Here is a 114871-nt window from a genome sequence, read left to right on the forward strand (position 1 = left end):
AACAGATCGCCGACCAGGTCGACGGCCGGGTGCAGCAAGGTCAACAGGCCGGTGAATCCGTCCTTGTTGCAGCCCTGTTCGTACATGTAATTCCGAATTGCGTCGATCCCACCCTGGAGTCCTTCCAGGCTCCCGGCATAATTGTGTAGCTCGTCGACGGCTACTTCGACCTCGTCACTCATTCTTCCCCACCATTCACCTCTTGAAGGCTCCTCAACGCCCCCGAATGCGCGTGTGTCCCTCCTGCTCGGACGCAACCGGGATAGGACCGGTTCCACCCATATCGATTTCGGTCCATGAGGGTGCGCAAACCGTGTTCCGACCAGGTGACCCAAGCCTGCGGCCTGCAGCGATCATGGATCGCCGCAGGCCTGACGCATGGTCTGGACAGAGCTTGATCAGCTCTTACTGATTGGACCGGCCCCTGGCCCGGCCGATCAAGGCGCCGACGGCGAATACGAGGATCGCCGCGCCGAACGACTGCAAGACAACCATGGGCGTCCACCACCGGTCATGCACGGCGGCGGCCCGATCCATGTCGGCACCGGTGTAGATGAATACGTTCTCGCGATTATCATTGACACAACTCACCTGGGCTGGCGCGGACACACTCGGCGTTCCCCGGTAGACGAGCGTGCCGCGGTGCTCCGGCTGATATTCCAGGCTGATCCATTCCGAATCGGATTCGTCCTCGGGCCGGACCATGCAGTTGAGGCTGCGCTTCCCGGCGCCGTCCTCGTCCGCCGACAGGTAGAATTCGCCGCCTGCCCAGTGATAGATCGGGACGATGACGCCCTCAGTCGTGATCCGCACCGAGGTATAGCGCTCATGGGTTGCCTGATCCGAGGTGCGCAGCGTCGTGCTGCTGAATACCGTGGGCATAAACGTGGCGAATATGTGGAAACCCGCCACTAATGCGGCCGCCGCGAGCGCGGCGATCACCGTGATTGCCATGCCACGATTGCCCGTGGAATTGCCGCTCATCGTTCCCCCGAATTCTGCACGCCGTCCCGGGACACCGGATGTCCGCCGGGCTCTCTCCATTCGCCGGACCGGTGGAACCCGGCCAGCGTCTCGGTGTAGGGCCCGAGATCCATGCCCTGCTCCGCAACCCAGTCGTCGGCGAAATAGGTGTGGGCGTAGCGCTCCCCGCCGTCACACAGCAGGGTCACCACGCTGCCGGTGCGCCCCCGCGCACGCAGTTGCCCGATGAGTTGGAAGGCACCCCAGAGATTCGTTCCCGTCGAGCCGCCGACCCTTCTGCCCAGGATGTCGGCGACGTACCGGATCGTCGCGATCGACGCCGCATCGGGGACCTTGATCATCCGGTCGATGACCTGGCCGACGAAGGACGGTTCGACCCTGGGCCGCCCGATGCCCTCGATCATCGAACCGCGATTGCCGACCAGCGCCGGATTCCCGGTCCGCCAGGCGTCGAAGAAGACGGAGTGCTCCGGGTCGACCACGGCCAGCCGGGTGTCGTGCCTGCGGTAGCGGATATAGCGTCCGATGGTCGCGCTGGTACCGCCGGTGCCCGCCCCGACCACGATCCAGGCGGGTTCGGGATGGGACTCCAGGGCCATCTGCTCGAACACCGATTCGGCGATGTTGTTGTTGCCCCGCCAGTCCGTGGCGCGCTCTGCGTGCGTGAACTGGTCCAGGTAGTGCCCATCGAGTTCGGTGGCGAGCCGTCTGGCCTCGCGGTAGATCGCATCCGGCGAGTCGACGAAATGACAGCGGCCGCCCTCGCGTTCGATCAGCGCGATCTTCTGTCTGCTCGTCGATCTCGGCATCACCGCGATGAAACGCAGGCCGAGCAGACGAGCGAAATACGCCTCCGATACGGCGGTGGAACCCGAGGACGCCTCGATGATGACGGTGTCCGCGTTGATCCACCCGTTGCAGAGCGCATAGAGGAACAGCGAACGGGCCAGCCGGTGTTTGAGTGAGCCGGTCGGATGGGTCGACTCGTCCTTGAGATAGAGGTCGATTCCCCAGTCCATCGGCAGCGGGTACCGCAGTAGATGGGTGTCCGCGCTGCGATTGGCATCCGCCTCGATGATGCGCACCGCCTCGCTGGCCCAGCTTCGGTTCACCGGGCTACAGCGATCGACAACGGTCACGGCGGCACTGTACTACCCGGTCCGGTGCCGCCGGGGCCGATCGGCCGACATCCCTACCCCATCTCGGCGCGGGTCCGGCGACCAGACCCGGAGCGCTCGGGGGCCGACTTCAGGGCGCGCTTGAGCCGCGTGGCCGATCCTCGCCGCGCAGCTGAGCCTCCAGCTCCTGCCGGGCGGCACGTCGACGCGCGGTGTACTCGTCGATGCCCACCGCGACCTTGGCCCGCAACGGTCGAAGCAGAACCAGCGACAACCCGAGGCCGAGCACCAGCGCGACCGCGAAGGCCACCAGCACGGGGGTGTCGATCATGATCAACAGGCCCGCCGGAACGGCCACCGCCAACAATCTGGCCGCCGTGTAGATCGTCAGATCGACGGCGAGTCTGCTCTTGCGGGCGGGCGCGGCGTCCTGCGGCGTTTCGGCCTCATCGGTGACCCTGCCGGCCACAGCATCATTCGAGCTCACGTCGTCGAGACTACGGATCGAGTCGAGCGGGTGTGGCGGCCCATTGCTCGTCGGGATCGTTCGGTCGGCCCTCGAAGCGAGTCGAGAGCACCACGGTGGTCCTGGTGCGGGCCACCCCCTCGATCCGCCGGAGTCGTCCCAGGGCGCGCTCCAGGTCGTCCATGGTCGCCACCCTGATCTTGACGACGAAGGCCTCGTCTCCCGCGACCGCGTAACAGGATTCGACCTCGGCGAGCCGCCCCAGCGCGTCGGCGATCTGCTCGTCGTCGCCCACATCACTGGGCTGGATGCCCACCAGCGCGGTCACCCCGAGTCCGACGGTCCTGGGGTCGACCACGGCGTGGTAGCCCGTGATCACGCCCGCGGATTCCAGTTTTCCCACCCGCTCATGGACTGCGGACGCGGACAATCCCACCTGTCTGCCCAGGTCCGCGTAGGTTGCGCGCCCGTTAACCCGTAGCGCCGCGATGATCCGCCGGTCCACACTGTCCATGCTTTGGGATTCTCCCGTACCGGTGACCGCTATCGACTCGCCCCTATGGGTGGCCGCGCAACGAGACGAACGCACGAGATCCGACGTCCGAACCGAGCAGTTCGTCCCTTACCTTCCCTTTACCTACGCACAAGCGTTCGAGTACCTGGGGGGCGAGCTGTCAGGATTGTTCCGGTAACGCCGGATTCATCAAGCGCCCACCGCCGGGTACCCGAACCGACCCGATGCCTCGGTTGGCGCTGCATTCTGGGGAGGTCACCTGTGACTGGGTCCGTCCAACACGTCGAGCAGTATTCCGCCGACCGGCTGCTGACCCCTGGCGAAGTCGCCTCGATGTTCCGCGTTGACCCGAAGACGGTGACCCGCTGGGCCACCGCCGGTCGGATCGGATCGATTCGGACGCCCGGCGGTCATCGCCGGTTTCGCGAATCCGAGGTGAAGGCCCTGTTGTCGAATCTCACGCGCGAAGCCAGCTCGCCGGTCACGCTGCACTGAGACGGATCGATAGACCGCCGCCGAACGCCGCCGAATAGCACGGTCGAGCAGGCAGCGGCGCGAACCCACACCTTCTCCTCCACCCCCACTGCCGGTGGGGGCCGACCGCGACTGTGCGGAGACGGGTTAACCTCGCAGGAGGAGAAGGAGGTGGCGCCCGTGCTGTACCTGCTCGCGGCGATCGGCGTGCTCAGTGTCGCCGTACTGCTGTGGCGTGCGTTCGCATCGGAACGGGTGGGAGCGACCAGGCCTCGTCAGCCTGGACCCCTCGCGCCCGATGATGATCCCGAGTTCCTCCGCAAGCTGGCGCAACAGCAGTGGGAGGACCGCATGCGCAAGCAACGCGGAACCGATCAGGACGAGGGAAACCCGCCCGCCTGACCAGGGCCGATCAGCCCGTGGTCGGCGGGCCCACCGTGGCCGGTCAGCTGGTACGTGCCCGGCTGACCGCCTGCGGGAAGTCGTCTGCCACCGTGGCGGCGAGTTCCAGCAGTCCCAGCCGGGTGTCCGGCGCGAGACGGTCCAATTCGATCTCCGCGCCCTCTTCGAGATGCGCGTCGAACGGAACCCGGCAGACCGCGCGGCAGCGGGCCGCGAAGTGCTGGGTGAGCTTGTCCAAGTCGACCTTGCCGGACCCCGGCCGCACCGAGTTGATCACCGCGACCGAGCGGGAGACCAGGTTGCGGTAGCCGTGCGCGTCCAGCCAGTCCAGCGTCGCCGAAGCGCTACGCGCCCCGTCGATGGAACCGGACGACACGATGATCAGCGAATCGGCGACGTCCAGCACGCCACGCATCGCCGAGTGCATCAGGCCGGTTCCGCAGTCGGTGAGGACCACGTTGTAGAAGTGTTCGAGCAGGGTCACCGAACGTCGGTAGTCGTCCTCGCTGAACGCCTCGGAGACCGCCGGATCCTGTTCGCTGGCCAGCACCTCGAGCCTGCTGGGGCCCTGCGAGGTGTAGGCACGCACATCGCTGTACTTGCGAATGCGCTGCGCGTCCCGCAACAGATGGCGGACCGTGGCGGTGGTCTCCAGCGGGATCTTCTGGCTCAGCGTTCCCCGGTCGGGGTTGGCGTCCACCGCGATCACCCGGTCACCCCGCAGCGAGGCGAAGGTCGATCCGAGCGTGGCCGTGGTGGTCGTCTTGCCGACGCCACCCTTGAGGCTCAACATCGCGATCTTGTAACAACCCTGCAGGGGCTGGTTGATCCGGGCGATCAGCTCGCGGCGCTTGCGCTCGGCGGGGCTCTCCCCGAGGTTCACGGTGTGGCCGCTGGCCTTGTAGAGCATCCGGCGCCAGCCGCCCTGCGGCGGTCGCTTGGCCTGCCGGAGCAATCGTGCCGAGGACAGGTCCTGGGTCGGGCCCTTGCCCTGCGCACCGGGTGCCTGCTGTTGTTGCTGCTGTGGGTAGCCGCCGTAGGCCTGACCCTGGTGTGGCCCGGGAGCTGCGGCGCCGTAACCGGCTGCCTGCTGGTGCGGTCCCGAGACCGACGGGTCGCCGTAATAGCCGCCCGAGTTCACCGGGTAGGGACCGGATGCCGGGTCGACGGGGTACGGCCCGGAAGGCGGCTCGACCGGGTAGGGACCGGATGCCGCGTCGACCGGGTAAGGACCGGATGGTGCCTCCACCGGATAGGGACCCGACCCCTGTTCGACGTAGTAGGGCCCGGATTGCGCGCCCTCCACCGGGTAGGGACCGGACCCCGATGGATCCGCCTGCGCCCCGGCAGGATTCTGCTCCCCGTAGTAGCCGTGCCCCTCGGCCTGCTGCTGCCCCCCGATTGGCGGCTGCCACATCGACTCCGTGGGCGACTCGGGCTCGTCTTGCCGTCCGGTCACCGTTCGGTCCCTCCATACCCAGCTAATCGGGCGTTTCTGATCCGTACCGACGGTAGCCCCACGGGTGTCGCGCCGTCGACACTGGGTTGTCAAGTATGGATATCAACCAACTGAGGCGTAGGAATGCAAGCCTGCGATCACCAGGTTGATGAAGAACAGATTGAAGATGTTCACCGAGAACGCGAGCACGTTGATCCAGGCTGCGGGAACGCCGCGCCATCCGGTGGTCGCCCTGGCATGCAGGTAGCCCGCGTAGATGACCCAGCAGATGAAGGCGACCGTCTCCTTCGGGTCCCAGCCCCAGAAGCGGCCCCACGCGGCCTCGGCCCAGATCGCGCCGCAGATGATGCCGAAGGTGAGCACCGGGAACGCGAAGACGGCGCTGCGGTAGGCGACCCGGTCCAGGGTGCTCGCGGCGGGCAGTCTGGCGCCGACGAACGCGAAGCGTCTGGGCTTCGAATCGTGCGCCGTCTTGATCAGATAGGCGACGCTCATGGCGCCGGAGACCAGGAAGATCCCGCTGCCGATGATGGCGGCCGACACGTGGATGACGATCCAGATCGACTGCAACGACGGCACCAGCGGCGCGGCGTCGGCATAGAGCACGGTGCCCGCGAGGAAGTACAGGATGAACACCGGCAGCAGGACGAAGACGCCGAGCACCCGGACCGGGTGCTTGCGCAGCACGATCAGCCAGGCCACCACGGCGGCCAACGACAAAGCCGAGGTGTACTCGTACATGTTGCCCCACGGCACCCGGCCGGTGGACAGGCCGCGCAGCACCAGCGAGGAGAGCTGCACGAGGGCGCCGAGAACGGTCAGGGAGACGCCCATCCGGCCCAGGCGCTCCGGCAACGGCCTGCGCTGCGGGGTCGCCGGGCTTGCGGTGTCCGCGCCTGCATCGGCCGTCGAGGAGCCGCCGCCCGCGCCGACGAGCGCGGCACGCTTGTTGTCCGCCGCGGTCTTGCGGGTGAAGCCGTATTCGGCGGCCTGCAACAACAGCGCGAACACATAGATGATCAGCGCGCTGGCCAGACACAGGTCGCTGTAGGTGGACAGGGTCTCGTCGACCGGCATCAGGTGTCCTTCCCCCGAGCCGAATCCGGCTCGTCCTCGGGCGGCACCGCAACCGCCCCCATCCCGTCGGACACGGCCGTGTCCGACGTCTTCGCGTCATCGGGCGGCTGCGCCGCCTCGGTCGGTGACGACGGCGGATCCGACTCCTCGGAGCCTGCCGAGGTCGTGTTCGACACCGCGTTCCCGGACTGCGAGGTACTCGGCGACGGCACGCCCGCGTCACCGAGCCTGTCCAGCAGTTCGGTGGTCAGCTGGTGGAATTCCTCGCCGTATCCGGCCTGGTCGGTCCGGGCGAGTCCACCGAATTCGACAACGGTACGACCGGCGTCGGGGCCATCGGTCTGCGGGGTGAGCCGCACCCACAGGCGGCGCCGCTTCACACCCAGCGACAAGCCGAGACCGCCGAGGATGACCACGCTGGCGACCAACACCCAGAACTGCGCGGGGTCGTAGGAGACCTGCAAGGAGACCCAACGCTGCACGCCGTCGAACCGCACCGAGGTGCCGTCCGGCAGGTCGATCTGCTCGCCGACGGCCAGGTTCTCCCTGGCCACCCGCTCCAGCTCGCCGTCCTCGACCATCTGCGCATCGATCTCGAAGATCGACTGCCCGCGCCCGGAGTTGTTCCCGAGATCGCCGCGCATGACGTCGACGGCGACCATGGGCTCGTTCAGGTCGGGGAAGCCGGAGGTCAGCAGGCCTTCCTCGGTGAGCACGGGTGTCGGAGCCAGCAGACCGGTCACCGCGATCTGGTTCTCCCGACGCTCCTGCTCATCGAAGGTGTCCGGCGGGTCGAACTTGGTCGCGCCCTCCGAGAGCATCGTGGTCAGGTCCACCGGTCGCCACTGCACGTTGCCGACCCGTTCCTGCCCATCCGGGAAGGTCACGGTGAACTCGGGGGCGTATCCGTTGCCCAGCAGGTAGACGCGGTCGGTGCCCAGGCGCAGCGGGTGGTTGACCTCCAGCAGGTAGTCCCGCCAGGTGCCGTCGGCCAGGTCCTCGCCCTCCTGGTAGGAGATCTCCGACTCGAAGGCCACGGCCTGCCCGGTGTGCAGGTACTCGGCGTCGAAGCTGTGCACCTGCAGGCAGAACGGGTTCAGCTGGGTGCCGTCCACCGTGATGCCCGGTGTGAACGAGTCGTAGGCGTAGATGCCGGAATTGCAGAACTCGCTGTCGGTCTTGACGATGACCTGGCCCTCGTAGCCGAGCAGTCTGCCTGCGGCCACCGAGACCAACAGGCCCAGCAGCGCGAAGTGGAAGGCGAGGTTGCCGACCTCGCGGAGGTAGCCGCGCTCGGCGCTGATGGTGGTGGCACCGTCGGATTCGGTGCGGGTGATCCGTCGCCAACCGCGAAGCCGCTCGTCGACGCCCGCCTGCACGGCCTCGACATCCGAGGTCACGACCGCAACGCGGTGATGTGGCATTCGGGTCAGACGCCTCGGCACCAGGACCGGCGCAGCGCGCAGCGTCTTGGCATGTTCGAGGGTGCGCGGCAGCAGGCAGCCGATCAGCGAGATGAACAGCAGCACGTAGATCGCGGCGAACCAGACGCTGGCGAACACGTCGAACATCCCGAGCGCGTTCAACAGCGGCGCGATCGACGGATAGTCGGCGTAGAAGTCGTCGACGAGCGCCGGATTGACCGATTCCTGTGGCAGCAGGGCCCCTGGGACCGAGGCAAGCGCCAACAGGAACAGCAGGGTCAGCGCGGTGCGCATGGTCGTGAGACCACGCCAGGTGTTGCGCAGGAATGCCAAGACCGACCTGAGCCGCGACGGCCGTCCCGTCGTCATAGCGGTACCTCGAAGCTCGCGATCGGCCCCTGGATCAGGCTGATCAGCACATTCCACAACCCGGTGACGAGCATGACCCCCACCACGATCAGCAACACGCCACCCACAATCTGGATCTTCCTGCTGTTTCGGCGTAGCCAGTCACCGCCGCGCAACGCCCAGCCTGCGCCGAGCGCGAGCAGCACGAACGGCAGTCCGAGGCCGAGGCAGTAGGCGATGACCAGGCTGATGCCCCGGGCCATCATGCCGCCGTCGGTGTCGGTGGACGCGGTCACGGCGATCACGCCTGCCAGTGTCGGGCCGATGCAGGGCGTCCAGCCCAAGCCGAAGACCCCGCCGAGCAGCGGTGCTCCCCACACGCCTGCGCCGAGTCTGCGGTGCACCCGCACGTCGCGTTGCAGCGCCGGGACGAAACCGAGGAAGACCAGGCCCATCGCGATGGTGATCACGCCGCCGACCCGTTGCAACACCGGCTGGTTGGCGAAGATCAGGTCGGTCAGACCGAGCAGTACGACGGTGCTGAACAGGAAGACGACGGTGAACCCAAGGACGAACAATCCGGCGGCGCCCGCGACCCGGAGTCTGCCCGAGCGGGAAGGCCGTCCGTCGCTGTCGGGTGCGGCCGGTGTGGCCGTCGCCGAGCCCGCCTCGACGACGCCGCCCGCTGGCACGGGTCTGGTCTCCGGGGCCTCGGCACCGACCAGGCCTGCGAGATAGGCGAGGTAGCCGGGAACGAGGGGGACCACACACGGCGAGGCGAAGCTCACCAGACCCGCAAGCGCGGCGACTCCCATGGCCAGTACCAACGGCCCTGAGATGACGAACTCGAAGGGGTCCACGGCTAGCAAGCGTAGGCACCCTACTCAGCTGCCCTTGCGTCGGCTCCTCTCCGAGGAGACGCGTGTTACGTCCAACGGGTACGCCCACCGGCGCAGGCCTAGATCAGTCTGTTTGCACCGGATTCGCCTGTTTGCGACCACGTCGGGCGATCGTGAAACGCGGCGAAGCACCGGCGTCGGGAAGTCACACTGGTAGCCTGGCTTGCAAGTCGAGTCGTCTGTCAAATCGTCTAGTCGGGGTGGGTAATAGGTCGATGGAACCACTTTCTGCGACCGATCCGCGACAGATCGGGCGTTATCGTACGCTCGGGCTACTCGGCTCCGGAGGAATGGGGCGGGTGTATCTGGGTCGATCTCCGGGTGGCCGCCCGGTGGCGATCAAGGTAATTCGCGAGGAACACGCCGAAGACGAACAATTCCGAATGCGCTTTGCGCGCGAGATCGACGCCGCAGCCGCCGTGAGCGGCGCTTTCACCGCTGCCGTCATCGAAGCGGCGCCCAATGCGCGACCGCCCTGGTTGGTCACCTCCTATATCGAGGGACCATCGCTACTCAAGGCGGTCAGTGATTTCGGACCGTTCCCCGAGTCCTCACTCCGAGTATTGACCGCAGGCTTGGCGGAGGCACTCCGCGAGATTCACCAGAGCGGCCTCATTCATCGCGATGTGAAACCGACGAACGTGCTACTGGCCAAGGACGGTCCTCGGGTCATCGACTTCGGCATCGCCTGGGCCGCCGAGGCGGTCTCGCTGACCCAGGTCGGAACTCATTTCGGCACCCCCGGCTTCATGGCCCCCGAGCAGGCCGCAGGCGAACAGGTCACCGCCTCCAGCGACATGTTCTCGCTCGGCTGTGTGCTGGTCTTCGCCGCAACCGGCGTCAGCCCGTTCGGCGAGGGCAACTCGACCGCGCTGTTGTATCGCGTCGTCCACCATCAGCCGATGCTCGACGGGCTTCCGCCGTCGCTGCGCGGCGTCATCGGCGCCTGCCTGGAGAAGAACCCGGTCAACCGGCCGCGACCGGACGACATCCTGTCGCAGGTCGACCCGGATTTCGATCACGCCTGGCTGCCCGCGCAGGTCACCACGGTGCTGGCGCAGAAGAGCGCGGAGACACAGGCGCTGCTCGCGGGCACCAAGATCGCGCCGATGGGCATGCCGCCGGGCGGACCGCCACCCGGCGGCACCTCCGTGCAGCCGCCCACCGGTCAGGGTGGACCACCCGGCCCGGGACATCCGAGGACCAGGCTGCTCGCGGGCATCCCGATCCCCACCTCGTACCCGGCCACCGGCGTGGACCAACCGCCCCCGTACGAACCCGAGGGCCCGCCGCAGTACCAGCCGGAGCCGGTCGGTTTCGCCGAGCCGTACTCGGGCCGGGGCGGGCATCGGCAGCCTGCGGATCCGTATTCGGCCGCTGGCGGTCGGGCGCAGGCCGAGCCCTACGCGGAGCCGTACTCGCAGCCGGTCGAGCCGCAGCCGGTGCGGCGGCCGGAGGTGTCCCGCCGAAGCGAGGCACCCCGGGTGTCCAGCCGACCGCAGCGACCGACCATCGCCCCGGAGACGCCGCGCCGGGAGGAGCCACCCGCTCGGCGTTACGACGACAACGACGAGGGACGAAGCCTGCTCGGTCGCATCCTGCTGGCGCCGTTCACCGCCGTGGGTGCACTGTTGAAGGGCATCCTCTCGGCGTTGCTGTGGCCCTTCAAGGCGTTGTGGGGCTGTTTACTCATCACGGTGTTGGCGATCGGCGTCATCGTCTTCTTCAGTTTCGATGCGCTCAGCGCGATCCCCGGCTTCTTCACCGACATGTTCTGGAGCGTCGGTGATTGGTTCCAGGGCATCGGCGACTGGTTCATGGACCTGCTGCCCTTCTGAGGTCTCAAGCTGGGTCGGGCGAAGGCATCAGCAGCCACAACGCCCGGCAGAGGGGCCACCGACCCCCGTTCAGGTGAGGTCGGTCGGACAGCGCTACGCGATCGTGTTCGACCGACCGTGGTTCTACGACCACTCAATCGTGTTGTGATCGTCCGCAGCCATTTTCTCGGACCGTCAGGGGCCACCAAGATTGCGCACAGCGGGGAATGCGCACCCGCTACCTGCTCGTCGCAATTCATCTCCCCACCGAGGACGAACAACCATGACAGCTCTCGACTCGTCGATACGCACCACGGACGACTCCCCCGGGTCGGTGCTATTCGGGCCACAACGAGAAAGCTGGGAGGAGGTCCACCGAGGACTGAGAGAATCCGCCCCGACCGGTGTGGTCGCCAAACTCGGACATCATTGCACCGCGACTCGGATCCGGACTCCGATCCAACCGCCCGACACTCCCGGCCCCATCCGGACCGTCACGCGAGACGGCCCCGACCACAACAGGTGTTGCCATCGTCCCATGCGACTGCGCAGACCACAGCAGTCCGGCAGCCCGAACACCGCTCATCCCAACAGACACAGATCACCAAGCCGGAATGCCGCCGACCTTCCCCCCTCGGCAGCCACATCCCGGTCGATCAACACGGTTCGATCCACCATCGGGCCACGGTCCGGCAACCGGGCCCACCCCGGGCCGGTCCCGAGCCATCGCATCATCATGCTCGCCGACCCGGACAGGCAGTCGGTTCCGAAAACCGGGAACGGCAGGCCCGACCCGAGGTTCCGGGTGGGCGCTCACCGCACCGCACGAATCGGTGTCGGCGAGCCCACTCCGTCGATCGAGCAACAGCTCAGTCTGGAAAGAAGACCCTAGCGGGAGCCGATAACGGGTTCCCGCTGATCAGGCGAGCCGCCGACCACCGCGAAGGCACTCGGTAAAGCGAATCACCCTCGATTTCCCGCAATACGCAATCGATCTCTTCCATGGCGTCACTGTTCGGCGGCGATCTCCTCGACCACCGGCAGCAGGTCCTCGGTCAGTACCTCGGCCAAGAACACCGCGGCCACGCGGTGCTGCCGGTCGAGAATGATGGTCGACGGCACCGCACTACGCGGATATCCACGCATTCCGAGTAGTGATCGCCCGGCGGGATCGTAAATCGACGGGTAGGTGATGCCGAGATTGGACGTGAAGTCCATCGGCGCCGAGCGTACATGATCTCTGACATTGATTCCGAGGAACGCCACGCCGTCTTCGGCGGTCTCTTCATACACGTATTGCAGGTGTTCGGCTTCGAGTCTGCAAGGACCGCACCATGATCCCCAGATATTGAGCACCACCACGTCGCCCTCGAAATCCGAGACGCCGATCGGTTCGCCCTCGTTCATCAGATCGTCGCCACTGATCTCCGGGGCGACCTGCCGCTCCGCTTCGTCGTAGCGGATTCGGGTCTCGCCGCCGGGAGCGACGAACTGATAGCGCCCGGACCCGGGGACGTCGTCGGTCTGCTCGAGGCCGGTGCACGCGCTCAACGTCAACAGCGCCACCCCGAGCAGACCGACGAGCCGCGATCGCCTGATCATGCGCCGGGAACCTGGCTTCCGGACGGCCCGGCGGGCTCCTGGTAGGAGATGCGGACCAGCCGCTCGGCCTCGAACTCCAGGCTGGTCAACGAGGCGAGGCCGCACTGGCGTTGCCTCGGGTCGTGCCAGAGCCGGTCGCCCTGCAGGAATCGACGCAGCGTCCATACCGGCAGCTGATGCGAGACGCAGACCGCCTCGTGGCCCTCGGCTGCGGCCCTGGCCCGGTGCACGGCGCCGAGCATCCGGTGCGCGATCTTCAGATACGGCTCGCCCCAGGAGGGCCGGAAGGGATTGCGCAACTTCGGCCAGTTGGCGGGCGAACGCAGGGCACCGTCGCCGACGGAGACCCGCTGTCCCTCGAAGTGGTTGTCCGACTCGATCAGCCGGTCGTCGATCGCCGGGGTCAGATCGTGCGTCGCGAGCAGCGGAAGGGCGGTCTGTCTGGCCCGTTCCAACGGCGAGGTCACCACGTGGGTGATGTCGTTGTCCGCCAGGAACTCGGCGACCAGCTCGGCCTGCCGCTCGCCACGCTCGGAGAGTCGGAATCCCGGCAGCCGCCCGTAGAGGATCTTGTCGGGGTTGTGCACTTCGCCGTGGCGAAGCAGATGAACGACGGTGCGGGTGCTCACCGGTCTCCCTCCGGTCGGGCCTGCGCCGCCGCGGTCGCGGCGGCGGGCAAGGCGGCCTCGATGATCTCGAAGGCCGCATCGTCGAGGGCGGCAGAGACGAAGAACGCCTCGAAGGCGCTCGGCGGGGCGTACACACCCGCCGCCAACAGCTCGCGGAAGAACGCCGGGAAGCGCCAGGTCTCGGCGGCCTGCGCGCCCGCGAAGTCGTGCACCGGGGAGTCCGCGAAGAACACGCTCACGAGGTTGCCCGCGAAGGCGACCTGGTGCGGCACACCGGCCGTGGTCAGTGCCGCGCCGAACAGCTCGCCGAGTCGGCGGGCGTTGGCGTCGAGCTTGCGATAGACCTCGGTGTCGGCGGCCTGCAGGGTCGCCAGGCCTGCGGCCACCGCGACGGGGTTCCCGGACAGGGTTCCCGCCTGGTAGACGGGCCCGACCGGAGCCAGGGCCGACATGATGTCGGCGCGACCGCCGAACGCGGCGGCGGGCAGCCCGCCGGACATGACCTTGCCGAAGGTGTAGAGGTCGCCTGCCACGCCGTCGATCCCGTACCAACCCGCCGAGGAGACCCGGAATCCGGTCATCACCTCGTCCATGATCAGCAGCGCGCCGGAGGCGTGGCTGAGCGCGCGCAGTTCCGCGTTGAAACCGGGCAGCGGCGCGACCGCGCCCATGTTCCCGGCGGCGGCCTCGGTGATCACGCAGGCGATGTCGGGGCCGTGTTCGGCGAACACCGCATGCAGAGCCGGGATGTCGTTGTAGGGCAACACGATGGTGTCGGCGATCTGTTCCGCCGAGACACCGGGGGTGGCGGAGATACCGAGGGTGGCCAGTCCGGATCCCGCTGCGGCCAGCAGTGCATCGACGTGGCCGTGGTAGCAACCCGCGAACTTGACGATCTTGTTGCGGCCGGTGACGCCCCTGGCGAGGCGGATGGCGCTCATCGTCGCCTCGGTACCCGAATTGACCAGTCGTACCTGCTGTACCGGTTCGACGCGCTGAATGATCTCCTCGGCGAGCAGGATCTCGCCCTCGGTGGGAGTTCCGAAGGACAGCCCCGCCGACGCCGCCGAGCGCACCGCTTCGACCACCCTCGGGTGCGCGTGGCCGAGGATCATCGGCCCCCAGGAGCTGACCAGGTCGACATAGCGGTTGTCATCGGCGTCCCACAGGTAGGCGCCCTCGCCTCGCACCATGAAACGCGGCGAACCGCCGACCGAGTGGAAAGCCCTGACCGGGGAGTTCACCCCGCCGGGAGTCACCCCGTTCGCGCGGTCGAACAGGGCCTGCGAGCGGGCCACCGGCTGCGTGGGCGTCGAAGAATCGGGCACCTGGGTCACCCGACCAGTCTCGCAAGTGCCCTATCCGGGTGCTGTCGGCGGGTCGGCGGCATGCCTATGGGATGTCGTGAGCCGCCACCGAGGTCGGTGTGGTCAGTTCGGTCGACCGGGTGCGACGGGCCCGTACTCCGGCTCGATCCCGCTGTCGACCCGGGTTCCCAATATCCACTGCCGAATCGCGTCCAAGAGCAGGACGCCCGCGAGACAGCCCGATCCCGCCGACAACGCCAGCCGGTTCCCCAGGTAGCGCGACACCTCCCGAGGCTCCTGGCCCGCAGGCGCGGGCAGGGTGTCGGTCACGACCCCGGTTCGCCAGAGCCACACCGCCAGCACGGCCAGCGCGATCGCGAGGAGCAGTTCGGCGGCGGCGAGCAGCGCGCGACGCGGTTGATGAAGTCGGTAGGCCCTTACCGAGGGTTCACCAACCGTGTTCGGTGCGTGCGCAGCTGCCATGACCGAAGAGTGTGCCATGTGTGTCGCGCCACCCGCCTCAAGCAGCGACGGGATCGTGGCCTGCCAGCCAGCGGGAGGCCGACGGCAGCCACAGACCGATCAACCCGCCGAGAACCAACAGCAGGACCACGATGCCGACCGGACTGAATCCCGCGCTGAGCTGCAAGAACAACTGGACCGCTCCGACCACGGTCAGGGCGATCCTCGGCCAACGACGCCGCCGACCGACGAGGTAGGCGAACACGCAGTACATGACACCGAAGAACAGTGTCACCAACAGGTTCTCCAGCACGAGGTCGGCCGCGTAATCCGCGGCCTCCCGGGCGGTGACATCCGCACGCGACTCGAGTTGCTCGGCGATTCCCTCCGGGCGCAGCCATAGGAACAGGGCATGCAACGTGAGAAAGGTCGCGAGTGCGTACCACATCGCGACGGTGGTGCGGATCACCTTGGGTGGCACCACCACGGCAGGTTCGGCTGGCATCGTTCAGTTGTACTTGAAGTAGTTGTTCGACGGCGGCAGGTACATCGTGATGGTGGCGCCGATGGGCAGGAGCAAACCGAGGATCGCGATGATCCCGATGACGGCGGCGATGCCGCCCGCCTCGAATTGCAGGCCGATCGAGTCCAGGTTGCCGATGCTGGTCACCAATCCCAACACCGCCAGCACGGTGAGCAGGATTCGAGCCCAGTTCCGGCCGTTGCGCATCATGAAGACGAAGATCAGGAAGATCGCCTGGAAGACCAAGGCGATCGACGCCGCAGTGATCAAGGTGCCCCGGATGAAGTCTGCGGGCGCCGATCCACCCTCGGTCAGCACCTCGGTATAACCGGGCTGCGTGGCCAACAGCGAGTCGACCGAGACGAAGGTCAGGATCGCGCTGAGCAGACCGAGCACCGAGTTGGCCAAGAACAGCCAGAACGCGGCCTCGACGCTGGGCGGCCGGTTCGCACCGCCACGGGGCATGCCCTGCGCCTGCGGCATGCCACCGGGGTATCCGGCCGGGCCCTGCGGACCCGATCCCGGGTACGCGCCGTACGGGCCCGGTGCCGGAGCGCCGTACCCCTGCTGCGCTGGCGGCGGGGCCTGCGGATAACCGCCCTGCGACGGATAACCGCCCGACGGGTAACCGCCCTGCGACGGGTAACCGCCCTGTTCACCCGAAGGGGGACCCTGACCATATGGTGTGCTCACGCGGCTCAGGGTATGAAGTCCGCCCGGGCACGTCTACCGAAATGGACAGAACGAAACGTCGCCGTGGCCATCGTGGCTTCCGGCGCTAGGGCCGCCGTTTGGCCTGAGCGAAGTACTCCCGGGAGTTCGGCATCCACAACAGGGCCACCGCCACACCGGAGACGAGGACGGACACCACGCTGAGCACGTGGGTCGAGTTCGGGCCGAGGAAGGCCATGAGATTGAGGGCCGCCACCACGGTCAGCGCGATCCGCGCCCAGTTCCGACCCGCCTTCGCCTTGAACGCGAAGAGCAGGAACAGCAGCGCCACGATGCCGTACATGACGAAGATCATGGTGAAGGCCATCGAGACGACCTGCTCGGCTTCCTCCCTGCTGAGTTCGCCGCCCATCTGCTCGAGCGTCTGAGACGTGACGCGCTCGCGGTCGTCGAGCAGCGAGAACACCGAGGCGAGCATCAACACGGCCGTGCCGACCCAGATCCAGAACGAGATCCGGACCTCCTTGGGCACGATCGCCGCTTGCTCTGCGGGGTCGGATGCCGACGAGGTGGGATAGGACGGCACGGCGGGGATCGACTCGTGCGAACCAGGACGATCCGGATCATTGGGTGTGGACACAACCGAACGTTAGAAGCCCGTGTCTTGCCGTGTCCACCGACCCGGCGTTACCGGCCGATAACGGCGTGCCGCCGTCGCCGCGCAGTCGTCGATGCGATCCGCGTCGGGGCGGATCAGCTACGCACCACACGGAAGTAGCGTCGAGCGCCCGGCAGGAACAGCATGATCACCGCCGAGGTGTGCATGATCGCGGCCATCCCGAACACTCGCTCGTCGCTGTCAGCGAGGAAGCCCAACACGACGACGACGGCGAAGACCAGCAGCACGATCCTGGCCCAGTGCTCGCCTCGATAGGCCGAGTAACCGAAGAACAGGTAGGCCGCGAGGAAACCGAACCACTGGAAGAGGGTCAATGCGACCACGCCCCAACGATCGGCGGGCACCCCCGCAAGCAGGGTCTGTATCGGAACGAGCAGCTGAAGGACGACCACGACCCCCATCAGCCCGGCGGCGACCGTCACCTCGATGGGCACCTCGCCGGGCTTCAACGCAGGCTCGGACTCGAAGTCCTCATCATCGAAATCCTCGTCCTCGTCCACGGCCCGCCGCTCGGTCGTGGCCGGCGTCGATCGGTCGGTCTCGACGGAGGTAGCGGCCGATTCGGCGGGCTCGGACTCGGTGTTCGTCAGCTGCGAGTCGGCTGCCTCGGTGGCGGCGAGCGATCCCCCTGCCCGCTGATCCTCGGCGGGCACGGAGTCCACGGTGGACTCCGCCTCGGGCGTGAGCTCGGCGCCAGACCCAGCCTCGGCCTCGACTGATTCGTCCCGGCCCCGGGCCTTCGGAGCAGCATCGACGTCGACCTCGGTCGCCGTCTGCGCCGCCGGAGCCGGGTCCGCAGCAGGCTCGGCGGTGGGCACTGCGGCAGCGGCCCGCCGTGCTGCCGACGGAGCGGACTCCGGGTCCTCCGGGGCGATCATGGGCCCAACATATCGCTCGATCGAGTGGCCGGCGAGCATGTCGAGCCGATGGATCGCCACCCCGGACGGCCCGGACGCCCCAGACGGTCCGGCCACGGAGTCGGGCAGTGAGCGGGCCGGTTCCCGCTCAGCCCTCGCGCAACCAGCGGGCAGCCTCGGCGGCCCAATAGGTGAGCACGATGTCCGCCCCGGCCCGGCGAATCGAGGTCAGGGTCTCCAGCACGGCCGCGCGGCGCTCCAACCAGCCGTTCGCGGCGGCCGCCTCGATCATCGAGTACTCCCCCGAGATCTGGTAGGCCGCCACCGGGACCTCCGAGACGTCGGCCACCTGGCGGACGATGTCCAGATAGGCCATCGCGGGCTTGATCATCACCGCGTCGGCGCCCTCGGCGAGATCCAGCATCACCTCGCGCAGTGCCTCCCGACCGTTGGCCGGATCCTGCTGATAGGTCCGCCGATCCCCGGAGAGCTGCGATTCCACGGCGTCGCGGAACGGTCCGTAGAAGGCCGAGGTGTACTTGGCCGAATAGGCCAGGATCGCGGTGTCGGCGAGATCCGCCTCGTCCAACGCCATCCGGATCGCCGCGACCTGCCCGTCCATCATGCCGCTCGGGCCGACGACATGGGCGCCCGCGCGAGCCTGCGCGACCGCCAGGTCCTGATAGGCGGTCAGGGTGGCGTCGTTGTCCACGCTGCCGTCCTCGGCCAGCAATCCGCAGTGGCCGTGGTCGGTGAACTCGTCGAGACAGCAATCCGACATCACCACGGTCGAATCCCCGACCTCCTCGACCACCGCGGCCAGGGCCCGGTTGAGGATCCCCGCCGGATCGGTGCCCGCCGAACCGGTGGCGTCCCTGGTGGTCGGCACGCCGAAGAGCATCAGCCCGCCGACCCCCGCCTCCACGGCGGCCACCGAGGCCCGACGCAGGGAGTCCAGGTCGTGTTGGACGACCCCGGGCATCGACGCGATGGGCACCGGGGCGCTCACGCCCTCCTTGACGAACATCGGCAGCACGAGCTGTCGGGGCTCCACGCTCGTCTCCGCGACCAGTCTGCGCACGGCCGGGGTACGCCGAAGCCGCCGGGGACGATGCAGCGGGAACATGTCGACTCCTTCACGAGCTCTGGGTCGGGGTCCGCCTTCGCCACGACGACGGGCGGCCGAGTCCGGCCGCGCCGAGACCCCGCACAACGAACGAACGGACTGTTCGACCCCATCATCTCTCTGGAGCCGAACAGTCCGTTCGTCATAGCCGGTTCACGGTGACCGTCGAGGTCAGCGGCGTGCCCGCTTCGCCTTACGCGGGGGCGGCAACGCACCCTCGGAACGCAGTCGCGCCGCGTGCGAGGCCAGCGCGTCCACCAGCGAGGAGACCTGTGCGACCTCCGGCTGCACGTCGACGCGCAGACCGAACTCGGTGGCCGTCTCGGCCGTGGCCGGTCCGATGCACGCCACCAGGGTCCGCGAGTGCGGCTTGCCCGCGATACCGACCAGGTTGCGCACGGTCGACGACGAGGTGAAGCACACCGCGTCGAAGCCACCCGTCTTGATCATCTCGCGGGTGTCGGCGGGCGGCGGGGCCGCCCGAACGGTCCGGTACGCGGTGACGTCGTCGATCTCCCAGCCCCGGTCGCGCAGACCCGCCGCCAGCGTCTCGGTGGCGATGTCGGCCCTGGGCAACAACACCCGATCGACCGGGTCGAGGATGTCGTCGTAGGGCGGGAAGTCCGCCAGCAGACCCTCGCTGGACTGCTCGCCCGAAGGCACCAGTTCAGGGATTATTCCGAACGACCGGACCTTGTCGGCGGTGGATTCGCCGACGCAGGCGATCTTCACGCCGGAGAACGCCCTGGCGTCCAACCCGAACTCGCGGAACTTCTCCCACACCGCGCGAACCGCGTTGGTGGAGGTGAACACCACCCACTGGTAACGGCCGTCGACGAGTCCCTTGACCGCCCGTTCCATCTGGGCGGGGCTCCGGGGCGGCTCGACGGAGATCGTCGGTACCTCGACGGGGATCGCGCCGTGGGCCCGCAGCCGGTCGCTCATCGCGCCCGCCTGGTCCTTGGTGCGCGGCACCAGGACACGCCAGCCGTACAGCGCTCGCGACTCCCACCACGAGAGCTTCTGTCTACCGCTGACCGCAGCGCCGACGGTGATCACCAGCGGGCCGAGCAGATCGCCCGCCACCGAGGCGAGCGAGGCCAGCGTCGTGTCGATGGTGCGCTGGGTGAACGTGGTGCCGTCCGCCGTCACCGCCACCGGGGTCTGCGGCGCGAGGCCGTGTTCCACCAGCGACGACGCCGCCTCGGCCAGGTGACTGCCCGATGCATGCAGCACCAGCGTTCCCGGCGCGGCGGCGAGCGCGGCCCAGTCCATCGTCCCTCGGACGTCGGCCTCGGTGTGCACCGCGCCGAGCGCCACCCCCGCGTAGGCGGGCACCGCCGTGGCGCCCGCGACACCGGGGACCACGTCGAAGGCGATCGTGGTGCGCGAGACCGCCTGGGCCTCCCGAACCACCGCGTCCGCGGTGAACGGGTCGCCCGAGACGAGCCGGACGACCGAACGCCCGTTCTTGGCCTCGGCGACCATGTCCTTGGCCACGTCGCCGGGGTCGCCGACGGCGGGCCGCACCTCGGTGTCCTCCGACACCAACGCGGCCGCCTCTGCGGGCACGTCGGGATCGGTGACCACCAGAGAGGCCGACTTCAATACTTCCTTAGCCCGGACGGTGAGGAGTCCCGCGTCTCCGGGGCCAGTGCCCACGAAGGCGATACGTCCGGGGATCTTGCGTGCACGGGTCATCAGGGCACTCCCCACTCCCTTACTGCTCGGGGCCGCTGAGGACGGCGGCCCCGAGATCCAACAGCTCTGCGGCCACATCACGGCCGAGCTGCTCTGCGGCTGTCGTCTCGGCGATGGCGGAGGCTCGCAGCACATCGTTGTGCGGTGTAGCCGCGATTCCCCGCAACGACAGACGCAGCACTACGCGCCCCTCGTCGTCGAGGTCCTCCACCACCTCGGCCAGTGCACCGACGGGCGCGCTGCAACCAGCCTCCAGCGCGGCCAGCAGGGCGCGCTCGGCGGTCACCGCGGCACGACTGGCCGGGTCGTCCAAAGTGGACTGGATCAGGTGCTCGGCGTCCACGTCGTCGACGCGGCACTCCACGGCAAGCGCACCCTGCGCGGGCGCGGACAGCATTTGCAGTGGATCGAGCGATTCGGTGATGACGTCGAGTAGGCCCAGGCGGGCCAACCCGGCGCGGGCAACCACGATTGCGTCAAGCTCGCCGTCGGCGACCTTGCGCAGTCGGGTGTCCACGTTGCCGCGCAGCGGACGCACCTCTAGCCCGAGACCCAGGGCCTCGAGTTGGGTGGCCCGCCGCGGGGAGCCGGTGCCCACCGTCGATCCCGGCGGCAGCTGGGCGAGGCGCAGGCCGTCGCGGGCGACCAGCGCGTCGCGCGGGTCCTCCCGCCGGGGCACCGCAGCCAGCGACAGGCCGGGGTCGGGTGTGGTGGGCAGGTCTTTGAGGGAGTGCACTGCCACGTCGATCTTGTCTTCGTGCAGTGCCGAACGCAGCGCGGAGGTGAAGACGCCGACACCGATCTCGGCGATCGGCGCCATGGAGCGGTCGCCGGGGGTGCTGATCGTGACCAGTTCGACGTCGGCACCCGCCGCACGCAACTGATCGGCGACCCAGCCGGTCTGGGCCAGGGCCAGCCTGCTGCCCCTGGTTCCGATACGGATCCTGCGGTTCACCGTTGCTCACCATCCAGGCCGGGGCGCTGCCGCCGATGCTGGGCGGCGGTGCCCTCGCCGTGTCCTCGTTGTTCGGTGGACTCGGCGGAACCGGGCATCCCGGTCACCAGCCCAGTCACCATGGGGGTCTCACCCTGCGCAGCGGTCGGCACGTCGGTCACGACCGCCGAGGCGGTCGGTGTTCCCGATGGCGCCGCCGGGCGGGTCTCGTCGAGCGGCGTGGCCGTGCCCGACACCGGCTCGGCGGCGTCGGCGGTCGTGCCCGCCTTGAGGCCGCTCACCGCACCTGGCAGCTGCTGGTCCAGGTTGAAGAGTTCGCGCAGCGCGTCCGCGTAGCCCGCGCCCGGCGTGCTGCCCGCGAGCTGCTTCACCCGGACGGTGGGCGTGTGCAGGAGCTTGTCGACCACGCGCCGCACGGTGCGGCTCAGCTCGCTGCGCACCCCGGCGTCCAGGTCGGGCAGGCGGGAGTCCAGCCGCAGGAGTTCCGCGTCGACGACCTCGGCCGCTCGCTTGCGCAGGGCCGTGACCGTCGGCGTCACCGAGGCGGATCGCTGAGCGGCGAAGTAGTGCTCGACCTCGGCCGTGATCAGTGCGTTGACCGCGCCGAAGGCACCGCCGTCCACGCTGCCGCGCACCGCGCCGCGCAGCGTCTCCAGGTCGACGATCGCGACGCCCGCGAGCTCGCCGACCTCGGCGTCGACGTCGCGCGGCAGGCCGAGGTCGCAGAACACCAGCGGTCCGTCGGAGGTCCGCCTGGCCAGGGCGGCGCGCACGGTCGCCACGTCGACGACGGTCGCCAGCGAACCGGTGCACACGATGGCGACGTCGGCCTCGGCCAGTTCGTCGGCGAGACCGGCCAGTCCGACCGAACGTGCCGGGGTGCCCGCCTCCGAGGTGATCTCGGCGAGCCGGGCCCCGTTGTCCGCAGTCCGATTGGCGACGACGATCTCGGCGATCCCGGCCCGACGCAGGTGCGCGGCGGCGAGGCCGCCCATCGAACCGGCGCCGACCACCAGGGCGCGTCGCCCGGTCAGCGTGCCGAGCAACTCGGTGGCGTCCGACAGCGCCTCGGAGACCACCGAGGCCCCCTCCGCACCGATCTCGGTCTCCGAGTGCGCCCGCTTTCCGACTCGCAATGCCTGTTGCAGCAGTTCGTGCAGGGTCTTGCCGACGGTCTTGGCCGTCTCCGCCGAGGTGTAGGCGTTGCGCAGTTGGCCGAGGATCTGCTCCTCGCCGACGACCATCGAGTCGAGGCCGGATGCAACGGTGAACAGGTGTTCCACAGCGGCCGCCGCGTAGTGCACGTACATGCCGTCGGTCAGCTCGGTGCCGTCCACCCCGGCGTGGCGGGACAGCACGCCGGTGATCTCCTCGACGGCGCTGTGGAAGGACTCCACGACCGCGTAGACCTCGACGCGGTTGCAGGTCGAGAGCAGGCCGACCTCGTCGACGCTGGGGCAGCGCAGCAGCTCATCGAGCAGTTTGGGAGTGTCCGGTGCGGCGACGACAGCACGTTCGAGGAGCGTCAACGGGGCGCTGCGATGCGACATCCCGATGGCGAGCACACTCATCGCGGGATCACCGCCGCCACCCCACCGGTACGGCCTGCCTCGGCGCCGGGCGTCGGTACGGAATCGGAGCCCTGCGCCGCTTTCGACAGCACGGCGTCCTGTTCCTGATCCGCCCGCCTGGCCACATGGAAGGACAAGATCTGCAACTCCACAGCTAGGTCGACTTTGCGCACCTCGACATAGTCCGGAACCTGGAGAACGACGGGTGCGAAGTTCAGAATGCACCGCACGCCGCCCTGAACCAAACTGTCGCAGACGTTCTGGGCCCCTTGAGCGGGCGTCGCGATCACTCCGATGGTTACTTCGAGCTCGGCACAAATCCGCCTGATGTCGCTCACGTGGTGCACCGGCATGCCGCCGACCGGAACGCCCATCAAGTCCGGATCGACGTCGAACAGCGCCGCCACCGGGAATCCACGACCGGGGAATCCGCCGTAATTCGCCAGTGCATGCCCCAGATTTCCAATGCCGACCACGGCCACACTGTGTTGTCGGGTGAGCCCGAGAGTGCGCTCGATCTGGCCGACCAACACGTCGACGTCGTAGCCGACGCCCCTGGTCCCGTAGGAGCCGATGTAGGAGAGGTCCTTCCGAAGCTTCGCCGAGTTGACCCCGGTCGCCACGGAAAGCTCTTCACTAGAGATCTTCGTCACTCCATCGCGGGACAGATCCGAGAGAACCCGCAGATACACCGCCAGTCGCGCCACCGCCGCCTCGGGAATCGCCCTGGCCCGTTCCCGGACCACCGAGGTCTCGACAGAGGTCACGCCCGGCGCGGCGGTGTCCGTGGTGAAGCCATCACCCGCATCCCGCTGCGCTGCCACGCTGACTCTCCTCGCCTTTGCGGTCTGACGTCGCGCGACCGCCGTCTCATCGTGGACAAGTTGGCCGCTGCGCCGTCGTGACAACTACACGGTAACCGCTTGTGAAGAGATGCACAAAGTTGCAGAAGTGAACAACGAGCGTCTCGGGACCACGACAGAACGCCGCGTCACCGAAGATCGTCTCATCGGTGACGCGGCGTATCGAAATAGGGCGATCAACGGCCCATGGTCATCATCTAAAGCGCGGAAACAACAATTCGACTGCGTCCGCTCGGCCGCCTACTCAGCTCTCCGGCGTGAGCACGGTGTCGATGACGAATACCGTGGCGTTCGCGGTGGGGATGTTGCCGCAGGCGACCGCCGCACCATTGACGGTCAGGTCCTCACCCTCGCCCTCGATGGTCAGTTCACCGCCCTGCAGGGTCGGCAGCGTGCCCGCCTCGGCGATGCCGTCGGCGTCCATCCGCTCCCCGACCACGTGGTAGCTCAGGATCTCGCCGAGCGCCTCCGGGTCGGCCGCCAACTCGTTGAAGGCCTCCTCGCCCAACTCCTCGAAGGCGGCGTCGGCGGGCGCGAAGACCGTGAGCGCCTCGGCGCCGTTCAACGTGTCACCAAGCCCCGGAACTGCGCCGACGGCGGTGACGAGCTGGGTCAGCACCGGGTTGGTGCCCGCCGCGTCGGCGACCGGCTGCGGCCCCATCGAGTCCAACGAGCCGGGCTCGTCGCCCTGGGGCAGGTCGGCGCAGGCCGGGCCGAAGGTGTCCTCCGGGGTGGTCACGCCGGCTCCCGCCTCGGACCCCATGTCCGAATCCATGTCCTCCGAGCCCATGTCCTCGGAGCCCATGTCCTCCGTGGTCTCGGTCTGCTCGGAGGCACCGCCTCCGTCGGTCGCCTCCTCGCCGCTGCTACATGCCGTGATGGTCAGTGCCAATGCCGCCAATACGCCGACGAGAACACGATTCCTGGTACTTCCCATGGTGGATCACTCCCTGTGATGTCCGCCGTTAGCTGCTTTCGTCCGGTGTTCGACACGGCGTTCCATCCGGTTCACTCATTTCGCAATAAATTTCCAAAACCGGGCGATTCGAGATCAACAAGCTGGGCCACCTATCGGGCGCATCCGCGAGGCGCGCCCGGCAGGCCGCCGAATTCGATTTCCGGCGTCGGCGATATCGGTCGATAGGACATGACTGCCCCAACGAGACACGTCCTCGAATAGATCGGGGCCGTCGACCCCGGTAATCCGCGTTACGCCCAGCGAATGGGTTCGGGGCCCCATTCGGCCGCAAGCAACGCGGCACGGATCGACGGCCTCGAAGCGCGGTGGAGATCAGCGGGTCGTCAGCAGCCCGCTCACGAAGCCGTCGTCGAGGAGAACCACCGAGCCAGCGTGGCTCACCGAACTAGGCACGATGCCGGGGACTGCACCCATGCCGACGGTCGACTCCGACTCGGAGTCCATCTCCTCGGCACCCATGTCCTCGCCTCCCATGTCTTCGGCCCCCATGTCCTCCGCTTCCATGTCCGAGCCGTTCATGTCCGATTCCATGCCGGAGCCGTCCATATCGGAGCCACCCATGTCCTCGGACCCCATCTCGGACTCACCCATGTCCGAGCCGCCCATGTCCGAATCGTCCATCTCGGTGGAATCCATCTCCGAGGACATCTCGCCGGGCCCCATCTCCTCGGACTCACCCGCTCCCCCGTCGTCCCCGCATGCGGACAAGGCGAAGGCCATGGCCGCCATCACGCCGACGAACATGCTTTTCCGGGTCGTGCGCACTACTGATCACTCCTTGCGAGCCAACACCGATGAATCACTTGCGCTAGTGGTTCGACGCAATCGATCTATCGGTTCGGCCCGCGATGAAATTTTTTGAAGGAAAATCTGTGTGCGCTGGTTTTCGATGGACCCCGTCAGCCGTTAGCCGTGAACAACACCGAATGCCAGCCGGTGGCGCCATCCGGAACCGGGCTGACGCGTTCCTCCGTCTGGGTGTAACCACTCCGGTCCGTAGCCCGGCACTCGAGTTGCCGACTTCCCGACGGCACCTCCAATTCGATACGCCACATCCGCCAGGACTGGTCGTTGACCTCGGTGGACAGCTGCGCCTCCTGCCACTGCCCGCCGTCCAGCCGCACCTCTACGCGGTCGATACCGGTGTGTTGGGCCCAGGCGATCCCCGCCGCGGTCAACCGACCGGCGGACACCCGTTCGAACGCGGTCGGTCGATCGATCCGCGACATCGTCTTGATCGGGCCGAACCTGGACCAGCCTCGGTCCTCCCAGTACGCGGTGCGATCGAAGGTGGTCACCTCCGCATCGACCAGCCACTTGGTCGCCGAGACGTATCCATACAGGCCGGGCACCACCATGCGCACCGGGAACCCGTGCTCGGCGGGCAGCGGCTCGCCGTTCATCCCGATGGCGAGCAACGCACCCCGCTCCACCTCCTGCAGGGCCTCGATCGGGGTGCCCGCCGTCCAACCATCCGCGCTGGTGCTGAACAGCTGCTCGGCGCCTGCTCGCACTCCCGCCTCGGCCAGAATCTCCGACAGCGGCACCCCGATGAAATTCGAGGTGGACACCAGATCCCCGCCGACCTCGTTGGACACGCAGGTCAGGGTGACCGGCTTCTCCACCAGCGGTCGGTTGCGGAGATCATCGAAAGTCAGATTCAATTCCCGATCCACCATGCCGTGGATACGCAGCCGCCAGTCCTCGACGCGGATCCTCGGCACCCGCAACGCGGTGTCGATGCGGTAGAAGTCCTCGTTCGGGGTGATGAACGTCGGGGTGCCGACCTTGGCGAAGTCCGCACCCGCAGGAAGGTCCGGCGTGGCCTGGGCGGGAACGAGTTCGCCGATCTCGGCCCGCTGTGCCGCCGGGTCCACGCTGCCCGCCAACGCCTGACCGCCCAACCCGGCCGCCCCCGCGCCGAGTGCCACCGCGCCGGTGGAGATCAACACCGTGCGCCGGTCCGGGCCACTCGCCTGCTCGCCCGGCGCTGTCCGCACCTCCGACTCCGCCGCTGCGGCAGCCATCCGGTGCAGCAGGCGGAACGCCACGACCCCCGCGACCAGGCTGGCGACGGGAGCCAGCATGGAGAGCGGCCCGAAGTCCGGCCGCGCCAGCACCGCCGCGATTCCCAGCACGCCGAACAAAGCGATCGCCGACATTCCGACGACAGCGCTGCGTCGCGACAGCAGGCCGACGATCGCGGCGAAGGCCGTGATCACCAAGGCCATGCCGATGAGCAGCGCGAGCTTGTCCGCCGTCCCGAAGGTGGCGATGGCGAAGTCCTTGACCGGCGCGGGCGTCAGGTCGATCGCCGTGTTGCCCACCGCGAGGAACGGCGACGAACTCGGATCGACGAGACCGGCGATCAGGTGTCCGACAGCCAACGCGGCGGCAGCTGCCACCAAGGCGATCAGCACCGCGAGTCCGCCCCGAATCGGTTCGCCCGGCGACAGGGTGTCGGTCCGCCGGGCTGCACCGCCGAGATCGCGGGAAGCGTCTCCGTCGGCCGGGGCACCGCCCGCACTCTCATGACTGTCGTGGTCCACAACACCATGTTCGGCGCGGCAGCCCGATCGGTTCACCCGATCTCAGGAAAAAGCCGAAGAGGATCTAGCCTGCCAGGGCGGCCCGGAGTCGATCCTCCTCCACTCGCCAGAAACCGTGCTCGACGTCGTCGACCAGAATCACCGGCACCCGGTCGCCGTATTCGCCGCGCAGTTCGACGTCGGTGTCGACGTCGACGGTCGACCACGGCACCCCGAGGTCGTCGCAGACCCGCCGGATGTCGGCCTCGGCCGCATCGCAGGCGTGACAGGCCTCGCGGATCAGCAGGGTCACTCGGTGTGTGGACATCTCACCCTTGTACCAGGTCGCGCCCGATCACCAATCGCTGGATCTGATTGGTGCCCTCCACGATCTGGAGCATCTTGGCCTCGCGCATATAACGCTCGACCGGGTGATCCTCGACGTATCCGGCGCCGCCGAGCACCTGAACCATGTCGGTAGTCACCCGCATACAGGTCTCGGTGGCCACCAGCTTCGCCATCGCCGCCTCGGTCGCGAAGGACAGCCCGCTGTCCTTCCGGCGCGCGGCGTAGAGGTAGAGCTGACGGGCGGCCTCGATACCGGCTGCGGCATCGGCCAGCAGGAACGACACGCCTTGGAATTCGGCGATGGACCGGCCGAACGCGGTGCGCTCCTTGGCATAGCCGACGGCGACGTCCAGTGCGGCCTGCGCGACACCGACCGCGCCTGCGGCGATGCCCAGCCGACCGCAGGCCAACGCGGACATCGCCACGGCGAACCCGCCGCCGAGCTCGCCGACCAGTCGATCCGGGGACACCCGCACCCCGTCGAAGGAGACCTGGGCGGTCACGGAGGCCCGGGCACCCATCTTGCGTTCCGGGGTCGCCGCCGAGATGCCCGCGTCCTCCGCGCGAACCAGGAAGGCGCTGATGCCCTTCGGCCCGTCCTGCCCGGTACGCGCCAAGACCAGGTAGAAGTCGGCGACTCCGCCGTGGGTGATCCACGCCTTGGTGCCGGTGATCAGGTAGTCGCCGTCGGACTGCAGCTCGGCGCGGGTGCGCAGCGCAGCGGCGTCGGAGCCTGCATGCGCCTCGGAGAGGCAGTAGGCGCCGAGCTGGTCGCCGCCGAGCATCTCCGGCAGCCACTTCGCCTGCTGCTCGGGCGAGCCGAACTCGGCGAGGCCGTGGCAGGACAGCGTGTGGACGCTCACGCCGAGCCCGACGGCCAGCCAATGACGCGAGAGTTCCTCGACGACCTGCAGGTAGAGCTCCTGGCTCACGCCGCCACCGCCGTGGGCCTCGGGATAGGGCAGGCCCAGCAGGCCCGAACCACCCAGCGTGCGGAAGGCCTCCCGAGGGAATCGCCCCTCGGCCTCGGCGGCGGCCGCGTGCGGGGCCAGCTCGCGTCTGCCGATCTCTCGGACCAGCGCGAGCAGCTCGGCTGCCTCGGATTCGGAAGATCGAAGATCAACGACGGGCGCATTCACAGCGTCCGACCTCCACCACTCAAGCTGCTTGTCGACGCAGACGCCCACCGAGTTCGTGACGCGGGCCCCCCGTCGCCGGGTCCTCTTGATTGTGGGGCGTCCAACACTGGGAAGTCCAACCAATCCTGTGCGCCATTGGCGGTCACGTTGAGTAGCAGGTCGAGCCACGGCAGGACTACCCGGTGATTTGCCGGGCAGAAGTGGACGCGGCGACCGGAAAACCGCCAGAATCCAGACGTCGATCACAAAGTGCATTCGCATGGCTACTCAACGCAACATTCGCTTCGGGAGGTATGGGTGGCGCCGGAGCCCGAACCCGATGCGTGGAAGTTGGTTCTCGCAGCCCAGACCGGCGACCCGGTGGCATTCGCCGCGCTCTACCGGCGATACGCCGGCCTGGTGCACCGCTACACCTTGCACCGCACGGGTGATCACGGACTCGCCGAAGATCTGACCAGCGAAACCTTTCTGCGGGCGCTGCGCCGCATCGGAACCCTGCGCTACCAGGGCCGCGATCCTGGAGCCTGGCTCGTCACCATCGCCAGGAACCTCGTCTTCGACCACCTCAAATCCAGCCGTCACCGGCTCGAAGTGCCCACCGAGGACCCCAACACCCGCCTGCTCTCCCAGCACTGGGCACTGGACCCGGAGCAACAGGTCATCGCCCGGTTGACCCTCATCGAGGTGACCGGGCAGCTCGGTAGGCTGGTCGCCGACCAGCAGGAGTGCCTCCGACTTCGGTTCCTCCAGGGGCTCTCCGTCGCCGAGACGGCCCATCGACTCGGTCGCAACGAGGCGGCGGTGCGCGCACTCCAGCAACGCGCGGTACGCCGGCTGGCGGGACTTCTTCGCACACGCCTGCGATGATCACAGTCCTCCCGCGACGAAAGACCGATGTCGATCGAACGCAGGAGGACGCATCGCGGCCCGAGTCGATCGCTAGGCTAGGAGCCGCATTACCTCGATGTCCGATTCGAGGCGAAGGGACCATTGGATCTGGAGGCGCTGCGGTGCCACTGTGGCGGAAGCGCGAGAACAGCCGACAGCTGGAGGAGCGAGCCGCGCGGGCGGGCCAAGCATCGGCCAAGGCAGCCGCGACCTCGCCGCCGCCCGAGGCAGGCGAGCAGTTCCGACAACACCCCGACCTGACCGCCGCCGCCTTCTTCGACGTGGACAACACGATGATGATGGGCGCGTCGATGTTCCACTTTGCCAGGGGATTGGCCGCCCGGAAGTTCTTCACCACCTCCGACCTGCTCGGCTTCGCCTGGCAACAGGTCAAGTTCCGGGTCGGCGGCCGGGAGAATCCCGAGGACGTGCAGGCCAGCCGCGAACAGGCGCTCTCCTTCGTCGCGGGCCGCAAGGTCGAGGACATCCTCCAGCTCAGCGAGGAGATCTACGACGAGCTGATGGCCGACCGCATCTGGAACGGCACTCGGGCCCTCGCACAGATGCACCTGGACGCGGGCCAACGCGTCTGGCTGGTCACCGCCACCCCGGTGGAACTGGCGCAGACGATCGCTCGACGGCTGGGACTCACCGGCGCGCTGGGCACCGTGGCGGAGAGCCGGGACGGCGTCTACACCGGCAGGCTGGTCGGCGATCTGCTGCACGGCAAGGCCAAGGCGCAGGCCGTACGGGCGCTGGCCGCGGCGCAGGGACTGCACCTGCGTCGATGCAGTGCCTACTCCGACTCGTCCAACGACATTCCGATGCTGACCACCGTCGGCACGGCGGTGGCCGTCAACCCGGACCAGACCCTGCGCGAACACGCCCGCAGGCAGGGCTGGGAGATCCGCGACTTCCGTACCGGCCGACGAGCGGCCCGGATCGGCGTGAACTCGGTCCTCGGCGCGGGCGCACTGGCCGGTGCGGTGGCGGCGGGCCTGCGCTACCGCCGACGTCCGCGCATCTGACGCGGCCGACCACAGGCCTTTCGCGCACGCATACAACCGGCTCTCAGCCGCCGAACACCCCGCCGCGCCGAGCCAGCAGGCTGTAGAGAGTCTGCTGGATGGTCTCGCGCACCTGATCGGTCAGGTTGAAGACCAACATCGGGTCCTCGCAGGCGTCGGGCGCATAGTCGGCGGTCTCGATCGGCTCGCCGAACTCGATGTACCACTTCGACGGCAGCGGAACCGCACCCAGCGGACCGAGCCACGGGAACAACGGCGTGACCGGGAAATAGGGCAGTCCCAGCAGCCGGGCGAGCGGCTTGAGGTCGCCGAGCAGCGGATAGGTCTCCTCCGCGCCGACGATCGAGCACGGCACGATCGGCACCCCGGTGCGCAAGGCGGCCGAGACGAACCCGCCGCGTCCGAAGCGCTGCAGCTTGTACCGGTCCCGGAACGGCTTCCCGATGCCCTTGAAGCCCTCCGGCCACACGCCGACGATCTCCCCGGACCGCAACAACCGCTCCGCATCCGGATTGCACGCCAGGGTGTGCCCGGCCTTTCTGGCCAGTGCACCGACGACCGGTAGCCGGAACACCAGATCGGCGCCCAGCATCCGCAGGTGCCGTCTGCCGGGATGGTGGTCGTGGATCGCCACCGTCGTCATCAACGCGTCCAGCGGCACCGTGCCGGAGTGATTGGCCACGACCAGTGCGCCGCCATCGGTGGGGATGTTCTCCATCCCGATGGTCTCGACCCGGAACCACTTCTCATACAGCGGGCGCAGGGTGGGCAGCAGCACGGAGTCGGTCAGATCGGCGTCGAAACCGAAGTCGTCCACCCGGTAGTCGCCGCTGAGTCTGCGCTGGAAGAAGGCCAGGGCATCCGCCAACCGATCCGCCGGGTCGGTCGGCTCGGCGCTCGCATCGGCGCCGTGGTGCGTCGTCGCCGAGTCATCCTGTTCGGCATCGACCGATTCGGCCGCCGCTGCGGCAGCGGAGTCGCCTGCAGCGAGATCGGGCACCGCTTGGACCGGCCGTCCGGCACCCGCCTCGGACGTCGTCCGCGTCCGGCGATCCACGGCATGCAAGGGGATCACCCGAGCATCGGCCACCATCTGCCTCCTCACCTCATCGTCATTCCGGCCGGGTGGGCATCCGCACCGCCGCGAACCGAGCCGACTCCCACCACTGCCATACCGACGGTCGGCCGACCGTCGATCAGGGCGCCGGGCGCGGCGACGCTGCCGCTGTGTCTCCCGCGCCTACCCGCGCCCGGAGTCGTCTCAACCGACCCGATCGGACGAGGCGCTCCGGTTGCGTACCTCGCGCTCCACGGTCACCAGCCAGTCCCGACCCACCATGGGCCCCAGACCCCGGCTCGTCACGAAATCGTCGAAGGCCTGCCGGGTCGTCCAGCGCGGGGTGAAACCGAATCGCTGCTTCAGCGAGGTCGTGTCCAAGACACGGCCGAAGTTGAGGAACCGCACCTGATCGGCCGAGAGATCGAGCAGCCTGGTGCCGCGCAGCAGGTTGCCGATCGGCCGAACCGCGGTGTTCGGCACCGGCAGGGCCACCCGACCCGCGCGCCGCAACGCCTGGGACAGCATGATGACGCCGTCGCCTCCGACGTTGAACACCCCGGGCAGCCGATGCAGGGTCGCCCGTTCCAGGACGGCCAGCGCGTCCTCGGGATGCAGCAGTTGCACTCGCGCGTCGTGGCCCAGCACCGTGGGCACGACCGGCATGGCGAAATAACGCGTCAACGCGGTGTTGATCTCCGGGCCGATCACGTTGGTGAACCGCAGCGCGGTGATGTCCACCTCGGGTCGGCGCCTGCCGAAGCCGCGCAGGTAGCCCTCGATCTCGGCCGCATCCTTGGCGTACCCGCCGGAGGGCAGCTCCTTGGGTCCCATCTGCTCGGTGAACATCCCGGGGTCACGCGAGCTGGCGCCGTAGACCGCGCTGGACGACTTGAGTACGAAACGCTCGACCATCGGCGCGGTCTGGCAGGCAGCCAACAACTGCATGGTGCCGAGGACGTTCATCTCCTTCATCACCGAGCGGCCGCCCCGGGAGTCCGCCGAAGAGGTCACTGCGGCGTGCACCACCGTGTCGACGCCGCCCGCCGAGACGACCTTGGCGATCAGCGGGTTCCGGATGTCGGCGCGGATGAACTCGGCACGGCCCATGGCCTGCCGGAGGTCGGGTGCGGGCGGGACGATGTCCACGCCGAGCACCCGGTCGATCTCCGGATCACGTGCGAGTCTCGCCGCCAGGTTGCCGCCGAGGAAGCCGGCCACGCCGGTGACCAACACGACGCGAGGCTTCATCACACTCCCTTTCGAGCAGCGGCAGGCGAATCCACCGCGATGCTACCGATGAGGTCGTGTCGACGCCGACGGATCTCGAGATGCACATGAGCGCGCCCGCACCGAATAGCGGTGCGGGCGCTTGGCGCGGCTCGGGTCTACTTGCCCAACTTGCGCCGCTGCACACGGGTCTTGCGAAGCAACTTGCGGTGCTTCTTCTTCGACATGCGCTTGCGGCGCTTCTTGATAACCGAGCCCATCCGGGATTCCTCGCTGTCCTTGTGAGTGGTCGAACCTGGCTCGTGCTGGTGCGCTCAGAGCAGGTTGCAGGCACACGACACGAACGGCCTTCCAGGGTACCTGTGAGCTTCGGATCTTCGAGAACCGCCCGGTGCCCCTGGCTCAGCCAGCGTCGAAGTACGCCCGATCAAGATAGCTGTGCACTGCCTTCTCCTGTACGCGGAACGATCGGCCGACCCGTACCGCGGGCAGTTCACCCGAGTGCACGAGCCGGTAGACGGTCATCTTGGAAACACGCATCAACGCTGCCACCTCCGCAACCGTCAAGAACCGAACCTGTTCGAGTCCGTCTGGTGTGTGCTCCTCCTGCATGGACATGGGTCATCGCACCCCTTCATGCACCTGCCGTGCCGCCGGGCTTCCCCTCCCGACGGACTAGACACGCATGTGCTCTCTCGAGAGTAACGGGGTACCTGGGATCGCTGCGACAGCCGAGACGGCTCGCGGGGGCGCCTACCTGGCAGTACGGTCTCTGACCGCCCCCAGCGAGGGCCGGCGTCCGTCCGGCCCGATTACGCACGGCAGGCTGACGGGTGAACCGGGATGGTCACCCGCCGTGGGCACCGCTAATCGGTCCGATCGCCCTCGATCGAGGGGTCGTTGGCGCGGCCCAATTCCACCGATCGGTCCCGGGCGGCCTCGATGGCGTCCAGCAGCGCGGCCCGGACGCCGTGCTTCTCCAACTCCCGGATGGCCGCGATGGTGGTCCCCGCAGGGGAGGTGACGGCCTCCCGCAGCATCACCGGATGGCCCTCGGCGCCACGCAGCATGGTGGCCGCCCCCACGGCGGACTGAACGATCAGCTCGGCGGCCATCGCCCGGGGGATGCCCACCAGGATGCCCGCGTCGATCATCGCCTCGACGAGATAGAAGAAGTACGCCGGGCCGGAACCGGACAGCGCGGTCACCGCGTCCTGCTGGGTCTCCGGTGCGCGGCGTACCCGGCCGACACTGCCGAGGAGCTCCTCGACGAGGTCGAGCTGTTCCTCGGTGGCGTATCGCCCGCCGGAGACGACGCTCATGGCCTCGCCGACGAGCATCGGGGTATTGGGCATCACCCGCACCACGGCCGTCTTCTCGGGCAACCTGGCCTCGAAGAGGGCGGTGGGCAGCCCCGCACACAGCGAGACGACCAGCACCTCGGAACCGCCCTGCGCCATCCGGTCGCCCAGTACCGGGGCCAGCTCGGCCAACAGCGGATCGATGTCCTGCGGCTTGACCGCCACAACCAGCACGTCCGACCTGGCTGCGGCGGTCGCCACGTCGGCGGCCTGCACCCCGTAGGTCTCGGTCAGCTCCACGGCCCGTTGTGGGTAGCGCTCGGTGAAGAGCAGATCAGCGGCGCTACGGCCCGCGCTCAACAGGCCGGACAGCAGGGCTTCGCCGATCTTTCCCGCACCCAGGACGGCAATCTTGGTCATGGCGCCACAGCGTGCCGGCCATCGGCGATGCGGCGCCACTCACGCCGACCGTCGGGACCTCAGCTGCGCGAGGTCAGAGCGCGGAGGAAGAGCGCCGCATTGGCGGGTCGCTCGGCCATCCGGCGCATCAGGTACCCGTACCACTCGGATCCGTAGGGCAGGTAGACGCGGACGGTCTCGCCCAAGGCGGCCAGCCGGTGCTGCTCGTCGGGACGGATGCCGTGCAGCATCTGGAACTCGTAGCTGCCCTGCGCACGCTTGTGCGTCTTGACCTGCTCGGAGATGATCTCGATCAGCCGAGGGTCGTGGGTCGCGAACATGGGGTAGCCCTCGCCCGCCAGCAGCTCGTCCGCGCACTGCACGTAGGACAGGTCGACGCCGTGGGTGGTGCCGAAGGCGACCGACTCCGGTTCGGCGTAGGCGCCCTTGCACAGCCGGATCCGCGATCCCGCTCCGGACAGCGCTCGCGCGTCCTCCCTGGTGCGTCGCAGGTACGACTGGAGCACCCCGCCGGTGGTCGGCCAGCTGCGTCGCAGCTCGTCGAGCACCCGGAGAGTGGAGTCGGTGGTGGTGTGGTCCTCCATGTCCAGGGTGACCGTGGTGCCCGCCTGCTCGGCGGCGGCACAGATCCGCGCCGCGTTGTCCAGGCCGAGTCGCTCGTCGAAGGCCTGTCCCAGCGCGGACAGCTTGAGGCTGACCTCCACGCGGGCGGTCAGGCCCGCCGATTTCAGCCCGTCGAGCAGTTCGAGATAGGCCTGCACGCTGGCCTCGGCATCGGACCGGTCGGTGGTGTCCTCACCGAGGTGGTCGAGCGTGACGGTCAGTCCGGAGTCGACCAGGTCCTTGGCGACGGCCACCGCTTGTGCGGTGGTCTCGCCCGCGACGAACCGGCGTACGACGTCGCGGCTGACGGGGGCGGTGGCGACCAGGCGGCGTAGGGCGTCACTGCCCGCCGCAGCGAGGATCAGATTGCGCAGCGGATTCACGATCGGCACTGTACGACGCCGCAGCGGGGAATGTTCCATCCGGTCGGATGACGTCTGCGACACATTTCGCCCAGCCGACGCCCACAGGCAGCCACCCGATCGGATTCAACGGAAACCCAGGCACGCCTGCGGTCGATCAGTGCCGCAGCGAACCTCGGAACAGGTGCAGCCGGGCGAAGGCCAGCGCCTCTGCCAGTTCGGCCGACCGCTCCTCGGGGGTGCGGCTCTTCCTGGTGTTGACCTCGATGACGACGGCGCCGTCGAAATTCCCCCGCGCCAGGTGCTCGCACAGCTCACCACAGGGCTGCTTGCCCCGGCCGGGCAGTAGATGTTGGTCCTTGGCCAACCCGCTGCCATCGGCCAGATGGATGTGGCGCAGCCCATCGCCCATCCTGGCCGCGAGCTCCATCGCATCGACGTGGGCGGCGGCGGTATGCGACAGATCCAGGGTGTAGTGCCGGTGGCCCTGATCCGTGGGGTCCGGTGACGGCCGGAAGGCCGATACCTGCAGCGAGGCCGGGGCCGCCATCGGCCGCAACCGGCTGGCCTGCAGCCGGGAGCCGAAGCGGCGCGGGTTGGGTGGTCGGAGAGGGAACATGTTCTCCACCGCGACCGCGATGCCACTGGTCTCGGTCAGTTCCGCCACCAGATCCGCGAAGCCGTCGGCGTAGCGCCGCTGCCAGCGAAACGGCGGATGCACCACCACGGTGGAGGCGTCCAGCTCGGCTGCGGCATCGACCGCCCGGCGCAACCGCTCCTCCGGATCGGCCGACCACACCCGCTGCGTGATCAGCAGACAGGGCGCGTGCACCGCGAGCACCGGGACGCCGTAGCTCTGCGCGAGGCGGCGCACGGCCGCCGGGTCCTGGCTGATCTGATCGGCCCAGACCATGAGTTCGATGCCGTCGTAACCGAGATCGGCGGCGATCTCGAAGGCGGCCTCCACCGGTTGCGGCCACACCGAGGCGGTGGACAGACCGACCGGGATCGGCCCGCGGCGCCGGGTGCCGCGCTGGTCGGCGCCCCGGTCGGCCGCGTTGTCCCCGCCCGTGGTGGTCACAGCCCTAGGAGAAGCAGGGCTGCGGGTGAGACCGTGACGATCAGACCGACGAGCACGGTGAACAGTGTGGTGTTCAAGTCGTCCGTCCGCCGGATGCGGCGGACCGCGAACACCAGTCCGGTGGTGACCAACAACGCCAGCCCCAGCGCCAGCGGCGGCATGCTGTCCCACAGCCATTGGAAGGCCAGCCAGAGCGCGCCACCGCCGACCACGCCGCCGATGAGCTGGGCGGCCATCACCAACCACTCGACGAGCGCGGAGCGTGGTTCACCGTCGGCGTCGACGTCCGCGTCGGCCTCGGGATCGACAACGTCCTCGTCGTCGACGGTGGCACGAGCCCGGTCCGGCTCCACCGCGTCGTCGTACTCGTAGTCGTCGTAGTCGTCGCGTGCGTCGAGGTCGTCGAAATCGCCGCCGACCGACGGATTGTCCAGCCGCGTCGCTCCGGCGTCGCCCTCGGCGTAGTCGTCGTACTCGTCGTAGTCGCGGGGAATCGGCCCAGACGGCGGCCCGGCCTCGGGGAAGCCATCGCCCTGGCCGCCGTACAGCCCGCCGAAGTCGTCCAGGTAGTCGTCGCCGACGGCCCGCTGTTGCTGGGTCGCCTCCGACGCCGACACCGTCGGCACCACCGAGGTCGCCGAGCCCGCCATCGGGTCGTCGTGCGGATCGAGCCGTGCGGCGGTCGACGGCGAGACCGGTTCGAAGCCCGCCTCGGACGGCGAGTCCTGGTAGGGCGGGATCTCACCGCCCGCATAGCTGTCCTCGAACCAGTCCGAGCCCGCCATCGTCTGTTCGGCAGCCTGCGGAGCGCCATCGAAGGTCTCGGGCGGCCCCAGCTGACCCGCCGCCGCTGCCGGGATGTTGCCCGCTGCGAAGCCATCCGGCCCGTTGATGCGCGGGAACTGCTCGGTCATCGGCTCGCGCCGAGGCGGCGGTTCGTCCTCGCCGCCGAGCCTGCCCGCGACGGAGGGTTGCGGGCCCGTATCCGGCGTGTCGCGAACGACCGGATGCTGAGTGGTGGCGGTCAGGTCGTCGTCCGGGTACTCGCGGTACGCGCCGGGGGTCTCGACCGGTTCGTCGTAGTCCTGCTCCGGATAGCCGGGCAGCGCCTCGCTGTAGGCGGTCTCCTCGCTGTAGGAGACGGCGCCGTAGGGGTCCTCGTAACCCTCGTAGGACCGAGGGGACGGCTGCTGCGGGGCGGCAGGGCGCGGCGGCCGGGGGCGGGCACCCGGGGGCGGCCCGGGCGGCAGGTCACCCGGGTGTGGTGGGGGCGGTCCCGAGGCGCCGGGTGCCGCAGGACGGCCGGGAGCCCGTACGGGCGGCGCAGGCGGGGTCTGGGCCTGCGGCTCGAATGGTTCCGGTCCGTCGTCCTCGATCCGCTGCATCCGACCGCTGTCGGAGAGAACCCGCTCGATGATCTCCTGCGGTGGAGCCGCCTCACCCGCGTCCTCGGCTCGTCGCCGACGACGCCTACCGCCTCCCTGCGCGTTCTTGCCCTCGCTGCTGCCGTACGCGGCCAGCAGCTCGGCGACGCTGCGGGGGGCTTCCTGGTCCGATCGGTCGTCCCCACTCATCGACTCCACCGTGCCCCGGTCGGGCCTGTGCGTCCAGTGGAACACGACGGTTGTCGCGTGGGTCGCCCTGATGCGGGGGTCATCACGGTTGTCCGCACACTCCCATCAGTCTCATCCAGACCTCATCCAGACGCTGCGCATGCCCCCGCCGGGCAGCGTCTCCCACCACGCCATTCGTCTCGGTGGTGGCGACGGACGCAGTGTGGCCTCGGGCACCACTGGCATCGAATCGTCGCTGGCGCCGCTTCGGAAACCGCCGGAGCGCGTCGCGCTGCTCGGCTGCCACGGTGCTTCCGTCAAGCCTCGAGCACGTCACGGAGTCGATGGCCAGCATCGACGACCCGACGTCACGTACCGCTGGGCGCATGGCGTGCAACGTTACCGCTTCGCTACCGAGGAGCCGTGCCCAGTGGCCCGTGTGCGTCCGCCGTGATCACTCCACCTGGTCGAAGTGATCGCGGACGGTCATGGATCAGGTCTCCAGCTTGTATCCCAACCCTCGGACGGTGATCAGGAACGAGGGGTTGCCCGGGTCCGACTCGATCTTGGACCGCAGGCGTTTGACGTGCACATCCAGTGTCTTGGTGTCGCCGACGTAGTCCGCGCCCCACACCCGGTCGATGAGCTGACCCCTGGTCAGTACCCGGCCGACGTTGCGCAGCAGGTACTCCAGCAGATCGAACTCCTTGAGCGGGAGGCTCACCTCGGTTCCGCCGACGGTGACGACATGCCGCTCGACGTCCAGCCGAACCGGCCCCGCCTCCAGGACCTGCGAGGACAGCTCGTCGGAGTCGCCGCCCCTGCGCAGTACGGCGCGCACCCTGGCGATCAACTCGCGTGCCGAGTAGGGCTTGGTCACATAGTCGTCGGCGCCGAGCTCCAGCCCGACGACCTTGTCGATCTCGCTGTCGCGAGCAGTGACCATGATCACGGGCACGGTGGAGCGCTGGCGAAGCTGCCTGCACACATCGGTGCCGCTCATGCCCGGCAGCATCAGGTCGAGCAGCACGATGTCCGCACCGTTGCGGTCGAACTCGACCAGCGCCTCCTGACCGTTCATCGCGACGGCCGCGGTGAAGCCCTCCTTGCGCAGCATGAATGCCAGCGGCTCGGAGAAGGACTCCTCATCCTCGACGATGAGCACCCTCGTCATTGCACTCCTTCATGTTGGGCGGCCGACACGCGAGGCGACCCGATTTCGGCGGAGCCCACCTCCGCCGAAACGCCTCCCGCCGAATGGATCGCATCGGCGGAGACAGGAATCGGCACCGCTTTGACCGGCACTCGTAGCGTGAACGTGGATCCGGTTCCAGGACTGCTCCACAGCCGGACCGAGCCGCCGTGGTTGACCGCGACGTGTTTGACGATGGCCAGACCGAGTCCGGTACCGCCGGTGGCGCGGGAGCGTGCCTGATCGATGCGGAAGAACCGCTCGAAGACTCGTTGATGAAATTCCTGTTCGATCCCGATGCCTCGATCGGTGACCGAAATCTCAATGTAGCCGGCGGTCGATCGACGACTGACACTGACGGGACTGCCCGCGGGCGAATAGGAGACGGCGTTGTCGATCAGGTTCGACAGGGCGGTGACCAGCAGCATTCGGTCGCCGTCGACGGTGAGCCCGTCGTTGGCGTCGGTGTTCACCTCGATGCCTGCCGACTCCGCGGCCAGTCGACACCGGCTGAGTGCCTCCTGGACGAGGTCGTCCACCTCGAGGGTGGTCAGTTCGGGGAGCCGTTCCGCGCCCTGCAGGCGCGACAGCGCGATCAGCTCGGTGACCAGGGTGCCGAGTCGGGTGGCCTCGTGGAGGATCTTGCCGCTGAATCGACGCACCTGCTCCGGTTCGTCCGCCGCGTCGAGCATCGCCTCGGCCAGCAGTGCGAGCGCCCCGACCGGGGTCTTCAGTTCGTGGCTGACGTTGGCCACGAAGTCGCGGCGCGTCGTCTCCAGGCGGACGGCCTCCGACTCGTCTACGGCATCGACCGAGATGAAGCCATCGCCGAGCGGACGGACCTCGGCGGCCACCGCGCGTGGCGCGCGGCCCCGGTTGGTCGGCTGGGAGAGATCTACTTCGATGACGCGGTTCTCGGTCAGGGCCTGTTGAGCGGCGGCCCTGGCCCTGGCGTCCGGGACCTTGGCTCTGACGACCCCGAGGTCGACCGCACGCTCGTTGTGCAGGACGACGTCGCCGAACTGGTTGAGCACGACGATGCCGTTGCGAGCGGAGTCGACCAGCCGCGAGAGCAACTCCGCGACGGTCACCACCGAACGGTCCCCCGCCGGCGGTTTGTATCGGCGCCTGCCCAGCAGAAGACCGATGAGACAGCCGACCAGAACTAGCCCGATCGGCAGCAGCAGTGAACCCAACGTGCCCACAGCCGAATCGTAAGCACGCCGACACCCATGGAGCCCAGACTTAATGAGTGAGACGTGATGCCTTCGACAGTCCGATCGCCAGCTTTTCGACGCTGCGACACCGGCCGTTCACTTAGAGTTTCCACCATCCGGATGAACGGCCGGCGTGGCATCGATGTCGAGGGATCAACGACGTCGTAGTGGCGGCTCGAGTTCGAGCCGCACGGTCAGCGTCCCTGGTTCGCGACGGCCGCGATGGCCTCGCTGGCCGCGTCGGGATCCAGGTACGTCCCGCCCGGGCGCACCGGGGTGAGATCGGCGTCCAGGTCGTAGCGCAGCGGGATGCCGGTCGGGATGTTCAGCGACGAGATGTCCGCGTCGGAGACCCTGTCCAGGTGCTTGACCAACGCACGCAGCGAGTTGCCGTGCGCGGCGACCAGGACCGTCCGGCCCGCACGCAGGTCGGGAACGATCGACTCCTCCCAGTAGGGCAGCAGCCGGGCGACCACGTCCTTGAGGCACTCGGTACGCGGCATCGCCGATCCGAGGTCCGCATAACGCGGATCGCTGTCCTGGCCGTACTCGTCGCCGAGGTCGATCTCCGGCGGCGGCGTGTCGTAGGAGCGGCGCCAGAGCATGAACTGCTCCTCGCCGTAGGTCTCCAGGGTCTGCTTCTTGTTCTTGCCCTGCAGCGCCCCGTAGTGCCGTTCATTGAGTCGCCAGTCCCGCCGGACCGGGATCCAGTGCCGGTCGGCCGCATCCAGGGCCAGGTTCGCCGTGGCGATGGCGCGCCGCAGCAGAGAGGTGTGCACGACATCCGGCAGCAGTCCGGCCGCCGTCAGCAGATCGCCGCCTCTGCGGGCCTCGCCCTGTCCCTTCTCGGACAACGGCACATCGACCCATCCGGTGAACAGGTTCTCCGCGTTCCAGGTGCTCTCGCCATGGCGCAGCAGCACCAGGGTGCCCACGTCTGAAGTCATGGCCCCCAGCCTGCCAGGCCCGCCGCGCGGCGCATCGAGACCCACTGGCACCGACCGCGCTTTCCGGCCGGACGCGGCGATTCGCCTGCGTCGACGACCGCCGTATACCACTGATGACCACGTAGTGTGTTCAACCGCCGCACCACGGACGGATAGGCGCGGCGACATCCGTGAGCTGCGGGGTTATCGCCGATCACCCTCCGCAGCAAGATCCACATTTCCACACCTGTGGACAGTTGATCCACTCGAATGGAGCAACGTTTGCCCCTTGTGCCGGATGTGAAAGTTCTGCCAAGTTGATAATGCTCTCCCGGATCGGCTCCCACGCACTCCCCGATCCGATGAGGGCTGGCTGCGGTTCGCCTCCCCCGTCGGACCGCAGACCCGTCAGGAGCCTGAGTGCCCCCCGCTCAGTGCATCCGACCGACGGGACCTGGCGCGGGGCGGCTTGAGTTCGCGACTCCCCCTCTCTCCCAAGCCGCTCCGCACTGGTCATCCGAACAGCTCAGCCGGGGTCCGGCCGCTCCAGCAACGCCGCGAAGGCCTGCAGGTTCGCCGTCGACTCGCCACGGCTGCGACGCCACTCCCACTCCCGCCGGATGGCGCCTGCGAAGCCGATCTCCAGCAGCGGGTTGAAGTCACCGTCCGCCGCTTCCAGGACCTGGCCCAGCACGCGATCCAGCTCCTCCTCGCAGACCGCGTGCAGCCCGATCCGGCCGATCAGATAGATGTCACCGAGCGTGTCGATCGAATAGTGGACGCCGTATAGGCGCGCGTTCCTGCGCAGCAGGTAGCGATACACCTGTTCATGAGCCTCATCGGGAGCCCGACAGACGAACGCCTCGACGCGCAGTGCGTGCGCGCCCACCGTCAACAGGCAGTTCGTCTGCAATTTGCGCACGCCGGGCAGCGTGACGGCGAACCGATCCGCCCCCTCGCGCCGATAGGTCAGCTCCCGTTCCTCGAGGACGGCGACGAGCAACTCGTCGATGGCCCGCCGTCGATCCTCGTCCGCCGCACTCACCCGGTCCTGTCCTCCCTGCCGATCCGGCGGGCGCCATCGGCACCGAAGGCGCTCGTCGCCTCACGATAGGTCGAGATCAGCTCATCGGTCGTGCTATCCCAGGAGAATCGCCGCGCATGCCGGACCGCCCCGGCCGCCAGCTCTTCTCCAGCCCCCGGGGCCAGCGCCACCGCGCGCAGCGCCCGCGCCCAGTCCGAGGGGTCGTGGGTGTGCACCAGGCGCCCGGAACGCCCATCGGCCACCGCGACCGGCAGCCCGCCGACCGCCGCAGCCACCACCGGGGTGCCACAGGCCTGTGCCTCCAAGGCCACCAGACCGAAGGACTCGTTGTGACTGGGAACCGCGACCGCGTCGGAGGCGCGATACACCTCGGCCAGCGATGGGCCGGACCTCGGGGACAGGAAACGCACCACATCGCCGATGCCCAGTTCGGCGGCCAGCTTCTGCAGCGCCTCCGGCTGCTCCAGACCGGTGCCGGAGGGCCCACCGACGATCAACACCACCAACCGGTCCCGTAGGGACGGCTCCTCGGCCAGCAGCCGAGCGGCGGCCCGTACCAACACGTCGGGCGCCTTGAGCGGCTGGATCCGGCCGACGAAGGTCAACACCACGGCGTCCTCGGCCACATCGAGACGCCGCCGGGCCTGCCCGGAGTCGCCGGGCACGAAGACGTCCAGATCCACCCCTGGCGGCACGGTGGCGACCGCCTCCGGCCGGGCCCCGTACAGCGACACCAACTGATCGAACTCGAAGGCGGTATTGGCGACCAGCCGATCCGACGCCGCCACGACCTGTTCCTCGCCGATGACCCGCACCCTCGGCTCCGGGGTGTCGCCCTCGGCCATCGCGGCGTTCTTCACCTTGGCCAGGGTGTGTGCGGTATGCACCAGCGGCGCGCCCATCCGCTCCTTGGCCAGCCAGCCGACCTGGCCGGAGAGCCAGTAGTGCGAATGCAGTAGATCGAAATAGCCGGGCTCCCGCTGGGCCTCCACCCGCAGTACGCCTGCCGCGAAGGCACACAACTGGGCGGGGAGCTCCTCCTTGCGCAGGTCCTCGAACGGTCCGGCCATCACATGGCGGACCAGCACGCCGGGTGCGGCCTCCACCACCGGCGGCAGGTCGGAGGCCGTCGCCCTGGTGAAGACCTCGACCTCGATCCCGCGCCTGGCCAGCCGCAGGGCGGTCTGCATCACGTAGACGTTCATCCCGCCCGCGTCACCGGTGCCGGGCAGTTCCAACGGGGAGGTATGTAACGACAGCACGGCGACACGACGGGGTACCAGCGCCCGCCCTGGACCCCGCAACGCGGTCACCTCACCCATAACCCCACCCCGGTCCGTCTGCACGTTGCAGCAGACGTCTGCGTTGAAGTGCCGAGTCCGGCCACCGTCGCATCATCCCTTCGCACCTCGCCGCGCCCTCGCTTCGGCGAGGGAGACCGCCTTGTTCGTCAACGACGCCCGCCGCGCAGAGCTTCCCGATCCGCCGATGTGTTCGCCGACCCGTGTCGGACCTCGGCCGTGGACGTCGATGTCACGCGGCCGACGAGGCGGCTCTCGCGGACCGCCCGTGCCGAGGGCACCCCCCGGGGGCCTCGTGGCGATCTCGCTGTCGTCACCCTGGCGCCCGCAGCCGCTGTGTCGTTCGATGCCTGCCTCCGGAGAGGCGGCAGTGGCTCGACACGTCCTCGCTCGGTGCTGCCGTGGGAGGTCGGCGGGCTCGTCGGCCCCTCAGCCTACGACCCGCCCGCCGAGGATGGCCGCACGCCGGGACGCCGACCAGCGGGCGTGGCCTGCTTCGGCCGCCCAGGGCGACCATTCGAGGGACCCCGGGTGAATTCGGGCGCCCGGCCGGGCAGGCTGGAGAGGCGCCGACGGCTCGCTGATCGAGCGGTCCCACCGCGCCCGCCGACGGCGATGGGGCCTCGGTGCGCACAGCACGGCACGGCACGGAGGATCGAGGAGAAGATGGCGCCAGGGGCGAGCGCGACGCCGGGTCGGGTCCGCCTCGCCGATCGCCATGGCAGGCTGATCCTGCTGGCCACCGTGCTCGGCTCGGCGGTGGCGGGCATCGACGCCACCGTGGTCAATGTGGCGCTGCCCGCCCTTGGCGCCGATCTCGGTGCTTCCTTCGAGGACCTGCAGTGGACGCTCAACGGCTACACCCTCACCTTGGCCTCGCTGATCCTGCTCGGTGGCGCGCTGGGAGACCGGGTGGGTCGCCGCCGGGTCTTCGTGATCGGAGCCTGCTGGTTCGCGCTGGCCTCGGCGCTGTGCGCGGTCTCGGTCAACGTGGAGATGCTCGTCGCCGCCCGCATGTTGCAGGGCATCGGCGGCGCACTGCTCACCCCGGGCAGCCTGGCGTTGATCTCGGCCTCGCTGCATCCCGACGATCGGGCGAAGGCCGTGGGTGCGTGGTCCGGGTTCGGCGGGATCGCGACGGCCATCGGCCCGTTCCTCGGCGGCTGGCTGGTGGAGGGGCCGGGTTGGCGGTGGATCTTCCTCATCAACCTGCCGCTGGCCGCCGTGGTGGTGGCCGTGACGCTGCGGTCGGTGCCCGAGTCGCACGACACGGGAGCCAAGCGCGGGCTGGACATCACCGGCGGTGCGCTGGGTGCCATCGGGCTCGGCGGGATCACCTTCGCGTTGATCTCGGCGGGCGACGGCTGGTCGTCGACGAGCACGCTCGCCGTGGTCATCGGGGTGATCGCCTCGGCCGCCTTCGTGGTCACCGAACGCCGGAGCAGCCATCCGATGCTGCCCACCGACATCTTCGCCAACCGACAGTTCACCTCGGCGAACCTGGTGACGGCCACCGTCTACACCGCGTTGGGCGGCGTGTTCTTCCTGCTGGTGGTGCAGCTACAGGCCTCGGCCGGGTTCTCTCCGCTGCTGGCGGGCACCGCACTGCTTCCGGTGACCCTGATCATGCTGGCCTGCTCGGCGCGGGTCGGCGCCTGGTCGGCCCGAATCGGGCCCAAGCGGTTCATGAGCATCGGACCGCTGGTCGCGGCGGCCGGGGTGCTGCTGCTCCTGCGCGTCGGGCCGGGCTCGTCCTATGTCACCGATGTCCTGCCCGCGGTCATCGTGTTCGGCCTCGGCCTGTCGCTGATCGTCGCACCGCTGACCGCCACCGTGTTGGCCGCCGCCGAGACCCGGCATGCGGGGGTGGCCTCCGGGGTGAACAACGCGATCGCCAGGGCGGCGCAGCTGCTCGCCGTCGCGGTGCTGCCGGTCATCGCGGGCATCAGCGGCGACGACTATCAGAACGCCGATGCCTTCACCTCGGGCTTCCGGATCGCGATGCTGGTCTGCGCCGGGATCCTGGTGCTCGGCGCGGTCGTGGCCATGCTCATGATCCGCGATCCCCGGCCCACGCCCGCCCGGCGGCCCGAGCAACCGCACCATTGCGCGATCGAGGGTCCGCCGGTGCAGGCCGAGCACGATTGACGCTCACAGGGCGCTGCGCTGGACCCAGTCCTCCCACGGGATCTGCCAGTCGTACACGTCGTACTGCGGGGGCAACGTGGTGCCGGAGCCGGTGATCTCGATCGGATCGCCGATCAACGCGCTGTCGAAGTAATCCTTGGCGTCGGCCTCGAACAGGTTCACGCAGCCATGCGAGGTGTTGGCCGAGCCGATGTTGTCGCGGTTCTCCTCGTTCTCGTGGATGAACTCGCCGTGGTTGGAGAACCGCAGGGCCCACTTCTTCTCGACGTCGGTGTAGCCGTAGTCGGGGTTGCTGAAGTTCCCGACCTCCTCCTTGGTCATCACCATGAAGGTGCCGTTGGGCGTGGCGAGATCGGGGTTGTCGTCCTCGCCGTAGCTGGCCGGATAGTCGGCGGTCTGGACGCCGTCGCGCTCGACGATCATCCGATGCGACCGGGTGTCGAGCTTGACCACCTGGTTGCGTCCGATGGTGAAGTCGGTCGTCAGGTCCGCCTTGCCGAAGGCCCCGCCGCCGTAGTCCAGGCCGTAGAGGTCGGCGCGCACCGCGACCTCGGTGTCGGCGGGCCAGTAGTCCTTGGGCCGCCAGTCGACCTGGTTGTCGCCGAGCCAGGCCCACGAGCCCTCGACCGGCACCGAGGTGTCCACGGTCAAGCGCTCCTCCACGGCGGCCTTGGCCTCGTCGGGGATCGGCTGCTCCGGGAATTTGACGCTGACCGGCATCGCGACCCCGACGGTCGCATCGTCGACGGGATTGATGGTGGCGCGGGGCTGCGAATCGGGCGTCAGGGTGTCGAAGGAACCGCCGACCTCGACCGTCTCGCCGTCTGCGCCCTCGACCCGGCCGCCCCAGGTGTAGGTGGCGGCGTAGCCCAACGGCTCGGAGCTCTCCCACCGGGTCTGCTCGGCGTTGAGCTCGCCCGCGACCTCGGTGCCGTCGGGGTCGGTCAGCACGATGTCGTGCAGGGTCCCGTCGGCGGCGGAGACCGCGATGTCCGAGGCCGGGTTGACCTCGGCGTCGCCGTCACCGGGTTCCAGACTGAAGCTGGGCGAAGGTGCCGAGGGCGTACCGGCTAAGCCACCGCCCGCCGAGGCGGAACCCGAGTCGCCGCCGGAGCAACCCGCGAGCAGCAGCAGGATCGCTCCCAACAGCATCATGGGGGTCCGGGTCGGCATCGCTGCCCGTCGGGAGGCCATCGACTCCCTCGGAACGCCGCTTGCACGCATCACGGCTCCTCCTCATCGAGTACGCCCGTCTCTTCCCACCATAAGACGGTCCGCCACGGGCACCGGTGGAGTCGCGGTGGCGGGCATCACAGCCCGGCGGGCTCGGTGTGCGGTCCTTGGATCAGGCACGATCGGCAATCGTGGACACCTTGGACAACACCCCTTCCTCCGACGGCACGACCGGCTCGCCAGACCGACCGGTGGCGGTGGTGACCGGCGCCAGTGCGGGCATCGGCGAGGCCACGGCACGCAGGCTCGCCGACGCGGGCTTCCACGTGGTGATCGGCGCCCGTAGGCAGGACCGGCTGGCCAGGCTGGCCCAGGAGATCGGCGGCACCGCCCTCCCCCTGGACGTCACCGATCGCGACTCGGTCGACGCCTTCGTCGCGGCGATCCCCTCCGCGCGGGTCCTGGTGAACAACGCGGGCGGCGCGCGCGGGCTGGCCTCGATCGTCGACGCCGACGAGGACGACTGGCGGTGGATGTGGGAGACCAATGTCCTGGGAACGATGCGCGTCACCAAGGCCCTGCTGCCGCTGCTGATCGCCTCCGGTGACGGCCATGTGGTCACGGTGACCTCGATCGCGGCGATCGAGGCCTACGACAAGGGTTCGGGTTACACCTCGGCCAAGCATGCGGAGAGCGCGCTGCACCGCACCTTGCGCGGGGAACACCTCGGCGACCCGGTGCGCTTCACCGAGGTCCTGCCCGGCATGGTGGAGACGGAGTTCTCCCTGGTCCGCTTCGACGGCGACGCCGAGCGGGCCGCCGGTGTCTACGCAGGTCTGACGCCGCTGACCGCGGACGATGTCGCCGACACCATCTCCTTCGCAGTCACCCGGCCCGCCCACGTCAACATCGATTCCATCGTGATCAAGCCGCGTGCCCAGCACTCGGCGATGCGGGCTCACCGCCAGGAGTGAGCAAGCCGGTCTCCCGGCCGCTCGCCGGCCGGGAAGATCCCGACGCACTCATCCGTACTGGGGAAATAGCCGGGACTCGTCCGACAGATCGTCGCTATCCGTGCTTACCGTTCCGCCGAGAACGCCAGCGAAGGCGCCACCGCCCGAACGGAGTACCGATGACCGAGATCAGCACCAACCAACCGCTGGGAACGCCGACCTGGGTCGATTTGGCCATCCCCGATCTCGCTCGCGCGATGGACTTCTACGGAGCCGTGCTCGGTTGGGAGTTCGTCACCGGTTCGGTGGAGACCGGCCGCTACACGATCTGCCGAGTCGGCGGGAAGGCCGTCGCGGGGATCATGCCGCATCCCGATGCCGATGCCACGGACTTCTGGTGGAACGTGTACCTGGCCACCGATGACTGCGATGCGACGGTCCAGCGGGTGATCGATACGGCGGGCAGCGTGATCAATCCGCCGATGGACATCATGGATCAGGGTCGGATGGCGGTGCTACGCGATCCGGCGGGCAGCCAGTTCGGCTTGTGGCAGGGCAGGGCGCTGGTGGGCGCCGAGCGCGTGATGGAGCCGGGCACCCTGGTCCGCAACGATCTCATCGCGCAGGACCCCGAGGGCAGTGCCGGTTTCTACGCCACCGTGTTCGACTTCGTTCCGGAACGCAACACCGAGATCCCCGGGATGGATTTCCTCGCCCTGATCAGACCGGATGGACACGACGTCGGCGGGATCTTCGCGGCCGACGAGGACAGCACCCTCGGCTGGGACACCACCTTCGAGGTCGACGAGGTCAACACGGCCGTGCAGCGGGTGCGGACGGCCGGTGGTCAGGCCACCGAACCCGAGGACTTCCCATTCGGGCGGATCTCGACCATCACCGATCCGTTCGGAGTCAGGTTCGGCGTGCACAGCATGACCTGATCCGCTGATGCAGCGGCTCGTGTTTGCCCGGTGGGGCAGATACCCGTCCTCGTCCCATCGACCCGGCTCCCCAGGAGGCCCACGAGATTAGGAGCCGCCAGTATCGACGAGAAGCGACATGATTTCGACGCATCGCTGGTTCGTGTTCATAGTCGCCAAGAGCACGACATTCACCGTCGAACCGATCTCACGCACGCGAGGCGTACGGCGAACGCGCGCTCCCCCGGGCACTTTTCAGCCCGTACCTGCGGTTAGGCGAGTTCGCAGGCGCCACAGAGAGCGTCTGGATGCGACTCGCATGCTCTGAGCCCTGAAGCACGCGGACGTAGCCTTCCAGGCATGCGGATCGGCGAGCTGTCCCAGCGCACGGGCGTGAGTCCGCGCTCACTGCGGTACTACGAAGACCAGGGCCTGCTGACCAGTTCACGCTCGGCCGCCGGGCAGCGTCACTATTCCGATGCCGAACTCCAGCGCGTGTCGCTGATTCGACGGCTGTTCGACGCAGGCATGTCCAGCCGGGTGATCGCGACCGTGCTGCCGTGCGTGGACATCCCCGGTGACCTGGGCGTCGCCGAGGAGACGTTCACGGCGATGACGCGCGAGCGCGATCGGATCGACGCCGACATCGCGCACCTGATCGAGACCCGGGATGCACTCGACGTGCTGATCAAGGCCAACAGCCTGCACCGGGCAAAGCTGTCCACGGCCCCGGAACCGGCGACACCGTCGACCTGATGCTGTGACCCGCGCCTCAGCCGCTTGCCTCTTACATCGATGTGAAGGGCAAGCATGGTCGAAGAGCCCGGAATCACCGGGCCGGTCAGCTGGGAGGCGGCAGAAGATGGGACAGGCGTGGGGTTTCGGTAGGTACGGCGGGCCCGAGGTGCAGGAGTTCTTCGATCGTCCCGACCCCGTCCCCGGTAGCGGCGAGGTGCTGATCCGGGTCGAGGTCGCCGGTGTGAACCCTCTTGACCACATGCTGCGTTCGGGTCTGGTGTCCGGGCTCGACGGTGGGCGTCCGTTTCCCCGCGTGCTGGGCATGGAGGCAGCAGGAACCGTCCTCGCTTTGGGTGAGGGCATCGACGGGTTCGACGTGGGTGACGCGGTATTCGGCTTCGCGCTCACCGGTGGCGGCACCTACGCCGAGACGACGGTGCTGTCCGCGTCGAACACCGCGCGCATCCCGGCGGGCCTGTCCGCGACCGTGGCGGCAACGCTGCCGGTGGCCGGGACGACTGCGGTGGACGCACTTGACCAGCTCGACCTTCCGGCCGGTGCCGCAGTCCTGGTCAATGGGGTCGGCGGCGGAGTCGGCCTCGCCGTCGCGCGGCTCGCCGTCGGGCGCGAGCTGCGGGTGATCGGCACTGGGAGTGCCGCCAAGCGCGAGCACGCCGAGGCCATCGGGGTGCGGTTCATCGACTACACCGCCGGGGACGTCGTCGCCACGGCACGCGAGCTGGTCGCGGACGGCTTCGATGGGATCGTCGATCTGGTCGGAGGCACTTCGCTGCGGACGGTCGCCCCGCTGGCAAGGGAAGCCCGCAACGTCATCGCCGTGGGTGATGTGTCTGTGCCCGAGCTCGGTGGGCGGATCGTCGAGCGTCGCCTCGACCGCGAGAACCTGGAGCGGTCCGCCCGGCTGGCCCTCGACGGAGTCCTCGCGCCTGTGATCAACGCGGTCCATCCGCTCTCCGACGCCCCGGCCGCCCTCGCCACTGTCGAGAACGGTCACGCCTCGGGGAAGGTCGTCATCAAGGTGGCATGAGAAATGCCCGGCCGTCCGACGCCGTCAATCGTCCATCATGGACTGGAGCCGGATGCCTCGGCCTGAGCAGGGCTTTGCTGGCGCGCTCGCGTCGCCGGGCGGAGCCTGAGCCGGCAAGGTCGACCTCGGCGTCGGACGGATCTCAGCCCGCCTGAGTGACCAGTCGCAAACGGGGTCGACCTGCCCGGATTCCGAGCAGTTCGCGGAGATAGGGCAACCCGATGCGCAGCCGGCCGGCCAGCCGGGACAACGGCATCCCCTGCTCGGCGGCCAGATCCACCGCGCGGGCCAACAGCGCGGGTTCCTCGCCGGGGTGCTCGCCACGCACCGGCTCACCGGAGCGCCACCCCAGTTTGGTGAGCACCACCATGAGTTCGCGGAAGGCCGATTCCGAGTAGACGCCCAATGTGCGGCCCCGGTAGGCCATCGCGGCAATCGAGACCCCCCACCGCTGCCCCAGGTCGGCGAGCGCACCGAGGTCCGTCGGGTCCGGCAACAGGTCACCGAACACCGATTCGGGCATCAGCAACTCGGCGGCGAAGGCATTGGCCTCGGCCTCGTGATGCGAGCTGCCCGGCGCCGGGTCGGGATGCAGAATCAGGTGACCGAGTTCGTGCGCGGCCGAGAAACGGCGGCGCAGCACATCGCCCTTGTCGGTGAGCACGATGATGGGCCTACCGTCGACCGGCGCGGAGAAGGCGTCGATGTTCTTGCGTTTTCGGGTCGTCGCCGGTCCGGTGCCCGCGCCGCTGCGTTGGGTCGCACCGCGCGGTCGTGGTGTCGCGCTGCCCCGCAACCGGGTCACCACGATTCCCCTGGCCTCCAGCTGACGCACCAGGTGTTGCAGCGGTCCGGTGCCGAGCGCCCAGGCCTGCCGCACCGCGCGAGCCGCCGTGGCCGGGCCGTCGAGGTCGGCGGAACCGAGTTCGACCTCCGGCAGGTGCACCGTCTCCTCGACACAGGCGACGAGTTCCCACAGCAGTTCCACCTGTGCCAGGGCTTGATCGCGTTCCAGAGTGGTGGTGGCGCGCAGCGAGCGGAAGTGCGTCTTGCCGGTGTCCAACCGGAGTTGGGGCCGGCCCGGCTCGAAGAACTCGATCGGCAGCCCCAACGTCGTGGCGCACTCCTTGCGGGCATCCGAGGGCGGAGTGGTCAGCCCCGACTCATACCGGGCGACGGTGGCGGGCGACCGCCCGATCGCGGCGGCTAGATCCCTGGTGTGCAGGCCTGCGAGTCGTCTGCCGAGTACCAGTCGGGCGGGGTCGAAGGAACGTTCGTACCTCGGGGAACCCGTGATCTCCATATCGCCCCCGCGCCTCGCCGCCCGTCGTCTCCGGCGAACAGTCTCCCCCTTCCCGGCTTGCCCGATGCCGGTAGGGTGCTGCGAAGTCGATCTTGTTCTGCGGTACCGGTCAGCCTGCCGTCGGTCGCACGATGGGGGCCGTCGTCCCGCCCTCGCCTGCGGCGATCCGCCGGTGCGGGCTCTTTCGCGGTGCGAGATTCAGCGAAGGCAGACCGAGTTCGAGTTCGAGGAGCTCCGGCGTCGCCGTCGTCTCACGCACGGTTGAGTCGATCACGTCACGCAGTGGGTGCACCCACGTCCAGTCGATGCCCTCCCTGGCGTTGCGGGCGCCCTGGCCGACCCAGGCGGTGCCGAGTCCCGTCTCCGAGCCGGTCCACAGCAGGAACAGGACCTCTCGACCCCCGGTGAGGGCGAACCTCGGGCTGAACAGACCGGGCGCGGGCTCCTCGGGGTCGACTGCGGGCATCGCGAGGGCCTGCTGCACGTCACCGTCCTGCAGCAGCGGCCCGTCCGGCGAACCGCCCTTGGCCCTGAGCTGATAGATCAAGCTGTGCGGGGTGACGAGGAATAACGACCGGTGTCGGTGGTCGGCCTCCAGCTCGTCGAACTCCTCGGCCACCGAATCCGCCGTGCCGACGAGGTAGTGGTAGCGATCGGTGCCGAAGCTGTGGGTGTTGGACCAGTCGGCACGCCAGTGCCTGCGGCGACTCTCCTGGAGTTCTCCCGCAGCCCGGTGGGCCTGTTCGAGCCATTCGGTCAGCGCTTCGGCCAGCCGCACCGCAGACACCGGGGCGACGAGCTCGATGAACCGCGATTGTCCTCGGCGGTAGTCGGTGACGGTGGGCACGGGCGCTCCTGACGTCGCTTCGCTTTCGTCACCTCGTTGTACTCGGTGGGTGCGACGGTTCCCCTGCGGTTCAACGGATCGAGTGAGAGACGCGGGCCAAGCCCACCCGGCGGCGCCCCGAGGCGGTGGGACATGTCGGTGGTTTCGGGCATGCTGTCCGATCGGTCAGCTCGGCCTCGCCACGGTGCTCAGGGAGTGCGATGTTCGTCGAACGTGCCTATATCCGCGAGAACGACCTTCCCGACGACGCGGAGCGTTCGCAGTGGCCGTACACGGTGCCGTGTGTCGACCAGCTCCTCGAAACCGGGCTGGAGTTCCAGAAACCGATCACGATCTTCGTCGGCGACAACGGCTCGGGTAAGTCGACGCTGGTCGAATCGGTCGCCGAAGCCTTCGGTCTGAACCCCGAGGGTGGGCGACTCGCGGCGGTCCACCGCCCCGAGGGTGGGTCGCCGCTGGGACACCGTCTCGCACTGGCGAAGACGGCATCGGCCTCGCGGATGCTGGCCGGGCCCCGGTTACGGAAACAGGGCTTCTTCCTGCGTGCCGAGACCGCTTTCCGACTCACCGCGTTGTCCGGAGTGCCGGGGTACTGGGAGGAGAACACCGCCGAGATGTCGCATGGCGAGGGGTTCCTCACCGTGTTCGGCAAGATGTTCGACAAGCCGGGCTTCTATGTGATGGACGAGCCGGAAGGGGCGCTGTCCTTCAGCTCCTGCCTGCAGCTGGTGAGCCTGATCCACGAACTCGGCCAGACCGGCTCGCAGGTGTTGTGTGCCACGCACTCGCCGATCCTGGCCGCGATTCCCGGGGCGGATCTCATCGAGGTCGGCGACCACGGGTTCCGTCGACGTCGCTGGCAGGACCTCGAACTGGTCGACCACTGGCGTCGCTATCTGGAGGCGCCCGATCGGTACGTGCGGCACCTCGTCGAGGAATGAGCCTGGTCGTCCAAGCGACGGGCAGCGGGTCAGCCGGGGCGACGCCTACTCCGATCCTGGGTATCGCCACCGCAGGGAAGACCCGTGCGGCGGCGTTCTCCGGTAGCCGCCCAGGAACGAAGCGACCGGATTCTCTGATTATGCGGATATGAAAGGGAAAAGAGGTCTCGTCGACCGCATTTCGCGAATTCTGCACGACACTCGGACCGATTGCCCACAGCCGAGAATCATGCCGACCGAGCACTTGAGCGACCGAGCGGAATCAGCCTCGTCTCGCTAACGCTCCACGCCGTTTCGACCACCGACACCGCCCGCAGCCGAGCCCCGTTCGACGTGATGTCGCCGGGCGCGGGCGGTCAGGCGACGAGCCGACTGCCCGTATCCAGTTCCAGATCATCCTCCAACGCGGCCAGCTCGTCGACGGAGACCAGCACCGCCAAGGAACGACCACGGCGCGTGGTCACCATGCGGGCGTCCGCCGCCGATGCCTCGTCCAGATCTCCGCTACCACGATCGGCGACTTCTCGCCCTTCGATCTTGTTCATGCCGGTGTTCTACCCGAACGCCACGTCGGTCAACCAACCTTTTAGCTCCGCTGCGGGTGGCAAGCACCCGGAAGGAGTAAAGCTTGTTGCGAATACACACAGTGAGCTACCGGGAATGAGCGTCGCCACCCTGCGCAGCGCCGCCGGCACCGAGTGTCAAGATCGGCGGCCTCTCGTGGGTCCACCGCAACGCGGGCACCGGCCGAAGATCATCTCCACCAGCGTTGGTTCCGGGCGATCTCGGGCAGCGCGAAGCCACCTCGTCGCGCCGGGCGGCCCCGGCGGACCGACCGAGGCGGCCCGAGCCCACGACATCCGATGCACCGACCGAGGCACCCCGCCACCGGCCGGGTTCCGTCGGACTATCTCACTCGATCAGAGCGAGCAATTCACCAGAATGGGTTCTGGGTGCAGTTCGATTCCGAAGGCGTTCTCCACGCCGTCCCGAACCTCGCGCGCCAATCCGAGAAGTTCCTCGGTGGTAGCACCGCCCCGATTCGTCAATGCCAGGGTGTGTTTTCCGGATAGCGCCACCCGGCCGCCCGGACCGGCGTGTCCCTTGTGGAAACCCGCCCGCTCGATCAGCCACGCGGCCGACAGCTTCACGTGGCCCTCCCCCGCCGGGTACTGCGGAACCGGCACCTCGGACCCGGCTTCGGCGGCGATCCGGTCGAGCGTCTCGGGCAGGTCCGCCTGTGCGACGAACGGGTTGGTGAAGAAGGACCCGGCACTCCAGGTGTCCGGATCGGACGGATCGAGCACCATTCCCTTGCCCGCCCGCAACCCCAGCACCGCTCGACGCACCTCGGCGATCGGCGCCCGCGAACCGACCTCGACGCCGAGTGTCCTGGCCAGCTCGGGATAGCGGATCGGGACGGAGTCGGGACCCGGCCGCAGGCCGAACCTGGCCCGCAGCACCACGGCGTCGTCCTGCCCCTTGAGCACACTGGTCCGGTAGGCCAACCCCAGTTCGGCCGCGGGCACGGTGCTGGTCGTGCCGGTACGGCGATCCAACAGGTCCACCGAGCGCAGCACCTCGGCCACCTCGATGCCGTAGGCGCCGACGTTCTGCACCGGCACCGCACCGACCCGCCCCGGAATACCCGACAGGCATTCGAAACCGGCGAGCTGCTGATCGACGACATCGGCGACGACGTCGTCCCAGTTCTCGCCCGCCTCGGCGGTGAACTCCACGGTGCTCTCGTCCACCCGGTCGAACCGGCGTCCCGTGGTCGCGATGCGCACCACGCTGCCGGGGAAGCCGCTATCGGAGACGACCAGGTTCGAACCACCACCCAGCACCAGCACCGGACTGGCACTGGAATCGGCGGCGGTGACCGCCTCGACGATCTCGTCGGACGTCGTCGCGTCGAGGAAACTGGCGGCGGGACCGCCCAGACGCAGCGTCGTGTGTTCGGCAAGCGGCACGTCGGCTCGCGGGGCGGCGACGTCTGCCGCAGACCCCGACAACGGTGTGGTCACGGTGGCCAACGGTAGCCTTTCCTCCCATGGCCCGTCCCATCCAGTTCAGCGTGCGATCAGATGACGTCAAGCCGGAGAAGCTCTACCGCCTCCTCGTCGACGAGGAGTACCTGACGGGCAGGCTGCGCAGGCTCGGTGGGGCCGACGCGCAGCTGGTCTCCCGGACCGCCGACGACGAGACGGCGACCGTGGTGCTGCGGCACGGGATCTCCGAGGGCGATCTGCCCAGCGCCGTGCGGGCCCTGGCTCCGAACGGCATCATCATCGACCGCACCGAGACGTGGACCCGGGTGGGCGACCAGCGGTACGAGGGCGTGGTGATCGCCCAGATGCAGGGCGCCAAGGTCCGGATCGAGGGCCGGATGCTCATCGAGGAGCACGGCATCGGCGCGCAGATGTTGGGCACCGGCACGGTGACCGCCAAGATCCCGTTGATGGGCGGGATGGTCGAAGGCCTGGTCGCCGAGCAGGTCGGCAAGCTACTCGACGCCGAATCGCGATTCACGCTGGACGTGATCGCGGGCAGGCCGACGGACTGACGACGATGGCCAAGCGGGCGCCCCGGCTGGCGGCCGGCCGCGCGCGAACGCTCGGCCTGCCGACCAGGGGCACGACCAATCCCAACCGGTTGCGCCGGGTGGATCGCTGGATGACCGGGACGCCTGCGGTGCTGCGGGCCCTGCGCGCCCCGGCCGACCCGCTGCTGATCGACCTCGGCTACGGCTCCTCGCCGGTCACCACGTTGGAGATGGCTCGCAGACTCGGCACCGAGGTCGACGACCTGCGGGTGCTCGGCCTGGAGATCGACCAGGAACGGGTGGCGGCGGCCCAGCCGATGGCCGAGCCGCCCACGCTGGAGTTCGCCAGGGGCGGTTTCGAGTTGGCGGGCCGCAGGCCCAACGTGGTGCGGGCGTTCAACGTGCTGCGGCAGTACTCCGAGAGCGATGCCGCGGCGGCCTGGCAAACCCTGCTGGACAGGCTCGCGCCGGGCGGGCTGCTCATCGAGGGGACCTGCGACGAGATCGGCAGGCGGTGCTGTTGGGTCCTGCTCACCGAGGCCGGACCGTCGACCTTCACGCTGGCCTGCCGTCCCGCCGACATCGAGACTCCCGCCGATCTGGCCGAGCGGCTGCCCAAGTCGTTGATCCATCGCAATGTGCCGGGCGAGCGGGTCCACGCGCTCTTCGTGGATCTCGACGCGTGTTGGGCCAATGCCGCGCCGATCAGCCCGTTCGGGCCGCGCGCCCGCTGGGTGGAGACGGTGCGGCTACTCGTCGAACGCGGTTGGCCGGTGCTGGACAACCGACGACGCTGGCGATTGGGCGAGGTCACCCTGGACTGGTCCTGCGTGGCGCCCGCGTCCTGATCGCTGGCGGTACACCGTGATCGCCTGCCTCAGACTCCCTGTTGCGAGGTGGAGCCACGCGCGCTACCTCCCAGGCACGGTGAGGGATGCCGCGGGGCAATCCGCCGGGCGCTGAGCACCGCGTCGGGCTACGGGTCCGGCGGGGCCAGCAGGCTCGACCGCCAGCCCCGCCTGAACGTCGGCCGTTCGACCCCGCAGACCGAGCATGCGCCACCGATCAGGAGAGCAGCGCAGGCGCCAACTCTCGCCACTGGTCGACGTCGATCGCCATCGGATCGTCCCCGAGTGCCTGGATGCAGACGTGGTCGGCGCCCGCGTCCAGGTGGGCCTGCACTCGCCGTCGAATGGTCTCCGCATCGCCGCCCACGACCACTGCGTCCACCAGCCGATCGCTGCCGCCGTCGGCGAGGTCTTCTTCGGTGAAGCCCAGCCTGAGCCAGTTGGTCGGGTAGGCGGACCGCGCAAGATAGCTGCCCACATGGGCTCGGGCCCGGCGCCGCACCACAGCCGGGTCGGTGCTGAGTACCACCGCCTGTTCCGGCGCGACCAACGGTCCGGGGCCGAGGGTCTGTCTGGCCAGCTCGGTGTGCTCGGGCGGCACCAGGTAGGGGTGGGTCCCCTCGGCGTGGCTGGCTGCCAGGGCAAGCATCTTCGGCCCGAGCGCCGACAACACTCTGGGCTGACGTGGCCCGACAGCGTCGATGCCCATGGCGGCCATGGCGGCGCGGGCTGCGTCCAGTCCGGCGAGGTAGTCGCGCATCGCGGTGAGGGGCTTGTCGAACGGCAGGCCGAGCAGGTCACGGACGACGGCGGCGTTGCTGGTGCCCAGGCCGAGTAGGAAGCGATCCGGGTGGGCGTCCGCCAGTCTGGCGGTGAGGGAGTTGACCGCCCATGGTTGTCGCAGCGCGATGATGGCGATCCCGGTGGCGAGGGTGAGCCTGCTCGTGGCGCGGAGCATGGCGTCGGCGTCCAGGAAGGGGTCGCGGGTCATTCCCTCGCCTAACCAGACCGCGCCGTAACCCAGCTCTTCCACCTCTGCTGCGAGTTCGGCGTTGCGACCGGGCGACTGCCAGGGTGCACCGCCGGTCCAGACGCCGACTCGGCCCAGGTCGGGAAGGCGGCGCACTTCGGGTTCGGCCATCGTTGTTCTCCTCGTCGCCGACGGGCTTCCTGACCTGCTCCGCGATGTCGCCACCCGGCGTCGGGGACGATGTCGGTGCAGGCATCCCGGTGGAGCGGCCGCCGGGACCGGAAGAAACGGAGTGTGTCTCCGCTATGAACGAGCATATACGGAGACTCCCTCCGGTAAGTACGGGAGTCCGATGACCACCGATGGCATTCCGTCGACCCCAGGTGCTTCCCGGCCCCTGCGTGCCGACGCTCGACGCAACAGAGAACAGCTGATCCAGGTCGCCCGCGCGCTCTTCAGCGAACAGGGCATCGGCGCCCCGCTCGACACGGTGGCCACGCGGGCCGGGGTCGGGCCGGGCACCCTCTACCGCCACTTCCCCACCCGACAGGCGCTGCTCGACGCGGTGTTCCGCGACCGGATCGAGACGCTGTCCAGGCAGGCCCGTGAGCTGCTCGACGCGCCGTCCCCCGGCGCGGCCCTCCGTGAGTGGTTGCGCATGGCGTTGGCCGATGCAGGTGCCATCCACAGCCTCACCAACTCGGCGTCGATCACGTTCCAGGACGAGGAGTCCGGCCACGAGATGTCCTGCAACGAACTGCTGCACCGGGCGGCGGGCTCGCTGCTCGCACGGGCCCAGCAGGCAGGCGAGATCCGCGCCGACCTGACGACACCGGAGCTGATCAACCTGGTCGCCGGAATCCTGGCCGTGACCGAGGACCACACCGGCGACCGGACCAAGCGAAGCCAGGCCGTGATGGACCGGATGTTGACGCTCATGATGGAGGGAGTCGAACCGAGGACCTCGTCCGACTGAGCGGGGCGACGAGCCCGAGGCACGGCCGGATCGACATCGGCTTCGACACACCGGCCACCGCGCCGACGAGCCTGGTCAGCTGGGCTGTCAGACTCAATGACCGTGTCGAGACCCGAACGTCGCTACGTGATCTCCTTCGGCTGCCCGGACCGCACCGGCATCGTCGCCACGATCGCCGGTTTCCTCGCGGAGCTGGGCGGTTGGATCGTCGAGGCCTCGTACCACACCGATCCGGACACCAACTGGTTCTTCACCAGGCAGGAGGTCCGCGCCGACTCGCTGTCGCTGACCGTCGAGGAACTGCGGGAACGCTTCGCTCCGGTCGCGGCGGAGTTGGGCGAGCGGACCGAGTGGCGGATCAGCGACACCGGACAGCGGCAGCGGGTGGTCATCCTGGTGTCCAAGGCCGCGCACTGCCTCTACGACCTGCTGGGCAGGGTTGCGGCAGGCGAGTTGGACGTCGACGTCAAGGCCGTCATCGGCAACCATGACGCGCTCGCCTCGGTCACCACGGCGCACGGCATCCCGTTCCACCACGTCCGGTTCCCGAAGGCGGGAACCGACGAGGTGGCCCGGCTGGCGGCGTTCGACGAGATCAAGGGCATCGTGGACTCACACGATCCGGATGCCGTGGTGCTGGCCCGATTCATGCAGGTGCTCCCGGTGGAACTGTGCGCGGCGTGGGCAGGCCGGGCGATCAACATCCACCACAGCTTCCTGCCGTCCTTCGTCGGCGCCCGGCCGTATCACCAGGCGCACACCAGGGGTGTGAAGCTGGTCGGGGCCACCTGTCACTACGTGACGGCCGAGCTGGATGCCGGGCCGATCATCGAGCAGGACGTGATCCGCGTCGACCACACGGATTCGATCGACGACATGGTCCGCAAGGGCCGGGACATCGAGAAGGTCGTGTTGGCCAGGGGTTTGCGGTCCCACCTGGAGGATCGGGTGTTGATGCACGGCAATCGCACCGTGGTGTTCTAGCGAACCCGGCTCAGCCGATCGACTTGCCCAGCTCTGCGGTGACCTCGGCCGAGGGCAGTTCGGGGAGCAGGTCGCCGGGCACGACGAGTTTGCTGCGCCGCAAACCGCTGCCGACGATGACGAACTCCGTGGCGACGACGGCCGGGTCGATCAACAGCGGCCAATCGGCGGGCAGCCCGATCGCGGTGATGCCGCCGTACTCCATGCCCGCGAGGTCGACGGCCTCGGCTTGCGGAGCGAAGGACGCCTTGCGCACGTCGAGGCGTCGCTTGACGACCCCGTTCACGTCGGCGCGGGTGTTGGCCAGGATCAGACAGGCTGCGAAGCGTCGGACGCCCTCGCGCTTACCCGCCACGACCACGCAGTTGGCCGAGACCGCCAGCGACAGGCCGTAGTGCTCGGTCAGGGCTGCGGTGTCGGCCAGATCCGGGTCGATCGCCACGACGCCACAGCGGGCTGCGGAGGCTTCCGGTAGCGCGCGCAGACCGGCCGCCACCGGCTCGGCGAGTAGATCCAGGTTGTCCAGGGCGGGAATCAGTTCCAGGGCGCCGAGAGTCCGGGGATGGGTCATGGCCAGAGGCTATGGCAGCGCCCGACCGCTCGGCGTGCCCGCCCGGTGCCTCGACGGGCACCCGTGGATCAGTTCACCGCGCGCTCACCACCGCGGCCCGCGTTGCACGTCGGTGATCCTCGGCTTGACATCGACCAGGTAGACCAGCGAGGCAACCAGACCGGCGATCCAGAACAGCGCCCCGGTCCCGGATGGTTGGAACAACGCCAGCACTGCGGTGGCACCGCCGGTGATCCCCAGCCAGGCATTCTTGCTCAGCTTGTCGGCCGCCACGAATGCGTCGGCCCGCTGGGACAACGCATGAACGAACGCGAACAACCCGGTCGGAATGCCCGCGAGCCAGATCGCGAAGATGATCCACATTTGCGGCACGAGCGCCGAAGGCACGGACATGGGTACCAGCCTACGACGGCACGGGCCGCATTCTCACCCACGACGGCGTTGCCTGCCGCCGTGGGCGGGCGGCTTCCGGTCGCATCGAATCAGTCGGCGTTCTTCTCGTCGTCCGAACCCTTGGCCTTGGCCGACTGGCCCTTGGCCTTCGAGCTCGCGGCCTTGGTGCCGGTCGCCTTGGTCGTCGAGCGGGTGGTCGAACGGGTCGAGGACTTGGCGCCGGACTCAGCCGAGTCGCTCTTGCCCTGCGCGGCGCGGTTGGCGGCCTTGCGGGCGGTGCTGCGCACGGTCGAACCCGCCTTGGCGCCGGTCTCCAGCACCGCGTCGGCGATCTCGTCGGACTGTTCCTTGGTCGCGTCCGCGAGATCCTCGGCGGCCTGCTCCGTGGCGTTGGCCGCCTTCTCCCCGACCGAGCGAGTGGTGCGGGTCACCTTGCCGAGGACGTCATCGGCGAGTTCGCGCACATCGTCGACGACATGCTCGACGCGCTCCTGAGCGCTCTCGACGCCGGTCTCGACCTGGCTCCAGGCGCGCTGCACCTCCGGCCGCGCCCGCAGCCGGTCCAGGGTCGCCTCGCCCCGCTCGGCAAGGTGTCCGTAGAGCTGGAGGGCTGCCTGGGTGTAGGCGTCGACCAGCTTGCGGAGTTCGGCCGGGTCCAACTTCTGGCGAAGCTCGTCGAAGTCCTGCGGCAGACCGTTGGCGCTCACTCGGGCGGCCTCGGCGCCCTCGGTGACACGCTCGCGGACCTTGCCGAGCAGGTCGACGACGGCCTTCGCGGCCAGATCGCCCGCTCCCAGCGCGGCGAGCAACGGGGTGCGTGCCTGTTCCGCTGCGGTGACGACTGCGGCGTCTGCCTGCTCACGGACCTTCTTGACATCTTCGGAACCGGGCACGGTGGGCATGGTGGGAGATCACTCCTTCTCTTGGAGAAAAGACTCGTACACGGCGAGCAGCGCTTGCTTCTGCCGCTCGGTCAGATCTGGGTCGGCATGGATCGCGTCGACCACCGGGCCGCCGCCACGACGCTCCAGGAGCCCCGCCTGGAGGTACAGGGTCTCGGCGGAGATCCGCAGCCCCTTGGCGATCTGCGCCAGGATCTCGGCGCTTGGCTTGCGAAGGCCGCGCTCGATCTGGCTCAGGTACGGGTTGGAGACACCCGCCTGCTTCGCCAGCTGCCGAAGGGAGATCTGCGCGTTGTTCCGCTGGGTGCGGATGTACTCCCCGATGTCGGCCACCGCTTGGTTGACCACTTTGTCGACTCGCTCCATCGGTTCACTCCCTCCGCACGTACTCCACGGTAACCCCAAGTGCTAACTACAGCAAGCGCGCTGCTTGCACCCCGCCGACGCGAGCCGCGTCGTGTGTCGCCCGCCACGACGTGCCCGGCGAGGCTTAGAGTCGACTGCCTGATGAGAGACATCGGCCCGCTGTCCGGCTATGCCTCGGTGGCGGCGGGCGGCGCGCTGGGCACGCTGGCCAGGTACGGCATCGGCTTGGCCGTCGCCGATGCACCGGGCGGGAAACCGCTGGGCACCCTCGGGATCAACATCGTCGGCTGCCTGCTCATCGGCGTGCTGACCTCGGTCCTGCACGACGGCAGCCACCCCTTGCTGCGCCCCTTCCTGGCCACCGGCGTGCTCGGGGGCTTCACGACGTTCTCGGCCTACGCACTCGATATCGACGGGCTCGTCGCGACCGGTCGGCCGGTGCTCGCGATGCTCTATCTGATCGGCACGCTCGGCGCCGCCTTGATCGCGACCGTCGCGGGCCGCCGAATCGGGCATCGGATCGCACGCCTCAGGCGGCGAACCGGGTGATCAACGTGCTGCTGATCGCCGTGGCGGGCGCCGTCGGCGCGGTGTTGCGTCATCTCGCCCATGCCCTGCTCCACCGGGAGGGTCCCCGGGTGGCCTGGCCGACGCTGCTGGTCAACGGAATCGGCACCCTGCTGCTCGCCGCCCTCGGCTCGGCGGGAGCGGCGGAATCGATCGGTGTGGTCCTCGGCGTCGGCTTCTGCGGTGCCTTCACCACCTACGCCACCTTCGCCGCCCAGACCGTGGCGCTCGCCGAGCAGGGTCACCGGTGGCAGGCGGCGCTCAACGTCGGACTCAACCTCGTGGTCGGTGTCATCGCGGTCGCACTCGGAACGATCCTCGGGCAGCAGGCCTGAGCAGTGCCGTAGGCGGCCGCGTGGCGACGACACGGCGCCGAGAGCACCCGCGGCCACCCGGTAGCGTTGTCGCCGATGACGAGCATCGACAAGACGTTGGACACGCTGCGCGACGCGGCCGAGGCAGGCGAGGCCGAGGCGGCCAGGGAACTCGGCAGGCTGCTGTGCCTGCAACCCACCCTCGACGAGGGCGACAGCGTCGACGACCGCTGGCCCGGCGAGATGTGGCTGCGAATCGCGTTGTCCCGCAAGCCCGAGGACACGATCGCCGCCGGGCTGCTGGCCAGCAGGCTCGTCCAACAGATCACCGCCATGTTGAACGGCGAGGAGTCCTTCGACTCCGACTCCGAGGAGGAGGCCGTGGAGCGCCGTGTCGAGGAGGCCCGCGAGCTCTACGACGCGGTGCTCGCCCTCGACTCGTCCGACCCGACCGCCGAGGCGGGTCTGGCTCTGCTCGACGAGGTGCTGGAGGGCGAGCAGCCCGATCCGTCGTCGATCGGTTACAGCTACTACCTCTTGGAGAACGACGCGGGCCACGGCTCGACCGGTCACCTCGAACAGCTCGTGGTCACCGACCCCGACGAACTGCGGTGGGCCTGCGGGTACTGGTTCGAGCGCTACGGCGGGCTGGCGGGCTTCACCCTGGCCACCTATGTCGACGGCGAGCAGGTGAACATCACCGACCTCGGCACCGTGACCCTGGACGACGAGGACCGACCGGACTGGACGAGCGTGGACATCCCGCCGCTGCCCGGTGAGCTGCTCCCGGCCGGGCATCCGGTCGGTCCCTGCCACTACGGCTACACGGCCCAGCCGGTGGACTGATCGCTACCGGCCGCCGAGCGCACTCGGCGTCGGCTGGTCGTGGTCGCCACCGAGATAACGCAGTACCGCCAGCACCCGGCGGTGTCCGCTCTCGTCCGGGGTCAGACCGAGCTTCTGGAAGATGTTGCCGATGTGCTTGTGCACGGCTCGTTCGGTGACGACGAGTTCGGCGGCGATCGCCGCGTTGTCCCGGCCCTGCGCCATCAGCCGCAGCACCTCCAGCTCGCGGGGCGTCAGGGTGTCCACGGCGTCGCCGTCGCGTCGAACCAACAGCTGCGCCACCACCTCCGGGTCCATCGCGGTGCCGCCGTCGGCGACCCGACGCAACGCATCCAGGAAGGTCTCCACTCGGCTGACCCGGTCCTTGAGCAGGTAGCCCACTCCGCCACGACCGTCGCGAAGCAGCTCCCGCGCATAGGTGCGCTCCACGTACTGCGAGAGCACCAGCACCGGCACGGCAGGCCCGGTACGGCGGGCGGCGAGGGCGGCTTGAATGCCCTCATCACGGAAACTCGGCGGCAGTCGCACGTCGACCACCGTGACGTCGGGTTGGTGCTCGGCGACCGCGGCCAGGAAGCTCGGGCCGTCGGCGACCGTGGCGGCGACCTGGAATCCCGCCGAGGTCAGCAACAGATTCAGTCCCTCGGCGAGCAACACGTTGTCCTCGGCGATCACGACCCGCATGGCAACTCCACGGTGATAGTGCTCGGTCCGCCCAGCGGGCTCTCGACCGTCACGGCGCCGTCCAGCGCCGCGACCCGGCGGCGAATGCCCGCGACCCCGGAACCGCCGTCCTCGTTGATACCGCCCTTGCCGTCGTCGGTGACGGCGACGTAGAGATCGTCACCGACGCGCCGCACCCACACGGTGACCAGTTTCGCGCCGCTGTGCTTGCCCACGTTGGTCAGGGCCTCGGTGACGACGAAGTACGCGGCCGCCTCCACCGCGGCCGGAATCCGCCCGAGTGCCGTTTCCGCTGCGGCGGCCGATTCGGTGCCGTCCTCGTACAGGCCGATGCCGCCGATGTCCAAGGTGGTCGGCACCGTGCAGCGGGCGGCCAGCGCGCTCAGGGCGCCTGCGAGTCCTCGGTCGGCGAGGATCGGCGGGTAGATGGCTCGGACCACGTCGCGCAGCTCGGTCATCGCCTCCTCCGCGCCGTCCCTGGCCTGCTGCATCAGCTTGATCGCCGCAGCGGGATCGTCGGCGAAGGTCCGTTCCGCGATACCCAGCCGCAGGGCGATGTTGACCAGTCGGGCCTGGGTGCCGTCGTGCAGGTCGCGTTCGATGCGCCGCAGTTCGGCGCCGTGCGCCACCAGCGCACTCTCCCGGGTCTCGGTCAGCGTCTCCACCCGATCGGCGAGTTCGCGTTTGGTCGCCGAGGACAACAGGGTGAGGCTCAGCTGGGCCTGCACGCGGGCCAACCACGGCGTCACGAAGGGCGCCAGCAACGCGAAGACGATCGCCTGTAGCGGCAGCAGCGTGAGGGCCATCCACCACGCGGTGATCTCGACGCCTGCCACGTTCAGCCCGGGCAGCAACTGCCAGGACGGGATCAAGAGGATGGAGAGCACGGGCGCTGCGGCCAGGATCAAGGTCAGTACGCCCAACACCATGCCGGCGGTGAATCGGACGAACAACCAGCCGAAGTCACGAAAGATCAACCGGTCGCCCAGTGCCTCTCGAAAGGCGCCGAAGCCTCGGCCCGACAAGTCCAGCCGACGGGTCTGGACCGGCCGGTCGACATAGGCACCGGCCCGGCGACGCTCCAGGTTGCTGAAGTTTCGCAGCAGCACCAACAACATCGGGGTCGTGATGATCCCGATGCCGAGCGGAATCAGCGCCGCGCTGACCATCAGCACGCAGAAGAAGGCCACCGCGATGGGGAACGTGACAACATTGATCAGGGAATATGTCGCGGCGCTTCGCACCGAGACTAAGCGTTCCCGCACGAGTTCATCTCCTTGTAGAGCAGGTCGGGCGTGGACCAGTCTGGCCGGGCTTCCCCTCGGGCACAGTGGAGCGGACTACACCCTTGGTCGCGCCGTCGCCGAGATCGACCGTCGGAACCGATCGCCGCGCCGATGGCAAGCGTTCTCTCGGTCGTGTCAGTCGGTCGGGCGATCTTGCTTGACGCGGTCCACCCGGCAGCCGGCACGATGGTGATCACACAACGTGATCTCGTGGAGGCTCTCCGTTGATGAAGCTCGCGCGGACAGACCCGTGCGCATGACGCCGTCCGATGACATCGCCGCCCGACTCCGCGCCGCTCTGAGCGGTCTTCGCTCTCATGAGCTGCGCGATATCCACCGACACCTCACTCGGAATCTGCGTCCCTTCCTGGAGCAGCTCGCCGCCGATGCGGGCAATCCCGCACCGGCATCGACCACCGATGACGACCATGGGCGGACCGAGAGCTCGCTACCGCGAGTCCAGGCCACAGCGGGCGTCCTCGCACCCGGTCGGCACCACGATGAGCCCAGCCAGACCGACCGATCGAACCACACCGAGGGCGGTGGCCCCGATCGACACCTGGGTGCTCGGCGAGAGCGGCCCAGGATTCCGGTCGAGGCCGCACAGCTCGCGTCGCTGCGCGGGCCGACGGCCTGTAGCCGCCGTTCGGGCAGCGGGCGCGGCAATCCGGCGGAGGACGAGCTCGGCGCCACGGTCGCCGAACTCGATGAGACGGCGCAGGAACGCTGGACGCCTGCGATCGACCGGTCCAGGACTCGACGTCCGGTGATCGTGCCTCGGTGACGACACTGTCACCTCGGCACGTGGCTGTCCGGGGCGGCGCTTAGAGCTGAGGCGTCGGCCTGCCCGGCCGACTCGGGGTCAGCGGGTCTTGGTGACCTTGTTCAGGCCCCGGGGGCGATCGGGATCGAATCCACGGGCGACCGACAACCCCAGGGCCAATTGCTGCACCGGCAGCACCTCGATGATCGGGGCGACCTCTTCGGCCGTCACCGGCACACCCACCTGTACCGAGGCGGTCAGGGTGTGGGCCGCCGAACCGACCGCGACGACGTCGGCGCCACGCGAACCGACGACGTCCAGCACGGCCGAGGTGGCCCGGCCGCCCGCGCCCTCGCCCGCGATGGCCAGGACCGCGGTCTCCTCGTCGACGGCGGCGACGGGACCGTGCAGTAGGTCGGCGCCGCTGTAGGACCGGGCCGACAGGTAGCTCGTCTCCGCCAGTTTCAGCGCAGCCTCGGCCGCCGTGGCCGACGAGAAGCCCCGCCCCGTCGTGACGACCCGGTCCACGAACCGCCAGCGCTGCACGGCCTCGGTGACCGGGTCCTTGGCCTTCGCCAGCGCGGTGGCGGCCACCTCGCCGAGCCCGAGGGCATGTTCGGCGCTGCCGCCGCGCACCGCGTCCAGCAGCAGATACAGCGACAGCAGGGTCGCGGTGTAGGTCTTGGTCGCGGCGACGGCCACCTCCCGGCCCGCCTGGATGTCCACCGCCAGCTCTGCGGCCCCGGTCAGGTCCGAGTTCATGGTGTTGGTCACGGCGACGGTCAACGCACCCTGTGCGCGGGCCCGCTCGGTGACCTCCACCAGGTCCGGCGAGCCGCCACTCTGGCTGACCGTGATCAACAGGACGTCGCTGAGGTCCGGACGCGCCCCGTAGAGCGTGGTCGTCGAGGGTGAGACCAGCCCGGCGGGCAGTTCCAGCAGCACCTCGGTCAGATACTTCGCGTACAGCGCCGCGTGGTCGCTCGACCCCCTGGCGGCCAGCAGCACGAACCGTGGGCGACGCCTGGCGATCGCGGCGGCGATCTGCGCGGTCTCGGCGCGGGCCGCGAGAAGCCGGTCGAACACGGCGGGTTGCTCGGCGATCTCGGCCTCGGTGTGGACACCGGCCCGCGAGTCGGTCATGACGATCCCTTCGGCGAGGTCTGGCCCTTCGGCGATGTCTGGGCGTCGAGGACGAGTTCGGCGACGGCCTGCAGCGAGACCAGCGACCCGCCATGCGAGTCGATCCGGGGGAACTCGCCGAGTAGGGCGCCGGGTGCCCCTGTCTCGACGTGTACCAGTTCCAGCCCGGCTTCGGCGAGTCGCCCGATCAGCTCACGCACCCATCGGTGCTGGTGGGCGTCTCGGGTGGTGACGATCACCGGCCCGCCCGCCGCAGCGGCGATCACCCGATCCGGTTCGGCTTCGGTCAGCCGCAGGGTCCGGATCTCCGGCAGACCGGCCGAGGCGGCCGCAGCCTGCAATGCCGGTCCCAGCCCCCAGGGCACGTCTCCGACGGCGATGGTCGGCGCCACCGCGAGGTCCACCGCCAAGGGCGGCCCGGACAGCTGGAGTTCGCCCCGCACCCGCAACGCCCGGCGAGCGGCGGTGCGACCGATCTCGACGGTGTCCCGCGCCGGTGGCGCCGTCGAGATGTCGACGGCGGGCACGCCGATGGTGGCGAGCCTTCCTGCGGATTCGGCGATGCGTTCTCGGCTGAGGATGCCCGCTGAGACTGCGGCCAGGATGGCTTCCTCGGCGGCGAGCGCAACGCTCTCGTCGGCCAGTTCGCCACCCAGACACAGCCCGTCCGCACCCGCCGCCAGGGCCAGCACCGCGCCCCGGCCGATGCCTGCGGGCACCACGGAGTCGACCGCGATCGAATCGGGGCTGTGTCCCGAGATCGCGGCCATCTCCAGCGCGTCGGTGATGATCGGCCCTTCGAAGCCGAGCCGGCTGCGCAGCACGCCGCCCAGCACCCTCGGATTGAGGGTGGCGGGTTCGGGCCCCCAGTCCTCGACGACCAGGTGCCCGGTCATCACCGACCGCGCCCCGGCCTGGATTCCGGCGTGGAAGGGCTTGAGGTCGCGGTCGAACATCTCCTGTTCGGTGCGCGGCAGCACCGGAAGCGCGTGGTGCGAATCGGATTCGGCGGCGCCGTGTCCCGGGAAGTGCTTGAGGCAGGCGGCGACCCCGGCGGACTGCAGGCCGGTGACGAAGGCCGCGACCTGTGTCGCGGCCGCCGTCGGGTCGGAGCCGAAGGAGCGGACGCCGATCACCGGATCACCGGTCGGCGAGAGCAGATCCGCGCTCGGGGCGAAGTCCACCGTGATCCCGCAGGCCGCCAGGCGTCTGCCCATCGCCGCCGCGACCGACCGGGTCAGCTCGACGTCGGCCGCCGCGCCCAGCGCGAGACTGCCGGGTACCACCGAACCGAGTTCGGCGTCGAGGCGGGTGACATCGCCGCCCTCCTCGTCGATGCCGACCACCAGGTGCTCGCGTTCGGCTCGCAACACCTCGGTGAGGGCGGCGACCTGTTCGTCGTCCACGACGTTGCGGCCGAAGAGGACCACCCCGCCCAGCCCCTCGGCCAACCAGGCCCGCACCCAGTCCGGTGGCGGGCCACTGCCGAGGAAACCGGGCAGCAGCACACCCTTGACGAGTCGCCGGAGTTCGGCGTCGCTCACGGCGTCATCCCTTCACGGCACCGGCGGTGACGCCGGAGACCAGGTTGCGCTGCACGATCACGAAGAACGCGACGACCGGCAGCATGAACAGCGTCGAGGTGGCCATGGTCGCCCCCCAGTTGACCCCGAAGACGGAGGTGAACGACTGGAGGAAGATCGGCAGGGTCTGCCCGTTGCCGCTCGGCATCAACACCAGCGCGTAGAGGAACTCGTTCCACGCGGTGATGAAGGCGAACACCGAACACGCCACCAGGCCGGGCCCCAGCAACGGGAAGGTCACCTTCCAGAAGGCCTGGAATCGGCCGCACCCATCGACCATCGCGGCCTCTTCCAGGTCGATCGGGATGCCGTTGACGAAGTTGCGCAGCGTCCACAGCGTGAACGGCAGGGTGATCACCCAGTACACCAGGATCAACGAGGGCAGGGTATCGAGCAGGTTGGTGTCCCGCATGAACAAGAACATCGGGATCAGCAACGCCTCGAACGGCGCCATCTGCACGATCAACACCATCAACACGAAGCCCTTGCGACCCCGGAAGCGGAACCGGGACAACGCCAGCGCGGCGAACAAGCCGGACAGGACTGCGAGGGCCACCGCGGTCACCGTCACGATCACGCTGTTGCGCAGGTAGATCAGGAAGTCCGACTCGGTGAGCACGGTGAGGTAGTGATCGAGGGTGAAGCCCAGTGGGACCAGGTCGTAGGCCAGCGAGGTGATCTGGTTCGCGGGCTTCACGGAACTGCTCACCATCCAGTAGACAGGGAACAGGTACACCACGCCGATCGCGATGGCGAGGACCGACAGCCAGGTCCTGGTGGCCTTGCGGGGCCTCATCGTTCGCTCCCCTGCGCACGCAGCAGTAGTCGGAGGTATTGGGCACTGATCGCCATCAGGACGATCACCATGAGCACGCTGATCGCGGCGGCGAGTCCGAAGTTGCCCCGCGCGATGCCTTCGACGTACTGCAGAACGGGCATCGTGGTGCTGCCGCCGCTCGGGCCGCCCTCACGGAAGGCCCAGACCTGAGCGAACACCTTGAAGTCCCACAGGATCGACATGAAGGTGACCAACGCCAGCATCGGGGCCAGCGGCGGCAGCGTGACGTTGCGGAACGTCTGCCACGAGCTGGCCCCGTCCAGCCCGGCGGATTCGTACTGGTCCTGCGGAATGCTGACCACGGCGGCGTAGAGCGTCATCGCGACGAAGGGCACCGCCTGCCAGACGATCAAGGTCGCGATGATCGCCATGGTGGAGAGTCCGGTGGTGAACCAGGAATATCGTTCGAATCCGTCGAGGCCGATGGCCACCAGTGTCTTGTTCAGGATTCCGTAGTTCTGATCGAAGATCCATTGGAAGACGGTGGTGGCCGACAATTGCGGCATCGCCCAGGCAAGCAGCAAGGCGACCTGGAGGAACAGGCGTACCCCACTGGTCAGCTGGCGCATCAACAGCGCCAACAACAGGGCGATACCGATGGTCAGCACGACACAGGCGGCGGTGAAGAGCACCGTCCGCAGCGTGATGAGCCAGAACTCGGAGTCGCCGATGACCTCGAGGTAGTTGTCGAACCCGGTCCAGACGACCTCGCCTCTGACGAGCTCGCCCCGACCGAGTTCGCGGAAGCTCGTGGTCAGCACGGAGAGCGCCGGATACCCGAGCAACACCAGCAGCGTGATCAACGCCGGAGCGAGCAGCAGGTACGGCAACAGGGTTTCGAGGCGGCGCCGTGGCGGCGGAGTGGTCTGGATCGCGGTCGCAGTCATCTCAGCGCAGTCAGCCGCTCAGTGTGTCGGTCAGGGCGGTGGAGGCCGACTCGGAGGCGTCCTCCAGGGATGCGGCATCCGTCAGGTACGCGGTCAGCATCTCCTTGATCGGGTTCTGCACCTCGACGGCCGCCCAGTTCGGCGACGTCGGAACGGCGCGCCCCGCTGCGGAGGCCTCGGCCATCGCGGCGGTGATGGGGTTCTCGTCCAGCGCGCTGGTGTCGGTTGACGCGCCCGGCACGGCACCGTTCTCGGCGATCAACGCCTGGTATTCGGGGCTGGTGAACAGCTCCAGGTAGGTCTTGGCCAGCTCGGGGCTGTCCGAGCCGATCGGTACCGCGAGGTTCTGTCCGCCGAGGAAGACCGGTGCCGGTCCGCCGTCGATGGAGGGGATCGGGAAGGCCGACACGTTCTCGGCGAGCTCGGGGGCGGCCTCGATCGCGCTGGCGACCTCCCACGGCACGGAGATCATCTGAGCGACCTCGCCGCCTGCGAAGACCTCGAACTGCTGCGGCTCGGCCTCGTCGGTGTCCTTGGCCGCCGAGGTGTCGGAGGTCTCGACGAGTTCGCGGTAGGCCTCGATGCCCGCCCGCGCCTCGGGGGAGTCCAGCGCGCCCGTCCAGGTTCCGTCGGACTCGGTGGCGATCTCACCGCCGTTGTCCCAGATCATCGACAGTAGGGCGTACCAGGACTGTCCCGGCAGGTACAGCGACTGGAACTCGCCGGAGTCGCCGTGGGTCTCCTCTAAGGCCTCGATCGCGGTGATCCACTCGTCCCACGAGGTCGGCGGTTCCACGTCGGCCTGCTCGAACAGGTCCGTGCGGTAGGCCACGACGCGGTTGGCGGCCAGCAGCGGAACGCCGTAGACGGCGCCCTCGTACTCGGCCGACTCGGCGAGCCCGGCCAGCCATTGGTCGCCGGCCAGGTCGTCCTTCCAGTCGGTGAGGTCCAACAGCACGCCCTCGGCGGAGAATGACGGGTGCTGGGTGTTGCCGAGCTCGATCACGTCGGGCGGGTTGTTGCTCGCCAGTGCGGTCGTCAGCAGGTCTTGGACGCCGTTCCACTGCTGCACGACGTGCTCGACGCGGACGCCGGTCTGCTCCTCGAATTCGGCGTGCAACGCGGTTGCGTGCTCGTCGGTGAGCGAGCCGTCCATCGTCCAGACCGTCAGCGTCTCCGCGTCGCCGGTGCCGCCCCCGCCACCGGTTCCCGCGCAACCCGTCGCCAACAAGGCAACCGAGGCGGCTCCCGCCGCCACCCTCGTCCAGCGCTTCATGTGTCCGCCCTTCTCCCCCGGGACTCCTGAGCGACCCAGTAGATCCCAGAATCACCAAAAGTGGTGTAGACCAATGGGACGAGGGTGGGTGGCGTCACAAGGCATGTCAAGACCGTTGCCGAAGACGTTGCAATAGGGCGATCCGGCCGACCGCCCGACCAGGGTGAATTCGTCCCGCACCCCAAGGGCGGCAGGCGGCCCGCCGGGCGCCTCCGGCCGCAGCGGCGAGCGGGACGGGCAACCGGCGCGGCCGATTCCAGCCGGTCGCGAATCGGTGGCTACCGCCACACCATCGAGCAGGGTGATGCCGCCACCGGAGCAGTCCGCCATCGGCGAGACTGAAAGGGATAACCGAGGTCCGGCGATCCATCGTCGGTGACGCCGGTCGACTACCGATCCGCGCCGGACATCGCGGGCGGGGCGAACCGCTCTCAGCACGCGGCGGCACCACAGTGCGGGAACCAACCGGCCGCAATCGGAAAGAACCGCATGATGGAGGTTCGAGATGAGGTATGAAAATTCGGTTCTCAAGTGAGGAGGAGGCCATGCTCGGTACGACGCCCGGCGGCGGATCGCCGGTCCGTGTCCAGCGGGAGCCCAAGTACTGGGGCTTGAAACGCCACCTGCTCGACCTACTGCGCTCGATGCCCCCGGGGACACCCATCCCCACCGAACGGTCGCTGGCGGCGGATTTCGACGTCTCCAGGACCACCGTCCGGCAGGCGCTCGCCGAGCTCACGGTGGAGGGCAGGCTGCTCCGGGTGCAGGGCAAGGGCACCTTCGCCGCGGAACCCAAGGTGGCGCAACGTCTCCAGCTGTCCTCGTACACCGAGGACATGCGGGCCCAGGGCAGGCAACCCGCCTCGCGAATGCTGGAATCCGACGAGCTGCCCGCCGAGACGGAGCTGGCCAGGCTGCTGGATGTCAAGGCGGGGGCCAAGGTACTGCGCTTGCGGCGGCTGCGGCTGGCCGACGGCGAGCCGATGGCCATCGAGACGACGCATCTGGCGCTCGGCCGCTTCCGGGGACTGCGCAGACATATCGCCAATGGCGGTTCGCTCTACGAGGTGCTGCGGGAACGATTCGGCGTGGAACTGGGGCACGCCGAGGAGACCATCGAGACCGCGTTGGCCAGCCCGGAGGAGGCCGAACTGCTCGGCTCCGAGATCGGCCTGCCGATGCTGCTTCTCTCCCGACACTCGTTCGACACCACGGGTGAGCCGGTCGAGTGGGTTCGCTCGCTGTATCGGGGCGACCGGTACAAGTTCGTCGCACGCCTCAACCCGCCGCTCGACGGGCGATAGCCGGCGAGCCGAGCAGGGATTCGAGCGGCGGGAACCGGCCGCTGGAGGCGCCCACCCGCCGGTCTCGGCTGCGCCGTGAAATGGGTCACGTCCGTGGCCGTCGACCGTCCGGTCGGCGGCCACGAGAACCGATCGGCGAGTGTCCATCGAGGACCGATTTCCCACATCTCGGACGTCCGACATTGGTACGTCTACTTCTGACGGATTGCGCGTCGCCATCCGTTGCCAAGCAACAACACCGCGCGACATTCGATCACTTTAGGTGACCGTACCGGGGGGTAGATCACTCAGAGTGGGCCAAATGACGCAGATTTAGGCGCCCGTTCCCCCAAATGGCGGCTTCCGCAGACTGGTTACGTGACAATAACTTCACTTCCAACGGGTGGAGGTTCACCCGAAATGGTCTGAGAAACCAGCTCAGGCGGCGGGCTCGTTGGAGCGCGTCGACCGGCTCTCGAGGGCAGCGCCGAACCGCATCCGACCAAGACGCGCGAGGCAGAGCTCGACGGGCCGGTCGAGGCACGACGACGAGGCGGCCATCACGACGGAAGTTCCCGCGGGCAGGCCCCTGCCAGAGTCCCTGCCCGCGGGGTTGTCCCAGCACTCGTATCCACGAGGAGACAACTGATGAATCGCAGATTCGCGGCTCGCGTTACCGGAGCCATGGTTCTCGCGGCGGGAACCGCCGTCGGACTGTCCTTCCCGGCCGTGGCGGACACCGCTGCGGACCCGGCGGCGGAGTCGCCGAAAACCACCGTGGCACCGGAGATGCTGACCGCGATGCAGCGCGATCTCGGACTCACCGAGGCGCAGGCAACCGCCCGGATCGCGCAGGAGGCTCGCGCGGTCACGGCGGAGACCGAGTTACGGGACACCCTGGGTTCCACCTTCGGCGGTGCGGTGTTCGACTCCGAACTCGGCAAGCTGGTCGTCGGTGTCACCGACGCCGACGCCGCAGCCGAGGTTCGGGCCGCAGGCGCGGTCCCGAACGTCGTCGAATACGGCGTGCAGGAACTCGAGTCGGTCGTGTCCTCGATCGACACGCTCGCCAAGGACGTGCCTGCGGGCATCAACAGCTGGGGCGTCAACGCGGCCGACAACTCCGTCGTCGTGACCGTCGACGAGACCGCGGTCGATGCGGCCACCGAGGCGTTCCTCGCCGAGGCCGGCGCGCTCAGCGACGCCGTCACCGTCGTCGAGGAGAAGGGCTCGCCGGTTCCGCTCGCGGACATCGTGGGCGGCGACCCGTACTACTTCGGCGGCAGCCGTTGCTCGATCGGTTTCTCGGTCGAGGGCGGATACGTGACGGCAGGCCACTGCGGCACCGTCGGCACGGCCACCCAGGGCAGCGACAACAGCGCGCTGGGCACCGTCGCGGGCTCCACCTTCCCCGGCGCCGACATGGCCTGGGTCGAGACGAACTCGAGCTGGACCCCTGCCCCGCTGGTCAACGACTACGAGGGCGGCACCGTCACCGTGACGGGCTCGACCGAGGCCGCCGTCGGCGCGTCGATCTGCCGTTCCGGTTCCACCACCGGCTGGCAGTGTGGCGAGATCGAGGGCAAGGGCCAGAGCGTCAGCTACCCGCAGGGCACCGTCAACGGCCTCACCCAGACCAGCGCGTGCGCCGAGGGCGGCGACTCGGGCGGCTCCTGGTTGAGCGGCACCGAGGCGCAGGGTGTCACTTCCGGTGGTTCCGGCAACTGCAGCTTCGGCGGAACGACCTTCTTCCAGCCCCTCAACCCGATCCTGTCGGAGTACGGCCTGACCCTCGTCACCGGCTGATCACCAGCGAAACATCGCCGTTCTCGTCGTCCTCCAACCGAGCTCGGCGCTGACACCGAAGCCGCTCTCACCCAGATGGGTGAGAGCGGCTTTGCTTGTGCCTGGGCTGGGCCGAACGGCCGTATCGCGGCTAGACCATCGGGCCGCCTGACGGCCGACCACTGAGGCCGCCGGACTGGTCCCCGCCGGCTGACCAGCGATTATGATCTTTCCTGCCATTACTTTCCGTCACAAACTTTCGGGCGTCTATGACACTTTTAGCCTCGAATGGCGGATATCCGTAACAAGATCACCGGCCAAAACTCCCATGGCAAGGGCTTCTCGATTCATGTGATCGGTCCCCCCAACAGAGCGGAGAAAGCGTCGATGAGAACTCCGTCCCACACGCCGAATAGGTGTCCTCGTAAGGGGATCTCCATCGGAAAAGACGGGTCGTCGCCGCATTCGCTCTCGGTTCGATCACTTGCAATTCCCCCCACCTGGCTCGACCCCTCTTTCGGCGAACTCGAGCGCTTGGAGAGCACGGAAAGAAACCGGGTGATCCCGGAGTCGCCCTACCGGAAAGCGCGGCTCGTTCAACCCGAGTCCGCCCCGGCGTGTCCCTGAACACAAACCATGGGAGACAGAAGATGAAGCAGCTCAGCGCGGCGCGTATCGCCGCCGCGTTCCTGGCGGTGGCCGGTACCACGGTCGCCCTCACCCTGCCCGCGGCCGCCGACCCGACGACGGCCACCACCCCCGAGCTCGACCTGGTCTCGCCGCAGATGCTCTCCGCGATGGAGCGCGACCTCGGCCTGACCGAGGCCGAGGCCCGGACCCGGCTCACCCAGGAGGCGGCGGCCGTCGACACCGAGACTTCGCTGAAGTCCTCGCTCGGCAGCACCTTCGCAGGCGCCAGATTCGACGCCGACGCGGGCAAGCTGGTCGTCGGGGTCACCGACAGCGCCGATCTGGCGGAGGTTCGGGCAGCCGGTGCGATCGGCGAGGTCGTCGACACCAACCTGACGACCCTCGAGGGCGTGGCAGCCAAGCTCGACACGCACGCGGACTCGATTCCCGCGAGCATCACCGGCTGGTACGTCGACGTCGAGCAGAACACGGTGGTCATGACCGTCGCCGACGACGTCGCGGACTCGACCGAGGCGGGCGCCCAGCTGCTCGCCGACGCCGGGCTCAGCAGCGCCGACGTCACCGTGGTGGAGAGCGACGAGGCGCCGAAGACCCTGTACGACGTGCGGGGTGGCGACGCCTACTACTTCGGCGGAAGCCGTTGCTCCATCGGCTTCTCGGTCAACGGTGGCTACGTGACGGCGGGCCACTGCGGCGGCGTCGGCACCGCCACCCAGGGCAGCAACCGGGTCGCCTCCGGCAGCGTCGCGGGCTCGGTCTTCCCCGGCAGCGACATGGGCTGGGTCCGCACCAACTCCAACTGGGTCCCGCGTGGCGTGGTGAACCGCTACAACGGCGGCACCGTCGCGGTCGCGGGCTCCACCGAGGCCGCCATCGGTGCCTCGATCTGCCGCTCCGGCTCCACCACCGGATGGCGCTGCGGCACCATCCAGGCCAAGAACCAGACGGTGAACTACGCACAGGGCGCCGTCCGGGGCATGACCCGCACCAACGCCTGCGCCGAGGGTGGCGACTCCGGCGGTTCGTGGTTGAGCGGCAGCCAGGCCCAGGGCGTCACCTCCGGTGGCTCGGGTAACTGCAGCTTCGGCGGAACGACCTACTTCCAGCCGGTCAACCCGATCCTGAGCCGCTACGGCCTGTCGCTGGTGCGCGGCTGATCATGCACCACCGATCACCTGCACATCGTGATTCCTGAACGCAGGTGAATTCCCGAAAGGCCGTCCCGGTGCCATTCCCGGACACCGGGACGGCCTCGCACCACGATGATTGATCAGCGTTGATCGATCCCAGCACCGATTCGTCCCTCCATTCCGCGACACCCCCGCGATTCCGGCCGATCAGGCGAGACCGCATCGGTCGGATCGTCACGACAATGGGAGCGAAGATGAGACGTCTCACCGTCGGCAGACTGGCGGCCGCAGTGGTCGCGACGGCCGGAACCGCCGTCGCCATCGCCATGCCCGCGACCGCCGACTCCGTCGAAACCGAGTCCCGCACCGAGGCGGCTGCCACCGTCGAACCGGACATGCTGCTGGCCATGCAGCGGGACCTCGGTCTCACCGAGACCCAGGCATTGAGCAGGATCGATCAGGAAGCCGAGGCGGGTGCGCTCGCCGAGGAGTTGCGTGCCGATCTGGGGACCACCTTCGGTGGGGCCAGCTTCGACGCCGCCACCGGCTCGCTCGTCGTCGGTGTGACCTCCGCCGAGGCCGCCGCCCAGGTCCGCGCCGAGGGCGCGACGGCCGAATTGGTCGAGCACAGCGAGAGCACGCTGGTCGGAGTTACCGAGGCGCTGAACGCGGTGGGCGAACTGCCCAGCGACGTCACCGGTTTCTACGTCGACCCGACCGAGAACGTCGTCGTGCTGACCGTGACGCCCGGCAGCGCCGCGATCGGTGCCGACCTGGTCGCCGACGCCGAGGTCGACGCGGCGACCGTGACCGTGGTGGAGTCCGAGGAAGCCCCCGAGACCTTCTACGAGATCTGGGGCGGCGACCCGTACTACCCCGGCAACAGCCGTTGCTCGGTCGGCTTCGCCGTCGCGGGCGGCTTCGTGACCGCAGGCCACTGTGGCGGCGTCGGCACCTCGACGACCGGCTACAACGGTGCGGCCCAGGGCTCGGTGGCGGGCTCGATCTTCCCCGGCCGCGACATGGGCTGGGTGCGCACCAACTCCAACTGGCAGTCCGACCCGTACGTGTACCAGTACAACAACAACGTCGTGACCGTCAGCGGTTCCTCGGTCGCCGCCGTGGGCAGCTCGATCTGCCGCTCCGGCTCGACCACCGGCTGGCACTGCGGCACCGTCGGCGCCTTCAACCAGACGGTGAACTACGCGGAGGGCTCCGTCTCCGGTCTCACCAGGACCAACGTCTGCGCCGAGCCCGGTGACTCCGGCGGCTCGTTCATCTCCGGCAACCAGGCGCAGGGCGTCACCTCCGGTGGCTCCGGCAACTGCAGCTTCGGCGGGACGACCTACTTCCAGCCGGTCAACCCGATCCTGTCGCAGTACGGCCTGAGCCTGACCACCGGCTGATCACCTTAGGCAGCACACCGTCTCGACGTCGCGGTTCTGGCGACGGGACGGCCGAGGAGTCTCCGCGCGGCTCGGTGTCGCGCGGAGGCCCTTCTCGGTTCTCCGGCTCGGGCAGGCATCGCCCCGCCCGGTTCGACGACACCCGTACCGGTGCACGCCGCGAGTGCGTCGATCGCGATCGATCCGGCCCGCCTGCGGCACCGAGTCCGGATCACGACAATCGATCATGACGCCGCGCGGATCGAGTCGTCCCTCACCCGAACCGGGAGCACCCCGATGAGAGTTCTCAGACGCATCCTCGTGGCCCTCGCCGCAGTGGCACTGATCGGCGGCGGAACACCGACCGCCGCAGCCGCCGCGCCATCGACGGCGGCAACCCACTCGGCGCAAGACTCCGCGCGAGTGGCGGAGACCCGGCCCGAACCCCGACAGAGCGCCGCGATCGCAGGCGGCACGCTGGTGACCGTGGGAACGCCGGGGCAATCCTGTCGCGTGTCCTTCACCGTGACCACGGGATTCGTCACCGCAGGCGGTTGCGGAACACCCGGTGCGACGGTCCGCGTCGGGTCCGTTGTGGTCGGATCGATCGCCTATACAAGCCTCGCCTACACACTCGCGACCACCCTGCCCACCGTGACGCTGCACGGCTGGGTCGCCAATCCGGGCGGCCAGAACATCCCCATCACCGGATCGAACGAGACGTCGGTCGGCGGACAGGTCTGCCGAGTCGGCCACACCACCGGATACCGCTGCGGAACGATCCAGGCCAAGAACCAGAGCGTGTCGTTCCCCGAAGGTTCGATACACGGCGTGACCAGGACCAACGTCTGTGCCGAGCCGGGCGACGTCGGCGGGCTGTTCCTCACCGGCTCGCAGGCCCAGGGCATCGCGATCGGCGGATCCGGCAACTGCTCCAGCGGCGGAACCACCTTCTTCCTACCGGTGAACCCGATCCTGTCCGCGCACGGCCTCAGTCTGGTGACCAGTTGATCGGACCGCTGTGTCCGGTCGCCGAGCTGCGGCGCGCGCTCCGAGTTCTGGTCCCGACAGTGATCCAGGGGATCGTCTCGGAGCTCGCCGTCGCCCGGCCCCGTTGCACGGCGTCCCCGTCGATCGCATGCTCAGCGGCCGCCACCGGTCGAGGTCTTGGCGCCGATCACGCCGCACCGGCAGGCCGAGGTCGCGGATCGGTGGCCAGGACCGCCATCACCAGCGCATCGTGGCGTTCGCCGTCCCACTTCAGTGCCTGCCGCCGGACGCCCTCCACGACGAAGCCGCACTTCTCGTAGACGTGCCGCGCCCTGGTATTGAAGTCGAAGACCTCCAGCTCCAACCGGTGCAGTCCTACGACATCGAAGGCGTAGGCCAGTACCAATCGGGTGGCCTCGGTGCCGTGTCCCCGGCCGATCGCACCCGGGCCGCCGAGGCCGATTCGGAAGGACGCCGAGTCGTTGTCCGGGTCGAGATCGTTGAGCACCACCTCGCCGAGGACCCGGTCGTCCTCGCGACGCACGACCGCCCAGTCCGCCCGGTCGTGGTGATCGGCCCTGGTGCGCAACCAGTTCCGGATCTCGTCCTCGGTGAAGGTCCGGTGCGTTCCGGTCAGCTTCTTGCTCTCCTCGTCGGCGAGCATCGCCCAGATGCCGTCGAAATGGCGCTCGGTCTGCGGTTCCAAACGCACCATCGAACCGATCAGCGTGGATTGATCGCGAAAGACATCGGCTCTGCTCATCGGTCCAGCCAAACAACTCCGGCCCACCGGGTCCATCGATTTACCGCGAGTGCGGTCCGACGCCACGCCGCACGGCCGCCGAAGTGCGGCATAAAACCATGGTGACCGGCGTTGAATTACGGGTCGGGTGCAACTCGGAAAGTTGACGAATGGGAGACGCTTCATGAGTGTGACGCTGGGCAGGATCGGGATCTGGCGCGCAGCAGCAGCGGTTACCGACGAACTCGCCGTCGAACTCGATCGGTTGGGTTTCGCGACGCTCTCGCTCGGTGGTTCGCCGACCGGCGACCTCCGCCAGGTCGAATCGATCCTCGATAAGACGGAGCGGCTGACGGTCGCGACGTCCATCGTCAACATCTGGCAGGTGCCCGCAGCCGAGGCGGCGGCTTCCTATCACCGGATCGCGGCCCGGCATCCCGACCGTTTCCTGCTGGGCATCGGCATCGGGCACCCCGAGGCCACCTCCGACTACCGGCGTCCCTACGCCACGATCGTCGACTACCTGGACGAACTCGACGCCGAGGGTGTTCCGGTCGAGGGGCGGGCGCTGGCCGCGCTCGGACCGAAGGTCCTGCAGCTCGCGGCCGACCGGACGGCGGGTGCGCTGCCCTACCTGACCACGCCCGAGCACACCAAGCAGGCGCGGGAGATCGTCGGCCCCGACAAGCTGTTGGCCGTGGAGCACAAGGTCGTCGTGGAGACCGATCCGCAGCGGGCCAGGGCCATCGGGCGGCCGCCGGTGGCCTTCCCGTACCTGAAGCTCAGCAACTACATCAACAACCTGCGCAGGCTGGGCTTCACCGACGAGGAGATCGCCGACGACGGCAACGACCGGCTGATCGACGCCCTGGTCGCCTGGGGTGACGCCGATGCCATCGCCGCCCGGGTGACCGAACACTTCGATGCGGGCGCCGATCACGTCAGCCTGCAGGTGTTGACCGCCGAGGGCGCCGACCCGCTTCCCGCCTTCCGCACCCTGGCCGATCGACTGCTCTGATCGACCGCCCTACTTCGACGTCGCGGGTGGGCCGGTCACCGCACCGGCCCGCCCGCACGGACGAATCAGGTCAGGGCCGCCGCGCGTAGCGGTTCGGCCAGGCTCCGCGCGGCCGCCTCCGGGTCTTCGGCCTCGGTGATCGCGCGAACCACCACCACCCGCTCGGCACCTGCGGCGAGCACCTCGTCCAATCGGGCGCGATCGATCCCGCCGATGGCGAACCACGGCCGGGGCGACGCCGCATCCCGCTGCCTGCGGGCGGTGTCGCGGACCAGGTCCAGACCCGGCGCAGCTCGGCCGGGTTTGGTGGGAGTCGGCCAACACGGCCCGGTGCAGAAGTAATCGACACCGGCCTGGGTCGCAGCCGCGCCCGCCTGCGCCGGGTCGTGGGTGGAGCGGCCGATGACGGGTTCGTCGCCGATCACCCGTCGAGCCCAGCTCACCGGTAGGTCGCCCTGGCCGAGGTGCAGCACATCGGCGCCCGAGGCCAGGGCGAGATCGGCGCGGTCGTTGACCGCCAACAGCGCGCCGTACTCGGCACAGCATTCCGCGATCACCTCTAAAGCGGCCAGTTCCGCAGCCGCCTCCAACGGCCCCGAGGCGCCGCCTTTGTCTCGTAACTGCACGATGTCCACCCCGCCGCGCAGGGCCGCCGCGACGAATTCGGCGAGGTCGCCACGCTCTCGGCGGGCGTCGGTGCAGAGGTACAACCGGGCATCGGCAAGCCGGCGTCGACGCTGTTCACCACTCATCCCAGGCATGTCCGCAGCGTAGAAGCGACTGGCCGTTCGGTACACCGGGGCCCGGGTGATGGTGGCTTTGAGGGGTGCCGAGGGGCTACGGTGAAGCCCGGTCCGCACGGGAGTCTGTGGGAACAGACTGAGAGGGGGTCTACCGACCCCGACCGTCGAACCTGATCCGGGTCATGCCGGCGCAGGGAGCGTGGTGTCAGTGGTAGGAGTACGCCCGAATTCGCAACACATCGCCGTCGTCGGCGGTGGTGTCATCGGTTTATCGATCGCCTGGCGGGCCGCCGCCGCCGGTTTCGCCGTCACCGTTCTCGATCCTCGGCCGGGCTCCGGCGCGTCCTGGGTGGCAGGCGGGATGCTGGCCCCGGTGTCGGAGGCGTGGCCCGGCGAGGACGCCCTGTTGGAGTTGGGTTCGGCCTCGTTGCGGGCCTGGCCCGCGTTCGCCGCCGAACTGGCCTCGGCCGCCGGTCGCAATCCCGGGTTGCGCACCGAGGGGACCGTGGTGGTCGCGGCCGACCGTGCCGACCAGGACGATCTGGAGCGACTCGCGAATTATCTGTCCCATCTCGACCGAGCCGTCGATCGGCTGGATGCCCGTGCGCTGCGGCGTTTGGAGCCCGCGCTCGGTCCGGCGGTGCGAACGGGCCTGGCCGTCCCCGACGATCTGGCGGTGGACAACCGGCTGCTGCTGACGGCACTACGTGCGGCCTGCGATCGCTTGGCGGTCCGGTTCCTGCCGAGGCGGGTGACTTCGGTGTCGGGCGGTCGGGTGTGGTCGATCCCGCCTGATGACCGGCCTGCGGACGCGGTTGCCGAGGTCGAGGATTTCGATGCGGTCGTGATCGCCGCTGGGCCGTGGAGTCCTCTGGTGGACGAGCGGCTTCGGTCGGTGTTCCCGGTCAAGGGCGAGGTGCTTCGGTTACGCGCCCGGCACGGCACCCTCCCGCCGCCGACGCGGACGATTCGCGGTCGGGTGCGCGGCAGGCCGGTGTATCTGGTGCCTCGTGACGACGGTGGTCTGGTCGTGGGTGCGACCCAGTACGAGGCGGGTTTCGACGACACGGTGACCGCCGGTTCGGTCCGGGACCTGCTGCGCGACGCCGAGGTCCTGTTGCCCGCGCTCGCCGAGTACGAGCTGCTGGAGTGCATCGCGGGACTGCGGCCCGCCACACCGGACAACCTGCCCGTCATCGGAGTGCTGGAACCCGGACTGCTGGTGGCCACCGGCCACCACCGCAACGGTTTCCTGCTGACCCCCATCACCACCGAGGCCGTGCTGGACCTGCTTCTCGACCGGCCGGTGACACCGGCTGTGCGGGCCGCCGACCCGGCGCGACTCGACTCCCCGACCGGCTCGGCGTCGGTCGGGCCGGATTCGGAGGAACCCCAGCGATGAAGGTGCGAATCAACGGAATGGAGCGCGAGCTCCCCGAGGGGGCCACGGTCGCCGAGGCGCTGCTCGCCTGCGGGGCACCCGAGTCCGGGGTGGCGGTGGCCGTGGACGGCGCCGTGGTGCCCAAGGCTCGGTGGGCCGAGGTCGTGCTGCGACCGACGAACACCGTGGAGCTGCTGACCGCGGTGCAGGGCGGCTGATCACCGTGGACGACAGGTTGACGATAGCCGGCCGCGAGTTCGGTTCCCGCCTCATCATGGGCACCGGTGGCGCCACCGGTCTACTCGAACTCGAACGGGCGCTGGTGGCCGCAGGCACCGAGATGACGACCGTGAGCATGCGACGCACCGACACCTCCGGCGGTACCGGAGTACTCGATCTGCTGCGCAGGCTGGGCATCGAGGTCCTGCCGAACACGGCGGGTTCGCGGACCGCCGCCGAGGCGGTGTTGACGGCCCGGTTGGCACGCGAGGCGTTACAGACCAACTGGGTCAAGTTGGAGGTCGTCGCCGATGACGACACTCTGCTGCCGGATCCGGTGGAACTGCTGGACGCCGCCGAGCAGCTGGTCGCCGACGGCTTCGTGGTCTTGGCCTACACCAACGACGACCCGGTGTTGGCCACCAGATTGGAGGGCCTCGGCTGTGCTGCGGTGATGCCGTTGGGCTCGCCGATCGGCACCGGTCTGGGCATCCGCAATCCGCACAACATCGAGCTGATCGTGGCCAGGGCCGGGGTGCCGGTGATACTGGATGCCGGAGTGGGCACGGCATCGGATGCCGCCTTGGCGATGGAGCTGGGTTGCGATGCCGTCCTGTTGGCCACCGCTGTGACGAGGGCGAACGAGCCGGCTCGGATGGCCAGGGCGATGCGGTCGGCCGTCCAGGCGGGGTGGGATGCCCGGTTGGCCGGGCGGATTCCGCGTCGATTCTGGGCGCAGGCCTCCAGCCCGGATCGGGACGGGGCGAACGGCTGACGCTGGGCGCTCAGTCCTCGCCGACCGGCGCGGCGCTGTCGGGAACCGAGTCGGCGTCCACGGTCTCCTGGCGATCCGAGACCGACGACAGCGTCACTCCGTCGACGGCGCCGAAGGCGCTGGGCTCGGTCCAGTCGACGGCTCGAACCTCCTCGATGGCAGAACGGGCGACCAGGGTGGCCTCCAGGACCGGGGCCACCAGCAGCGTCGGCCCGGCCAGGCTGGAGAGATCGACCCTGGTCGGCTGTCTACTCTCGTAGTCCAAGGCCCGTTGCGCCGTCACCGCGGCGATGAGCGCCCTACCTCGTTCCTCGTCGGGGCGGAAGGCGATCTGGGCGAGGGCGGCCCGCAGGGCGAACACCGCCGATGCGGCGCGCCGAACCACCTGCTGCGCCTCCGGGCCTGCTTCCTCCAGCCGTGCGGGCAACGCCAACAGGTCCTGGCTTCGGCGCAGGGCCAGGATGTTCGCCGAGCGCAACGCCCGTCTGCCCTCCCGGGTCTCCAGCGCGCCATGCGCCCCCGCCGCCAGGTCCCGCACCGCGTACACCGCCTTGTGCAGGGTGCCGAGCACATCCGGGGCCACACTGCCGGGCACCAGGTAGCTCAGGAATCCGACGAGCAACGCGATGGTCGCACCGATCGCGCTGATCGCGGTGATGTTGAGGGCCAGGGCGGACACCGCCCGGTCCTCCTGGATGACCCGCGCCACCACGATCAGGCCGAGCAGGCAGCACAGCAGCAACGGCAGGCTGCCTCGCATCCTGGGCGCGAGCAGGATCATCGCGCCGAGCACGAAGGGCAACAGCACCCCCGGCCAGGGCAGCAGCGCGGCGACCACCGCGATCACCGCGACGACGAACACCACCAGCCCGGTGCGTTGCAGCGCCTCCTCCATCGTGTCGCGCAGCATCGGTTGCAGTACCGCGTACAACACCAACAGCAACGGGGCGGCCGATCCGTCGGGCAGCCACAGGACGGCGACCATCCCGGCGGTCACGGCCAACGAGCAACGCAGCGCATGCCGGAACAGCGAGGACCGGAACGACAGGTGGGCCAGCAGGACGCCGAGTGCCCGGTGCACCGCCGCCCGGTTCGGACGCCGTGGTGCCCGCGTGGCCACCCGCTCCACGACGGCGCCGCGGATGCGGTCCAGCCCGACGCGAATCGTGTCCACCGATTCCGGCAGTTCGACATCGCCGTACACCCGGCTCGCCCGCCCCGCCGGGTCCATCTTGGCCATCGCCGGTAGCCCGGTACACGCCCTGGCCCGCACGGCATCGGCCAGCTCCGCCGCCACCGATTCCGCGTCGCTCAGAATGGCGGTCAGCCGCTCGGATTCGACCCCTTCGGCCTGCGCGGCCTGCACCGCCAGCATCGCGCGGGCCGCCCGGTACTCGGCGGTGCCGACCAGGATCGTGCCGAGCCATTCCGGCGATCCGTCGGATCGCCAGACCCGGGTGGCGTAGTCGAGCGATCCGGGCTCGTGATCGGTCAGTGCGGCGGCCACGATCGCCCTGGTCGGCCCGGACGGATCGTCGCGTCCGTTGGAGATCCGCAGCGCGACGGCGAGCACCAGCCCCACCAGACCGGTGCCGATCAGCACCATCGGTCCGTCCTGAGCACTGACACCGCCGGTCAGCGCGACCAGGGTGGCGGCGGCCAAGGTCTGCCCGATGACCGCGTAGTGCCTGCCCAGCGTCGCGAGCATTCCGGAGCCGAACACCACGAGGAAGACCGCCAGCACCGCCGTCGGGCCGTCGAGCAGCGGGCCGACGGCCATGATGAGCACGATGGCCGGTCCGGCCCACGACAGGGTGCGCAGGTCGGCGCGCAGCGGTCCGCCGCTGGCCGACACCAGCCCTAGGACCGCGACGAGGCCGCCCGCGATCGCGGCACCACCGAGCCCGAGCAGCAGCGCGAAGATCGCCGCCAGCACGACGACGACTCCGGTGCCCACGATCTGCCGCATCGGTATCGCGCCTGCTTGCGACGGCGATACCGGCATCCATCCGTCCATTGAGACCCGCCCAGCCACGGGTTCGATGATCCCCGAATCATCGGTGAATGTGGTGGCAGCGCGCGGGGTGACTCCCAGCGAACCAACTCTTTGCATCCAATGCCGGTCCGCCTCGGGTCGGCCACGTGCCCTCGGCGCGGCCGGGCTCCAGCACTGCGAAGCTAGATGACGATCACTCGGCGGCCTCGGGTGTGCCCGGCGAAGCTGTCGCGCTGCGCGGCGGCGGCCTCGTCGAGTCGGTAGGACCTCTCGACCGGGATATGCAGCCTTCCCTGTTCGATGAGCCGGGTGGCCTCGACGAGAGCATCCGTAACGCTGCCACCGACGCCGGAGAACCGAACGCCGAACTCCGATGCCCCGAGGTCGGCGATCGAGACCACCCGTTGCGGATCACCGGTGAGCGCGACGAGTTCGCCGATCACTCCGGCGCCTGCGAGGTCGAGGGCCGCATCGACCCGGCCGAGCTCGCGCACTCGCCCGACCCAGCCCTCGCCGTAGGTCGTCGCGGTGGCGCCGAGGGCACGCAGGTAGTCCTGATTGGCGGCGCTTGCCGTACCGATCACCGTGATCCCGCGATCGCGGGCGATCTGCAGCACCGCCGATCCGACCCCGCCGGATGCACCGATGACCAGCAGTGTCTGCCCGGACTGCACCCCGACTTCGCGGATGATCCGCAGCGCGGTCTCCACCACGGACGGATAACCGGCCGCTTCCTCGAACGTCAGGCCTGCGGGCATCCTGGCCCACGCCGAGAGCAGGGCGTACTCCGCGTAGGTGTTGTCGCCCTCGCCGAACACGGGGTCGCCGATCTCGATTCCGTCGACACCGTCGCCGATCTCGTCGACCACTCCGGCGGCGTCGAGTCCGATGCCTGCGGGTAATTCGATGGGCCGGACCTGCTGGAACTGCCCCTCGCGCACTCGCCAGTCATGGGGATTCACGCCCGCCGCCCGCACAGCGATCCGTACCTGGCCCGGACCCGCATGGGGTTCCTCGACATCCACGAGCTGTAGGACCTCGGGGCCGCCGAACTCGGTGAAGCTCACTCTCCTCATGCCATCGAGCGTAGCACTAACGGTTAGCGTTTTAGAACGGTTATGATTTCGCATCTGATAGTGTCATCGAGTGACCGTGTCTCCCGGACGCCGCGAACGCAAGAAGGCCGCGACCCGTCAAAAGATCGCCGATACCGCGCGGCGACTCTTCCGCGAACGCGGCTACGACGCGGTCGGCATCCGGGACGTGGCTGCGGAGGCCGACGTCGCCGTCACCACGCTCTTCTCCCACTTCGCCTCGAAAGAGGCGCTGGTGTTCGAGCAGGATCAGGACTTCGAGCAACGTCTCACGCAGGCGGTCACGGGCCGCGCGCCACACGAACCGCTCATCCACGCTCTGCGACAGGAAATCGAGGCGCTGGTACGGCATTGCACGTCGGGCGAGGCCGCTCCGTTCTGGCGCATGGTCGACAGCACGCCCACCCTGCGGCAATACGAGGAGTCGATGCGGCTACGTCATGCCGACGCCCTCGCTGCGGCCATCGCCGCCGACCTCGATCCGGCGCCGACCACGACAGCGTGTCGGACCATCGCGCGTTTCGTGGTGGACGCGCATTCGCTGGCCCGCAAGGCCCCCGACCCGATCGCCGCGTTGGACGAGATCTTCCAGATGATCGAAGCCGCCTGGCAGATCGCCTACCCCCGCGCGACCGCCGAGGCCGGGCCTACGGGCAACCGAGCGAGCTGAACCCGAACCCGCGCGGCCGCCGCATCGAGCGACGGCCGCACGGACGGCTGGAACCCGATCAGATCGGCTGCTCCGAAACCCGCCAGAAGGCCGACACGGGACCGACCCCCGCGCCAAGCGGATAGGCATCGGCAACCGCTCGCATGATGTAGCGCTTACCGAACCGCACCGCATCGATCGGCTGGGCCTGTCGGGCCAGCGCCGAGGTGATCGACGCGGCCAGGGTGTCGCCACCGCCGTGGGTGTGCGGAATCCGCATTCTGGGGCCGGGTAACTCGATGAACCGGCTGCCGTCGAAGAGCAGGTCGACGCACTCCGGATCCTCGGTGAGATGACCCGCCTTGATCAATACCCAGGACGGACCGAGTTCGTGCACCGCCTCGGCCGCCTTGCGCAGCTCGGAACGGGAGGTGACATCGAGGCCGGTGAGCAGCCGGACCTCGTCCAGATTCGGCGTGACCAGCGTGGCGATGGGCAACAGCTGATCCCGCAACGCCGCCAGGGCGTCGCGGGCCAACAGCGAATCGCCGTGCATCGAGGCCGCCACCGGATCCACCACCAGGGGCGTCCGGCCGTCCCGACCGATCGAGCTCGCCGCGCAGGCGTCGATCACCGCCTCGATGATCTCGGCGGAGGCGAGCATGCCGGTCTTGGCGGCACCGACACCGATATCGGCGGCCACCGACCGAATCTGCGCCGCGACCAACTCCGGGGGTAATGCCAGGAAATCGGCCACCCCGCGCGAGTTCTGCACCGTGACCGCGGTCAGCGCCGTCATGCCATGGACGCCACAGGCCAGGAAGGTCTTCAGGTCGGCCTGGATGCCCGCCCCACCGCCGGAGTCCGAGCCTGCGATGGTCAAGGCGGTCGGCGGGGTGGCGCCGGGAACGGGTAGGCCGGTGAACGCGGACTCGTCGGTGGTCATGACCCGACCACCGGCAGGTAGACCCGACCGCCCCGCTCGGTGAACTCCGCGGCCTTGGACTGCATGCCTGCCTCGATGGCCTCCGGCGAGGTCAAGCCGTGTTCCTCCGCGTACTTGCGGACATCCTGAGTGATCTTCATCGAACAGAACTTCGGGCCGCACATCGAGCAGAAGTGCGCCGTCTTGGCAGGCTCGGCCGGCAGCGTCTCGTCGTGGAAGGACCGGGCCGTATCCGGATCGAGCGACAGGTTGAACTGGTCGATCCAGCGGAACTCGAAGCGCGCCTTGGACAGGGCGTCGTCGCGTTGTTGGGCATGTGGATGCCCCTTGGCCAGGTCGGCCGAGTGCGCGGCGATCTTGTAGGTGATCACCCCGGTCTTGACGTCGTCGCGATCCGGTAGGCCAAGGTGCTCCTTCGGCGTGACGTAGCAGAGCATCGCGGTGCCCGCCTGCGCGATCATCGCCGCCCCGATCGCCGAGGTGATGTGGTCGTAGGCCGGTGCGATGTCGGTGGCCAACGGGCCGAGGGTGTAGAACGGCGCCTCGCCGCACAGCTCCTCTTCCAGACGCACGTTCTCGACGATCTTGTGCATCGGAACGTGGCCGGGGCCCTCGATCATCACCTGTACGTCGAATTCCCTGGCCCGCGCGGTCAGCTCGCCCAGGGTGCGCAGCTCGGCGAACTGGGCCTCGTCGTTGGCGTCGGCGATCGAGCCCGGCCGCAGTCCGTCGCCGAGGGAGAAGGTGATGTCGTAGTCCCGGAGGATCTCGCAGAGTTCGTCGAAGTGGGTGTAGAGGAAACTCTCGCGATGGTGCGCCAGACACCAGGCAGCCATGATCGAGCCGCCCCGGGAGACGATCCCGGTCACGCGACGCGCGGTGAGCGGCACGTAGCGCAGCAGCACTCCGGCATGGACGGTCATGTAGTCGACGCCCTGCTCGGCCTGCTCGATCACCGTGTCGCGATAGACCTCCCAGCTCAGCGCGGTCGGATCGCCGCCCACCTTCTCCAATGCCTGATAGATCGGCACCGTTCCGATGGGCACCGGGGAGTTACGCAGGATCCATTCCCGGGTCTCGTGGATACGTTTGCCGGTGGACAAATCCATCACGGTGTCGGCGCCCCACCGGGTGGCCCACACCATCTTGTCCACCTCGTCGGCGATGGACGAGGACACCGCCGAGTTGCCGATGTTCGCGTTGATCTTCACGAGAAACTGCTTGCCGATGATCATCGGCTCGGACTCCGGATGCCTGCGGTTGACCGGGATCACCGCTCGACCGCGTGCCACCTCCGCCCGAACCAGTTCGGCCTGCACGCCTTCGCGCGCCGCGATGAACTCCATCTCCTTGGTGATGATCCCGGCCTTGGCCAGTCCGAACTGGGTGGTGGCCGAGCCGGGTGGGGCTGCGGCGGCGCGTTCGGCGATCCAGTCCGCCCGCAGTGCGGGCAGCCCGCGTTCCAGGTCGATATCCGGGTTCTCGTGGGTATAGGGCCCCGAGGTGTCGTAGACGTCGAAGTGGGTTCCGTCGGTGAGTGACACCCGCCGCCGGGGCACCTGTAGTCCGGCGGGGGTGTCGAGATAGACCTTGCGTGATCCGCTGATGGGCCCGGTGGTGACGGCGGAGTTCGTGATGGCATCGCCCGACGAGCCCGATGTCGGCCGATCCTGTTGCGGAGAATCTGCTGCTGCAGCTGATGACGCCGACATGGCATCCTCCCTACGCTGGCATTACCCAGACAGGTTCGTGCGGTCGGCGACACCGGACCATCGAAGTCCAGCCGCCCTCTCAGCCCGCTTTCGGCGCGAGCTCCCGCGATGTGAAGTTGTGAATTCCGCTCTCGAGGCTAGTCACACCGACGGCGGGCCGTAAAGCCCGCAGCTCGGTGAACGCTCCCGCCGCCGCGTCGGGAGCGAGGCGAACCGGCCGGGTCGATCAGCCGGCGTCGACCACCGATTCGGCCTGCTGCCGAGCCGGATCCCAGGCCAATCCGGGCACACCCCAGCCGTTGGCCTTGAGCATCCGCTTGCCCTCACGCTTGTTCCGGCCGATCAACCGGTCGAGGTAGAGATACCCGTCGAGGTGGTCGGTCTCGTGTTGCAGGCAGCGGGCGAAGAAACCACTGCCCTCGACCGAGACCGGCGCGCCGTCGGCGTCCTGGCCGGTGACCTTCGCCCACGCCGCTCGGCCGGTGGGGAAGACCTCGCCGGGCACCGAGAGGCAGCCTTCGAGATCGTCCTCGGGGTCGGGCATCGACTCCGGCTTCTCGGAGGTCTCCAGAACCGGATTCACCATGACGCCACGGAACCAGGTGCCCTCGTCATCGTGGCAGTGGTAGACGAAGAGCCTGCGATCGTCACCGATCTGGTTGGCGGCCAGTCCGACGCCCTCGGCTGCGGCCATGGTCTCGAACATGTCCTCGACCAAGGTGCGCAGCTCGTCGTCGAAGACCTCCACCGGACGCGTCGGCTGGTGCAGGACCGGGTCGCCCGCGATCCGAATCGGATGAATCGCCATGTCCAAAGCCTAGAACCCGGTCTCGACCCGATCGCCCGCCGCCCTGCCGAAACGCCCGCGACAGGCCCACATCGACAGCGCTCGATCTTCCCGATCCGGTGGGCGGTACATGATGTAATGAGACGTGTCCGGACGACAGTGATGGCGTCCGGTCGCGGGGTGATCACTCGCCCGACGACGGTGCCGCAACCGAAACGCGGTGCCGACACCGGATGTGGCCATGCCCGCGTCCGACCACAGCAGACAGTGGCCGCCTGCGACGATGCCCCACCTGGCGGGGCAGCTCGAAGTACCGGTAGTCCGACACGAGGCGAGGAGTCCGATGGAGGCCGTAGACGCATTGCCGCCGGCACCTCGGCACAACGCCGAGTTGACCACACGGGAGCGGGCGATCCTGGCGTTCGAACGCCAGTGGTGGAAGCAGGCAGGTACCAAGGAACAGAAGATCCGCGAGTTGTTCGACATGTCGGCGACCCGCTACTTCCAGATTTTGAACGGACTGCTGGACCGCAAGGAAGCGTTAGAAGCCGACCCGATGCTGGTTAAGAGACTTCTCCGACAGCGTGGCGGCCGAGCGCGATCCCGAGCGATCCGGCGACGCGGCGACCTTCACTGATTCAGTCGAACACTGTGCAGCAGCACGCAGGAGGCCAGGGATGAGCAGCGTGGAGCCCTCCGGCTCGGCACGACCACTACGGGGGGTCGCCTTCGGCATGTTCGGCCTGGCCGCGATCGCACTGGTCTTCGGGGTGATGAGCCTGACCAGCGGTGGGAACTCCATGGCCGAGCAGAACGCCGGTGGTTCCAGCAGCACGGCGCCACCCCCGAGCGAAGATTCGGCGGGCGGAGCCGACAACGGCGAGTCCGACCAGGGCGGTTCGGACGCCGAGGAGTCGGAGGGTTCGGCGGGCACCGAGGACGGGGGCGACTCCGAGGAGCAGTCCGACTCCGAGAACGGTGACGCAGGCTCCGGCGGCTCGGACGGTTCCGACGGCGCGGGCAGCGACTCGGCATCCACCGAGACTCCGCTGCGCATCTTCAACAACAGCACCGTTCGAGGCTTGGCGGCCGATGCGGCCGACGACTTCGAGGCGGCGGGCTGGGAGGTCGCCGAGGTGGCGAACTACTCCGCGGGCGTCATCACCACCACCACGGCCTACTACCGACCGGGCACCCCGGAGGAGCAGGCTGCGGGCGAGATCGGCAGCGCCTTCGGAATCCGGGTGGAGCCACGCTTCGACGGCATCGCCGACCTCGGTCCGGGCGTCGTCCTGCTGATCGCCAGTGACTACGGGACGACCGAGGTCGACCCCAAGTAGTACGCCAGACCATCGGGTGAGCGGCCGACAGGAAGAACCCGCCTCACCGAGGGGGCTGGGTGAGACGGGCACCGCCAGACTACGCCGAACGGACTAAGCACACATCAGCTGATCAGGCTACGGCGTTAACCCGTTCGCCGGTCTGGATCGGTTTATCCTGGCGGTTACCTTGCCCGGTTCGGCGGACCGAGGTGCCGTAGTTCCACCCCGTGGCCGCCACTGTGTGAAAGGTCGATCGTGGCCGTCACCGATGATGCGATAGCCCGACTCCGCGCGATGATCCAACGTGGCGAGCTGGTCCCCGGCTCGCGGCTGCCACCCGAGGCCGAGCTGGCCGACGGGCTGGGGCTGTCGCGCAATTCTCTGCGCGAGGCGGTACGGGCCCTGGCCATGGTGCACATCCTCGACGTCCGGCAGGGCAGCGGCACCTACGTCTCCAGCCTGCGCGCCGAGGAACTGCTGGACTCGCTGGCCTTCGCGTTGGAGATGTACCGCGACCACGATTCCGCTCTGGAGGTGTTCGCGGTGCGCCGCATCCTCGAACCGGAGGCGACCGCGATGACCGCGGGACGGATGCGCCCTGCGGTACTGCATCGGCTGCGCAACCTCATCTCCTCGATCCGCGCCGACGCCCCGGTCGCCGATCTGGTGCGGCATGAGCTGGACTTCCACCATGAGATCGCCCGGACGGCGGGCAACGCCTACCTGGGCAGTCTGCTGGCCGCGCTGCACAGTCCGACGATCGATGCGAACCTCTGGCGTCGGCTGGCCGAGGACGGTAAGACAGAGGAGACGCTCGACGAACATCGCCTGATCGTGGATGCGCTCGCGGCCGGGAAGGCCGAGCTCGCCCGCCATCACGCGCGGACTCATCTGACGCACATCGAGCAGGCGCTGCGCGCGGCAGGCTGAGCGAGAAGCAGCAGGCCGGACCGGCGCGGTGAAGGGCAGGGGCATGGCCGCATCGAGAGACCTGGTCGTCGGCGTCGACATCGGCGGCACCTCGATCACGGCCGTGCTGGCCGGGCCCGACGGCAGCACCACGGCCCGCGCCCGCGGCGAGGGCGCCAACCCGAACTCGCATCCGGTGGAGATCGCGACCGCCAGGCTGGTCGGGGTCCTGCGTGAGCTGCTCGGCGAGGTCGATCCGCACCGAGTGCGCGGCGGTGTGCTCGGTATCGCCGGGGTCTCCCGGCTCAGCGATCCCATCGTGGCGGCCGCCTTCCAACAGGCGTGGCGCTCGGTGTGCCCCGACGCACCGATGCGGGCGCTCAGCGATGTCGAGGCCGCCTTCGCCGCCGGTACCCCGATCGGCTCGGGGGTGGTACTGGTGGCGGGCACCGGGGCGATCGCGGCCCGAATCGAGGACAACACGCTCGACAGGACTGCGGGCGGGCACGGCTGGCTGTTGGGTGACGAGGGATCGGCGTTCTGGCTTGGCCGGGAGGCGGTGCGGCACACCCTGCGCGCCGTCGAAGGACGGGATCACTGCGGCGTGCTGGCCCGTCGGGTGCTCGATGCGGCCGAGGTGCCCTGTCCGAGGGCCGAAGGTGCGGCGGTCGTGGTCGACGCGGCAGCCCGCCGCCGGTTGATCAGCGTGGTCGGTTCGGCGCAGCCGGTCCGGCTAGCCGAGTACGCCCCGCTGGTCAGCGCGGCCCATCATGCGGGTGACCCGGCCGCCGTGTCGATCGTGCGCCGAGGGGCCGCCGAGCTGGCGGACCTGGTACGCGGACTGCGCACCGCCGAGGAGAAGACGCCGGTGATCCTCGCGGGCAGTCTGCTGACCTCGGGTAGCCCCATCGAGGACCGGCTTCGCGTCGAGTTGGCCGAGCTCGCCGCGAACGACACCCTGTCGGTCGACGCGTTCGATCCCGCCTCCGGGGCCGCCTGGTTGGCCATCGTCGACTCGATCGACGACTCGAGCGAGGCCCGGCTCATCCACCGTCGCCTGACGTCGGCGCGGCCCTCGACGCCGTAGGCTGTCCCGGCGTCTGATCGCCCCGCACGGCCGGAGTCCACTGCGCGGCATCGGCCTCGACAGGCCGATCCGGACTCGTCGTCTGCGGATGGCGCAGGCCGGGGTGCCCCGTCGGCAACGACCGCCGCAGCACCGCCCAGCTCACCGCGAGACACAGCGTCACCAACGGCAGGCTGAGCACGGTCCTGGCCACCAGCAGCGCGGGCGTCAGCTCGGCCAGCCACAGGGGCAGGAAGACGGCCACCCGGATCGAGTACTGCCCGACCCACACCCAGCTGGCCCGACCGTAGGCCCGCAGCAGTCCAGGGTCGCGGCGCCAGCGCATCTTCTGCCCCAACACTGCGCCGACGATCACGCCCAGCAGCGGGCGGCGCACCAGGATGCTCATCGCCCACACCAGGATGCTGCCCATGTTGGAGAAGAGCTGCACCAGGAAGTAGTCGACGGCCCGCCCGGTGTAGATGGCGACCAACCCCGCCACCGCGACCCCGAGCATCCCCAAGAGGGCGGCCACCGGTCGCTTGCCACCCCGAATCCGGAGCACCGCGATCACCAGGCCCGCCAGTAGGGCGGCGGCGGCCCCGACCAGCACCGATTCCCCGCCCAGCCACCAGCCGAGGACGAAGATCAACGGGGGCACCGAGGCGTCGACCGCACCGCGACGGCCGCCCAGCAGCCTCGGTAGCGAGTCGGCGTCGGGGTCCGGCTCGACAGTCTGCGCGGACCTGCTCCGCCCGCCCGGGTGTTCCGTCACGACCCCAGCCTGCCCGAAGACCGCAAGCCTCGACAGCCCGGTCTGCTCACACCGGGTCGCGGGATGCCTTCGATGCCTGCTCGGTCTGCGGGCTTGGAATCGCGGCCGCTGCGGCCTCGCCGTCCAACACGGGCAGCGTGCTGTCGGTCGTCAATCTGGCCAAGCGCTCGTCGATCTCGGCACGGACCGGCGAGCTACTGCCCTGCAGCAGGATCAACGCCTGTTCCCAGCGGAACTTCGCCGAGAACTGATCGCCCAGGTGGTGATACACGTCGCCGAGGTGGACCAGGGCCTTCGCCTCCTGAACCGAGGCACCGCAGGACACCGCCACCGACCGGGCCTGCCGGGCGAAGTTCTCCGCCGCCGACCAATCCCCCAGCTCGGCGGCGAGTTCGCTCAGGTTGTTCAGGACCACCGCCTCGTGACCGGGATCGTGGAACCGCCGGTACAGCGCCAGCACCTCGAGGCAGCGTTCGTAGGCACGCTCCACGCGTCCGCAGAACTGATCGATCATCGCGAGGTTGTTCAACGCCATGGCCTGGCCTGGCAGGTCGCCGAGCTGTTGATAGAGACTCAGCGCCCGCTCGCCGCCCTGCCGGGCGTCCTCGTAGCGACCGAGGTTGGCCTGCGAGGTGAAGACACTGCTCACCGCAGGTGCGAGGATTTCCAGCTTGCCCAGTTCCTCGGCGATCGCCAGGGCTTCGACCGCGTGCTCCAGCGCCTCCTCCGACTTGGCCGAGCGGTAGAGGGCGACGTTGACGCGGCAGCGCAGCATCAGACATTCGCCGAACCGGTCGCCCGAGGTTCGCGCCGAGGCGAGCCCCTGATCGAACAACTCGGTCGACTCGTCCAGCAGGTGTCGGAACAGCACGTACGGCGCGGCGCCCCACGCGATGCGCCAGGCTGCCTCGTGCCGCTGCCTGCGGACGGCGGTCCGGGCCGCGTGCATCAGGTTGTTCCACTCCCGATCGAACCAGCCGACGGCCTGGTCCAGACTCGTCGTCTCCGGCAGTTCGAAGCCGGGTGCGTACGGCCCCGGACTGCCCGGGGTGGAACGGATCAGGTCCCGCCCCCGTTCGGCGACGGCCAAGTAGAAGTCCACCATCGCCGTCTCGGCGGCGAGCCGCTCCGCGTCGTCGAGTTCGTCGGTGGCGAGTTCCCTGGCGTAGAGCCGGACGAGGTCGTGACTGCCGAATCGACCATGCTCACGCGACGAGATCAGATGCACCGATTCCAGGACGTGCAGTTGCTCGGCGACCTGGGCGAAGGCGCTGCCCGACATCGCCGCCAACACGGAGCGGCTCAGCTCCACACCGGGATGGACGCCGATGAGGCGGAACAACCGGGCGGCGTCGGATCGGAGCCGTCGATAGGTGAGTTCGAGCGCCCCTCGGACGCTGATCTGCGGGTCGCCCGCCCGCAGTGCTCCGAGCCGACGGCGCTCGTCGGCCAGTTCGTCGATCAGATCGCCGATGGAGAGTTCCGGGTCGCCCGTCATCCGGGCAGCGGCGATCCGCAGGGCCAGCGGCAGATTGCCGCACAGCTCGGTCAGCCGGTCCAGGTCGCTCGCGGTCGGCTCGACCCCGACGGCGAGGCGTTTGATCAGCTCACCCGCCTGGGCGGCGGACAGCGGACCGAGTCGGATCAGCCGGGCGCCATTGGTGATCAGCAGGCCGTCGAGCATCCGTCTGCTGGTGATCACCACCGTGCAAGACGGCGAGGCGGGCAGCAGTGGCGACACCTGCAGGTGGTCGACGGCGTCGTCGAGCAGCACGAGCATCCGCCGTTTCGCCGTGATCGAGCGGTACAGCGCCGTCCGTTCGGTCAACCCGGTGGGAATCTGTTCGGAGGTCAGGCCGAGGCCGATCAAGAACTGTCTCAACACGTCCGCAGGCGACACCGGTGGGTCACAGGGGTCGACGGCGCGCAGCGAGGCGAAGAGTTGCCCATCCGGGTATTCGCTGTCGGGGCCGTTGCTCACCCGATGCGCCCAGTTCACGGCCAGAGCGCTCTTACCGAGGCCGGCCTCGCCGCTGACCACGGCGATCGTGGATCCGCCCTCGTCGCGCCTGCTCGGCCGCAGCGAGTCCAGGACGATGAACTCCTCGTCCCTGCCCACGAAGCCCCCGATCCGGGGCGGGAGTTGCGCGGGCACCACCTGGGTGTGCCCTGCCACGGGCTGCACGACGGCGGGCTCGTTCGAATCGGTCGACGCGGGCTCGGCTGTCTCCGGGGCCACCACGGTGGCCTCGTCCTGCAGAATCCGTTGATACGTCAGCTGCAGCTGCGGGGACGGATCGACGCCGAGTTCCTCGGCCAACCGCTCGCGCAGTGCGTGGTAGCGCCGCAGTGCATCGGCGCGCCGCCCGGTGTGATGCAGCGCCATCATGAGTTGGTCGGTGAGGCGTTCGCGCAGCGGGTGCGCCGCGACCAATTCGTCCAACTCGGTGACCAGGCCGGTTCTCGGCCCCTCGGCCAGTTCGGCGGCGATCCGGTCCTCGACCAGGCTGAGCCGGAGTTCCTCGATCGACATCGCGATGGCTCGCAGGGCGGGCAGATCGTCCATGTCGGCCAGGGTGTGACCCCGCCACAACTCCAGCGCCGCTCGCAACGCCACCGCGCGGGAACGGCCGGTCAGCAGCGCGGCCTTCTTGGCCAGCTCCCGCGCCCGGTGCAGATCGATCCGGCCGGGGTCGATCCGCAGCAGATAGCCGGGCGAGCGGGTGATGATCGCAACATCGCCGACGTCCCCGGCCGCACCGACGATCAGTTTACGTAGGCGTGACACATATCCCTGCAAGATCGTGCGTACAGTTGCGGGTGGTTCGCCGTCCCAGAGCACCTTGATGATCCGGTCGACGGACACGACCTGATTGGCATTGAGCGTCAACAACGCCATCAGCCTGCGCATCGCCCGACTGCCGAGCACGATCGGCCGTCCGCAACTGAGCACCTCGAACGCCCCTAACAGGCGGAATTCGAGGCGGTTCGCGCCGACAGGCGGCGTCCCAGGGTCCATGGACGGCCTGCCTCCTCGACCTGTTCGTGTCGACGTCGTTCGTCGAACCTCGCCAACCTAGATCGTGCTCGCCTGATCCTGGTGGGGAAAGGTGCAATCGCAATCTTGGTCGTCGAGCCGCGTCGGCGCCGCCCGCGAGCATGACCGACGTCCGCACCGGTCGGATCTCGACCATTCCGACGAACCGCGATTCACCCGTTGGGTAGAGGCTACTGTCGTGTCCCGCGTACATCGCGGCGGTGGGCATTGGCAGCGCATGGAGGAGAACGTGACAGCAGCAGCACAGCCCACCGTGGTGGACCGTGCGGCGGGCTGTCTGTTGGCCGGTGCCATGGGCGACTCGCTGGGAGCCCCGGTGGAGTTCTCCCGCCTCGCCGAGATCCGCCAGGCCTACGGCCCGGATGGGATCGTCGAACTGCCCAAACCCGGCCTCATCACCGACGACACCCAGCTCACCCTGTTCACCGCCGAGGGCTATATCAGCGCGTGGGTCCGAGGTAAGCACCTGCAGACCTGGAATCCGGCGCAGGAGGTGTGGAAGGCGTACCGGCGCTGGCTGTCGACACAGCAGGGCAGGGGGCCCGGCGACAACCCCTATGGCCTGCTGGCCGAGCGCAGGCTCTACGCCAACCGCTCGCCGGGACTGGCCACGCTGCGGGCGTTGGCCCACGAGCAGCCGCCGACCGACGATATCCAGTACGAGACGGCGAACGGCTGCGGCGGGGTGGTGCGCACCGCGCCCGCCGGGTTCGCGCCGACCGGCGAACTGGCCTATCGGATGGGCTGCCAGTTCGCCGCCCTGACCCATGGACACCCCGAGGGCTGGGCGCCCGCCGGGTCGCTCGCGCTGTTGGTGCACCTGCTGGCGGTGCGCCGTCGCACGCTCAGCGATGCGGTCGATCAGGTGACCGGCCGCGTGCTGCGCGACGACCCGACCACCGCGAGCCTGCTGGCGGCGGCGGTCAAGGCCGCCGAACGCGACAACGAGGACGCCAGGGCTGCCAGGGAGGCCCGGGCCTTCGGGAAGCCACCGCACACGGGAGGGCCCTCCGCCGACTCCATCGCGGAACTCGGCGCGGGTTGGATCGCACCGGAGACGCTGGCCATCGCCGTGTACTCGGCGTTGACCCATCGCAAGTCCGCCCAGTTCCCGGACGCCCTGCGGCTGGCGGCCAACCACTCGGGCGACAGCGATTCGACGGCGGCGCTCACCGGGAACATCCTCGGCGCGCTGCACGGCACCGCGGTGTTGCCCAAGCCATGGCTGGCCCGGCTGGAGTTGGCCGATGTGATCGCGGACATCGGATACGACCTCGGGGCGACCTGCGCGGGCGAGGAATTCGAGGAGGGCCGCTACCTGGTGGCGTGAGCCGCAGCGGGATCGCCTTCTCAGACCCGGACGACGCGGGCGGCCCCAGGCGACCCGCGTCGTCCGTCGGCGTCAGCGCTGGACGGGAACGAAGGCCCGGTCCGCCACGAACGTCGGTCGCGGGGCGGCCGCACCGTACGGGTCTTGCAGCGTGTTCTCCACGCTGTTGAACACCAGGAAGATGTTCGACCTCGGGAACGGCGTGATGTTGTTGCCCGAACCGTGCATGGAGTTCGAGTCGAACATCAAGGCCGAACCAGCCGAGCCGGTGAACTGGTCGATGCCGTGTTCCGCAGCCAGCTTGGTGATGCTGTCCTCGTCGGGAACACCGATCTTCTGTGCCTTGAGCGAGGCCTTGTAGTTGTCCTCGGGCGTCTCGCCGACGCAGGACACGAAGGTCCGATGCGCACCGGGCATCAACATGAGCCCGCCGTTGAACGGGTAGTTGTCGGTGAGCGCGATCGACATGCTGACCGCGCGCATCCGAGGCATGCCGTCCTCGGCGTGCCAGGTCTCGAAGTCCGAGTGCCAGTAGAAGCCCGTACCTCGATACCCCGGCATCAGGTTGACCCGGCTCTGATGGATGTAGACATCGGAACCGACGATCTGCCGAGCCCGGTCCAGCACCCTCGGATCGGTGGCGAGCTTGCCGATCGCCGAGCTGATCTTGTGCACCTCGAAGATGGATCTGACCTCGTCAGAACTCTTCTCGACGATGGTCCGCTCGTCTGCCTTGACGCCTGCGTCGTTGGTGAGATCCATCAGCTCCTGCCAGAACTGCTGAACCTCGGCCGGGGTGAGCAGGCCGTCGACCGTCAGGTAGCCCTTCTCGTCGTAGCTCGCGAGCGTCCGCTGATCGATCGGGCCCGACTCGTTGCTCGGCCATACCACCGGGTCCTGCCGGCTGATGAGCGATGGTTTATCACCCACTCGGGTGGGGTAGAGATCCCCGGTCTCGACGTCGACGACAGTCATGCGCTCTCCAATCTCCGTGGCGAATTGCCGACACCGGCCCGCGCGATGGTCTGCACGAGCCGCTCTCTTGGTTCGTGGTGGGTTCGGGTCTGCGGCATGTCCGGTCTCCTACCGGAATCCATACCCTTCGAGGTTCCTGGGCAATCGCCTCCTGCTGTGTGGTCGGACTACTACGCCAGCAGGCCCGATCGGGCCTGCTGGCGGGTCTTCGGCCGGTGACGCCGAACTAGACGGGCTCGACGATCAGCGGGTAGACCCCGTTCTCGTCGTGCACCTCGGCGCCGGTCACCGGCGGGTTGAACACGCACACGGTCTTGATCTCGGTCTCGGCCCGGACCTGGTGCCGCTCGTTGCCGTCGAGCAGGTAGAGCGTGCCGGGCGCCAACTTGTAGACCTCGCCGGTCTCCTTGTCGGTCAGCTCGCCGTGTCCCTCGGTGACGAACACCGCCTCGACGTGGTTGGCGTACCAGAAGTCGTTCACCGTGCCCGCGTAGATGGTGGTCTCGTGGACCGAGAACCCGACGCCCTCTTTCGCCAGCACGATGCGCTTGCTGCGCCAGTTGGGCGTCTTGATGTCCCGGTCGGTCTCCTCGATCTCACCGAGCGAACGAACGATCACAGGGTCACTCCTAGCAGTTGAATCGAATTGGATCAATGGGCTCCCCGGTCACCGGGCCGGTATCGGACCGGCGCCGGCGAGCCCACGAAGACGGGTCAGCTCGACTTCGTCCCACAGACCGCGTGGACGGCGTCGGTGACGATGGCCAGGCCCTTGTCGACCTCTTCGTCGGTGATGGTGAGCGCGGGCATCAGCTTGGCGACCTCGCTCTCCGGGCCGGAGGTCTCCATCAGCAGGCCGCGGTCGAAGGCCGCCCGGCACACCTGGCCTGCCTGCTCCGCGTCGTCGAAGGCGAGCCCACGCGCCAGGCCTCGGCCTCGGGCTTCCAGACCGGGAATGGTCTCCGCGAGCGATTCGAGGGCCCGGCCGATGTGCTCGCCCTTGGCTAGGGTGCCCTTCTCCAGCAGGTCGCTGGTCCAGTACTCCTGCAGCGCGGCGGCGGCGGTGATGAAGGCCGGGTTGTTGCCTCGGAAGGTGCCGTTGTGCTCGCCCGGCTCCCAGACGTCGAGCTCGGGGCGCAGCAGTGTCAGCGCCATCGGCAGGCCGTAGCCGCCGATGGACTTCGACAGGCAGACGATGTCGGGAACGATGCCCGCGGCCTCGAAGCTGAAGAACGGCCCGGTTCGGCCACAGCCCATCTGCACGTCGTCGACGATGAGCAGCATTCCGTGCCGCTTGCACAGCTCGGACAGCGCGCGCAGCCACTCGACCCGCGCGACGTTGATCCCGCCCTCGCCCTGCAGCGTCTCGACGATCACGGCAGCGGGCTCGTTGAGCCCGGAACCGCTGTCCTCCAGCAGCCGCTCCAACCACAGGAAGTCGGGGGTCTGGCCGTCGAGGAAGTTGTCGTAGGGCATCGGGGTGGCGTGCACCAGCGGGATGCCCGCGCCGCCACGCTTCATCGAGTTGCCGGTCACCGAGAGGGCACCCAGCGTCATACCGTGAAATGCATTCGTGAAGTTGATGACGGATTCGCGACCGGTGACCTTGCGAACCAGTTTCAGGGCAGACTCCACCGAGTTGGCACCCGTCGGTCCGGGGAACTGGACCTTGTAGTCGAGACCGCGCGGCTCGAGCACCACCTGTTTGAAAGTGTTCAAGAAGTCACGTTTCGCCACGGTGCCCATATCGAGACTGTGGGTGACCCCGTCGCGCTCGATGTATTCGATCAAGGCTCGCTTCAAGATCGGGTTGTTGTGGCCGTAGTTCAACGCCCCGGCGCCTGCGAAGAAGTCAAGATAGGGTTTTCCCGACTCGTCATGCAGCCAGCTTCCGTTAGCCCGGTCGAAAACCGTGGGCCAGCTCCTCGAGTAGCTACGAACCTCGGATTCCAAGGTTTCGAAGACGTTCACGATACTCCGTCCGATCTATGGTCAACGTTTTACCAACCGACGCGACGGCACTGAACCAGGAAAAGATCGATCCCCGACAATACGCAGCAACGCCACTCCCGGCTGAGAAGTCCGCTTATGCGAACTCCAACAAGCCCTTGGTTGCGAAAAGGTCTATAAGGTCGACCCAACCGTTCCGAATGGGCCAATTCGGTAAAGATCCTCGGCAGCGTGGCCGTCGCCGAGCAATTCCGCGGCGAAGAGATCCGACCGCTCGATGGTGGTGTCGCGGTCGCGCGCCAGACCGGTGAACAACCGGATCGAGGCAGCGTTGTCCGCCGTGATGGTGGTCTCCACGAAGCGGGCCCCCAGCGCGATCGCTCGGTCCACCAAGGTGGCCAGCATCCGACCGGCCAAGCCCTGACCACGATGTTCCGCGTCGACCGCCACCTGCCACACCATGAGAACCTCCGGAGCTTCCGGTCGAAGGTACCCAGTTATGAAGCCGCCGACACGGTCCCCGATGCGCGCCACCACCGAGGTGGCTGCGAAGTCTCGTCCCCAGAGCACATAGGCGTAAGGGGAGTTCAGGTCGAGCGAGCCGGAATCACGCGCAATTCTCCACATCGCGGCGCCATCGGTCCGTGCAGGCACCTCGATCACCACACGCGTACCTGACCCGCTTTCATCATTCGGTGGTTCTTGATGAGCCTTGGTCATGATGAGCCAACGTAACAGAGCCACCGAAAAGTGCCAGGTCAACGACACTCCGAACACTCATCTACCAGGAGCTTCTCAGAAAACCCGGTGACAAGTACAACAAAAAGGTTGCTTCTGGCGACAAGCCGGTGTTAATAGCACATCAACAAATCGACTCGGCAGGCACCCCTCGAAAGGGTGAACTCAGGCGACGATCGAGTCGATCTCGGCTAGCTCCGCGTCGGTCAGCGGCGGGGCAGCGAGCGCTCCGACGTTCTGCTCCAGCTGAGCCACCGAGCTGGCCCCGATCAGGGCCGACGTCACCCTCGGGTCGCGCAGCACCCAGCTGAGCGCCAGCTGGGCCAGGGTCTGGTCCCGAGCCGAGGCCACCTCGTCGAGCCTGCGCAGCCGATCGAGTTGTTCGCTGGTCAGCGTGTCCGCCAGCCCCTCGTTCCTCGCGGCCCGAGAGCCCGCCGGGACGCCGCGCAGATAGCGGTCGGTGAGCAATCCCTGCGCCAATGGTGAGAAAACCACACAACCAACCCCGAGTTCGCCGATGGCGGCCAGCAGATCGGGTTCGATCCACCGATTCAATATCGAGTACGACGGTTGGTGAACAAGCAATGGAATACCCGCCCGACGCAACACGTCCGTTGCCTCTCGGGTAGCCACCGGGGAATAATTTGAAACACCGACATACAACGCCTTGCCCTGTTGATACGCCGAAATCAACGCGCCAACGGTCTCATCCAGCGGCGTGTCCGGGTCGAACCGGTGCGAATAGAAGATGTCGACGTAGTCCAGGCCGGTGCGCGCCAGCGATTGGTCCAACGAGGCCAACAGATACTTGCGCGACCCCCAGTTGCCGTAGGGGCCGGGCCACATGTCGTAGCCCGCCTTGGTCGAGACGATCAGCTCGTCCCGGTACGGCCGCAGGTCGTCGGCCAGCAGGCGCCCGAAGGTCGTCTCCGCGGCGCCGTAGGGCGGTCCGTAGTTGTTGGCGAGGTCGAAGTGGGTGATGCCGAGGTCGAAGGCCCGGCGAGCCACCGCTCGGCCGGTCTCGTACGGCCGGTCCGCGCCGAAGTTCTGCCACAGCCCGAGCGAGATCGCGGGCAACAGCAGCCCGCTTCGACCGGTCCGCCGGTAGACCATGTCGTCGTAACGCCGGTCGGCCGCCTGATAGGACATGCGGGTTCCTCTCAGTTCGGCGGGCGCAGGTCGAGATTTCGTGGGTTCTACCACGGGCCGGGTGAAGCCGTCGTCATCGTCGCGACCAAGCGGATCTTGGACCGGATCAGAGTCGAGCCTCGCATCCAGCCGCGGACCGCGCATGGTGCTTCCCACTGCGTGGCATCGCCCGGCCCCGCCATCCGTTACTCGCCAGACGCGCCCCGAACCGAGACCCGAACGGCCCCGGCGGAATACCACCGGGGCCGTTCGTGCTGATCAACGCTGAGCCGACGAGGGGGCTCGAACCCCTGACCTCTTGTTTACAAGACAAGTGCTCTGCCAGTTGAGCTACGTCGGCGTTGCCCGTCTGCGCACCGTGCTCGGACGATCGACTCGCCCCGCGCGCAGCGGTCGCCCACATCCTAAGCCGGGGGTGGGACAGCACCCAAGGCACCGGTCGCGACACGCCGCCCGCCCGCGTGGGAATCCTCGCAGGCGACCCGTGAGTCGCGCGTCACCTATCAGTGTGGGAACAAGGTCTCTGACCTGTGCGTTCTGCCCCGAAGCCTACCGTGGTCAGCACGCGGTCCTCCGGCGGAGGATCACAGAGGACCACGACCGACGAAACGTGTCCAACGCCACTACCGAGCACCTGCAACGGCGACGTCATCCGCGCCGATGACCCGGGCGGCTAACCCGTACGCCCCGGGCAGGCCGCAGGGCGCACCACCGGCCTGCCGCACCACCATCAACCACGGCGATCAAGGAACAGGAGGAAGGCCCGTGGGTCTCGCCCAGCGGGCTCGGGACGTACTGCGCCGCAAGAACCCGGCGCCGGTCACCGACGCGCACATCGAATACGGGCCTGCCCTTCCCGATGCCCCGACGATCCATCTGGTGCTCGATCTCGCGCTGCGGATCGGCGAGGTCCAGATGGCCAGCGGAGCGGGTGCGGCGGACGCCACCGCGACGATCCTCGCGGTGACCAACGCCTTCGGTCTGCCGCACTGCGAGGTGGACGTCATCTACACCTCGATCACCGTGTGCTGTCACCTCGGTGTCGACCAGGCGCCGATCACGACGCTGCGGGTGGTGCGCAGCAGGTCCATGGACTACAGCAGGCTCTCGGACACCGAGGACCTGGTCCGGCGGATCACCTCGGGTGAGATCAGCGTCGGCGACGCCCACTCCGAACTGCAGCGGATCACCACCGCCAGGCACCCCTACCCGCGCTGGGTCTCGACGCTGGCCTGGGGTGGAATGGCGGCGGCCATCGCCGTCTTGATCGGTGCGGGTCCGTTCCTGGTGATGCTGGCCGCGCTGATCACGATCGTGATCGACCAGATCGGGCGACAGCTCAATAGGCGAGCGCTCCCGTTCTTCTTCCAACAGGTGGTCGGCGGGGCCATCGCCACCGGCGCCGCGATGGCCGTCTACGAGTCGGATCTCCTCGGCGATGCGACGACCTCGCTCGCGGTGGGCGCCAACCTCGTCGTCCTGTTGTCCGGGCTCTCGGTCGTCGGTGTCGCGCAGGACGCGGTCAGCGGATACAACGTCACCGCCACCGGCCGGGCGGGCGAGACGCTGTTGATGACGGCGGGTCTGGTCACCGGCGTCGTGCTCGCGCTGCGGATCGGGGTGGCCCTCGGCGCCTCCGAATCGGCCGTGGCCGAACGCCTTCCACCGGTGGTCGGCGATCTACCGCTCATGATCACCGCCGCAGCCGCCACTGCCGCGTGTTTCGCGCTCGCCAGTTACGCACCGTTGCGTTCGTTGCTGGTAGCGGCCGCGGCGGGTGCGATCGGCCAGGCCGTGTACAGCTTGCTGATCCTGTCCACTCTGGCCGGTCCGATTCCGGCAGCCGGCGGTGCGGCCGCCGTGATCGGCTTCTGCGGCGGCGTACTCAGCCGCAGGCTCGGCGTCTCCGCGTTGGTCATCGTGGTCTCGGGAATCGCGCCGATGCTGCCCGGCCTGTCGACCTACCGAGCCCTCTACCAGGTCGCGGCCGAGAACGACCTGGCCAGCTCGATCCCCGAGCTGATGATGGCCGCGGGTATCGCACTCGCTCTGGGTGCGGGCGTGGCGCTCGGCGAGTTCCTGGCGCACCCGGTCCAACGTGGATTGAGCAGGCTCGAACGCCGCCTCGCCGGTCCGAGGATGTCCGGTCCGCTCAATCCCGCGCCTCGCCGGTTGGAATGAATCGCCGCTAAACCAGACGGAGCAGTTGGTTACTCAGTGACATGTGACGAGCACAACTCGATCAGCCTCGCCCTCGGGAAGGGGCTAGCCTCGTCCACATAGCTCTCACACACGGAGCGTCCGCGCAACGTCGCCGGTACCCGTGGCTTCATCGACACGGTCAATCGCTCCCCCTGCCAACCGAGGAGGCGATCGGTGAGCAGCGCGACCAACAACTCCCCGCGCGCGGATTTCATCGTTGTCGCGAACCGTTTGCCGGTAGACCTCGAGGAGGCGGAGGACGGCACCCAACGCTGGCGGCACAGCCCCGGCGGTCTGGTCAGCGCACTGGAGCCCTTCCTGCGCGCCAGGCGCGGCGCCTGGGTCGGCTGGCCGGGCGTCGCCGACGCCGACGTGGAGCCGTTCGAGGACGGCGACATGTATCTGCACCCGGTCCGGCTCAACTCCGACGAGTTCCGGGACTACTACGAGGGATTCTCCAACGGCACGCTCTGGCCGCTCTATCACGACGTGGTGGCGCCGCCGGTGTTCGAACGCACCTGGTGGGAGTCCTATGTCCGGGTGAACAAGCGCTTCGCCGAGGCCTGCGCCGAGGTCTCTGCAGCGGGCGCCACGGTCTGGATCCAGGACTACCAGCTACAGCTGGTGCCCGCGATGCTCCGGGAACTGCGTCCGGACCTGCGCATCGGCTTCTTCCTGCACATCCCGTTCCCGCCGGTCGAGCTGTTCATGCAGCTCCCGTGGCGGACGGAGATCGTGCGCGGGCTGCTCGGGGCCGACCTCGTCGGCTTCCACCGGCCGGGTGGTGCGCAGAACTTCCTGTGGCTGGCCCGCAGGCTCGCGGGCTTCGAGCCCAGCCGGGGCAGCGTCGGTGTCCGGAATCGCCCGGGCGTCGTCCAGGTCGGCGACCGACCGGTCCGGGTCGGCGCGTTCCCGATCTCCATCGACGCCACCGGCTTCGACTCCCTGGCCCGTGCCAAGGAGACCCAGGCCCGTGCCAAGCAGATCCGCGCCGAGCTGGGTAACCCGAGGCGCATCATGCTGGGCGTCGACCGCCTCGACTACACCAAGGGCATCGACGTACGTCTTCACGCCTTCGGGGAGCTGCTCAAGGAGGGCAGGCTCGATGCCGAAGACACAGTGATGATCCAGCTCGCCACGCCCAGCCGGGAGCGCGTCGAGCACTACAAGAAAATGCGGGAGGAGATCGAGCGCGAGGTCGGCAGGATCAACGGCCAGTTCAGCAGAGTTGGTCGACCAGCGGTGCATTACCTGCACTCCTCGGTGCAACGCACAGAGCTCGCCGCGTTCTACTGCGCGGCGGACGTCATGGTCGTGACACCGGTGCGAGACGGGATGAACCTCGTCTGCAAGGAGTACGCCGCTTGTCGACACGACCTTGGTGGTGCGCTCGTACTCAGCGAGTTCGCTGGCGCAGCCGCAGAACTCACCAGTGCATTCCTCGTCAACCCACATGACCTGGATGGGGTGAAGAATTCTCTTGTCGCCGCCCTCAACGTGGATCCGACCGAAGGCCGCCGTAGAATGCGCGCACTGCGCCGACAGGTACTCACCCACGATGTCGATCGTTGGGCAAGGTCGTTTCTTGAAGCGCTGGGAACCAATCTCACCTCTTGAAACCGCAGTTCACCAGTCCACCCCTGATGCCGTGAGGAGGAGGCGTTGACCGCCGAGGCCCTCCCCGCCGAGCTTCGCCGCGCGATCGTTCAGGCAGCTCGGACGCCCCGACTGCTGATCGCCTGCGACTACGACGGAACGCTCGCGCCCATCGTCGAGAACCCCGACCAGGCAAGACCACTCCCCGAGTCGGTCCATGCGCTGCGTTCGCTCGCGGCTCTGCCGACGACGACGACCGCAGTGATCTCGGGACGAGCTCTCCGCGATCTGGCCACCCTTTCCAGACTCCCCGCCGAAGTCCATTTGGTGGGAAGCCACGGCTCCGAGTTCGACGTCGGTTTCGTGCATAAATTGGACGCCGATGCCACGGCACTGCTAACCCGGCTGAAGAAACATCTGGAGGCGACCACCCGCGATTACGAGGGTGTTCACCTGGAGATCAAGCCGGCCAGCATCGCCGTGCACGTCCGCCGGTCCGAACCCGAGGTCGCCGAGCAGGTGATGGAGTTGGTTCGCGCCGACCCCGCAACCTGGGATGGCGTGGAACTCACCGAGGGCAAGGCCGTCCTGGAACTCGCCGTGGTGCAGACGGACAAGGGCAACGCCCTCGACGTGCTGCGGCACCAGGTCGGGGCGACTGCCGCGCTGTTCATCGGCGACGACGTCACCGACGAGAAGGCCTTCCGCAGACTGCAGGGACCCGACCTGGGAATCAAGGTCGGCCCCGGCGAGACCGCGGCGAACTATCGGATCGATGACACACCTGCGGTCGCCACCGTGCTCGCCCTCCTCCTTGAGGAACGACGCACCTGGCTGTTCGGTGAGCAGGCCGTGCCGATCGAGCGGCTGACCATGCTCGCCAACGATCGCTCGGTCGCACTGCTCACGCCGGACGCTCGGATCAACTGGCTCTGCCACCCGGAGCCGGACTCGGCGGCGGTGTTCGCCGATCTGCTGGGCGGCCCCGGTGCCGGACACTTCTCGGTGAAGCCCGAGCGCAATGGACTGCCGCTGGGACAGCGTTATCTACCGGGCACGATGACGGTGGAGACCCGCTGGTCGCGGCTGCTGGTCACCGACTACCTGCACCAGGACTGCGAGCTGCACCGCACGGACCTGACCCGGTTGATCAGCGGCACGACCTCGGCTGCGGTCGAGTTCGCGCCGAGGCCGGAGTTCGGCCAGGTGCAGGTCCGCCTGGTCCGGGAGGAGAACGGGCTACGGGTGCTGGGCACCTCGGACCCCATCGTGTTGTTCTCGCCCGGCGTCGAGTGGGAGGTCCACACCGACGGGATCCACGAGACGGCTCGCGCGGTCGTGCACCCCGGGCCGGATCAACCGGTCGTGTTGGAGCTCCGTTGCGGCACCGACGATCTGTCTCCCAGCGAGACGCCGGAGGTGGCACGGCGCGACCGTTCCAGCAGGCACTGGTCGGAATGGCTGCACTCCCTGGAGCTGCCGCCGTTGCAGCGGGAACTCGTCGGTCGTTCCGCGTTGACCCTGCGTGGGCTCTGCCACGAGACCGGGGCGATCCTGGCCGCGGCCACGACCTCCCTGCCGGAGGAGATCGGCGGCGTCCGCAACTGGGACTACCGCTATTGCTGGATTCGCGACGCCGCACTGACCGCGCAGGCACTCGTGTCGCTCGGTTCGTTGGTGGAGGCCGAGGCCTACCTGGCTTGGCTGCACCGGGTCCTGGACACCCTCCCCGGCCCGGAGCGACTGCACCCGCTCTACACGCTCTACGGCACCACGCTCGGTCCGGAAGCCGTGATCGACACGCTGCCGGGCTACGCGGGCTCCCGCCCGGTGCGCGTCGGCAACCTGGCCAACCAGCAGGTCCAGCTCGACGTGTTCGGTCCGGTGGTCGACCTGGTCGTCCAGCTCACCGAGGTGCGCGGCAAGCTCACCGACGATGACTGGAACATGGTCAAGTCCATGGCCGAGGCGGTCTCACGGCGGTGGAACGAGCCGGACCACGGCATCTGGGAAGAGCGGCACGCACCACGACACCGGGTGTACTCCCGGGTTCAGTGTTGGGTAACGCTGGACCGGGCGATCACGCTCGCCGAGAAGCACGACCGGGAGCTGGACCCCAGCTGGTGGGCGTTGCGTGCTGAGATCGCCGACGATGTGCTCAAGCACGGGTGGAACGAGGAGGTCCAGTCCTTCACCACCGCCTACGACGGCACGGACCTGGACGCCGCCACCCTGCACATCGGACTGTCCGGGCTGATCGAGCCGACCGATGAGCGTTTCCAGGCCACTGTCACCGCCACCGAGGCCGAGCTGCGTAGTGGCTCGACGGTCTACCGCTACAAGCGGGACGACGGTCTGCCCGGCACCGAGGGCGGCTGGCATGTCTGTGCGGCCTGGATGATCGAGTCCTACCTGCTGACCGGCAGGCGCACCGAGGCGGAGGAGCTGTTCCAACAGCTTGTCGACGCGGCAGGCCCGACCGGGCTGCTGCCCGAGGAGTACGACCCGATCGCGGAGCGCTCGCTGGGTAACCACCCGCAGGCGTACTCGCACCTGGGTCTGATTCGCTGCGCCCGGCTGCTGTCCGCCTGACGCACACCTGCGACACCGAAGGGGCCTCTCCTAGGAGAGGCCCCTTCTCAATGTTCGTGGTCCCGCTTCGTTGTGGTCGGACAGACGCGCGGTGCCCCGATCAGGGACCGAACCAGCGCTCCTCTGTCGTCCTCGGGGCAGCCGAGGTCCGGCCGATGATGAGTTCCGTCGGCAGCGTGACCCGGCGGGGCCTGCCGTGATCGCTCGGGTCCGTGAGCAGGCGGCCCGCCGCGAGCCCCTTCTCCCGCACGGGTTGCCGCACGGTGGTGAGGCCCAGCCGTTCGGCCTCGGCCACGCAGTCGAAACCGGTGACGGTGAGGTCCTGCGGTACCCGTAGGCCGCGTCGAGTCGCCTCCTCCATCGCACCGAGCGCGAGGATGTCGGAGGTGCAGATCACCGCCGTGATCTGCGGATCGCGGTCCAGCAGTTGGGCCGCCGCCGAGGCGCCGTTGGCGATGTCGTGGTCGAAGCGTTCGACGACCGACACGCCCTCCCAATCGACGCCTGCCGCGCCGAAGGCCTGTGCCAGCCCGGCGAGTCTGGAGCGTTGGACGTGGAAGTGTGCCTCGCGTTGTCGCACTTGGGAGACCAGGTCGTCGTTGCGATCCCGACTCAACCGCATGCAGATGACGCCGATTCGCCGATGCCCCAGTTGAATGAGGTGTTCGGCGACGCTGGTCATCGCGGCACGGTCGTCGATACCGACCGAGTCGAAGAGCTCCAACTCCGGTTGGTCGCAGACGACGGTCGGCACCGGGCGCTCCAACACCGAGGCGAGATGCGGGTCGTCGTCGGGCACCGAGTAGACGACGAATCCGTCGACACCCGCGCGGTGCACGGCCGCGACGTCCTCTCGCTCCGGATTGGCCGGAACCAGTAGTAGGCCCTGTCCGGCGAGCTCGCACGCCATCGCGAGGCCTTCGAGGAAGCTCACCGCCGCAGGATCGCGGAAGGCGTAGGAGAGATTCTCCGTCAACAGCAGTCCGACGGCACCGGCCTTCCTTGTTCTCAGCGAACGTGCCACCGGGTCGGGGCCGGGATAACCTAGACGCCGCGCGGTCTCCAGGACTCGCCGACGAAGCTCAGGAGAGAGCTGGTCAGGTCGGTTGTAGGCATTGGACACGGTGGTCCGTGAGACCCCGAGTTCTGCCGCCAACGAAGCCAAGGTAGCCGGGCGGCGGGCATTCATTGACCGCGCCATGAAGTGACCGTAACGGTCCAGAACCAACAGGTGAAGCATGGGCGATGCTCACCACTAGAAGGAATGCATTTCCGCAGTTCAGCACCCCCATTTGGACGCAAACTGGTTTGGACCAATTTGCGTTGTCCGGCTGTGTGTGAATCACGGAGCCACTGCTGGCAGAAAGGTTGCGGCGGATCGGCCGACCACCGCCCCCGCGATGCGACACGCCGCCGACACCCGCCGCACGCGGTATGCCCCGGTCGGGTGGTTCCGCCGACGCCCGAAATGGCCTCCGCGACGCCTGTCGGCCGGTTCGCGCGGATCAGACCGCAGGCGGGGCCGTCGACTCGCGTACGACCAACCTGGGCCGGAACACCCGACTGAAGGTGCCCGGTCGGTTGTCGGCGGCGGGTTCCAGGCGCTCGATGAGTTCGGCGACCGCCGAGGCGGCCATCTCGCCGATCGGCTGGGCAAGGGTGGTCAACGGGGGGCCGCAATAGGCGGCCAATGCGCTGTCGTCGAAACCCACCACCGACAGGTCGGCGGGCACCCGCAGATCTCGGCGCCGGGCTTCGGCGACCACGCCGAGCGCCATGTGGTCCGAGGAGCAGATCACCCCGGTCACCGTGGTCCGCTCCAGCAGTTCCCGCAGCGCGCTGCTCCCGCCTGCCGCGCCATAGGGCGCCTGGGCGACCAGCTCGGGGGTCGCGGCGTGACCGGCCTCCTCCATCGCCGCAGCCCAACCGGCGTGCTTGAGCCGGGACGGCAGCGAGTACGCGGGGCCGCTGACGAAACCGATGTCGCGGTGCCCCAGTTCGAGGAGATGCCGGGTGGCGGTGTAGCCGGCGAGCTGCTCGTCGACTCGGACGTCGGGCACATCGAGGGTGGCGGCACCGCCGTTGACGAAGACCAGCTGCACGCCGTCGTCCACCAGCCTGCGGTAGTGGCTGCGGACCCGGCCCGTCGTCCCAGCTGCGGCGTTCTCCTGATTGGTGATGTCGGGCGAGACGAAGATCATGCCCTCGACGCCCCTGGTCAGCAGCATGCGCACGTACTCCTCCTCGCCGAGCCCCTGCGGGCTCAGCGAGCGGGTGTTGCACAGCATCGAGGCGTAGCCCGCGCTGGCCGCCCTGGTCTCCAATGCCTCGGCGAAGGCGGGGAACACGGGGTTGGACAACTCGGGGACCAACAGGCCGATCACGCCGGTCCGGCGCAACGCCCCGATGCCCCGGGAGGTGTAGGGCATCTCGGCCAACACGGTCAGCACCCGCTGTCGCGTCTCCTGGTTCACGCCTGCTCGGCGATTGAGCACCCGGCTGACGGTGGAAACGCTGACCCCAGCGGCCTTGGCGATCTCGGACAGCCCAGCCACGTTCCCACCCCCGGTTTCCTCAGTCGCGCGAGACTCGGGGCAAAGGGTGCCGATTACTGCAAGTTTTTGCAACTACCTTCCCGGCGCGGCGCGACGCTCGTTCCCGGCCGACTAGGCGCGACGCGCCTCGTTACCAGTTGGTTACCCACGGTCTCTTGACGTGACTCAGGTAACAGGAGTGCAATTCGCGTCAACTAGCGCTGCAAAAAATTTCAATAACCGACCTTCGCGAGGCTCGCGACAGGTCATTCTCGGAGGGTACGGACAGCAATGACGCGACGGAACTCCCTCAGCGCCATCTCCGCCATGGGGCTGGTCTCGGCATTAGCGCTCGCCGCGTGTGGCTCCGGTGGCGCGGGCGATGCGAACGGCGACACGACGCTGACCTACTGGGACACCAGCGGGCCGAACGAATCCCCGGTCTTCGC

110 protein-coding genes, 1 tRNA gene, 1 pseudogene and 2 riboswitches (2 of these 114 only partly in view) are annotated in these 114871 nt (G+C 68.5%); of the genes and pseudogenes, 38 read left to right on the forward strand and 74 right to left on the reverse strand.

The annotated features are described in order from the left end of the window. From BKA25_RS24710 to BKA25_RS24730, 5 genes are all read right to left on the reverse strand, one after another. A protein-coding gene (locus BKA25_RS24710) for a hypothetical protein (protein WP_157420912.1) crosses the window boundary here: on the reverse strand, positions 1–182 show its start. 259 nt of this gene lie to the left of the window's left edge; only the first 182 of its 441 coding nucleotides appear in the window; it begins with the start codon at positions 180–182; its stop codon lies off the left edge, out of view. A 223-nt stretch (positions 183–405) separates the two neighbouring features. Continuing rightward, a complete protein-coding gene (locus BKA25_RS24715) occupies positions 406–984 on the reverse strand; it encodes a hypothetical protein (RefSeq protein ID WP_157420911.1) in 579 nt (192 codons plus the stop codon). Beyond that, complete coding sequence (gene cds1 / locus BKA25_RS24720; RefSeq protein ID WP_069846268.1) at positions 981–2123, reverse strand: L-cysteine desulfhydrase Cds1; 1143 nt, start codon at positions 2121–2123, stop codon at positions 981–983. Before cds1 ends, BKA25_RS24715 begins: the two co-directional genes overlap by 4 nt. Before the next feature lie 109 nt (positions 2124–2232). Continuing rightward, the gene (locus BKA25_RS24725; protein ID WP_236750461.1) at positions 2233–2589 is read right to left on the reverse strand and encodes a DUF4229 domain-containing protein; all 357 of its coding nucleotides are present in this window, start codon (positions 2587–2589) and stop codon (positions 2233–2235) included. A 10-nt stretch (positions 2590–2599) separates the two neighbouring features. Then, positions 2600–3082: an Lrp/AsnC family transcriptional regulator gene (locus BKA25_RS24730; protein ID WP_069846266.1), complete on the reverse strand. Its 483-nt coding sequence runs from the start codon at positions 3080–3082 to the stop codon at positions 2600–2602. 261 nt (positions 3083–3343) lie between these two features. Between BKA25_RS24730 and BKA25_RS24735 the strand changes: the two genes are divergently transcribed. Both BKA25_RS24735 and BKA25_RS24740 read left to right on the forward strand, forming a co-directional pair. Further along, positions 3344–3577, forward strand: a complete 234-nt coding sequence (locus BKA25_RS24735; RefSeq protein ID WP_069846264.1) for a BldC family transcriptional regulator — start codon at positions 3344–3346, stop codon at positions 3575–3577. A gap of 159 nt (positions 3578–3736) precedes the next feature. Further along, the gene (locus BKA25_RS24740) at positions 3737–3958 is read left to right on the forward strand and encodes a hypothetical protein (RefSeq protein ID WP_069853200.1); all 222 of its coding nucleotides are present in this window, start codon (positions 3737–3739) and stop codon (positions 3956–3958) included. Between the two features lie 43 nt (positions 3959–4001). Here BKA25_RS24740 and BKA25_RS24745 read toward each other — a convergent pair whose 3' ends face one another. From BKA25_RS24745 to BKA25_RS24760, 4 genes are all read right to left on the reverse strand, one after another. Then, positions 4002–5417: a MinD/ParA family ATP-binding protein gene (locus tag BKA25_RS24745; RefSeq protein ID WP_069846263.1), complete on the reverse strand. Its 1416-nt coding sequence runs from the start codon at positions 5415–5417 to the stop codon at positions 4002–4004. Between the two features lie 102 nt (positions 5418–5519). After that, entirely contained in the window at positions 5520–6494 is a 975-nt protein-coding gene (ccsB, locus tag BKA25_RS24750; RefSeq protein ID WP_069846261.1) for a c-type cytochrome biogenesis protein CcsB, read from the reverse strand. Beyond that, on the reverse strand, positions 6494–8287 hold the full coding sequence (resB, locus tag BKA25_RS24755; RefSeq protein ID WP_069846260.1) for a cytochrome c biogenesis protein ResB: 1794 nt from the start codon (positions 8285–8287) through the stop codon (positions 6494–6496). The genes ccsB and resB overlap by 1 nt, the downstream gene beginning before the upstream one ends. Then, positions 8284–9126 (reverse strand): cytochrome c biogenesis CcdA family protein, encoded by an 843-nt coding sequence (locus BKA25_RS24760; protein ID WP_069853199.1) that lies wholly within the window; start codon positions 9124–9126, stop codon positions 8284–8286. Before BKA25_RS24760 ends, resB begins: the two co-directional genes overlap by 4 nt. 254 nt (positions 9127–9380) lie before the next feature. Here BKA25_RS24760 and BKA25_RS24765 point away from each other — a divergent pair, with 254 nt between their 5' ends. Then, positions 9381–11003 carry a serine/threonine-protein kinase gene (locus tag BKA25_RS24765; RefSeq protein WP_084642438.1) on the forward strand — a complete coding sequence of 541 codons (1623 nt, stop codon included), beginning with the start codon at positions 9381–9383 and terminating at the stop codon, positions 11001–11003. Positions 11004–11990: 987 nt separating this feature from the next. Here BKA25_RS24765 and BKA25_RS24770 read toward each other — a convergent pair. From BKA25_RS24770 to BKA25_RS24855, 18 genes and pseudogenes are all read right to left on the reverse strand, one after another. Further along, the gene (locus BKA25_RS24770; RefSeq protein WP_069846257.1) at positions 11991–12584 is read right to left on the reverse strand and encodes a TlpA disulfide reductase family protein; all 594 of its coding nucleotides are present in this window, start codon (positions 12582–12584) and stop codon (positions 11991–11993) included. Then, positions 12581–13213 (reverse strand): histidine phosphatase family protein, encoded by a 633-nt coding sequence (locus BKA25_RS24775; protein WP_069846255.1) that lies wholly within the window; start codon positions 13211–13213, stop codon positions 12581–12583. Before BKA25_RS24775 ends, BKA25_RS24770 begins: the two co-directional genes overlap by 4 nt. After that, positions 13210–14550, reverse strand: coding sequence for a glutamate-1-semialdehyde 2,1-aminomutase (gene hemL, locus BKA25_RS24780; protein ID WP_069846253.1), 1341 nt, complete (start codon positions 14548–14550; stop codon positions 13210–13212). Before hemL ends, BKA25_RS24775 begins: the two co-directional genes overlap by 4 nt. 93 nt (positions 14551–14643) lie before the next feature. Next, complete coding sequence (locus BKA25_RS24785; protein WP_084642436.1) at positions 14644–15003, reverse strand: hypothetical protein; 360 nt, start codon at positions 15001–15003, stop codon at positions 14644–14646. Positions 15004–15040: 37 nt separating this feature from the next. Then, positions 15041–15487, reverse strand: a complete 447-nt coding sequence (locus BKA25_RS24790) for a hypothetical protein (protein ID WP_069846250.1) — start codon at positions 15485–15487, stop codon at positions 15041–15043. A gap of 3 nt (positions 15488–15490) precedes the next feature. Beyond that, positions 15491–16198, reverse strand: a complete 708-nt coding sequence (locus BKA25_RS24795) for a hypothetical protein (RefSeq protein ID WP_157420910.1) — start codon at positions 16196–16198, stop codon at positions 15491–15493. Positions 16199–16283: 85 nt separating this feature from the next. Then, positions 16284–16817: a hypothetical protein gene (locus BKA25_RS24800; RefSeq protein WP_069846246.1), complete on the reverse strand. Its 534-nt coding sequence runs from the start codon at positions 16815–16817 to the stop codon at positions 16284–16286. A 113-nt stretch (positions 16818–16930) separates the two neighbouring features. Then, positions 16931–17734: a hypothetical protein gene (locus BKA25_RS24805; RefSeq protein ID WP_157420909.1), complete on the reverse strand. Its 804-nt coding sequence runs from the start codon at positions 17732–17734 to the stop codon at positions 16931–16933. A gap of 127 nt (positions 17735–17861) precedes the next feature. Beyond that, on the reverse strand, positions 17862–18839 hold the full coding sequence (gene hemB / locus BKA25_RS24810) for a porphobilinogen synthase (RefSeq protein ID WP_069846243.1): 978 nt from the start codon (positions 18837–18839) through the stop codon (positions 17862–17864). A gap of 171 nt (positions 18840–19010) precedes the next feature. Further along, on the reverse strand, positions 19011–20540 hold the full coding sequence (locus tag BKA25_RS24815) for a bifunctional uroporphyrinogen-III C-methyltransferase/uroporphyrinogen-III synthase (RefSeq protein WP_069846242.1): 1530 nt from the start codon (positions 20538–20540) through the stop codon (positions 19011–19013). A 19-nt stretch (positions 20541–20559) separates the two neighbouring features. Then, positions 20560–21495 (reverse strand): hydroxymethylbilane synthase, encoded by a 936-nt coding sequence (gene hemC / locus BKA25_RS24820; protein WP_069846240.1) that lies wholly within the window; start codon positions 21493–21495, stop codon positions 20560–20562. Positions 21496–21641: 146 nt separating this feature from the next. Continuing rightward, positions 21642–23066 (reverse strand): annotated as a pseudogene (locus tag BKA25_RS24825) (glutamyl-tRNA reductase); the annotation flags it as partial. Beyond that, complete coding sequence (locus BKA25_RS24830) at positions 23063–23833, reverse strand: redox-sensing transcriptional repressor Rex (RefSeq protein ID WP_236750874.1); 771 nt, start codon at positions 23831–23833, stop codon at positions 23063–23065. The pseudogene BKA25_RS24825 and the gene BKA25_RS24830, both read right to left, overlap by 4 nt. 340 nt (positions 23834–24173) lie before the next feature. After that, positions 24174–24866: a fasciclin domain-containing protein gene (locus tag BKA25_RS24835; protein ID WP_069846235.1), complete on the reverse strand. Its 693-nt coding sequence runs from the start codon at positions 24864–24866 to the stop codon at positions 24174–24176. Positions 24867–25220: 354 nt separating this feature from the next. Beyond that, positions 25221–25673, reverse strand: coding sequence for a hypothetical protein (locus BKA25_RS24840; protein ID WP_069846234.1), 453 nt, complete (start codon positions 25671–25673; stop codon positions 25221–25223). 134 nt (positions 25674–25807) lie between these two features. After that, the gene (locus BKA25_RS24845) at positions 25808–27316 is read right to left on the reverse strand and encodes a molybdopterin-dependent oxidoreductase (RefSeq protein ID WP_069853198.1); all 1509 of its coding nucleotides are present in this window, start codon (positions 27314–27316) and stop codon (positions 25808–25810) included. Between the two features lie 205 nt (positions 27317–27521). After that, positions 27522–27764 carry a glutaredoxin family protein gene (locus BKA25_RS24850; RefSeq protein ID WP_069846232.1) on the reverse strand — a complete coding sequence of 81 codons (243 nt, stop codon included), beginning with the start codon at positions 27762–27764 and terminating at the stop codon, positions 27522–27524. Between the two features lies 1 nt (position 27765). Continuing rightward, positions 27766–28923, reverse strand: coding sequence for an acyl-CoA dehydrogenase family protein (locus BKA25_RS24855; RefSeq protein ID WP_069846230.1), 1158 nt, complete (start codon positions 28921–28923; stop codon positions 27766–27768). A 297-nt stretch (positions 28924–29220) separates the two neighbouring features. Between BKA25_RS24855 and BKA25_RS24860 the strand changes: the two genes are divergently transcribed. Continuing rightward, on the forward strand, positions 29221–29790 hold the full coding sequence (locus tag BKA25_RS24860; protein WP_069846229.1) for a sigma-70 family RNA polymerase sigma factor: 570 nt from the start codon (positions 29221–29223) through the stop codon (positions 29788–29790). Positions 29791–29933: 143 nt separating this feature from the next. Further along, entirely contained in the window at positions 29934–30839 is a 906-nt protein-coding gene (locus BKA25_RS24865) for an HAD family hydrolase (RefSeq protein WP_069846227.1), read from the forward strand. Between the two features lie 43 nt (positions 30840–30882). On the opposite strand, the gene BKA25_RS24870 is transcribed toward BKA25_RS24865, so the two are convergent. The 13 genes from BKA25_RS24870 to mshA all read right to left on the reverse strand — a co-directional run bounded on the left by BKA25_RS24870 (position 30883) and on the right by mshA (position 44148). Next, on the reverse strand, positions 30883–31929 hold the full coding sequence (locus BKA25_RS24870) for a lysophospholipid acyltransferase family protein (RefSeq protein WP_069853197.1): 1047 nt from the start codon (positions 31927–31929) through the stop codon (positions 30883–30885). 171 nt (positions 31930–32100) lie between these two features. After that, positions 32101–33147, reverse strand: a complete 1047-nt coding sequence (locus BKA25_RS24875) for an NAD-dependent epimerase/dehydratase family protein (protein WP_069846226.1) — start codon at positions 33145–33147, stop codon at positions 32101–32103. Between the two features lie 137 nt (positions 33148–33284). After that, on the reverse strand, positions 33285–33386 hold the full coding sequence (locus BKA25_RS24880) for a 30S ribosomal protein bS22 (protein ID WP_010241351.1): 102 nt from the start codon (positions 33384–33386) through the stop codon (positions 33285–33287). A 142-nt stretch (positions 33387–33528) separates the two neighbouring features. Further along, positions 33529–33744 carry a helix-turn-helix domain-containing protein gene (locus BKA25_RS24885; RefSeq protein WP_069846224.1) on the reverse strand — a complete coding sequence of 72 codons (216 nt, stop codon included), beginning with the start codon at positions 33742–33744 and terminating at the stop codon, positions 33529–33531. Between the two features lie 248 nt (positions 33745–33992). Next, positions 33993–34847 carry a pyrroline-5-carboxylate reductase gene (gene proC / locus BKA25_RS24890; protein WP_069846223.1) on the reverse strand — a complete coding sequence of 285 codons (855 nt, stop codon included), beginning with the start codon at positions 34845–34847 and terminating at the stop codon, positions 33993–33995. A gap of 59 nt (positions 34848–34906) precedes the next feature. Continuing rightward, entirely contained in the window at positions 34907–35833 is a 927-nt protein-coding gene (locus tag BKA25_RS24895; RefSeq protein ID WP_069853196.1) for a proline dehydrogenase family protein, read from the reverse strand. A gap of 136 nt (positions 35834–35969) precedes the next feature. After that, entirely contained in the window at positions 35970–36821 is an 852-nt protein-coding gene (locus BKA25_RS24900) for a sugar phosphate isomerase/epimerase family protein (RefSeq protein WP_069853195.1), read from the reverse strand. 68 nt (positions 36822–36889) lie between these two features. Further along, on the reverse strand, positions 36890–38467 hold the full coding sequence (locus tag BKA25_RS28165; RefSeq protein WP_157420907.1) for an Rv0497 family membrane protein: 1578 nt from the start codon (positions 38465–38467) through the stop codon (positions 36890–36892). A 472-nt stretch (positions 38468–38939) separates the two neighbouring features. Further along, positions 38940–39620 carry a response regulator gene (locus BKA25_RS24910; protein WP_069846219.1) on the reverse strand — a complete coding sequence of 227 codons (681 nt, stop codon included), beginning with the start codon at positions 39618–39620 and terminating at the stop codon, positions 38940–38942. After that, positions 39617–40843 (reverse strand): sensor histidine kinase, encoded by a 1227-nt coding sequence (locus BKA25_RS24915; RefSeq protein ID WP_069846217.1) that lies wholly within the window; start codon positions 40841–40843, stop codon positions 39617–39619. Before BKA25_RS24915 ends, BKA25_RS24910 begins: the two co-directional genes overlap by 4 nt. A gap of 206 nt (positions 40844–41049) precedes the next feature. Next, positions 41050–41802, reverse strand: a complete 753-nt coding sequence (locus tag BKA25_RS24920; RefSeq protein ID WP_069846216.1) for a phosphoglyceromutase — start codon at positions 41800–41802, stop codon at positions 41050–41052. A 505-nt stretch (positions 41803–42307) separates the two neighbouring features. Further along, on the reverse strand, positions 42308–42826 hold the full coding sequence (locus BKA25_RS24925; RefSeq protein ID WP_069846214.1) for a type III secretion system chaperone family protein: 519 nt from the start codon (positions 42824–42826) through the stop codon (positions 42308–42310). Continuing rightward, entirely contained in the window at positions 42823–44148 is a 1326-nt protein-coding gene (gene mshA / locus BKA25_RS24930) for a D-inositol-3-phosphate glycosyltransferase (RefSeq protein ID WP_069846212.1), read from the reverse strand. Before mshA ends, BKA25_RS24925 begins: the two co-directional genes overlap by 4 nt. A 645-nt stretch (positions 44149–44793) precedes the next feature. Between mshA and BKA25_RS24935 the strand changes: the two genes are divergently transcribed. After that, positions 44794–46275 (forward strand): MFS transporter, encoded by a 1482-nt coding sequence (locus BKA25_RS24935; RefSeq protein ID WP_069853194.1) that lies wholly within the window; start codon positions 44794–44796, stop codon positions 46273–46275. Between the two features lie 3 nt (positions 46276–46278). Here the strand turns inward: BKA25_RS24935 and BKA25_RS24940 are convergent, their stop codons facing one another. Further along, on the reverse strand, positions 46279–47499 hold the full coding sequence (locus BKA25_RS24940; protein WP_236750460.1) for a L,D-transpeptidase: 1221 nt from the start codon (positions 47497–47499) through the stop codon (positions 46279–46281). Between the two features lie 149 nt (positions 47500–47648). Here BKA25_RS24940 and BKA25_RS24945 point away from each other — a divergent pair, with 149 nt between their 5' ends. From BKA25_RS24945 to BKA25_RS24960, 4 genes are all read left to right on the forward strand, one after another. After that, positions 47649–48422 (forward strand): SDR family NAD(P)-dependent oxidoreductase, encoded by a 774-nt coding sequence (locus BKA25_RS24945; protein ID WP_221313694.1) that lies wholly within the window; start codon positions 47649–47651, stop codon positions 48420–48422. A 158-nt stretch (positions 48423–48580) separates the two neighbouring features. After that, a complete protein-coding gene (locus tag BKA25_RS24950; protein WP_069846209.1) occupies positions 48581–49342 on the forward strand; it encodes a VOC family protein in 762 nt (253 codons plus the stop codon). A gap of 339 nt (positions 49343–49681) precedes the next feature. Continuing rightward, positions 49682–50077 (forward strand): MerR family transcriptional regulator, encoded by a 396-nt coding sequence (locus BKA25_RS24955; RefSeq protein WP_069846207.1) that lies wholly within the window; start codon positions 49682–49684, stop codon positions 50075–50077. A 106-nt stretch (positions 50078–50183) separates the two neighbouring features. Further along, entirely contained in the window at positions 50184–51107 is a 924-nt protein-coding gene (locus BKA25_RS24960; RefSeq protein WP_157420906.1) for an NADP-dependent oxidoreductase, read from the forward strand. 142 nt (positions 51108–51249) lie between these two features. Here the strand turns inward: BKA25_RS24960 and BKA25_RS24965 are convergent, their stop codons facing one another. Further along, a complete protein-coding gene (locus tag BKA25_RS24965; protein WP_069846205.1) occupies positions 51250–52410 on the reverse strand; it encodes an XRE family transcriptional regulator in 1161 nt (386 codons plus the stop codon). A gap of 109 nt (positions 52411–52519) precedes the next feature. Beyond that, complete coding sequence (locus BKA25_RS24970; protein WP_069846203.1) at positions 52520–53257, reverse strand: hypothetical protein; 738 nt, start codon at positions 53255–53257, stop codon at positions 52520–52522. Between the two features lie 200 nt (positions 53258–53457). On the opposite strand from BKA25_RS24970, the gene BKA25_RS24975 reads away from it, so the two are divergent. Beyond that, positions 53458–54198 carry an AAA family ATPase gene (locus tag BKA25_RS24975; protein WP_069846201.1) on the forward strand — a complete coding sequence of 247 codons (741 nt, stop codon included), beginning with the start codon at positions 53458–53460 and terminating at the stop codon, positions 54196–54198. 356 nt (positions 54199–54554) lie between these two features. Here the strand turns inward: BKA25_RS24975 and BKA25_RS24980 are convergent, their stop codons facing one another. Continuing rightward, on the reverse strand, positions 54555–54743 hold the full coding sequence (locus BKA25_RS24980; RefSeq protein ID WP_069846199.1) for a type II toxin-antitoxin system Phd/YefM family antitoxin: 189 nt from the start codon (positions 54741–54743) through the stop codon (positions 54555–54557). Between the two features lie 375 nt (positions 54744–55118). Next, entirely contained in the window at positions 55119–56225 is a 1107-nt protein-coding gene (locus tag BKA25_RS24985) for a UDP-N-acetylmuramate dehydrogenase (protein WP_236750459.1), read from the reverse strand. Between the two features lie 26 nt (positions 56226–56251). Here BKA25_RS24985 and BKA25_RS24990 point away from each other — a divergent pair, with 26 nt between their 5' ends. Both BKA25_RS24990 and BKA25_RS24995 read left to right on the forward strand, forming a co-directional pair. After that, positions 56252–56764, forward strand: a complete 513-nt coding sequence (locus tag BKA25_RS24990) for a DUF2505 domain-containing protein (RefSeq protein ID WP_069846198.1) — start codon at positions 56252–56254, stop codon at positions 56762–56764. A 5-nt stretch (positions 56765–56769) separates the two neighbouring features. Further along, positions 56770–57591 carry a class I SAM-dependent methyltransferase gene (locus BKA25_RS24995; protein WP_069846196.1) on the forward strand — a complete coding sequence of 274 codons (822 nt, stop codon included), beginning with the start codon at positions 56770–56772 and terminating at the stop codon, positions 57589–57591. Between the two features lie 217 nt (positions 57592–57808). On the opposite strand, the gene BKA25_RS25000 is transcribed toward BKA25_RS24995, so the two are convergent. Beyond that, on the reverse strand, positions 57809–58732 hold the full coding sequence (locus BKA25_RS25000) for a TIGR03620 family F420-dependent LLM class oxidoreductase (RefSeq protein ID WP_069846195.1): 924 nt from the start codon (positions 58730–58732) through the stop codon (positions 57809–57811). A gap of 181 nt (positions 58733–58913) precedes the next feature. Here BKA25_RS25000 and BKA25_RS25005 point away from each other — a divergent pair, with 181 nt between their 5' ends. After that, a complete protein-coding gene (locus BKA25_RS25005) occupies positions 58914–59537 on the forward strand; it encodes a TetR/AcrR family transcriptional regulator (RefSeq protein ID WP_069846193.1) in 624 nt (207 codons plus the stop codon). A 102-nt stretch (positions 59538–59639) separates the two neighbouring features. Further along, positions 59640–60521 carry a formyltetrahydrofolate deformylase gene (gene purU, locus BKA25_RS25010; protein ID WP_069853190.1) on the forward strand — a complete coding sequence of 294 codons (882 nt, stop codon included), beginning with the start codon at positions 59640–59642 and terminating at the stop codon, positions 60519–60521. Positions 60522–60531: 10 nt separating this feature from the next. On the opposite strand, the gene BKA25_RS25015 is transcribed toward purU, so the two are convergent. From BKA25_RS25015 to BKA25_RS25030, 4 genes are all read right to left on the reverse strand, one after another. Beyond that, entirely contained in the window at positions 60532–61092 is a 561-nt protein-coding gene (locus tag BKA25_RS25015; protein WP_069846191.1) for a YbaK/EbsC family protein, read from the reverse strand. Between the two features lie 84 nt (positions 61093–61176). Continuing rightward, positions 61177–61485, reverse strand: a complete 309-nt coding sequence (locus BKA25_RS25020; protein ID WP_172803718.1) for a DUF2516 family protein — start codon at positions 61483–61485, stop codon at positions 61177–61179. A gap of 89 nt (positions 61486–61574) precedes the next feature. After that, on the reverse strand, positions 61575–62387 hold the full coding sequence (locus BKA25_RS25025; protein WP_069846190.1) for a hypothetical protein: 813 nt from the start codon (positions 62385–62387) through the stop codon (positions 61575–61577). Between the two features lie 9 nt (positions 62388–62396). After that, positions 62397–62753, reverse strand: a complete 357-nt coding sequence (locus BKA25_RS25030; protein ID WP_069846188.1) for a helix-turn-helix domain-containing protein — start codon at positions 62751–62753, stop codon at positions 62397–62399. 141 nt (positions 62754–62894) lie between these two features. On the opposite strand from BKA25_RS25030, the gene BKA25_RS25035 reads away from it, so the two are divergent. The 3 genes from BKA25_RS25035 (at position 62895) to BKA25_RS25045 (ending at position 64480) form a co-directional block, all read left to right on the forward strand. Further along, positions 62895–63302: a fluoride efflux transporter FluC gene (locus tag BKA25_RS25035; RefSeq protein WP_069846186.1), complete on the forward strand. Its 408-nt coding sequence runs from the start codon at positions 62895–62897 to the stop codon at positions 63300–63302. Next, entirely contained in the window at positions 63299–63655 is a 357-nt protein-coding gene (locus BKA25_RS25040) for a fluoride efflux transporter FluC (protein WP_084642424.1), read from the forward strand. The genes BKA25_RS25035 and BKA25_RS25040 overlap by 4 nt, the downstream gene beginning before the upstream one ends. A gap of 75 nt (positions 63656–63730) precedes the next feature. Then, positions 63731–64480, forward strand: a complete 750-nt coding sequence (locus tag BKA25_RS25045) for a hypothetical protein (protein ID WP_069846185.1) — start codon at positions 63731–63733, stop codon at positions 64478–64480. A 3-nt stretch (positions 64481–64483) separates the two neighbouring features. Here BKA25_RS25045 and BKA25_RS25050 read toward each other — a convergent pair whose 3' ends face one another. Beyond that, positions 64484–65164: a LuxR C-terminal-related transcriptional regulator gene (locus tag BKA25_RS25050; RefSeq protein ID WP_069846183.1), complete on the reverse strand. Its 681-nt coding sequence runs from the start codon at positions 65162–65164 to the stop codon at positions 64484–64486. Then, complete coding sequence (locus BKA25_RS25055) at positions 65152–66429, reverse strand: sensor histidine kinase (RefSeq protein ID WP_157420904.1); 1278 nt, start codon at positions 66427–66429, stop codon at positions 65152–65154. The genes BKA25_RS25050 and BKA25_RS25055 overlap by 13 nt, the downstream gene beginning before the upstream one ends. A gap of 277 nt (positions 66430–66706) precedes the next feature. Here BKA25_RS25055 and BKA25_RS25060 point away from each other — a divergent pair, with 277 nt between their 5' ends. Further along, entirely contained in the window at positions 66707–67234 is a 528-nt protein-coding gene (locus tag BKA25_RS25060) for a hypothetical protein (protein WP_069846180.1), read from the forward strand. 78 nt (positions 67235–67312) lie between these two features. Here BKA25_RS25060 and BKA25_RS25065 read toward each other — a convergent pair whose 3' ends face one another. From BKA25_RS25065 to BKA25_RS25085, 5 genes are read right to left on the reverse strand one after another with little or no spacing between them, the layout of a single operon-like run. After that, positions 67313–68356, reverse strand: coding sequence for an SIS domain-containing protein (locus tag BKA25_RS25065; protein ID WP_069846178.1), 1044 nt, complete (start codon positions 68354–68356; stop codon positions 67313–67315). Further along, positions 68353–69900 carry a glycoside hydrolase family 3 protein gene (locus tag BKA25_RS25070; RefSeq protein ID WP_069846176.1) on the reverse strand — a complete coding sequence of 516 codons (1548 nt, stop codon included), beginning with the start codon at positions 69898–69900 and terminating at the stop codon, positions 68353–68355. Before BKA25_RS25070 ends, BKA25_RS25065 begins: the two co-directional genes overlap by 4 nt. Before the next feature lie 4 nt (positions 69901–69904). After that, a complete protein-coding gene (locus BKA25_RS25075; RefSeq protein ID WP_069846174.1) occupies positions 69905–70735 on the reverse strand; it encodes a carbohydrate ABC transporter permease in 831 nt (276 codons plus the stop codon). Beyond that, positions 70732–71664 carry a carbohydrate ABC transporter permease gene (locus BKA25_RS25080; RefSeq protein ID WP_069846173.1) on the reverse strand — a complete coding sequence of 311 codons (933 nt, stop codon included), beginning with the start codon at positions 71662–71664 and terminating at the stop codon, positions 70732–70734. The genes BKA25_RS25075 and BKA25_RS25080 overlap by 4 nt, the downstream gene beginning before the upstream one ends. A gap of 10 nt (positions 71665–71674) precedes the next feature. After that, positions 71675–72940 (reverse strand): extracellular solute-binding protein, encoded by a 1266-nt coding sequence (locus BKA25_RS25085; RefSeq protein WP_069846171.1) that lies wholly within the window; start codon positions 72938–72940, stop codon positions 71675–71677. A 545-nt stretch (positions 72941–73485) separates the two neighbouring features. Here BKA25_RS25085 and BKA25_RS25090 point away from each other — a divergent pair. From BKA25_RS25090 to BKA25_RS25110, 5 genes are all read left to right on the forward strand, one after another. Continuing rightward, the gene (locus tag BKA25_RS25090) at positions 73486–74244 is read left to right on the forward strand and encodes a GntR family transcriptional regulator (RefSeq protein WP_069846169.1); all 759 of its coding nucleotides are present in this window, start codon (positions 73486–73488) and stop codon (positions 74242–74244) included. Between the two features lie 627 nt (positions 74245–74871). Next, positions 74872–76029 (forward strand): S1 family peptidase, encoded by a 1158-nt coding sequence (locus tag BKA25_RS25095; RefSeq protein ID WP_069846168.1) that lies wholly within the window; start codon positions 74872–74874, stop codon positions 76027–76029. A 629-nt stretch (positions 76030–76658) separates the two neighbouring features. Then, positions 76659–77816, forward strand: a complete 1158-nt coding sequence (locus BKA25_RS25100; RefSeq protein ID WP_069846166.1) for a S1 family peptidase — start codon at positions 76659–76661, stop codon at positions 77814–77816. 227 nt (positions 77817–78043) lie between these two features. Beyond that, positions 78044–79195 (forward strand): S1 family peptidase, encoded by a 1152-nt coding sequence (locus BKA25_RS25105; RefSeq protein WP_069853187.1) that lies wholly within the window; start codon positions 78044–78046, stop codon positions 79193–79195. Between the two features lie 276 nt (positions 79196–79471). Then, on the forward strand, positions 79472–80185 hold the full coding sequence (locus BKA25_RS25110; RefSeq protein ID WP_157420903.1) for a S1 family peptidase: 714 nt from the start codon (positions 79472–79474) through the stop codon (positions 80183–80185). Between the two features lie 166 nt (positions 80186–80351). Here BKA25_RS25110 and BKA25_RS25115 read toward each other — a convergent pair whose 3' ends face one another. Next, the gene (locus BKA25_RS25115; protein WP_069846163.1) at positions 80352–80927 is read right to left on the reverse strand and encodes a GNAT family N-acetyltransferase; all 576 of its coding nucleotides are present in this window, start codon (positions 80925–80927) and stop codon (positions 80352–80354) included. A gap of 163 nt (positions 80928–81090) precedes the next feature. Here BKA25_RS25115 and BKA25_RS25120 point away from each other — a divergent pair, with 163 nt between their 5' ends. Continuing rightward, positions 81091–81924 (forward strand): LLM class F420-dependent oxidoreductase, encoded by an 834-nt coding sequence (locus BKA25_RS25120; protein ID WP_069846161.1) that lies wholly within the window; start codon positions 81091–81093, stop codon positions 81922–81924. Positions 81925–81989: 65 nt separating this feature from the next. Here the strand turns inward: BKA25_RS25120 and thiE are convergent, their stop codons facing one another. Next, on the reverse strand, positions 81990–82685 hold the full coding sequence (gene thiE / locus BKA25_RS25125; protein WP_069846160.1) for a thiamine phosphate synthase: 696 nt from the start codon (positions 82683–82685) through the stop codon (positions 81990–81992). An 87-nt stretch (positions 82686–82772) separates the two neighbouring features. Further along, positions 82773–82881: riboswitch (TPP riboswitch) on the forward strand. Between thiE and thiO the strand changes: the two genes are divergently transcribed. The 3 genes from thiO to BKA25_RS25140 all read left to right on the forward strand — a co-directional run bounded on the left by thiO (position 82870) and on the right by BKA25_RS25140 (position 85042). Beyond that, positions 82870–84069 (forward strand): glycine oxidase ThiO, encoded by a 1200-nt coding sequence (gene thiO, locus BKA25_RS25130; protein WP_236750458.1) that lies wholly within the window; start codon positions 82870–82872, stop codon positions 84067–84069. (Overlaps the previous riboswitch by 12 nt.) Further along, positions 84066–84266, forward strand: coding sequence for a sulfur carrier protein ThiS (gene thiS / locus BKA25_RS25135; RefSeq protein ID WP_069846158.1), 201 nt, complete (start codon positions 84066–84068; stop codon positions 84264–84266). Before thiO ends, thiS begins: the two co-directional genes overlap by 4 nt. Before the next feature lie 5 nt (positions 84267–84271). Continuing rightward, entirely contained in the window at positions 84272–85042 is a 771-nt protein-coding gene (locus BKA25_RS25140; protein WP_069846156.1) for a thiazole synthase, read from the forward strand. 10 nt (positions 85043–85052) lie between these two features. Here the strand turns inward: BKA25_RS25140 and BKA25_RS25145 are convergent, their stop codons facing one another. Next, positions 85053–87011: an FUSC family protein gene (locus tag BKA25_RS25145; RefSeq protein ID WP_157420902.1), complete on the reverse strand. Its 1959-nt coding sequence runs from the start codon at positions 87009–87011 to the stop codon at positions 85053–85055. Between the two features lie 209 nt (positions 87012–87220). Further along, positions 87221–88114: an NADP-dependent oxidoreductase gene (locus BKA25_RS25150; protein WP_069846153.1), complete on the reverse strand. Its 894-nt coding sequence runs from the start codon at positions 88112–88114 to the stop codon at positions 87221–87223. A 70-nt stretch (positions 88115–88184) separates the two neighbouring features. Between BKA25_RS25150 and BKA25_RS25155 the strand changes: the two genes are divergently transcribed. Continuing rightward, entirely contained in the window at positions 88185–88802 is a 618-nt protein-coding gene (locus BKA25_RS25155; protein ID WP_069846151.1) for a TetR/AcrR family transcriptional regulator, read from the forward strand. Positions 88803–88860: 58 nt separating this feature from the next. On the opposite strand, the gene thiD is transcribed toward BKA25_RS25155, so the two are convergent. The 3 genes from thiD to BKA25_RS25170 form a co-directional block, all read right to left on the reverse strand. Then, positions 88861–89727, reverse strand: a complete 867-nt coding sequence (thiD, locus tag BKA25_RS25160; protein ID WP_069846150.1) for a bifunctional hydroxymethylpyrimidine kinase/phosphomethylpyrimidine kinase — start codon at positions 89725–89727, stop codon at positions 88861–88863. Next, positions 89724–91439, reverse strand: coding sequence for a phosphomethylpyrimidine synthase ThiC (gene thiC / locus BKA25_RS25165; RefSeq protein WP_084642423.1), 1716 nt, complete (start codon positions 91437–91439; stop codon positions 89724–89726). Before thiC ends, thiD begins: the two co-directional genes overlap by 4 nt. Beyond that, positions 91429–91556: riboswitch (TPP riboswitch) on the reverse strand. It overlaps the preceding gene by 11 nt. A 109-nt stretch (positions 91557–91665) precedes the next feature. Next, the gene (locus BKA25_RS25170; protein ID WP_069846148.1) at positions 91666–92247 is read right to left on the reverse strand and encodes a peptide deformylase; all 582 of its coding nucleotides are present in this window, start codon (positions 92245–92247) and stop codon (positions 91666–91668) included. 322 nt (positions 92248–92569) lie between these two features. Here BKA25_RS25170 and BKA25_RS25175 point away from each other — a divergent pair, with 322 nt between their 5' ends. The 4 genes from BKA25_RS25175 to BKA25_RS25190 all read left to right on the forward strand — a co-directional run bounded on the left by BKA25_RS25175 (position 92570) and on the right by BKA25_RS25190 (position 95544). Continuing rightward, positions 92570–92863: a DUF3263 domain-containing protein gene (locus BKA25_RS25175; protein WP_069846147.1), complete on the forward strand. Its 294-nt coding sequence runs from the start codon at positions 92570–92572 to the stop codon at positions 92861–92863. A gap of 40 nt (positions 92864–92903) precedes the next feature. After that, positions 92904–93566 carry a LytR C-terminal domain-containing protein gene (locus BKA25_RS25180; RefSeq protein ID WP_069846145.1) on the forward strand — a complete coding sequence of 221 codons (663 nt, stop codon included), beginning with the start codon at positions 92904–92906 and terminating at the stop codon, positions 93564–93566. Positions 93567–93803: 237 nt separating this feature from the next. Next, positions 93804–94478 (forward strand): FadR/GntR family transcriptional regulator, encoded by a 675-nt coding sequence (locus BKA25_RS25185; RefSeq protein ID WP_069846143.1) that lies wholly within the window; start codon positions 93804–93806, stop codon positions 94476–94478. Positions 94479–94521: 43 nt separating this feature from the next. Then, positions 94522–95544, forward strand: coding sequence for an N-acetylglucosamine kinase (locus BKA25_RS25190; RefSeq protein ID WP_069846141.1), 1023 nt, complete (start codon positions 94522–94524; stop codon positions 95542–95544). Here the strand turns inward: BKA25_RS25190 and BKA25_RS25195 are convergent. Together BKA25_RS25195 and BKA25_RS25200 are read right to left on the reverse strand one after the other, a co-directional pair. Further along, a complete protein-coding gene (locus tag BKA25_RS25195; RefSeq protein WP_069846139.1) occupies positions 95501–96298 on the reverse strand; it encodes a DUF3159 domain-containing protein in 798 nt (265 codons plus the stop codon). The genes BKA25_RS25190 and BKA25_RS25195 overlap by 44 nt on opposite strands. 46 nt (positions 96299–96344) lie before the next feature. Further along, positions 96345–99317: an AfsR/SARP family transcriptional regulator gene (locus BKA25_RS25200; RefSeq protein WP_069846137.1), complete on the reverse strand. Its 2973-nt coding sequence runs from the start codon at positions 99315–99317 to the stop codon at positions 96345–96347. A 268-nt stretch (positions 99318–99585) separates the two neighbouring features. Here BKA25_RS25200 and BKA25_RS25205 point away from each other — a divergent pair, with 268 nt between their 5' ends. Then, complete coding sequence (locus BKA25_RS25205; protein WP_236750457.1) at positions 99586–100686, forward strand: ADP-ribosylglycohydrolase family protein; 1101 nt, start codon at positions 99586–99588, stop codon at positions 100684–100686. Positions 100687–100758: 72 nt separating this feature from the next. Here the strand turns inward: BKA25_RS25205 and thpD are convergent, their stop codons facing one another. The 6 genes from thpD to BKA25_RS25235 all read right to left on the reverse strand — a co-directional run bounded on the left by thpD (position 100759) and on the right by BKA25_RS25235 (position 105838). Continuing rightward, positions 100759–101661 (reverse strand): ectoine hydroxylase, encoded by a 903-nt coding sequence (thpD, locus tag BKA25_RS25210; protein WP_069846134.1) that lies wholly within the window; start codon positions 101659–101661, stop codon positions 100759–100761. Between the two features lie 226 nt (positions 101662–101887). Continuing rightward, the gene (locus BKA25_RS25215) at positions 101888–102280 is read right to left on the reverse strand and encodes an ectoine synthase (RefSeq protein WP_069846132.1); all 393 of its coding nucleotides are present in this window, start codon (positions 102278–102280) and stop codon (positions 101888–101890) included. A gap of 95 nt (positions 102281–102375) precedes the next feature. Next, entirely contained in the window at positions 102376–103632 is a 1257-nt protein-coding gene (ectB, locus tag BKA25_RS25220; protein ID WP_172803717.1) for a diaminobutyrate--2-oxoglutarate transaminase, read from the reverse strand. 153 nt (positions 103633–103785) lie between these two features. Further along, positions 103786–104331: a diaminobutyrate acetyltransferase gene (gene ectA, locus BKA25_RS25225; RefSeq protein ID WP_069853184.1), complete on the reverse strand. Its 546-nt coding sequence runs from the start codon at positions 104329–104331 to the stop codon at positions 103786–103788. A gap of 183 nt (positions 104332–104514) precedes the next feature. After that, a complete protein-coding gene (gene mgrA, locus BKA25_RS25230; protein ID WP_069846129.1) occupies positions 104515–105498 on the reverse strand; it encodes an L-glyceraldehyde 3-phosphate reductase in 984 nt (327 codons plus the stop codon). A gap of 267 nt (positions 105499–105765) precedes the next feature. Beyond that, positions 105766–105838 (reverse strand) — tRNA-Thr (locus tag BKA25_RS25235). Between the two features lie 425 nt (positions 105839–106263). Between BKA25_RS25235 and BKA25_RS25240 the strand changes: the two genes are divergently transcribed. The 3 genes from BKA25_RS25240 to otsB all read left to right on the forward strand — a co-directional run bounded on the left by BKA25_RS25240 (position 106264) and on the right by otsB (position 111888). Next, positions 106264–107679 (forward strand): threonine/serine exporter family protein, encoded by a 1416-nt coding sequence (locus BKA25_RS25240; RefSeq protein WP_069846127.1) that lies wholly within the window; start codon positions 106264–106266, stop codon positions 107677–107679. Between the two features lie 195 nt (positions 107680–107874). Further along, positions 107875–109317 (forward strand): alpha,alpha-trehalose-phosphate synthase (UDP-forming), encoded by a 1443-nt coding sequence (locus BKA25_RS25245; protein WP_069846126.1) that lies wholly within the window; start codon positions 107875–107877, stop codon positions 109315–109317. Between the two features lie 45 nt (positions 109318–109362). Next, entirely contained in the window at positions 109363–111888 is a 2526-nt protein-coding gene (gene otsB, locus BKA25_RS25250; RefSeq protein ID WP_069846124.1) for a trehalose-phosphatase, read from the forward strand. Positions 111889–111988: 100 nt separating this feature from the next. On the opposite strand, the gene BKA25_RS25255 is transcribed toward otsB, so the two are convergent. Together BKA25_RS25255 and BKA25_RS25260 are read right to left on the reverse strand one after the other, a co-directional pair. Beyond that, positions 111989–113089: a LacI family DNA-binding transcriptional regulator gene (locus BKA25_RS25255; protein WP_084643528.1), complete on the reverse strand. Its 1101-nt coding sequence runs from the start codon at positions 113087–113089 to the stop codon at positions 111989–111991. A 304-nt stretch (positions 113090–113393) separates the two neighbouring features. Then, a complete protein-coding gene (locus BKA25_RS25260; RefSeq protein ID WP_069846122.1) occupies positions 113394–114443 on the reverse strand; it encodes a LacI family DNA-binding transcriptional regulator in 1050 nt (349 codons plus the stop codon). Between the two features lie 270 nt (positions 114444–114713). On the opposite strand from BKA25_RS25260, the gene BKA25_RS25265 reads away from it, so the two are divergent. Then, a protein-coding gene (locus BKA25_RS25265) for an extracellular solute-binding protein (protein ID WP_069846120.1) crosses the window boundary here: on the forward strand, positions 114714–114871 show its 5' portion. 1102 nt of this gene lie beyond the right edge of the window; only the first 158 of its 1260 coding nucleotides appear in the window; the start codon lies at positions 114714–114716; its stop codon lies beyond the right edge, outside the window.

It is taken from the genome of Actinoalloteichus hymeniacidonis (assembly GCF_014203365.1).
GTDB lineage: Bacteria > Actinomycetota > Actinomycetes > Mycobacteriales > Pseudonocardiaceae > Actinoalloteichus_A > Actinoalloteichus_A hymeniacidonis.

Coding starts and splice junctions, on each gene's coding strand:
- BKA25_RS24715 (WP_157420911.1), bottom strand. CDS start 984: ATGAGCGGCAATTCCACGGGCAATCGTGGCATGGCAATCACGGTGATC.
- BKA25_RS24730 (WP_069846266.1), bottom strand. CDS start 3,082: ATGGACAGTGTGGACCGGCGGATCATCGCGGCGCTACGGGTTAACGGG.
- ccsB (WP_069846261.1), bottom strand. CDS start 6,494: ATGCCGGTCGACGAGACCCTGTCCACCTACAGCGACCTGTGTCTGGCC.
- resB (WP_069846260.1), bottom strand. CDS start 8,287: ATGACGACGGGACGGCCGTCGCGGCTCAGGTCGGTCTTGGCATTCCTG.
- BKA25_RS24765 (WP_084642438.1), top strand. CDS start 9,381: ATGGAACCACTTTCTGCGACCGATCCGCGACAGATCGGGCGTTATCGT.
- BKA25_RS24770 (WP_069846257.1), bottom strand. CDS start 12,584: ATGATCAGGCGATCGCGGCTCGTCGGTCTGCTCGGGGTGGCGCTGTTG.
- BKA25_RS24785 (WP_084642436.1), bottom strand. CDS start 15,003: ATGGCAGCTGCGCACGCACCGAACACGGTTGGTGAACCCTCGGTAAGG.
- BKA25_RS24790 (WP_069846250.1), bottom strand. CDS start 15,487: ATGCCAGCCGAACCTGCCGTGGTGGTGCCACCCAAGGTGATCCGCACC.
- BKA25_RS24805 (WP_157420909.1), bottom strand. CDS start 17,734: ATGATCGCCCCGGAGGACCCGGAGTCCGCTCCGTCGGCAGCACGGCGG.
- hemB (WP_069846243.1), bottom strand. CDS start 18,839: ATGTTCCCGCTGCATCGTCCCCGGCGGCTTCGGCGTACCCCGGCCGTG.
- BKA25_RS24815 (WP_069846242.1), bottom strand. CDS start 20,540: ATGACCCGTGCACGCAAGATCCCCGGACGTATCGCCTTCGTGGGCACT.
- BKA25_RS24835 (WP_069846235.1), bottom strand. CDS start 24,866: ATGGGAAGTACCAGGAATCGTGTTCTCGTCGGCGTATTGGCGGCATTG.
- BKA25_RS24850 (WP_069846232.1), bottom strand. CDS start 27,764: ATGTCCACACACCGAGTGACCCTGCTGATCCGCGAGGCCTGTCACGCC.
- BKA25_RS24875 (WP_069846226.1), bottom strand. CDS start 33,147: ATGAAGCCTCGCGTCGTGTTGGTCACCGGCGTGGCCGGCTTCCTCGGC.
- BKA25_RS24880 (WP_010241351.1), bottom strand. CDS start 33,386: ATGGGCTCGGTTATCAAGAAGCGCCGCAAGCGCATGTCGAAGAAGAAG.
- BKA25_RS24885 (WP_069846224.1), bottom strand. CDS start 33,744: ATGTCCATGCAGGAGGAGCACACACCAGACGGACTCGAACAGGTTCGG.
- proC (WP_069846223.1), bottom strand. CDS start 34,847: ATGACCAAGATTGCCGTCCTGGGTGCGGGAAAGATCGGCGAAGCCCTG.
- BKA25_RS28165 (WP_157420907.1), bottom strand. CDS start 38,467: ATGAGTGGGGACGACCGATCGGACCAGGAAGCCCCCCGCAGCGTCGCC.
- BKA25_RS24910 (WP_069846219.1), bottom strand. CDS start 39,620: ATGACGAGGGTGCTCATCGTCGAGGATGAGGAGTCCTTCTCCGAGCCG.
- BKA25_RS24920 (WP_069846216.1), bottom strand. CDS start 41,802: ATGACTTCAGACGTGGGCACCCTGGTGCTGCTGCGCCATGGCGAGAGC.
- mshA (WP_069846212.1), bottom strand. CDS start 44,148: ATGGGTGAGGTGACCGCGTTGCGGGGTCCAGGGCGGGCGCTGGTACCC.
- BKA25_RS24935 (WP_069853194.1), top strand. CDS start 44,794: ATGGCGCCAGGGGCGAGCGCGACGCCGGGTCGGGTCCGCCTCGCCGAT.
- BKA25_RS24940 (WP_236750460.1), bottom strand. CDS start 47,499: ATGCGTGCAAGCGGCGTTCCGAGGGAGTCGATGGCCTCCCGACGGGCA.
- BKA25_RS24950 (WP_069846209.1), top strand. CDS start 48,581: ATGACCGAGATCAGCACCAACCAACCGCTGGGAACGCCGACCTGGGTC.
- BKA25_RS24955 (WP_069846207.1), top strand. CDS start 49,682: ATGCGGATCGGCGAGCTGTCCCAGCGCACGGGCGTGAGTCCGCGCTCA.
- BKA25_RS24960 (WP_157420906.1), top strand. CDS start 50,184: ATGGGACAGGCGTGGGGTTTCGGTAGGTACGGCGGGCCCGAGGTGCAG.
- BKA25_RS24965 (WP_069846205.1), bottom strand. CDS start 52,410: ATGGAGATCACGGGTTCCCCGAGGTACGAACGTTCCTTCGACCCCGCC.
- BKA25_RS24975 (WP_069846201.1), top strand. CDS start 53,458: ATGTTCGTCGAACGTGCCTATATCCGCGAGAACGACCTTCCCGACGAC.
- BKA25_RS24980 (WP_069846199.1), bottom strand. CDS start 54,743: ATGAACAAGATCGAAGGGCGAGAAGTCGCCGATCGTGGTAGCGGAGAT.
- BKA25_RS24990 (WP_069846198.1), top strand. CDS start 56,252: ATGGCCCGTCCCATCCAGTTCAGCGTGCGATCAGATGACGTCAAGCCG.
- BKA25_RS24995 (WP_069846196.1), top strand. CDS start 56,770: ATGGCCAAGCGGGCGCCCCGGCTGGCGGCCGGCCGCGCGCGAACGCTC.
- BKA25_RS25000 (WP_069846195.1), bottom strand. CDS start 58,732: ATGGCCGAACCCGAAGTGCGCCGCCTTCCCGACCTGGGCCGAGTCGGC.
- BKA25_RS25005 (WP_069846193.1), top strand. CDS start 58,914: ATGACCACCGATGGCATTCCGTCGACCCCAGGTGCTTCCCGGCCCCTG.
- BKA25_RS25015 (WP_069846191.1), bottom strand. CDS start 61,092: ATGACCCATCCCCGGACTCTCGGCGCCCTGGAACTGATTCCCGCCCTG.
- BKA25_RS25020 (WP_172803718.1), bottom strand. CDS start 61,485: ATGTCCGTGCCTTCGGCGCTCGTGCCGCAAATGTGGATCATCTTCGCG.
- BKA25_RS25025 (WP_069846190.1), bottom strand. CDS start 62,387: ATGCCCACCGTGCCCGGTTCCGAAGATGTCAAGAAGGTCCGTGAGCAG.
- BKA25_RS25030 (WP_069846188.1), bottom strand. CDS start 62,753: ATGGAGCGAGTCGACAAAGTGGTCAACCAAGCGGTGGCCGACATCGGG.
- BKA25_RS25035 (WP_069846186.1), top strand. CDS start 62,895: ATGAGAGACATCGGCCCGCTGTCCGGCTATGCCTCGGTGGCGGCGGGC.
- BKA25_RS25045 (WP_069846185.1), top strand. CDS start 63,731: ATGACGAGCATCGACAAGACGTTGGACACGCTGCGCGACGCGGCCGAG.
- BKA25_RS25050 (WP_069846183.1), bottom strand. CDS start 65,164: ATGCGGGTCGTGATCGCCGAGGACAACGTGTTGCTCGCCGAGGGACTG.
- BKA25_RS25060 (WP_069846180.1), top strand. CDS start 66,707: ATGACGCCGTCCGATGACATCGCCGCCCGACTCCGCGCCGCTCTGAGC.
- BKA25_RS25065 (WP_069846178.1), bottom strand. CDS start 68,356: ATGACCGACTCGCGGGCCGGTGTCCACACCGAGGCCGAGATCGCCGAG.
- BKA25_RS25075 (WP_069846174.1), bottom strand. CDS start 70,735: ATGAGGCCCCGCAAGGCCACCAGGACCTGGCTGTCGGTCCTCGCCATC.
- BKA25_RS25080 (WP_069846173.1), bottom strand. CDS start 71,664: ATGACTGCGACCGCGATCCAGACCACTCCGCCGCCACGGCGCCGCCTC.
- BKA25_RS25085 (WP_069846171.1), bottom strand. CDS start 72,940: ATGAAGCGCTGGACGAGGGTGGCGGCGGGAGCCGCCTCGGTTGCCTTG.
- BKA25_RS25090 (WP_069846169.1), top strand. CDS start 73,486: ATGCTCGGTACGACGCCCGGCGGCGGATCGCCGGTCCGTGTCCAGCGG.
- BKA25_RS25095 (WP_069846168.1), top strand. CDS start 74,872: ATGAATCGCAGATTCGCGGCTCGCGTTACCGGAGCCATGGTTCTCGCG.
- BKA25_RS25100 (WP_069846166.1), top strand. CDS start 76,659: ATGAAGCAGCTCAGCGCGGCGCGTATCGCCGCCGCGTTCCTGGCGGTG.
- BKA25_RS25105 (WP_069853187.1), top strand. CDS start 78,044: ATGAGACGTCTCACCGTCGGCAGACTGGCGGCCGCAGTGGTCGCGACG.
- BKA25_RS25110 (WP_157420903.1), top strand. CDS start 79,472: ATGAGAGTTCTCAGACGCATCCTCGTGGCCCTCGCCGCAGTGGCACTG.
- BKA25_RS25115 (WP_069846163.1), bottom strand. CDS start 80,927: ATGAGCAGAGCCGATGTCTTTCGCGATCAATCCACGCTGATCGGTTCG.
- BKA25_RS25120 (WP_069846161.1), top strand. CDS start 81,091: ATGAGTGTGACGCTGGGCAGGATCGGGATCTGGCGCGCAGCAGCAGCG.
- thiE (WP_069846160.1), bottom strand. CDS start 82,685: ATGCCTGGGATGAGTGGTGAACAGCGTCGACGCCGGCTTGCCGATGCC.
- thiS (WP_069846158.1), top strand. CDS start 84,066: ATGAAGGTGCGAATCAACGGAATGGAGCGCGAGCTCCCCGAGGGGGCC.
- BKA25_RS25145 (WP_157420902.1), bottom strand. CDS start 87,011: ATGCGGCAGATCGTGGGCACCGGAGTCGTCGTCGTGCTGGCGGCGATC.
- BKA25_RS25150 (WP_069846153.1), bottom strand. CDS start 88,114: ATGAGGAGAGTGAGCTTCACCGAGTTCGGCGGCCCCGAGGTCCTACAG.
- thiD (WP_069846150.1), bottom strand. CDS start 89,727: ATGACCACCGACGAGTCCGCGTTCACCGGCCTACCCGTTCCCGGCGCC.
- thiC (WP_084642423.1), bottom strand. CDS start 91,439: ATGTCGGCGTCATCAGCTGCAGCAGCAGATTCTCCGCAACAGGATCGG.
- BKA25_RS25170 (WP_069846148.1), bottom strand. CDS start 92,247: ATGGCGATTCATCCGATTCGGATCGCGGGCGACCCGGTCCTGCACCAG.
- BKA25_RS25175 (WP_069846147.1), top strand. CDS start 92,570: ATGGAGGCCGTAGACGCATTGCCGCCGGCACCTCGGCACAACGCCGAG.
- BKA25_RS25180 (WP_069846145.1), top strand. CDS start 92,904: ATGAGCAGCGTGGAGCCCTCCGGCTCGGCACGACCACTACGGGGGGTC.
- BKA25_RS25190 (WP_069846141.1), top strand. CDS start 94,522: ATGGCCGCATCGAGAGACCTGGTCGTCGGCGTCGACATCGGCGGCACC.
- BKA25_RS25200 (WP_069846137.1), bottom strand. CDS start 99,317: ATGGACCCTGGGACGCCGCCTGTCGGCGCGAACCGCCTCGAATTCCGC.
- thpD (WP_069846134.1), bottom strand. CDS start 101,661: ATGACTGTCGTCGACGTCGAGACCGGGGATCTCTACCCCACCCGAGTG.
- ectA (WP_069853184.1), bottom strand. CDS start 104,331: ATGACCAAGGCTCATCAAGAACCACCGAATGATGAAAGCGGGTCAGGT.
- mgrA (WP_069846129.1), bottom strand. CDS start 105,498: ATGTCCTATCAGGCGGCCGACCGGCGTTACGACGACATGGTCTACCGG.
- BKA25_RS25255 (WP_084643528.1), bottom strand. CDS start 113,089: ATGGCGCGGTCAATGAATGCCCGCCGCCCGGCTACCTTGGCTTCGTTG.